Annotated in this window: 109 protein-coding genes (2 of these 109 cut by a window edge); 66 read left to right on the forward strand and 43 right to left on the reverse strand. The window is 30.3% G+C overall.

The genetic code is table 11. The features are described 5' to 3' along the window. Window positions 1–581 carry the 3' portion of an ABC transporter permease gene (locus tag ACTTAX_RS07050; protein ID WP_440693937.1) on the forward strand. The gene continues 682 nt to the left of window position 1, outside the view, so only the last 581 of its 1,263 coding nucleotides appear in the window; its start codon lies beyond the left edge, outside the window; the stop codon is at window positions 579–581. Between the two features lie 2 nt (window positions 582–583). Next, the gene (locus tag ACTTAX_RS07055) at window positions 584–1,438 is read left to right on the forward strand and encodes an ABC transporter permease (RefSeq protein WP_440693938.1); all 855 of its coding nucleotides are present in this window, start codon (window positions 584–586) and stop codon (window positions 1,436–1,438) included. 15 nt (window positions 1,439–1,453) lie between these two features. Here the strand turns inward: ACTTAX_RS07055 and ACTTAX_RS07060 are convergent, their stop codons facing one another. From ACTTAX_RS07060 to ACTTAX_RS07090, 7 genes are read right to left on the reverse strand one after another with little or no spacing between them, the layout of a single operon-like run. Then, window positions 1,454–2,329 carry a branched-chain amino acid aminotransferase gene (locus ACTTAX_RS07060; protein ID WP_440693939.1) on the reverse strand — a complete coding sequence of 292 codons (876 nt, stop codon included), beginning with the start codon at window positions 2,327–2,329 and terminating at the stop codon, window positions 1,454–1,456. Between the two features lie 9 nt (window positions 2,330–2,338). Continuing rightward, window positions 2,339–3,463: a thiolase family protein gene (locus tag ACTTAX_RS07065; protein WP_440693940.1), complete on the reverse strand. Its 1,125-nt coding sequence runs from the start codon at window positions 3,461–3,463 to the stop codon at window positions 2,339–2,341. A 28-nt stretch (window positions 3,464–3,491) separates the two neighbouring features. Further along, complete coding sequence (locus ACTTAX_RS07070) at window positions 3,492–4,610, reverse strand: dimethylsulfoniopropionate demethylase (protein ID WP_440693941.1); 1,119 nt, start codon at window positions 4,608–4,610, stop codon at window positions 3,492–3,494. Between the two features lie 8 nt (window positions 4,611–4,618). After that, window positions 4,619–4,954, reverse strand: coding sequence for a hydroxyisourate hydrolase (locus ACTTAX_RS07075; protein ID WP_440693942.1), 336 nt, complete (start codon window positions 4,952–4,954; stop codon window positions 4,619–4,621). A gap of 4 nt (window positions 4,955–4,958) precedes the next feature. After that, complete coding sequence (locus ACTTAX_RS07080; protein WP_440693943.1) at window positions 4,959–6,701, reverse strand: thiamine pyrophosphate-binding protein; 1,743 nt, start codon at window positions 6,699–6,701, stop codon at window positions 4,959–4,961. Further along, window positions 6,702–7,859 (reverse strand): alpha-hydroxy acid oxidase, encoded by a 1,158-nt coding sequence (locus ACTTAX_RS07085; protein ID WP_440693944.1) that lies wholly within the window; start codon window positions 7,857–7,859, stop codon window positions 6,702–6,704. It abuts the gene before it with no gap. Window positions 7,860–7,862: 3 nt separating this feature from the next. After that, window positions 7,863–8,546, reverse strand: coding sequence for a Type 1 glutamine amidotransferase-like domain-containing protein (locus ACTTAX_RS07090; RefSeq protein ID WP_440693945.1), 684 nt, complete (start codon window positions 8,544–8,546; stop codon window positions 7,863–7,865). A 67-nt stretch (window positions 8,547–8,613) separates the two neighbouring features. On the opposite strand from ACTTAX_RS07090, the gene ACTTAX_RS07095 reads away from it, so the two are divergent. Continuing rightward, window positions 8,614–9,336, forward strand: coding sequence for a transporter substrate-binding domain-containing protein (locus ACTTAX_RS07095; RefSeq protein ID WP_440693946.1), 723 nt, complete (start codon window positions 8,614–8,616; stop codon window positions 9,334–9,336). A 3-nt stretch (window positions 9,337–9,339) separates the two neighbouring features. On the opposite strand, the gene ACTTAX_RS07100 is transcribed toward ACTTAX_RS07095, so the two are convergent. Continuing rightward, window positions 9,340–10,563: an aminomethyltransferase family protein gene (locus tag ACTTAX_RS07100; protein WP_440693947.1), complete on the reverse strand. Its 1,224-nt coding sequence runs from the start codon at window positions 10,561–10,563 to the stop codon at window positions 9,340–9,342. Window positions 10,564–10,726: 163 nt separating this feature from the next. On the opposite strand from ACTTAX_RS07100, the gene ACTTAX_RS07105 reads away from it, so the two are divergent. The 5 genes from ACTTAX_RS07105 (at window position 10,727) to ACTTAX_RS07125 (ending at window position 18,449) form a co-directional block, all read left to right on the forward strand. Beyond that, a complete protein-coding gene (locus ACTTAX_RS07105) occupies window positions 10,727–12,214 on the forward strand; it encodes an ABC transporter substrate-binding protein (protein WP_440693948.1) in 1,488 nt (495 codons plus the stop codon). An 86-nt stretch (window positions 12,215–12,300) separates the two neighbouring features. Next, window positions 12,301–13,260 carry an ABC transporter permease gene (locus ACTTAX_RS07110; RefSeq protein ID WP_440693949.1) on the forward strand — a complete coding sequence of 320 codons (960 nt, stop codon included), beginning with the start codon at window positions 12,301–12,303 and terminating at the stop codon, window positions 13,258–13,260. After that, complete coding sequence (locus tag ACTTAX_RS07115) at window positions 13,257–14,141, forward strand: ABC transporter permease (protein WP_440693950.1); 885 nt, start codon at window positions 13,257–13,259, stop codon at window positions 14,139–14,141. The genes ACTTAX_RS07110 and ACTTAX_RS07115 overlap by 4 nt, the downstream gene beginning before the upstream one ends. Before the next feature lies 1 nt (window position 14,142). Further along, window positions 14,143–16,176: an ABC transporter ATP-binding protein gene (locus tag ACTTAX_RS07120; RefSeq protein ID WP_440693951.1), complete on the forward strand. Its 2,034-nt coding sequence runs from the start codon at window positions 14,143–14,145 to the stop codon at window positions 16,174–16,176. Between the two features lie 50 nt (window positions 16,177–16,226). Beyond that, window positions 16,227–18,449: a 3-hydroxyacyl-CoA dehydrogenase NAD-binding domain-containing protein gene (locus ACTTAX_RS07125; RefSeq protein ID WP_440693952.1), complete on the forward strand. Its 2,223-nt coding sequence runs from the start codon at window positions 16,227–16,229 to the stop codon at window positions 18,447–18,449. On the opposite strand, the gene ACTTAX_RS07130 is transcribed toward ACTTAX_RS07125, so the two are convergent. Continuing rightward, on the reverse strand, window positions 18,442–19,092 hold the full coding sequence (locus ACTTAX_RS07130; RefSeq protein WP_440693953.1) for a peptidylprolyl isomerase: 651 nt from the start codon (window positions 19,090–19,092) through the stop codon (window positions 18,442–18,444). The genes ACTTAX_RS07125 and ACTTAX_RS07130 overlap by 8 nt on opposite strands. Continuing rightward, window positions 19,089–19,817, reverse strand: a complete 729-nt coding sequence (locus tag ACTTAX_RS07135; protein ID WP_440693954.1) for a putative zinc-binding metallopeptidase — start codon at window positions 19,815–19,817, stop codon at window positions 19,089–19,091. Before ACTTAX_RS07135 ends, ACTTAX_RS07130 begins: the two co-directional genes overlap by 4 nt. Window positions 19,818–19,870: 53 nt before the next feature. On the opposite strand from ACTTAX_RS07135, the gene speB reads away from it, so the two are divergent. Together speB and ACTTAX_RS07145 are read left to right on the forward strand one after the other, a co-directional pair. Further along, window positions 19,871–20,830, forward strand: a complete 960-nt coding sequence (gene speB, locus ACTTAX_RS07140; RefSeq protein WP_440693955.1) for an agmatinase — start codon at window positions 19,871–19,873, stop codon at window positions 20,828–20,830. A gap of 20 nt (window positions 20,831–20,850) precedes the next feature. Further along, entirely contained in the window at window positions 20,851–22,284 is a 1,434-nt protein-coding gene (locus ACTTAX_RS07145) for an aldehyde dehydrogenase family protein (RefSeq protein WP_440693956.1), read from the forward strand. On the opposite strand, the gene argE is transcribed toward ACTTAX_RS07145, so the two are convergent. Further along, on the reverse strand, window positions 22,281–23,459 hold the full coding sequence (gene argE, locus ACTTAX_RS07150) for an acetylornithine deacetylase (RefSeq protein ID WP_440693957.1): 1,179 nt from the start codon (window positions 23,457–23,459) through the stop codon (window positions 22,281–22,283). The genes ACTTAX_RS07145 and argE overlap by 4 nt on opposite strands. A gap of 27 nt (window positions 23,460–23,486) precedes the next feature. Here argE and ACTTAX_RS07155 point away from each other — a divergent pair, with 27 nt between their 5' ends. The 8 genes from ACTTAX_RS07155 to ACTTAX_RS07190 are packed head-to-tail and all read left to right on the forward strand — an operon-like array spanning window position 23,487 to window position 30,939. Further along, the gene (locus ACTTAX_RS07155; RefSeq protein ID WP_440634613.1) at window positions 23,487–23,828 is read left to right on the forward strand and encodes a tRNA-binding protein; all 342 of its coding nucleotides are present in this window, start codon (window positions 23,487–23,489) and stop codon (window positions 23,826–23,828) included. Between the two features lie 2 nt (window positions 23,829–23,830). Then, a complete protein-coding gene (locus ACTTAX_RS07160; RefSeq protein ID WP_440614078.1) occupies window positions 23,831–24,424 on the forward strand; it encodes a LysE family translocator in 594 nt (197 codons plus the stop codon). Between the two features lie 3 nt (window positions 24,425–24,427). Next, window positions 24,428–27,097 (forward strand): aconitate hydratase AcnA, encoded by a 2,670-nt coding sequence (gene acnA, locus ACTTAX_RS07165; protein ID WP_440693958.1) that lies wholly within the window; start codon window positions 24,428–24,430, stop codon window positions 27,095–27,097. A gap of 1 nt (window position 27,098) precedes the next feature. Continuing rightward, on the forward strand, window positions 27,099–27,743 hold the full coding sequence (locus ACTTAX_RS07170; RefSeq protein WP_440693959.1) for a tetratricopeptide repeat protein: 645 nt from the start codon (window positions 27,099–27,101) through the stop codon (window positions 27,741–27,743). After that, a complete protein-coding gene (locus ACTTAX_RS07175) occupies window positions 27,736–29,034 on the forward strand; it encodes an outer membrane protein assembly factor BamB family protein (protein WP_440693960.1) in 1,299 nt (432 codons plus the stop codon). The genes ACTTAX_RS07170 and ACTTAX_RS07175 overlap by 8 nt, the downstream gene beginning before the upstream one ends. A gap of 2 nt (window positions 29,035–29,036) precedes the next feature. Continuing rightward, complete coding sequence (locus tag ACTTAX_RS07180; protein ID WP_440693961.1) at window positions 29,037–29,468, forward strand: hypothetical protein; 432 nt, start codon at window positions 29,037–29,039, stop codon at window positions 29,466–29,468. Then, window positions 29,468–30,523 carry a cell division protein ZapE gene (gene zapE, locus ACTTAX_RS07185; RefSeq protein WP_440693962.1) on the forward strand — a complete coding sequence of 352 codons (1,056 nt, stop codon included), beginning with the start codon at window positions 29,468–29,470 and terminating at the stop codon, window positions 30,521–30,523. The genes ACTTAX_RS07180 and zapE overlap by 1 nt, the downstream gene beginning before the upstream one ends. Continuing rightward, entirely contained in the window at window positions 30,520–30,939 is a 420-nt protein-coding gene (locus tag ACTTAX_RS07190; RefSeq protein WP_440693963.1) for a secondary thiamine-phosphate synthase enzyme YjbQ, read from the forward strand. The genes zapE and ACTTAX_RS07190 overlap by 4 nt, the downstream gene beginning before the upstream one ends. Before the next feature lies 1 nt (window position 30,940). Here the strand turns inward: ACTTAX_RS07190 and ACTTAX_RS07195 are convergent, their stop codons facing one another. From ACTTAX_RS07195 to gcvT, 14 genes are all read right to left on the reverse strand, one after another. Next, window positions 30,941–32,362, reverse strand: coding sequence for a cryptochrome/photolyase family protein (locus ACTTAX_RS07195; protein ID WP_440693964.1), 1,422 nt, complete (start codon window positions 32,360–32,362; stop codon window positions 30,941–30,943). A 5-nt stretch (window positions 32,363–32,367) separates the two neighbouring features. Continuing rightward, window positions 32,368–33,498 carry a diaminopropionate ammonia-lyase gene (locus ACTTAX_RS07200; RefSeq protein WP_440693965.1) on the reverse strand — a complete coding sequence of 377 codons (1,131 nt, stop codon included), beginning with the start codon at window positions 33,496–33,498 and terminating at the stop codon, window positions 32,368–32,370. A 3-nt stretch (window positions 33,499–33,501) separates the two neighbouring features. Continuing rightward, entirely contained in the window at window positions 33,502–34,827 is a 1,326-nt protein-coding gene (glnT, locus tag ACTTAX_RS07205) for a type III glutamate--ammonia ligase (protein WP_440693966.1), read from the reverse strand. 17 nt (window positions 34,828–34,844) lie between these two features. Then, window positions 34,845–34,994 (reverse strand): hypothetical protein, encoded by a 150-nt coding sequence (locus tag ACTTAX_RS07210; protein WP_262590388.1) that lies wholly within the window; start codon window positions 34,992–34,994, stop codon window positions 34,845–34,847. Between the two features lie 59 nt (window positions 34,995–35,053). Beyond that, entirely contained in the window at window positions 35,054–35,284 is a 231-nt protein-coding gene (locus ACTTAX_RS07215) for a hypothetical protein (protein WP_440693967.1), read from the reverse strand. A gap of 11 nt (window positions 35,285–35,295) precedes the next feature. Beyond that, window positions 35,296–36,696: an ammonium transporter gene (locus ACTTAX_RS07220; protein WP_440634357.1), complete on the reverse strand. Its 1,401-nt coding sequence runs from the start codon at window positions 36,694–36,696 to the stop codon at window positions 35,296–35,298. Between the two features lie 127 nt (window positions 36,697–36,823). Further along, entirely contained in the window at window positions 36,824–37,237 is a 414-nt protein-coding gene (locus ACTTAX_RS07225; protein ID WP_075506197.1) for a hypothetical protein, read from the reverse strand. A gap of 9 nt (window positions 37,238–37,246) precedes the next feature. After that, the gene (locus ACTTAX_RS07230) at window positions 37,247–38,650 is read right to left on the reverse strand and encodes an FMN-binding glutamate synthase family protein (protein ID WP_262590391.1); all 1,404 of its coding nucleotides are present in this window, start codon (window positions 38,648–38,650) and stop codon (window positions 37,247–37,249) included. Next, window positions 38,650–39,504: a GXGXG motif-containing protein gene (locus ACTTAX_RS07235; protein ID WP_440693968.1), complete on the reverse strand. Its 855-nt coding sequence runs from the start codon at window positions 39,502–39,504 to the stop codon at window positions 38,650–38,652. Before ACTTAX_RS07235 ends, ACTTAX_RS07230 begins: the two co-directional genes overlap by 1 nt. After that, on the reverse strand, window positions 39,492–40,436 hold the full coding sequence (locus tag ACTTAX_RS07240) for a glutamine amidotransferase (RefSeq protein WP_075506194.1): 945 nt from the start codon (window positions 40,434–40,436) through the stop codon (window positions 39,492–39,494). The genes ACTTAX_RS07235 and ACTTAX_RS07240 overlap by 13 nt, the downstream gene beginning before the upstream one ends. Before the next feature lie 30 nt (window positions 40,437–40,466). Continuing rightward, window positions 40,467–41,936: a glutamine synthetase family protein gene (locus ACTTAX_RS07245; protein ID WP_440693969.1), complete on the reverse strand. Its 1,470-nt coding sequence runs from the start codon at window positions 41,934–41,936 to the stop codon at window positions 40,467–40,469. 70 nt (window positions 41,937–42,006) lie between these two features. Further along, the gene (locus ACTTAX_RS07250; protein ID WP_440693970.1) at window positions 42,007–43,335 is read right to left on the reverse strand and encodes an NAD(P)/FAD-dependent oxidoreductase; all 1,329 of its coding nucleotides are present in this window, start codon (window positions 43,333–43,335) and stop codon (window positions 42,007–42,009) included. Window positions 43,336–43,437: 102 nt separating this feature from the next. After that, the gene (locus tag ACTTAX_RS07255; protein WP_440693971.1) at window positions 43,438–43,788 is read right to left on the reverse strand and encodes a hypothetical protein; all 351 of its coding nucleotides are present in this window, start codon (window positions 43,786–43,788) and stop codon (window positions 43,438–43,440) included. A 3-nt stretch (window positions 43,789–43,791) separates the two neighbouring features. Continuing rightward, window positions 43,792–46,131, reverse strand: coding sequence for a glycine cleavage system aminomethyltransferase GcvT (gcvT, locus tag ACTTAX_RS07260; RefSeq protein ID WP_440693972.1), 2,340 nt, complete (start codon window positions 46,129–46,131; stop codon window positions 43,792–43,794). Between the two features lie 147 nt (window positions 46,132–46,278). On the opposite strand from gcvT, the gene ACTTAX_RS07265 reads away from it, so the two are divergent. The 7 genes from ACTTAX_RS07265 (at window position 46,279) to ACTTAX_RS07295 (ending at window position 53,948) form a co-directional block, all read left to right on the forward strand. Continuing rightward, entirely contained in the window at window positions 46,279–47,226 is a 948-nt protein-coding gene (locus tag ACTTAX_RS07265; RefSeq protein ID WP_440693973.1) for an ABC transporter substrate-binding protein, read from the forward strand. Window positions 47,227–47,311: 85 nt separating this feature from the next. Next, window positions 47,312–47,689 carry a hypothetical protein gene (locus ACTTAX_RS07270; RefSeq protein WP_440693974.1) on the forward strand — a complete coding sequence of 126 codons (378 nt, stop codon included), beginning with the start codon at window positions 47,312–47,314 and terminating at the stop codon, window positions 47,687–47,689. Next, on the forward strand, window positions 47,689–48,240 hold the full coding sequence (locus ACTTAX_RS07275; protein WP_440656945.1) for a hypothetical protein: 552 nt from the start codon (window positions 47,689–47,691) through the stop codon (window positions 48,238–48,240). Before ACTTAX_RS07270 ends, ACTTAX_RS07275 begins: the two co-directional genes overlap by 1 nt. A 65-nt stretch (window positions 48,241–48,305) precedes the next feature. Beyond that, window positions 48,306–49,337, forward strand: a complete 1,032-nt coding sequence (locus ACTTAX_RS07280) for a quaternary amine ABC transporter ATP-binding protein (RefSeq protein ID WP_440693975.1) — start codon at window positions 48,306–48,308, stop codon at window positions 49,335–49,337. 3 nt (window positions 49,338–49,340) lie between these two features. After that, on the forward strand, window positions 49,341–51,494 hold the full coding sequence (locus ACTTAX_RS07285) for an ABC transporter permease (protein WP_440693976.1): 2,154 nt from the start codon (window positions 49,341–49,343) through the stop codon (window positions 51,492–51,494). A 4-nt stretch (window positions 51,495–51,498) separates the two neighbouring features. Then, on the forward strand, window positions 51,499–52,977 hold the full coding sequence (glpK, locus tag ACTTAX_RS07290; protein ID WP_440693977.1) for a glycerol kinase GlpK: 1,479 nt from the start codon (window positions 51,499–51,501) through the stop codon (window positions 52,975–52,977). Between the two features lie 8 nt (window positions 52,978–52,985). Further along, on the forward strand, window positions 52,986–53,948 hold the full coding sequence (locus ACTTAX_RS07295; RefSeq protein WP_440693978.1) for a 2-dehydropantoate 2-reductase N-terminal domain-containing protein: 963 nt from the start codon (window positions 52,986–52,988) through the stop codon (window positions 53,946–53,948). Here the strand turns inward: ACTTAX_RS07295 and ACTTAX_RS07300 are convergent, their stop codons facing one another. After that, window positions 53,949–55,280: an NAD(P)-binding domain-containing protein gene (locus ACTTAX_RS07300; protein ID WP_440693979.1), complete on the reverse strand. Its 1,332-nt coding sequence runs from the start codon at window positions 55,278–55,280 to the stop codon at window positions 53,949–53,951. It lies immediately after the preceding gene. Window positions 55,281–55,361: 81 nt separating this feature from the next. Here ACTTAX_RS07300 and ACTTAX_RS07305 point away from each other — a divergent pair, with 81 nt between their 5' ends. The 7 genes from ACTTAX_RS07305 to ACTTAX_RS07335 all read left to right on the forward strand — a co-directional run bounded on the left by ACTTAX_RS07305 (window position 55,362) and on the right by ACTTAX_RS07335 (window position 63,610). Beyond that, the gene (locus ACTTAX_RS07305; protein WP_440693980.1) at window positions 55,362–56,438 is read left to right on the forward strand and encodes an ABC transporter ATP-binding protein; all 1,077 of its coding nucleotides are present in this window, start codon (window positions 55,362–55,364) and stop codon (window positions 56,436–56,438) included. 112 nt (window positions 56,439–56,550) lie between these two features. Continuing rightward, the gene (locus ACTTAX_RS07310) at window positions 56,551–57,873 is read left to right on the forward strand and encodes an ABC transporter substrate-binding protein (RefSeq protein WP_440693981.1); all 1,323 of its coding nucleotides are present in this window, start codon (window positions 56,551–56,553) and stop codon (window positions 57,871–57,873) included. Window positions 57,874–57,920: 47 nt separating this feature from the next. Then, window positions 57,921–59,180, forward strand: coding sequence for a carbohydrate ABC transporter permease (locus ACTTAX_RS07315; RefSeq protein WP_440693982.1), 1,260 nt, complete (start codon window positions 57,921–57,923; stop codon window positions 59,178–59,180). Then, window positions 59,170–60,363, forward strand: coding sequence for a carbohydrate ABC transporter permease (locus ACTTAX_RS07320; RefSeq protein ID WP_440693983.1), 1,194 nt, complete (start codon window positions 59,170–59,172; stop codon window positions 60,361–60,363). Before ACTTAX_RS07315 ends, ACTTAX_RS07320 begins: the two co-directional genes overlap by 11 nt. After that, on the forward strand, window positions 60,363–61,619 hold the full coding sequence (locus ACTTAX_RS07325; RefSeq protein ID WP_440693984.1) for an MGH1-like glycoside hydrolase domain-containing protein: 1,257 nt from the start codon (window positions 60,363–60,365) through the stop codon (window positions 61,617–61,619). The genes ACTTAX_RS07320 and ACTTAX_RS07325 overlap by 1 nt, the downstream gene beginning before the upstream one ends. Before the next feature lie 51 nt (window positions 61,620–61,670). After that, a complete protein-coding gene (locus ACTTAX_RS07330; RefSeq protein ID WP_440693985.1) occupies window positions 61,671–62,822 on the forward strand; it encodes an iron-containing alcohol dehydrogenase in 1,152 nt (383 codons plus the stop codon). Continuing rightward, window positions 62,822–63,610 (forward strand): type 1 glutamine amidotransferase, encoded by a 789-nt coding sequence (locus ACTTAX_RS07335; protein WP_440693986.1) that lies wholly within the window; start codon window positions 62,822–62,824, stop codon window positions 63,608–63,610. Before ACTTAX_RS07330 ends, ACTTAX_RS07335 begins: the two co-directional genes overlap by 1 nt. Here ACTTAX_RS07335 and ACTTAX_RS07340 read toward each other — a convergent pair. Continuing rightward, window positions 63,602–65,287: a formate--tetrahydrofolate ligase gene (locus ACTTAX_RS07340; protein ID WP_440693987.1), complete on the reverse strand. Its 1,686-nt coding sequence runs from the start codon at window positions 65,285–65,287 to the stop codon at window positions 63,602–63,604. The genes ACTTAX_RS07335 and ACTTAX_RS07340 overlap by 9 nt on opposite strands. A gap of 124 nt (window positions 65,288–65,411) precedes the next feature. Between ACTTAX_RS07340 and ACTTAX_RS07345 the strand changes: the two genes are divergently transcribed. From ACTTAX_RS07345 to ACTTAX_RS07360, 4 genes are read left to right on the forward strand one after another with little or no spacing between them, the layout of a single operon-like run. Then, entirely contained in the window at window positions 65,412–66,668 is a 1,257-nt protein-coding gene (locus ACTTAX_RS07345) for a sarcosine oxidase subunit beta family protein (RefSeq protein ID WP_440614112.1), read from the forward strand. After that, a complete protein-coding gene (locus tag ACTTAX_RS07350) occupies window positions 66,669–66,938 on the forward strand; it encodes a sarcosine oxidase subunit delta (RefSeq protein ID WP_075506172.1) in 270 nt (89 codons plus the stop codon). It abuts the gene before it with no gap. Beyond that, window positions 66,938–69,934, forward strand: coding sequence for a sarcosine oxidase subunit alpha family protein (locus ACTTAX_RS07355; protein WP_440693988.1), 2,997 nt, complete (start codon window positions 66,938–66,940; stop codon window positions 69,932–69,934). The genes ACTTAX_RS07350 and ACTTAX_RS07355 overlap by 1 nt, the downstream gene beginning before the upstream one ends. After that, complete coding sequence (locus ACTTAX_RS07360; protein WP_440693989.1) at window positions 69,931–70,518, forward strand: sarcosine oxidase; 588 nt, start codon at window positions 69,931–69,933, stop codon at window positions 70,516–70,518. Before ACTTAX_RS07355 ends, ACTTAX_RS07360 begins: the two co-directional genes overlap by 4 nt. On the opposite strand, the gene ACTTAX_RS07365 is transcribed toward ACTTAX_RS07360, so the two are convergent. The 7 genes from ACTTAX_RS07365 to purE form a co-directional block, all read right to left on the reverse strand. Further along, window positions 70,519–71,370, reverse strand: a complete 852-nt coding sequence (locus ACTTAX_RS07365) for a DMT family transporter (protein WP_440693990.1) — start codon at window positions 71,368–71,370, stop codon at window positions 70,519–70,521. A gap of 20 nt (window positions 71,371–71,390) precedes the next feature. Next, complete coding sequence (locus ACTTAX_RS07370) at window positions 71,391–71,831, reverse strand: hypothetical protein (RefSeq protein WP_440693991.1); 441 nt, start codon at window positions 71,829–71,831, stop codon at window positions 71,391–71,393. Between the two features lie 3 nt (window positions 71,832–71,834). Continuing rightward, a complete protein-coding gene (locus ACTTAX_RS07375) occupies window positions 71,835–72,581 on the reverse strand; it encodes an aspartate/glutamate racemase family protein (RefSeq protein WP_440693992.1) in 747 nt (248 codons plus the stop codon). A gap of 135 nt (window positions 72,582–72,716) precedes the next feature. Beyond that, a complete protein-coding gene (locus tag ACTTAX_RS07380; protein ID WP_075506166.1) occupies window positions 72,717–72,923 on the reverse strand; it encodes a cold-shock protein in 207 nt (68 codons plus the stop codon). Between the two features lie 122 nt (window positions 72,924–73,045). Beyond that, on the reverse strand, window positions 73,046–73,513 hold the full coding sequence (locus tag ACTTAX_RS07385) for a GNAT family N-acetyltransferase (RefSeq protein ID WP_440693993.1): 468 nt from the start codon (window positions 73,511–73,513) through the stop codon (window positions 73,046–73,048). 1 nt (window position 73,514) lies between these two features. Then, on the reverse strand, window positions 73,515–74,561 hold the full coding sequence (locus ACTTAX_RS07390; RefSeq protein WP_440693994.1) for a 5-(carboxyamino)imidazole ribonucleotide synthase: 1,047 nt from the start codon (window positions 74,559–74,561) through the stop codon (window positions 73,515–73,517). 2 nt (window positions 74,562–74,563) lie between these two features. Further along, window positions 74,564–75,055, reverse strand: a complete 492-nt coding sequence (gene purE / locus ACTTAX_RS07395; RefSeq protein WP_440693995.1) for a 5-(carboxyamino)imidazole ribonucleotide mutase — start codon at window positions 75,053–75,055, stop codon at window positions 74,564–74,566. A gap of 91 nt (window positions 75,056–75,146) precedes the next feature. On the opposite strand from purE, the gene ACTTAX_RS07400 reads away from it, so the two are divergent. From ACTTAX_RS07400 to ACTTAX_RS07415, 4 genes are read left to right on the forward strand one after another with little or no spacing between them, the layout of a single operon-like run. Continuing rightward, complete coding sequence (locus ACTTAX_RS07400; protein ID WP_440693996.1) at window positions 75,147–76,112, forward strand: membrane dipeptidase; 966 nt, start codon at window positions 75,147–75,149, stop codon at window positions 76,110–76,112. Window positions 76,113–76,115: 3 nt separating this feature from the next. Then, a complete protein-coding gene (locus tag ACTTAX_RS07405; RefSeq protein WP_440693997.1) occupies window positions 76,116–77,777 on the forward strand; it encodes a hypothetical protein in 1,662 nt (553 codons plus the stop codon). Further along, window positions 77,746–78,390: a DUF3726 domain-containing protein gene (locus ACTTAX_RS07410; RefSeq protein WP_440693998.1), complete on the forward strand. Its 645-nt coding sequence runs from the start codon at window positions 77,746–77,748 to the stop codon at window positions 78,388–78,390. The genes ACTTAX_RS07405 and ACTTAX_RS07410 overlap by 32 nt, the downstream gene beginning before the upstream one ends. Next, window positions 78,383–78,550 (forward strand): hypothetical protein, encoded by a 168-nt coding sequence (locus ACTTAX_RS07415; RefSeq protein ID WP_440647563.1) that lies wholly within the window; start codon window positions 78,383–78,385, stop codon window positions 78,548–78,550. The genes ACTTAX_RS07410 and ACTTAX_RS07415 overlap by 8 nt, the downstream gene beginning before the upstream one ends. Here the strand turns inward: ACTTAX_RS07415 and ACTTAX_RS07420 are convergent. The 5 genes from ACTTAX_RS07420 to ACTTAX_RS07440 all read right to left on the reverse strand — a co-directional run bounded on the left by ACTTAX_RS07420 (window position 78,547) and on the right by ACTTAX_RS07440 (window position 83,332). After that, window positions 78,547–79,092: a hypothetical protein gene (locus tag ACTTAX_RS07420; protein WP_440647564.1), complete on the reverse strand. Its 546-nt coding sequence runs from the start codon at window positions 79,090–79,092 to the stop codon at window positions 78,547–78,549. The two genes, ACTTAX_RS07415 and ACTTAX_RS07420, sit on opposite strands and share 4 nt — an antisense overlap. A 151-nt stretch (window positions 79,093–79,243) precedes the next feature. Then, entirely contained in the window at window positions 79,244–80,602 is a 1,359-nt protein-coding gene (locus ACTTAX_RS07425; RefSeq protein WP_440693999.1) for an aminomethyl transferase family protein, read from the reverse strand. After that, window positions 80,595–81,323, reverse strand: a complete 729-nt coding sequence (locus ACTTAX_RS07430) for a methylenetetrahydrofolate reductase (protein WP_440694000.1) — start codon at window positions 81,321–81,323, stop codon at window positions 80,595–80,597. The genes ACTTAX_RS07425 and ACTTAX_RS07430 overlap by 8 nt, the downstream gene beginning before the upstream one ends. Before the next feature lie 57 nt (window positions 81,324–81,380). Continuing rightward, entirely contained in the window at window positions 81,381–82,268 is an 888-nt protein-coding gene (locus ACTTAX_RS07435) for an ABC transporter permease (RefSeq protein ID WP_440678017.1), read from the reverse strand. Window positions 82,269–82,321: 53 nt separating this feature from the next. Next, window positions 82,322–83,332: a glycine betaine ABC transporter substrate-binding protein gene (locus tag ACTTAX_RS07440; RefSeq protein ID WP_440694001.1), complete on the reverse strand. Its 1,011-nt coding sequence runs from the start codon at window positions 83,330–83,332 to the stop codon at window positions 82,322–82,324. Between the two features lie 273 nt (window positions 83,333–83,605). Between ACTTAX_RS07440 and ACTTAX_RS07445 the strand changes: the two genes are divergently transcribed. From ACTTAX_RS07445 to ACTTAX_RS07475, 7 genes are all read left to right on the forward strand, one after another. Next, window positions 83,606–84,793, forward strand: a complete 1,188-nt coding sequence (locus ACTTAX_RS07445) for an aromatic ring-hydroxylating oxygenase subunit alpha (protein WP_440694002.1) — start codon at window positions 83,606–83,608, stop codon at window positions 84,791–84,793. Window positions 84,794–84,804: 11 nt separating this feature from the next. Then, entirely contained in the window at window positions 84,805–85,845 is a 1,041-nt protein-coding gene (locus ACTTAX_RS07450) for a homocysteine S-methyltransferase family protein (protein ID WP_440694003.1), read from the forward strand. Continuing rightward, on the forward strand, window positions 85,845–88,250 hold the full coding sequence (locus ACTTAX_RS07455; protein ID WP_440694004.1) for a GcvT family protein: 2,406 nt from the start codon (window positions 85,845–85,847) through the stop codon (window positions 88,248–88,250). The genes ACTTAX_RS07450 and ACTTAX_RS07455 overlap by 1 nt, the downstream gene beginning before the upstream one ends. Then, the gene (locus tag ACTTAX_RS07460; protein WP_440694005.1) at window positions 88,250–88,885 is read left to right on the forward strand and encodes a class I SAM-dependent DNA methyltransferase; all 636 of its coding nucleotides are present in this window, start codon (window positions 88,250–88,252) and stop codon (window positions 88,883–88,885) included. The genes ACTTAX_RS07455 and ACTTAX_RS07460 overlap by 1 nt, the downstream gene beginning before the upstream one ends. Further along, on the forward strand, window positions 88,882–90,117 hold the full coding sequence (locus tag ACTTAX_RS07465) for a M24 family metallopeptidase (protein WP_440694006.1): 1,236 nt from the start codon (window positions 88,882–88,884) through the stop codon (window positions 90,115–90,117). The genes ACTTAX_RS07460 and ACTTAX_RS07465 overlap by 4 nt, the downstream gene beginning before the upstream one ends. A 101-nt stretch (window positions 90,118–90,218) precedes the next feature. After that, window positions 90,219–91,982: an ABC transporter ATP-binding protein gene (locus tag ACTTAX_RS07470; protein WP_440694007.1), complete on the forward strand. Its 1,764-nt coding sequence runs from the start codon at window positions 90,219–90,221 to the stop codon at window positions 91,980–91,982. A 55-nt stretch (window positions 91,983–92,037) separates the two neighbouring features. Then, the gene (locus ACTTAX_RS07475) at window positions 92,038–93,039 is read left to right on the forward strand and encodes an NAD-dependent epimerase/dehydratase family protein (RefSeq protein WP_440694008.1); all 1,002 of its coding nucleotides are present in this window, start codon (window positions 92,038–92,040) and stop codon (window positions 93,037–93,039) included. A gap of 22 nt (window positions 93,040–93,061) precedes the next feature. Here the strand turns inward: ACTTAX_RS07475 and ACTTAX_RS07480 are convergent, their stop codons facing one another. Further along, window positions 93,062–94,030, reverse strand: coding sequence for a sulfotransferase family protein (locus ACTTAX_RS07480; RefSeq protein ID WP_440694009.1), 969 nt, complete (start codon window positions 94,028–94,030; stop codon window positions 93,062–93,064). A gap of 152 nt (window positions 94,031–94,182) precedes the next feature. On the opposite strand from ACTTAX_RS07480, the gene ACTTAX_RS07485 reads away from it, so the two are divergent. The 19 genes from ACTTAX_RS07485 (at window position 94,183) to ACTTAX_RS07575 (ending at window position 112,570) form a co-directional block, all read left to right on the forward strand. Beyond that, window positions 94,183–95,037 (forward strand): class I SAM-dependent methyltransferase, encoded by an 855-nt coding sequence (locus tag ACTTAX_RS07485; protein ID WP_440694010.1) that lies wholly within the window; start codon window positions 94,183–94,185, stop codon window positions 95,035–95,037. An 83-nt stretch (window positions 95,038–95,120) separates the two neighbouring features. After that, window positions 95,121–96,119 carry a UDP-N-acetylglucosamine 4,6-dehydratase (inverting) gene (gene pseB, locus ACTTAX_RS07490; protein WP_440694011.1) on the forward strand — a complete coding sequence of 333 codons (999 nt, stop codon included), beginning with the start codon at window positions 95,121–95,123 and terminating at the stop codon, window positions 96,117–96,119. Continuing rightward, the gene (locus ACTTAX_RS07495; protein WP_440694012.1) at window positions 96,116–96,982 is read left to right on the forward strand and encodes an aldo/keto reductase; all 867 of its coding nucleotides are present in this window, start codon (window positions 96,116–96,118) and stop codon (window positions 96,980–96,982) included. The genes pseB and ACTTAX_RS07495 overlap by 4 nt, the downstream gene beginning before the upstream one ends. Then, window positions 96,979–97,752: a cytidylyltransferase domain-containing protein gene (locus ACTTAX_RS07500; protein WP_440694013.1), complete on the forward strand. Its 774-nt coding sequence runs from the start codon at window positions 96,979–96,981 to the stop codon at window positions 97,750–97,752. Before ACTTAX_RS07495 ends, ACTTAX_RS07500 begins: the two co-directional genes overlap by 4 nt. Beyond that, a complete protein-coding gene (locus ACTTAX_RS07505) occupies window positions 97,736–98,938 on the forward strand; it encodes a DegT/DnrJ/EryC1/StrS family aminotransferase (RefSeq protein WP_440694014.1) in 1,203 nt (400 codons plus the stop codon). Before ACTTAX_RS07500 ends, ACTTAX_RS07505 begins: the two co-directional genes overlap by 17 nt. Then, window positions 98,939–99,814 (forward strand): SDR family oxidoreductase, encoded by an 876-nt coding sequence (locus ACTTAX_RS07510; protein WP_440694015.1) that lies wholly within the window; start codon window positions 98,939–98,941, stop codon window positions 99,812–99,814. It begins immediately after the preceding gene. Further along, window positions 99,795–100,892 (forward strand): N-acetylneuraminate synthase family protein, encoded by a 1,098-nt coding sequence (locus tag ACTTAX_RS07515; RefSeq protein ID WP_440694016.1) that lies wholly within the window; start codon window positions 99,795–99,797, stop codon window positions 100,890–100,892. Before ACTTAX_RS07510 ends, ACTTAX_RS07515 begins: the two co-directional genes overlap by 20 nt. After that, on the forward strand, window positions 100,882–101,565 hold the full coding sequence (locus ACTTAX_RS07520; RefSeq protein ID WP_440694017.1) for a glycosyltransferase family 2 protein: 684 nt from the start codon (window positions 100,882–100,884) through the stop codon (window positions 101,563–101,565). The genes ACTTAX_RS07515 and ACTTAX_RS07520 overlap by 11 nt, the downstream gene beginning before the upstream one ends. After that, window positions 101,552–102,544 carry an Ldh family oxidoreductase gene (locus ACTTAX_RS07525; protein WP_440694018.1) on the forward strand — a complete coding sequence of 331 codons (993 nt, stop codon included), beginning with the start codon at window positions 101,552–101,554 and terminating at the stop codon, window positions 102,542–102,544. Before ACTTAX_RS07520 ends, ACTTAX_RS07525 begins: the two co-directional genes overlap by 14 nt. 5 nt (window positions 102,545–102,549) lie before the next feature. Beyond that, a complete protein-coding gene (locus tag ACTTAX_RS07530) occupies window positions 102,550–103,404 on the forward strand; it encodes a class I SAM-dependent methyltransferase (RefSeq protein WP_440694019.1) in 855 nt (284 codons plus the stop codon). Between the two features lies 1 nt (window position 103,405). After that, window positions 103,406–104,122 (forward strand): acylneuraminate cytidylyltransferase family protein, encoded by a 717-nt coding sequence (locus tag ACTTAX_RS07535; RefSeq protein ID WP_440694020.1) that lies wholly within the window; start codon window positions 103,406–103,408, stop codon window positions 104,120–104,122. After that, entirely contained in the window at window positions 104,100–105,071 is a 972-nt protein-coding gene (locus tag ACTTAX_RS07540) for a hypothetical protein (RefSeq protein ID WP_440694021.1), read from the forward strand. Before ACTTAX_RS07535 ends, ACTTAX_RS07540 begins: the two co-directional genes overlap by 23 nt. Beyond that, window positions 105,068–106,384 (forward strand): glycosyltransferase, encoded by a 1,317-nt coding sequence (locus ACTTAX_RS07545; RefSeq protein WP_440694022.1) that lies wholly within the window; start codon window positions 105,068–105,070, stop codon window positions 106,382–106,384. The genes ACTTAX_RS07540 and ACTTAX_RS07545 overlap by 4 nt, the downstream gene beginning before the upstream one ends. A gap of 105 nt (window positions 106,385–106,489) precedes the next feature. Further along, entirely contained in the window at window positions 106,490–106,741 is a 252-nt protein-coding gene (locus tag ACTTAX_RS07550; RefSeq protein WP_440694023.1) for an acyl carrier protein, read from the forward strand. Window positions 106,742–106,789: 48 nt separating this feature from the next. Beyond that, window positions 106,790–107,236, forward strand: a complete 447-nt coding sequence (locus ACTTAX_RS07555) for a MaoC/PaaZ C-terminal domain-containing protein (RefSeq protein ID WP_440694024.1) — start codon at window positions 106,790–106,792, stop codon at window positions 107,234–107,236. Then, a complete protein-coding gene (locus ACTTAX_RS07560) occupies window positions 107,233–107,907 on the forward strand; it encodes an SDR family NAD(P)-dependent oxidoreductase (protein WP_440694025.1) in 675 nt (224 codons plus the stop codon). The genes ACTTAX_RS07555 and ACTTAX_RS07560 overlap by 4 nt, the downstream gene beginning before the upstream one ends. A gap of 15 nt (window positions 107,908–107,922) precedes the next feature. Next, on the forward strand, window positions 107,923–109,812 hold the full coding sequence (locus tag ACTTAX_RS07565) for an HAD-IIIC family phosphatase (protein WP_440694026.1): 1,890 nt from the start codon (window positions 107,923–107,925) through the stop codon (window positions 109,810–109,812). 237 nt (window positions 109,813–110,049) lie between these two features. Then, window positions 110,050–111,411: an MBOAT family O-acyltransferase gene (locus ACTTAX_RS07570; protein WP_440694027.1), complete on the forward strand. Its 1,362-nt coding sequence runs from the start codon at window positions 110,050–110,052 to the stop codon at window positions 111,409–111,411. Window positions 111,412–111,415: 4 nt separating this feature from the next. Continuing rightward, complete coding sequence (locus tag ACTTAX_RS07575; protein ID WP_440694028.1) at window positions 111,416–112,570, forward strand: hypothetical protein; 1,155 nt, start codon at window positions 111,416–111,418, stop codon at window positions 112,568–112,570. 27 nt (window positions 112,571–112,597) lie between these two features. On the opposite strand, the gene ACTTAX_RS07580 is transcribed toward ACTTAX_RS07575, so the two are convergent. The 3 genes in view from ACTTAX_RS07580 to ACTTAX_RS07590 are tightly spaced (at most 7 nt apart) and all read right to left on the reverse strand, a layout consistent with a single transcriptional unit that may run on beyond the window. Next, the gene (locus ACTTAX_RS07580; RefSeq protein ID WP_440694029.1) at window positions 112,598–113,509 is read right to left on the reverse strand and encodes an NAD-dependent epimerase/dehydratase family protein; all 912 of its coding nucleotides are present in this window, start codon (window positions 113,507–113,509) and stop codon (window positions 112,598–112,600) included. After that, window positions 113,478–114,665, reverse strand: coding sequence for a DegT/DnrJ/EryC1/StrS family aminotransferase (locus tag ACTTAX_RS07585; RefSeq protein ID WP_440694030.1), 1,188 nt, complete (start codon window positions 114,663–114,665; stop codon window positions 113,478–113,480). The genes ACTTAX_RS07580 and ACTTAX_RS07585 overlap by 32 nt, the downstream gene beginning before the upstream one ends. A gap of 7 nt (window positions 114,666–114,672) precedes the next feature. After that, on the reverse strand, window positions 114,673–115,343 hold the 3' portion of the coding sequence (locus tag ACTTAX_RS07590) for a glycosyltransferase family 2 protein (protein ID WP_440694031.1). The gene runs 352 nt beyond the window's last position; 671 of the gene's 1,023 nt are visible here — the last part of the coding sequence; the start codon falls outside the window, past its right edge — the gene reads right to left on this strand; its stop codon occupies window positions 114,673–114,675.

Below are 115,343 nucleotides of genomic sequence, written 5' to 3' on the forward strand. Positions count from 1 at the left end.
TACCAATGAAATACTCAAATTTATTAATGATTTGTGTTCTTCTTCCATTTTGGACTTCATTATTAGTCAGAACTGCGAGTTGGATGATTTTATTACAGCAACAAGGAGTCGTTAATGATTTCTTTGTAATGATAGGATTAGTTGCAGACGATAACAGGCCTGAAATGATGTACAATAAAGTAGGCACCTATGTAGCGATGACACAGATATTGTTGCCATTTATGGTTCTTCCACTTTATAGTGTTATGAAAACAATCTCTCCAAGCTTAATGAGAGCAGGAAAATCTTTAGGAGGTACTCCTTTTGTTGCGTTTTGGAAAGTTTATTTTCCATTAACTATTCCAGGTATAGGAGCGGGATGCTTGTTGGTATTTATTTTAGCAATTGGATATTACATTACACCTGCATTAGTTGGTGGGGCGTCAGGGACATTAATAAGTAACCAGATTGCATATCATATGAAAACAACTCTAGATTGGAGCTTTGCCTCTGCAATGGGTTTAATGTTGTTAACTGGAGTTTTAGTTATTTATTGGATTTATAATAAACTAGTTGGGGTAGACAATATTAAATTAGGATAAATATGGCATTACCAAGTTATACAGAAACTCGTTATAGAATTTGGCATTATTTTTATTTAGCCATTTGTACTTTTGTATTTTTCTTTTTAGTTGCACCTTTGTTCGTAATATTCCCGCTATCCTTTAATGCTGAAGAATTTTTAGTTTTTTCTGAGGGTATGAAAAATCTTGATCCTGATGCCTTTTCCCTAAGGTGGTATAAGGATATGGTCTATGGAACTAAAAACCCTTGGGGATTAGCAGCAAAAAATAGTTTTATAATCGCGATATTTGCAACAATAGGATCCATAATACTAGGGACACTAGCTGCGTTAGGATTAAGTAGTAGGCACATGCCTTATAAAGGAATTATAATGGCAACTCTTATTTCTCCAATGATTGTCCCATTAATTATATCAGGTGTTGCAATTTTCTTTTTCATGGCAAAGGTTGGTTTAGCAGCAACTCATACAGGAATAGTTTTTGCTCACATAATACTAGGAACTCCATTTGTTGTAATTACAGTGACAGCAACACTATCTGGATTTGATCATAGTGTAACAAGAGCAGCAGCTAGTTTAGGGAGTAACCCTGTAAATACGTTCATGAAAATCACTCTTCCTTTAATATTACCAGGAGTAATATCAGGAGGTTTGTTTGCATTTGTAACTTCATTTGATGAAGTAGTTGTAGTTTTATTTCTTGCTGGTTTAGAAAATACTACAATTCCAGTTCAAATGTGGACAGGTCTTAGAGAACAGTTAAGTCCAACAATTCTTGCTGTTGCAACATGTTTAATTATTCTTTCGACTTTAATCTTGATTAGTGCAGAATTATTAAGAAGAAGATCTGAAAGATTAAGAGGAATTAATCGTTAAATTAAGAAGTTTAGTTTATTTTCCTACAAGTTTTTCGTAACTTACTGATAAATCTTTAATTAAATTACAAACTTCAAAATTATAATCTAGTATTTTTCCTACTGGTGTTATTTCCGCAGCTGTACCTGTGATAAAACATCCTTTAAAATTGTTTAATTCATTAGGAGAAATTTTTCTTTCGTGGATCTTGATATTTTTTGACTTTGCAAGCTCTATTACTGTTTTTCTTGTTATTCCATCTAAAAACGAGTCTGGAATAGGGGTATGAAGTTGATTATTTTCATCTTTGAAAAAAATATTAGCACTTGTAGCTTCAGCTATATTACCCTCATGATCCAACATTAAAGAGTCTGTATACCCATCTTTTTCTGCTTGATGTTTTGAGAGTGTACAAATCATATATAAACCTGCGGCTTTACTTTCCCACGGCGAAGAATTTTGTGGTGGTCTTTGCCATTTAGAAATGTTTAATTTAATTCCTTTTAATTTTAAATCTGGATCAAAGTATGTCGGCCAGTCCCATATTGCTATAGCCACATTAATCTTAGTACTCTGAGCAGAAACTCCCATCATTTCACTTCCTCTCCAAACAAACGGTCTTATATAACCATTTTGAATATTTTGATCTGAGACAAGTTTTTTTGTAGCTTCAATAATTTCATTGTATGAATATGGAATTTTCATATCCAGAATTTTTGCAGATTTAAAAAGTCTGTCTGTATGCTCTTCTAATTTAAAAATTTTCGAATTATAAACTCTCAAGCCTTCAAAAACTAAACTTGCATAATGCATGCCATGACTAATGATATGAACTCTGGCATCTTGCCACTCACATAATTCATTATTAAACCAAATTTTTCCAGATCTTTTGTCAAAAGGGAGTTGTTGCATATTAAGTTTTTAATCTACAGACTCAATTATTGTCGCTATACCCATACCTAGTCCAATACATTGTGTAGCCAATGCATACTTTTGATTTTCTCTCTTTAATAATTGAGCAGCTTTTCCAACAATTCTTGCGCCTGTTGCTCCAAGTGGATGTCCTAAAGCTAATGCACCACCTTCAATGTTAACTTTGTTTTGATCAATTTTTAAATCTCTTATGCAAGCCAGCGATTGAGAAGCAAAAGCTTCATTTAGTTCTATTAAATCAATATCTTTGATATTTAATTTTGCCCTTTCCAATGCTTTTTGGGAAGCTCCAATTGGCCCTAAACCCATAGTTTCCGGTTTACATCCTTGAACTGCAGTAGATACTATTCTTCCAAGAATTTCTAAATTATTATGTTTAGCGTATTGTTCTTCACAAATTAAAGTTGCAGCTGCACCATCAGTTAGTGGTGAAGAGGTTGCTGCTGTTACAGTTCCATTTGAGTCAAAAGCTAATTTTAAACTATCTAATTTTTCTTGATTACTATTAGGTCTTATATTGCTATCTTTAGAGCAATTCCCTATCGTAACAATTTCATTGTTAAAGTTACCATTTGATTGAGCATTGAATGCTTTTTCATGACTTGATATTGCAAATTCTTGTTGCTCTCTTCTAGAGATAGAATATTGTTTAGCAACATTTTCGGCAGTAGTTCCCATCGCAAAATATACATTCGGGTTCTCTTTTTCAGTGTAAGGATATGGCAATGGATCAAAGCCTGTATTTACTCTTGTCATACTCTCAACTCCGCCACAAATAAAAACTTTTCCAGAACCCATAGCTATTTTTCCAGCAGCAATATGTATTGCTTCCATTGATGATCCACACCATCTATCAACTGTCATTCCAGAAGTTTTGATTTCCATATTAGTTAAAAAACTCACAAGTTTTCCAATGTTAAAACACTGTTCTCCTGTTTGAAATGCACAACCAATTACAATATCTTCAATATCAGCTTTGTTTATATTAGTTTTTAAAACAAGGTTATTTATAACCTCAGCAAGTAGATTAACTGGTTTTACATCTATTAATTCACCTTTTTTTGCCATTGTGAAAGGTGATCTTGAATAACCTGCTATTACTGTTTTATACATTTTTCTAAAAGTTAACTAATTTATATTCTTATTTAGGAAATGGTAAAGAGGTTATGACGCCTGTTCTCATCAAATTATCGGATGTTAGAACTTTTACTTCTTCATCAATATTCCAATAATCTTTTAAAATCATTGAGAGACCAACATTTTTTTTTATTCTTGGTGAATAAATACCCGAGGTGATTTGTCCGATTTGAACTTTATCTTTAAAAACAGGGAAGGGTTTAGCGCAAGTTGGGCATGGGCCACCATCAAAAATAATTCCTCTGATTTTTTGTTTGATTCCTTCTTCACGAATTTTATTTAAAGCATTTTCTCCAATAAAATTATGAGAACTGTCTTTTGTACAAAATTTTTCTAAATTACATTCAAGTGGGTTATTTTCACTAGTAAAATCATTACCGTACGACATTAATCCACCTTCAATTCTTTCAATTAAATTAGGGCATCCTGGAGATATATTGAATTTTTTTCCTGCTTCCCATATTGTATCCCATAAATTTTCACCCAAGTCATATCCTTTTAAGAAAATTTCAAAACCTCCCTGCTTGCTGTAGCCAGCTCTCGCTATAACTTGTTGTGTTCCGTGAAAGTTAAAAAAGCCAAAATTATAAAATTTGACTTCTCTGATTTTTTCACCAAACACAGAAGCTAATAAATCCTCTGCTTTAGGACCCTGGATAGCTAATGGATAAATATCTGGTTCATTTATTTTTACATTTAAACCTAAGCCTACCGAAATTCCTTTTGCCCATAACAAAATATCTGAATCTGCAATAGATAGCCAAAATTTATTATTATCAACTTTAAGTAGTACAGGATCATTTATCATTCCTGCATTTTCATCGATTAGTGGAATGTATAAACATTTTCCAATTTTCATATTTGAAATGTTTCTAGGTGTCATTTTTTGAATTAAAGTTTCAGCATCTGGACCTTCTACTTGAACTTGCCTTTGACATGATACATCCCATAATTGAACATGCTCTTTAAGATGCCAATAATCTTCTTCAACATTTTTTTTATATGCTTTTGGCAAAAGCATATGGTTGACAACTGTAAATCCAGTTACACCAAATTCTTCCACTTTGTTTGTATAAGGCGTCCTTCTTATACGCCTAGACATATTTAAACCAGATTTAATCATTGGTTATTTTATTCTGACCACCAAATTGAATATCCATTTGGAGATATTATAATTGGTAAATGGTATTTCTTTTTTGGATCTTCCATTTTAAATTTAATTACTATTTCAGAAATAATTTTCTTTTCAGAAAAATAATCTGCAGTTTTACAAATCATTTCATATTCAGAAGCACAATCTTCATTTGAAAGTTCAAATTCTTTTAAAATTCTTCCTCCATCATCAGTTTGAGTCTCAAAAAATATTTTTTTAATACCAGATGAATTTATTTGATTGATTATTACTTTAACTCCACTCGCATGAGTTCCATTAACTGAATTAAGTAAGTGAGATGATAATATTGCCATGAAATTACTCTATTGAAGCTTTGTCTCTTTTATCGCTTACTGCAGCTACTATGGGGCTAATAACACCTTTAGCCTTTACATTGATGCATGCAGTTTTTCCGCTTTCTAAAGCTCTTTTCATTGCTGGTGCTAGCTGTTCTCTTTTTGTAACTAGTTCTCCATGTCCACCAAACCCCTCAAAAATTTTATGGAAAGGTATGTCTCTAAAATCTGTTGCAAAATGCTTACCACTCTCAAATAATCTCTCTTGTTGTTGAGATATACAGTCTAAGCCACCATTGTTATCAATCACTACTACAATAGGTTTATTTTCTTGAAAGGCAGCTTCTATAGATAATCCTCCGGATAAAAAAGCCCCATCTCCACTTATCAAAATTACATTTGAGTTTGGGTTAGTATTTTTTGCAGAAAGTGCAAACGGCACACCAACTCCTAGCATACTAAATGTGCCTGGATGAAGAATACCACCTATTTTTTTTCCTTTTGCTCCAGCAATGTTTATTGCAATTTCAGACCAGAAGTGAGTGTTACCTCCATCAATAACCAACCAATCGTTTTCACCAATAGCATCTTGAACATCTAAAGCTAATTGTAATGGATGCATTTTATCACCATTTGCTTCCGCCTCTTTTGTTTCTTTGCTTAAATCGTCTAATGTTTTGTCAACCCAATCTTGTTTTTTTTCTCTGTTATAATCAAACCAGTCTTTATTTAAATCCCATTTATTATTTGTTTTAAGTTTATTAAGATTATCAAAAAATACACCCGGATCACATAAAAGGTTTATATCTGCTGCTCTATTAAGCTCTATTTCTTCATGGGATCCGTTAATGCAAACTAGTTTTGTTGTTTTCGGAAAAAGTGGAGGATTTCCAAAATTCATTTGATTATCTAATCTTGCTCCGACCATTAAAACTAAATCAGATTCATTTAATGCAAATTTAGAAGGTGGATATTGATGTATATCAGCTAAACCCATATAAGCACTAGCTTCTTCACCTAGTAATTTTTGATGATAAGGAATATTGAATATAGGGATACTTAGGTTACTTCCTGCTTCCTCTAATTTTTTTTCAGAGCCTGACCACCAAACTCCATGCCCACCAATTAAAACTGGTTTTTTAGATTTACAAGCAAGCTCTAACACTTTTGCCATAAGAGTTGGATCAGGCCATGCTCGTGAAATTATTTTTGTTTTATGAGAAAAAGGTCTTTCTTCAAGACCTGCATTTTCTGGAAAGGAAGAAAACATAATATCAACAGGCACACTTAAGTGCACTGCTCCTGGATATCCATTTGTTGCAATCTTATATGCTTTGTCCACAAATTCTCTTATTCTAGTGCCATCTGTTATACTAGCGCTGTACTTTGTTAATGGATCAGCGATGGCAACATCATCAATTTCTTTAAATCCACCTGAGCCTTGTCTTTTTAAACTACTTGATCCAGTTATAAAAATAACAGGTGATCTTTCTCCCCAAGCTTCCATCATTGATGGTACAGCATTAGCAAAACCTTCTGGACCAACAAGGCAGACGGCAGGTTTTCTGGTTATTCTTGTGTGTCCATCCGCAATATGACCAGCTATTTGTTCATGAGGACAATTGATCACTTCCATTTGGCATTCCATAAATCCTTCAAGTGCAGGATTACAAAACCCACCTGATAAAGTAAAAACATACTCAACACCTTTATCTTTCAAAGCTCTTGCTATTAACGAACCACCTCTAATTTTATTTTCTGACATTTAATATTTAAAATCTCTTATAAACCTTTCTGCAATTATATCTGAAGAAATATCCTTTATATCAGTTAAACCCACTAATCCCAAGGCAGTACTTAATTCATCTTTAATAATTTCAACTACACGTTTTAGCCCTCTTGCTCCGTCTGCACCAATTCCATACATAAGCGGTCTTCCAATCATTGTAAAATCAGCACCCATTGCTAATGCTCTAACAATATCGCTTCCACCTCTAATTCCACTATCAAATATTATTGGAAAATCTTTACCCAAAGCATTCCTTATAAGTGGTAATGCTTCTATTGAAGATGTTGCGCTGTCAAGTTGTCTACCTCCATGATTTGAGACTTGTATAGCATCAGCTCCTTCAGACTTTATTTTAACTGCATCATCAGGAGACATCACACCTTTTATAATTAATTTACCTTTCCATTTTTCTCTTATTCTTTTTAATGTATTCCAATCAGTAGCACCTCTACTTTCACTCCTTACAAACTTATTACCTCTCTTTGATGTTTCGTAATTCATTGGCTTAGGGATTCCACCTAATAAAGTACTAATTGACCAATTAGGATGAGTTGCAAAATCAATAAATTGTTTTAATCCAAGGTTAAAAGGAACTGTAAAACCATTTCTATTATCTTTAGCTCTTCTAAATTGAATTGGCACATCGACAGTGAGAATTGCTACTTTATAACCAGTATTTTCAGCTCTTTCTAATAATTCCATAACAAACTCTTCATCTTGAAAATTATAGAGTTGCAACCAAACATTTCCTTTAGAAAGTGCATACATTTTTTCCAACGAAGTTGAAGAAGCCATTGAAACACACATAGGAATATTATTTGACAAACTTTCTTCTGCTAACATTTTATCAGCTCCAGGCCAAGTTAGATTACACATGCCCATTGGAGCAAAACCAAAAGGCTGACCATATTCCAAACCTAAAATATCTTTTTTAATAATTCTTTTTTCAACATTTCTTAGTACTTTTGGTTGCAGTCTTATTTGATCTAAAGCTTTGCTGTTATTTTCAAATAATTTTTCATCGCCAGATGCGCCATCAACAAAATCAAACATTAATTTAGGCACACGTCTTTTCGCAACCATTCTTGCTTCTTCAATACTATGTATTTTTTTACTTGGTATGATATTAGCCATAATTTATTTTATATACTCATTTAGACTAATTTTATTATTTTTATCAACGAAATAAGCATCACAACCATTTCTAGCAGAACAAACTTCTTTAGCTGAACCATTTAAAAATAAAACTGCAACTCCATCATCTATGGCAATACCAGGTGGTAATTTATTGCCTTTAATATCAGATTGGTATTGAGACATTCGCTCAGGCACAGATGAATGTGGGGTACAACTACCTGATAAAATATTTATACCTCTAAGTGGATTATAGCCCGGACCAGCAGAGTCTGATAAGATCCAATCAAACCAACAAACTGCACCTGCACTTATTCCAGATAAAATAATTCCACTGTTGTAAGCAACTTTGAAAATATTGATAAAATTATTATCATTCCAAATTTTAAGCATAAATTTTGTATTCCCACCTCCAATATAAATAATATCCTGTGCCATTAACCATTTTTCAAATCCGTTAACTGAAGAGCATAGTTCAAAATGTGATAGTAAAATTTCATATTGTTGTAACTCATTGTAAAATAGATTTATTTTCTCTTTATTATCTTCACTAGCTGTTGGGAGGAAACCAAATTTAATTTGTTTTTTTTTGCATTGATCTATTACAAATTTATCTAAAATAGGATCACTTTTATGAGTGAAGCCACCCCCACCAATTGCAATAATTTTTTTTGTTTTATCATTCATTAATTATTTTGCTAACTTATAAAAATTAAAAATATATATGTATATATAATTAAAAAAAATAAATTTTATGACTGAAAGTATTTCCAATCTAATTGCACCAAAAAATATTTTGAGAATTGGTATTAATATGAGTAATTTTTTACTTGTAAATAAAGACAGTACTTTTTCAAAACCCGAGGGTCTTTCACCAGAAATAGGAAAATTATTAGCGAGAGAATTAGATTTGGATTATGAGTTTGTAACTTTTAAAAACCCAGGTCTGCTTGCGGATGCTGTCGATTATGACAAATGGGACGTAGGTAATTTCGCATATGAAAAAAAACGAGCTGAAGTAATTGATTTTAGTAATCCATATGTAAATATTGATGCAAATTTTTTGTTAAATAAAAATTCAGAAATTAATCAAAATAAAGATGTTGATAATGAAATTAACAAAATTGCAGTAGTTGATAGAAGTGCATATGACTTATGGTTATCGGGTAATTTTAAAAGGGCCAAAATAATAAGAGCAAAAACAATTATAGAAACTCATAATCTTTTTTACAATCAAGATGTAAATATTTTAGCTGGTTTAAAACCAAAATTATTAGAAGAATTAAATAATAATGACCAGTTTAAACTTATTGATACGCCCTTTACATTTATAAAACAATCAATTGGAATTAAAAAAGGAAACTCGAAAGTAATAAATTTTATTAATAATTTTGTTTCAAAAAAAATAAAAGATGGAACTATAAAAAGTCTATTAAAAAAATATAATTTAGAGGATAAATTGAGTATCCCAGTTTAATTTTTATTTTGATAATCCTTTCCATGGATTAGGCTCCAAAGGTATTTCTTTATTTATTCCTCTAACTATCTCACCTTCAGAATCATACATGGGCAATTTACAAAGTTCTCCAATTCTTATTTTACCATCAATACAAGTTACCTCGACAGCAGTGCCAGGTCCTAAACTGTAGTTATTCATGTGAACAATTCCAACACCACAAACTTGATAAGGCGACCAAGTACTAGACGTAACTCTTCCAACATTTTGTCCATTAACTTTTAAACTATCTCCTTTAAGCGCAATTCCATCTTTAATTCTAATTCCCCAAGTTTTACATTTTTTATCAGCTGCTATTAATGCTTCTTTCCCAATAAAATTTTCTTTATTTAAATCTACAAATTTTCCAAGACCTACGGAAAATGGATTTGTACTTTTGTCAAAATCTTGTCCAGCTGATAAAAGTCCAGCTTCTATACGTCGACCCCTAAATGATGGAGTAGCTGTTAAAATCATTCCCATTTTTTTTCCCTCTTTCAATATTAAATCTCCAATTTTTTCTGCATTATTTTCTGGTCTTAGATAAAATTCCCAACCAAGCTCATTTGTAAAGCCTGTTCTGCTTATAATTAGTCTCTCATCTTTAATTGTAACTGTTGTCCAATCAAAGTATTTCCAATTTTTTGCAATATTTTCATCAATTAAGTGATCCAGTAAATCCATAGATTTTGGACCCTGTATTTGACTAACCCATACATTTGGATCTGCGATATTTACATCCAATCCAACTGCGTTTGCTTTATACCATGAAAATAGATCTCCATCAGCTTGAGCAAACCAATATTTATTTTTTTCTATTCTTAACAATAGACCATCAGTAATCATTCCACCATCATGATAACATGCAAATTGGTATGAACATCTTCCAACTTTTACTTTTGAAATATCTCTTGGAAAAATTTTTTGTAAAAGTGTTAATGCATCTGGTCCTGATATCTCGTAAGGGTGTTCACCTGTATGTCTAAGTATCAACTCTTTTCTTGTTTTCCAATATTGTTCATCTGGGGTAGCATTTGTTAACTTTTCTGTGGTTAGTCGACCAGCATAATTTGAATACTCTGGGTCAAATGGTAGCTCTTGGTAAGTAAGAGGATGAACACTCATTGTCCGAGCTAATTCAGTAGGTCTATTATCTTCTTGCTTCTGAGGCTTAATAGAAAACCTTATATTTCTTAAAGATTTATGCACAAAATCCCTAATAAATTAAAACAATAATTTAATCTACTTATATAATTGACAGATTAATTGAAAAAATTTTTCAATCTGTAATTGTAAGGTTAATTAGTATTGTTCTAAAATTTGGAAGGTGTAAGCTTAAATAATATTTTAAACAAACTAAGAGGAAGTCAGAATGAAAAACATTTTAAAATTGATATCAATTTCTCTGATATCTTTATCTCTATCTATTTCATTTTCTAATGCCCAAAGTGGAGTTTTTAAAATTTCACATGATTTAGGATTTGGAAAAGATACAAATTTAGATGCGATTACTAAAGGAAGACTGTTTCAAGTAGTTATAATGACTCAAAACCGTCTGGTAAGAAAAGATCTTAAAGGAGTAACATCTTCAGAATTAGCAACAGATTGGTCGGCTAATGCTGATGCAACTGAGTGGACATTTAATCTTAGAAAAGGAGTTAAATTCCATGATGGTTCAGATTTTGACGCTGAGGATGTTAAATATTCTTTAATGAGAGTTAAAGATCCAGACATTGGATCTCCAGCAAAAAAAAGCATGAGTACTGTTACCGATATAGAAGTCGTTGACTCACATACAGTAAAAATGAAATTAAACACTTCTTTTGCTGATTTTCCATTACTATTAACAGATTATAGATTAAGAATGATACCGTCAGGTTCTGGAGATACAATAGGAAAAACTGGAATTGGTACTGGTCCTTTTATGGTTGAAAAATTTGATCCAGAAGGAACAACAGTTCTTAAAGCAAACCCTAATTACTGGGAAGGAGCCCCAGGATTATCAGAGGTTCATGTGATTGCAATTCCTGATGGAGAAGCTAGAGTTCAGGCTCTTTTGACTGGTCAAATTGATATGAATAGATATGTACCTTTTAGTCAAAAGAAAATTTTTGATGGTAATTCAAAATTTAATGTTTCTGTAATTCCAACTGGAAACTGGAGAGGTATGGTAATGAGAACAGATACAGCTCCATTTGATAACCCTAAAGTAAGGAAAGCAGTTAGATTGGCAGTAGACAGACAGGAGCTTGTTGATTTAGTTATGGGAGGTGCCGCGATTGTAGCTTGTGATACTCCAGTAGCACCTTCAGATCAATATCGAATGGATATGGATTGTCCTCAAAATATAAGTAAAGCGAAAAATCTTTTGAGAGAAGCTGGATACCCTAATGGAATAGAAATGGTAATCCATGTTTCAACAAAAGAACCAACTTGGCCTACTATTGGCGAAGTTCTTCAACAACAACTAGCTAAGGCTAACATTAAAGCTGAAGTCAAAATGACTCCTTCAAAGAGTTATTGGAATGAAACCTGGATGAAAAAAGCAGTAGCTATGACACGTTGGAATGAAAGACCAGCTGATAGTGCATTGCATGAGATTTATCATAGTGCAGCAAAATGGAACGAGTCCTTCTTTAAAAATGCTGCTTTTGATGAAAACTTAGCAAAAGCAAGAGGTGAGCTTGATTTCAACAAGAGAAAAGCTGCGTATCAAAATGCGCAAAAAACTTTATGGGAAGAATCTGGGACAATGATTCCTTACCATGTATCTAAATTGGTAGTAACTTCTTCTAAAGTTAAAAATTTAGACGAAGTTGAAGTTTTCTCAATTCGTTGGCATACAGTTACTAAAGACTAATATATTTGATTTACAGGCCTAAATTTTTTAGGCCTGTAAATTTTCTTCAATCTTTAAAATTTTTTTAATTAGTTTACATTTAGATAATGTTTTTTTTGGTATTAAAAAGAATACTTTTAGGATTAATAACTCTTTTTATTGTATCTTTAATTACCTTTTCTGGTGTTGAGGTTTTGCCAGGTGATGCTTGCACAACTTATCTTGAAAGAGAGGCTTTTGGCGCTGCGTTAGAGGCATGTTACGAAAGATTAGGACTGAATACACCGGCATATGAAAGATATATTTATTGGGCAGCTGGAGTTCTTCAAGGTGATTTTGGATATTCTTTAAGTGGTGAAATGAAGATTAACGATGTTTTGGGCCCAAGAGTTAAAAACTCTCTGGTTCTAGCTTCAGCCTCTATACTAATAGGAATTCCTATAGCTTTATTACTTGGAATTATAACTGCTCTTTGGAGAGATAAACTTCCAGACATTATAATTTCAACAGTTACAATTTTTTCAATGACTATTCCTGAATTTATTAGTGCAACATTATTAATATTAATAGTTGCTATCTGGTTAGAGTGGTTGCCAGGAATAGTGATTGTACCAACAGGTGCATCAATTTCAGAGTTATTGCCTAATATAATTTTACCTGTAATTGCAATTTCTATGATCATGACTGCGCATATGGCTAGAATGGTTAGATCAAGTGTAATTCAAGTTATGGCAAGCGACTATGTTCAGATGGCAATTTTAAAAGGTGTTCCATATTGGAAAATGGTTTTTAAACATGTTTTGCCTAACGCTTTACTGCCAGCAATCAATGTAGTTGCTCTTACAATTGCTTGGTTGTTAGGAGGAGTTGTTGTAACTGAAGTTGTTTTTAATTATCCAGGACTTGGAAGATTAGTAATAGAGTCTATCTCAAATAGAGATTTGCCAGTTGTTCAAGCTCTAGCAATTATTTTAGCATCAATTTATGTTATTATAAATTTAATTGCAGATCTTATGACATTGATGCTTAATCCAAGACTTAAATCATTACAAATTAAAAATAAATGATATTAGAAAAAGAACAAAAGAAAAATAATCTACAAAAAATATTAGATATAATAAAAACTATGGCTTCTAAACCTTCAGGTTTAATAGGCTTAAGTATTTTATTGTTCCATGTGATACTTGCAATAACAAGTCCTCTGTATGTACCTTATGATTATAAGGCGATTGATCCTTCATTAATGCTTCAAGCACCATCCTCTGAATATTGGTTTGGTACTGATAGTTTAGGAAGAGATGTTTTTACTAGAACAATATTAGGAGGCAGAACTGCTTTAACAGTTACATTTTTTGGTTCTTTAATTGCATTACTTTGGGGTGGTGCATTGGGCATATTTTGTGGTCTGGTTGGTGGAAAAATAGATGACGTTGTTATGAGAATAATAGATGCGTTTTTGTCTATTCCATGGATCTTAGCAATGCTTTTAATTGTTTCTTTGTTAGGAACTACTACACTTGTTTTAATTCCAGCGCTCGGTTTCTTTTATGGTAAAGGTATTGTTAGAGTAGCAAGGGCAGCAACACACGATGTAATTGCTAAAGATTTTATAGTTTCAGCAAGAGCAAGAGGTCATAGCAACCTATCAATAATATGGAATGAAATTTTACCAAATGTAAGAGATGCAATTATGGTTGAGGGAGCTATGAGATGGTCATGGATGTTACTTGGGTTTAGTTCATTATCTTTTTTAGGATTTGGAGTAAGCCCACCAACGCCAGATTGGGGCTTGATGATTTCAAATGCGAGAGGATTGATGTCTTTTGCTTACTGGGCAGTGTTAGCTCCTATATTTGGATTAAGTTCATTGATTATTGGAATTAATTTAACAGCTGATGCATTTGCAAAAGCACTTGGAATTGATAGATCAACTAAGGCACCAGTTTAAAATGGATAGTGCAGTTCAAACTATAAATAATCTTACAATTGGATTTACAAGTCAAAAAGGAAAACAAATCTCAATTCTAAAAAATATTTCAACTACTATTAAAAAAGGTGAAACAGTAGGTATCGTCGGAGAATCTGGCTCTGGAAAAAGCACTCTAGCCTTAGCAATGATGGGTTATGTAAAACACGGCCTTTATACTATTTCTGGAGAGTGCTTATTCAATTCAAATAATCTTCTAGAAATGAAAAATAAAGATTTAGAAAATATAAGAGGTAGAAAAATAGCAATGATCCCACAAAATGCAGGTCAATCACTTACTCCAAATCTTAAAATTGGCTATCAAATTGATGAAGCTTTAAAATTACATACAGATTTAAAAAAAGATGAAAGAGATAAAAAAATATCAGAATTACTGAATAAAGTTAGATTGCCATCACCCGAAACAATGGCGCAAAGATACCCGCATGAATTATCAGGGGGACAGCAACAAAGGGTAGCTGTTGCAATGGCTTTAGCAGGTAATCCTGAACTTTTGTTATTAGATGAACCAACAACAGGGTTAGATGTAACAACACAGGCGCACGTATTAGAATTATTAAATTTTATTGCAAAAGATACAGGAACCTCAATGGTTTATGTAAGTCATGATCTTGGAGCAATAGCACAAGTCAGTGATAGAGTAATCGTTATGTATTCAGGTGAAATCGTTTTAGATGGCCCAGTAAGAAGTATATTAAAAAATCCAATACACCCTTATACATTCGGATTATTAAAATCTATTCCAAAATTAACCTCTCCAGGTTTACCAGACTCAATGTCAGGTAGCCAACCTCAGCCAGGGACAATTAACACAGGATGTAGTTTTTATGAGAGATGTAATCTTGCTGAAGATAACTGTAAAAATAATTCACCAACTTTAGAATACATTGATGATTTAAAAACGAGTGTTAGATGTTTTAGATATAAAGAATTAATCAACGTAAAAGAAACAAATCTAGACACTGTAAAATCAATAAACAATGATGTTTTACAAAACGAAATTTTAGATATTTCAAAAGTTTCAATTAGCTATGCAAAACAAAAGTTTATTAATCAGTTGTTAAATAAAATTGATGATAGCAATCCAACAGTCCAAGATATTAATATCACTATTAACAAAGGAGAAACTCTTGCGCTAGTAGGGGAGTCAGGTAGTGGGAAATCAACAATATTAAAATCAATTGCAGGATTATTAAAAACAAAAGACGGAATGATAAAATTTGATAAAGACAAAGTTTTATCAAACAATTTAAAAAACCGAGATCCAAGTTTTTTAAGAGCAATACAATTGATATTTCAAAATCCAGATGAATCTTTAAATCCAAATCATACTGTTGAAGAAATTATATCACAGCCTTTAAGATTATATTTTGGATTAAAGGGAGACGAACTAAAACAAAAAATTATAGAAGTACTTGAAAAAGTAAGACTTGGGGAATTTTATTTAACAAGATACCCAAGACAATTATCAGGAGGTGAAAAACAAAGAGTTGCTGTTGCAAGAGCATTTGCTGCAAAACCAGATATTATTCTTTGCGATGAAGTAACCTCCGCACTTGATGTTTCAGTTCAAGCAGCTGTGTTAAACTTGCTTCAAGAATTAAAAGAGGATTTAGGTACTACTTATATATTTGTATCTCACGATCTAGCAGTTGTAAGAGCTATTAGTGATAGAGTTGCAGTTTTATATCAAGGAAGATTATGTGAAATTGGTCCTTCAAAAAATGTTTATCAATTACCATCACATCCGTATACTGAAGTTTTATTGGGTGCAGTTTTAGAGCCTGATCCAGATGTAAAACCAAAATTAGTTGCTGAAGATATAGTTGAAGAAAAGCCACCCGAACAAGGCTGCTCTTTTCAAGGCAGATGTCCTAGAATCCTTGGTGATATTTGTAAAAATGAGGTTCCGCCATGGCAAATTGGTGAAAATGGAAACTCAATACGTTGCCATATAAAAGTAGAGGATTTAAAAAAACAACAAAATATCAATTAGGACAATTTTTTTGTTACACATAAAATTAAATCTTATATAAAAGTCTTTTTATGGAAATTAACAGTGTAGTTGTTATTGGCTCAGGAACGATGGGCAGCGGAATAGCGGCGCAACTATGTAATGCAAATATTCCAGTAACTTTATTAGATTTAAAAACTGAGATCAGTCAAAAGGCCAAAGAGAGAATAGAAAAATCAAGACCCCCACTATTAATTGATAAATCAAAAATAGATGGAATTAAAGTTGGAAATATTAATGATGATTTTAATATTGTATCAGAGGCTGATTGGATTGTTGAGGCAGTTGTAGAACGTATTGATATTAAACATGATATCTATGACAAAATTTTTAAGCAAAGAAAGAAAGGATCTATAGTTTCCTCAAACACTTCATCAATTCCGATAAGTGTTTTATCTGAAAAATTGACAGAGGAAGACAAGAAAGATTTTTGTATCACTCACTTCTTCAACCCTGTTCGATATATGGATTTACTTGAGATTGTAAAAAACGAGAATACTGATTTAGATAAAATTCAAAAACTCAAACTATTTTGTGAAGAAGATTTAGGAAAGGGAGCTATTGTTTGTAATGATACTCCAGGTTTTTTAGGAAATAGAATTGGTGTTTATGCAATGCAAATTGCAATGACAGAAGCATTTAAAATGAAGCTTACCATAGAAGAAGCTGATGCAGTTTTTGGAAGACCTATGGGAATACCAAAGACAGGAGTTTTTGGTCTTTATGATCTAATTGGTATTGATCTAATGTCAGATGTGTTAAAGAGTTTCATCAAAGAACTTCCAGAAAACGATAACTTTCAAGAGGTAGCTAAAGAAATTCCTTTAATAAGAAAACTAATTGATACTGGATATACAGGTCGAAAAGGCAAAGGAGGTTTCTATAGAATGAGCAAAGTTGATAATACAAAAATTCTAGAGGCTATTAATTTAGAAACAGGAGAATATTCACCATCACAAAAAATAGATATTAAATCAGAAAAAGTTGATCTATTAAAATTAATTAACAGAGGTGACAAATATGGAGATTATGCATGGTCGGTTATTTCAAAGATTATTAAATATGCATCATCTCTAGTTCCAGGAATTACAGATAAGTTTAACGATATAGATGAAGCTATGCGTTTAGGATTCAATTGGTCAAGAGGACCTTTTGAAATGTTAAAAGAAATTGGTGTCAGTAACTTTTTTGAAAAAATAGATGGTTTTGAAAATAATAAATTTTTAGAGGAACTTTCAAAATCTAAAAATGAAGATTTTTATGGAGAAAGACAAAAATATACTGAAATAGAAACTTTGGGTAAAATAAAACCTAAAGCAATAAGATTAGATGGAAATAATTCTGCAGAGATTTATAGATTTAATGATTTTAACATAGTTGAGTTCACAACTAAAGCTAACGCATTAGATTACGACTCGATGGATGCATTAAAGAAAGCAACTGATAAACCTTTAATTATTATTAATGAAAGTATGCAATTTTCTGCAGGTGTAAATTTAACTTACGCAATGAATTTTGCAGAAAAGGGTGATTATAGTTCGATCGAAAAATTCGTTAAATACTTCCAAGATACCTGTAAAGAACTTAAATATTCAAAATATCCAGTTGTTTCAGCTCCTTCAGGACTAACATTAGGAGGTGGATTTGAAGTTCTGGTGCAAAGTAATTTTGTAGCTTCCCACACTAATATTGTTGTTGGACTTGTTGAAACTATAGTTGGTTTAGTTCCAGCAGGGGGAGGATGTAAAGAAATGTTATGGAGATGGTCACAAACGGATGAAGCAAAAAATGATCCAGATTATGCACCGTTAAAAGTTTTTGATATAATAGGTTATGGCAAAACAGCAACATCACCAATAGAGGCAGAACCTCTTAAATATTTGCTTCCTGAAAATAAAAAAATCATGAGTAGAAATAGTTTATTGAATGTTTCAAGATCTATATTAGAGGAAAACAAAGACTTTACCCCACCAACTGAAGCATCATTTAAATTAGCAGGAAAACCATTAAAGGAAAAAATGGTTAAACTGTTAGAAAAATTATACAACGACAAAGTAATTTTAGATCATGGAATAGTTGTTGGAACAGAATTAGCAAATGTTTTAAGTGGTGGTGATACAAATTTAGATAAAACTTTATCAGAAGATGATCTTTATAAATTAGAGTTAGATTCTTTTATGAGATTGATAGAAACCAAACAAACTCAAGATAGAATTAAACATACTCTTTCAACTGGAAAACCTTTAGTTAATTAGTCTCTAACATTCTAAAAGTGTTTATATAATCAGGTCTAAGTACATATATTGCTTTATTCCCTGTTTTTATTTTCTTAAGTATTTCCAGTCCATACTTCACTTTTCCAAGTGGAGTGTATTCTCCTTGATAAATTGGGATATCTTTCAAGGTTATAAAAAACTCACTATCCTCAGTATCAAATTCTCTTGATCTTGCAAATCCAACACTACCTTCAGTAAATTCAAAATCATCACTAAGTTCTGATTTTAATAATCCTAATCCTGATTTGCCACTTCCAATTTTTGAGTAATCTAAATAATCAATGTTTCCAAATTCAATATCACCAGCTTGTACTAAAGTATTTTCAATAACTTTATAGAAGGCTGAACCATCGTACATTTTTTTTTCAATTAATATTTTAAATCTTTCAACAGCTTTTGGAGAAATTTCAGGATATAATTCAATAATTACATTTCCACATTCTAAATTCATTACAGCAATATTATCTGGGTTTTTAAAGTTTAATTTTTTTAAATCGTTATTGTCTATAAATAGACATTTATTTTTTAATAAAAAAAAAGATGAAAAAGCAGAAACAGTTAAAATAATTAAAAAAATAAATAAAATTTTTTCTGATTTTGAAGCTTTAATTGTTTTGATCATAAAATATTTTCATCGATTTTAGATATGTTTAATTTAATAAAATTAACCTTTTTGTTTAATATAGGGTCGTTTTTGATTTTTTCTTCAATCAAATTTTTATTAACCATTAAAAAAGAAAATATTTCAGCCATATCTTCTGATGGAATAGATTTAGAATATTCTGTTAAAAAACCATTTGTATTTTCATATAAATCTAAATTTAATCTATCTGAGCAAGTGGAGCATTCAGCGTATTCAAAATCAGAATTATTAAATAAAGAAAATTTTTGATCATTAAAATCATTCTCATAACTATTTTGAATCATATGAAAAATTTCATGATGAATCATTCTTTCGAAATATTTTTCATTAAAGTTTATGTCTAATATTAAAGTTCTATTTTTATTATCTGGTATTCCGCCAGTATTGATATTCGAAATAAATAAATCTTCACAAAATACAACGTATTTTAAATCTATTTTTTTAAGAAATTTAGAATTGTATCTTTTAATATTTCTCTCGATGATTGGAAATTTTGTATTAAGATTTTCTTGATTTGTTTTATTACAAGTAATGTTGTCATCTACTCCTATTTTAAAATCTCCTTTTGCATTTAGATAACGAATATTGTTCTCATTTTTTAGTTTATAGATTTCCAAGTTCGGAATTTTGATTAGATTGTATATTTCATCAGCATTTACCTGTGAAAACTGAAATATTAAGATGAATAAAATAATAATTTTCATTAATTTATTATAGACGAATTAGATTAGATAATATTATCTTAGATTATTAAAAAATGACAAAAGAAAGAAACAAAAATCCTATTCAACCAGTAAGTGGAACAAAAGTACCTCGATATGCTGGTCCAAGTACTTTTGCAAGATTACCAGAATTAAGAGATGTCGAGAGCTGTGATGTGGCGATTGTTGGTGTTCCGTTTGATGCTGGAACCAGTTATAGACCAGGAGCTAGATTTGGTCCTCAGAGCATAAGACAAGCATCTAGACATTTAAGAACAAATTATCATCCAAGTTATGATGTGGAACCCTTTAAAATTCAACAAGTTGCTGATGCTGGAGATATTTCATGCAATCCATTTAGTATTGATGAAGCTATTAAGCAAATAGAGGTGGGAGCAACTGATCTATTAAATAAAGTAGGTGGAATAATTAGTTTAGGTGGTGATCATACAATTGCGGTGCCATTGTTAAGAGCAATTAATAAAAAAAATAAAGGACCAGTTTCTTTAATTCATTTTGATGCTCATTTAGATACTTGGGATACTTATTTCGGCGCTCCATATACACATGGAACTCCTTTTAGAAGAGCAAGAGAAGAAGGTTTATTTTTAGATGATGCTTCAATGCATGTTGGTATAAGGGGACCTCTTTATAGTAGAGATGATATTAAAAATGATGAAAGTTTTGGTTTTAAAATAATTCACTGTGATGAATTTCAAACTGAAGGAACAGATAAAATTGTAGAAAGGATTAGAAAAAAAGTAGGAGATAATCCACTTTATCTGTCTATAGATATTGATGTGTTGGATCCAGCTTTTGCACCTGGTACAGGAACACCAGAGATAGCAGGGATGACCACACGAGAAATGGTAAATGTTTTAAGGGGGTTGTCTGGATTAAATTTAGTTTCAGCTGATGTAGTAGAAGTTTCACCAGCATATGATCATGCTGAAGTTACATCTCTTGCAGCTGCAACAATAGTTTACGAATTAACAAATTTATTTGCAAAATCATAAGGAAAGGATAATTTTAAATCATGTTAGATAAAAAAAATTTTTATATTAATGGTGCTTGGGTTAAACCAAACAGCGCTGAAGAAATTAAAGTAATTGATCCAGCTACAGAAGAAAACTGTGCTGTAATTACTTTGGGAAATAAAACAGATGTTGATTTAGCAGTAACTGCAGCAAAAGATGCTTATGAGTCTTGGGCTTTTTCCTCTAAAGAAGAAAGAATTGCACTATTAGAAAAACTTTATGAAAATTATAAGAAAAGATGGGCAGATATTGCAGAAGCTATAACTCTTGAAATGGGTGCTCCAAAAGATTTTGCTACAAAGTTACAAGCAGGAACAGGAGCAAGTCATATCAAATCATTCATCAGATATTTAAAAAACTTTGAATTTGAAAAACCATTAGGAGAACATGCTCCTAATCAAAGATTAATTTATGAACCAAAAGGTGTTTGTGCATTAATAACACCATGGAATTGGCCAATGAACCAAGTTTGTTTGAAAGTAATGCCAGCAATTGCCGCAGGTTGCACAATGGTTTTAAAGCCATCAGAATTAGCACCACTTTCATCAATGATACTTGCTGAAATTATTGATGAAGTAAAATTTCCAAAAGGTGTGTTTAATTTAGTTAATGGTGATGGAGCAACAACAGGCGATGCTCTTACAAGCCATCCAGATATTAATATGATTTCTTTCACTGGCTCAACAAGAGCTGGAGCTTTGATTTCTCAAAATGCCGCTAAAGATTTTAAAAGAGTAAGCTTAGAATTAGGTGGAAAAGGAGCAAACATTATTTTTAAAGATGCTGATCCAGAAGCAATTGAAAGAGGGGCTTTAAGATGTTTTAGAAATTCTGGACAATCTTGTAATGCTCCAACAAGAATGTTGGTTGAAAAATCAATGTATGATGAAGCTATTGAGAGATTAAAAAAATACACTGAAAGCTTTGAGGTGGGTGATCCTAAAAAAGAAGGAGAACACATAGGTCCTGTTATTTCAGAAACTCAATACAATAAAATTCAAACTTTAATCCAAAAAGGTATTGATGAAGGAGCAAAATTAGTTGCTGGAGGAACAGGCAAACCTGATGGATTAGACAAAGGTTATTTTGTTAAACCAACTGTTTTTGCAGATGTAAATAACGATATGGATGTTGCAAGAACTGAAATTTTTGGACCTGTTTTATCTGTTATTCCATTTGAAACAGAAGAAGAAGCAATAAAAATTGCAAATGATACTTCTTATGGATTAACAAACTATATTCAAACTCAAGACTCTGAAAAAGTTCAAAGAGTTGCCAGAAAATTAAGATCTGGAATGGTGGATGTTAATGGAGCTGGTATTGCTGTTGATGCACCATTTGGAGGTTTTAAACACTCTGGTATTGGTAGAGAAGCAGGTGAACACGGTTTAGAAGAATTTTTAGAGGTAAAAGCTGTTGGTGGTTGGAGTTAACTTACTGATTTATCTTTTACACCTTCTAAAAATTTAAGGCATTTTTTCATTTCATTTAATTCTATGAACTCATCAATTTTGTGAGCTTGTTCTATAGATCCAGGTCCACAAACAACTGTACTAATTCCTAGTTCTTGAAATAAACCAGCCTCCGTTCCAAAAGAAACTACTTCTCTTGAATTATCACCAGTTATATTTGATACAAATTCGCATGCTTCAGATTCATCTAATCTATTAAAACCAACCACTTCACCAATTGTTTCCTTTTTAATATAAGAATCAGGAAATACTTTTTTCATTTCTGGTAGAAGTACTTCATTTGCATATTTATCAATTTCATTTGTTACAAATTCTCCATCTTCTTTGACAACTGGTCTTGTTTCCCATTCAACACTACATTTGTCTGCAATGACATTATGAGCAATACCACCTTTAATGCCTCCAATTGATAAAGTTGAATGTGGAGGATCAAAAATACTATTTTCTTTAACTCGTTTTTTTAACTGTTCTCTTATTTCTAAAAGTTTTCCAACATATCTAGTTGCATATTCTGCAGCATTTACTCCTAAATGTGGTTTTGAACTATGTCCTGCTAGCCCTCCAAAGTGAACTGTGTATTCATTCATACCTTTGTGAGCATCTATAATTTTCATTGTAGTTGGTTCACCAATTATACAAATTCCATTTTTGATATCTCTTTTTTTCAATTCCTCTATTAATAAAGGAGCGCCAATACATGCAGTCTCTTCATCAAATGTGTAACAGAAATGTAAGTCTCTATCTAAATTACTTTCTTTAAAGATTGGTGCATAAGCGAGTGTACATGCAATAAAACCTTTCATGTCACATGATCCTCTTCCATAAAGTTTATCATTTTTAATTGTTGCAACAAATGGATCACTGCTCCAACCTTTAGAAACTGGTACCACATCTGTATGTCCAGATAATATGATTGGTTTTTTTGAGCTTTGATTTTTTGCTTTTAAAGTCCCAAAGAGATTAACTCTTTTTTTATCATCATCGTAAACTTTAAAAGTATCTATTCCGATTTTATTTAAAATATTTTCACAATAATCAATTAAATTACTATTGTCTTGGCCTGAGACAGTTTTAAATGCAATTAAGTCAGTTAAAATCTTGATTGATTTTTCATATAAATTGTTATCTATACTCATAAACTTAAAACACTATATTATATTATGATTAAAGAGCAAATTACCTATGACATTTTTGACAAAGTAGATATTAGAGTTGGTACTGTAATTTCAGTTAAAAAAAATGAAAAGGCTAGAAAACCATCTTTGGTAGTTGAAGTAGATTTTGGAAGTGAAATTGGCATCAAACAATCATCAGCTCAAATTACTCATTATTATAATGAGGAGAATTTAAAAGGAAAGCAGGTCATTGCAGTTTGTAATTTTCCTGAGAAAAATATTGCTGGTGTAGTTTCACAAGTATTAGTTTTAGGAGCAATAGATGCTGAAGGGAAAGTTACTTTAGTACACCCATCACAAAAAGCTGAGAATGGTTTACCAATTGCTTAGCAATGCATCCTGAAATTCTTTCGATAACTTTATTTGGAATTGTTGCTGCATTTACACCTGGTCCTAATAACTTTGTAGCTTTTTATTCTGGTTTTAACTTTGGTATAGTTAGAACACTTCCACATATAATCGGGGTTACCCTAGGTTTTCCATTTTTATTATTATGCCTTGCTTTAGGTTTGATAAATATATTTAAGCTTTATCCTTTAATTCAAGAAATATTAAAATATTTAGGAACTCTATTTTTGATTTATTTAGCTTATAAAATTTCTTTTTCAGGTCCATCAAACCAAGAAAATAAAAATAAAAATCCGATTAAATTTCATGAAACTTTTATCTTTCAGTTTCTAAATCCAAAAGGTGTAATTGCATCTATTATTCTTGTATCAACCTATATAAATCCAGGAGAAACATTTGTGAGTTATACGACTCAAATTCTTGTTATGGCTTTACTAGTTTCAGTAACGAGCATAACTCTGTGGACATTTTTGGGTAAATTCTTTAGGAAATTTGCGACAAATCAGAAATTTATTAATTATTTTAATTATGCTATGTCACTGCTTCTTTTAACAAGCATAATAACTTTTTATTTATAAAATATGACACCAGGAAAAAAAAATTCTTACAACTCACTAAAAAAAATTAACATTGATAACAAAGAGTACAATTATTATTCATTAAGCGAAGCAGAAAAAAATGGGCTAGATGGGATTAATAAACTCCCTAAATCTCTAAAAGTTTTATTAGAAAATTTATTGAGATATGAAGATGATTTGAGTGTTACAAAATCTCAAATACAAGCAATCAAAAATTGGTTGGAAACAAAAAAATCAAAAACTGAAATTGCATATAGACCTGCTCGAGTTTTACTCCAAGATTATACAGGAATTCCTGCTGTTGCAGATCTAGCTGCAATGAGAGAAGCTGTTAAAGAAAAAAATAAAGATCCAAATACAATCAATCCGTTATCAGCAGTTGATCTTGTTATTGATCATTCTGTACAAGTTGATCAATCTGCAAAAGCAGATTCATTTGAAAAAAATGTAGATATAGAATTCAATAGAAATGGTGAGAGATATTCATTTTTAAAATGGGGACAACAAGCTTTTGATAATTTTAGAATTGTCCCTCCAGGAACAGGAATTTGTCATCAGGTAAATTTAGAATACTTATCTAAAGTAGTTTGGTCTGAAGAATTTAATGGTGAGAACTATATATTTCCAGATACACTTGTTGGCACAGACAGCCATACAACGATGGTTAATGGACTTTCTGTTTTAGGCTGGGGAGTGGGTGGTATTGAAGCAGAAGCAGGAATGTTAGGTCAACCTATATCTATGTTGATACCTGAAGTGATTGGTTTTGAGGTTAAAAATAAAATGCCTGAAGGTACAACGGCAACAGATCTTGTTTTAACAGTGGTTAAAATGTTAAGAGATAAAGGTGTAGTTGGAAAATTTGTAGAATTTTATGGAGATGGATTAAAAAATCTAACTCTTGCAGATAGAGCAACTATTGCAAATATGGCTCCAGAATACGGTGCTACTTGTGGTTTTTTTCCAATAGATGACGAAACTTTAAAATATTTAAAATTTTCAGGAAGAGATCAGCACACCGTTGAAGTAGTTGAAAAATATGCGAAGGAACAAGGGTTATGGGCTAGTAATGATTTAGAATTTACTGATGTAATTTCATTAGACATGTCTACGGTTGTACCAACTATTTCTGGGCCAAAAAGACCTCAAGATAAAGTTTTGTTAACTGATGCACCAAGTTCATTTAAAAAAGTTTTATCTGAAGCAACTAATAAAGATAAAAAATCAATATCAAAAGTTTCAAATACTGATTATGAAATTCAAGATGGTTCAATTTTAATTGCTGCTATAACTTCATGTACCAATACTTCAAATCCAAATGTTTTAATTGGAGCAGGTTTGCTTGCTAAAAAAGCTATTGAGTATGGATTAGAAGTAAAACCATGGGTTAAAACATCATTAGCACCTGGATCTCAAGTAGTAACTGACTATCTAGAAAAAGCTGGTTTAAATACTTATTTAGATCAATTAGGTTTTAATTTAGTTGGATATGGTTGTACCACTTGTATAGGAAATTCAGGACCATTACCTGAAAATATAGTAGAGGCAATTCAAAAAGAAAATATTCATGCTGTTTCTGTGCTATCAGGAAATAGAAATTTTGAAGGAAGAATTTCTCCTCATATTAAAGCAAACTATTTAGCTTCTCCACCATTGGTGGTCGCTTACGCGATAGCAGGGCATATGGAGTTTGATTTATACAAAGATCCTCTTGGAAAAAGTAAAGATGGAAAAGATATATTTTTAAAACATATTTGGCCATCAAATCAAGAAATAGAGGATACTTTAAAACAATCTTTGAATGCCGATATGTTTATTCAAAGATATTCAAATGTTTCCGACGGTCCTACTCAATGGCAACAAATTAAAACTGAAAAAAGTAGTATTTATAAATGGGATGAAGGTTCAACTTATGTAAAAAAACCTCCATTCTTTGAAGGTTTGTCTGATGAGCCAGAAGGATTTAAAGAAATTAAAGATGCAAGACCGTTATTAATATTGGGTGATATGATAACAACAGATCACATTTCACCAGCTGGAAGCATACAAAAAGATAGTCCGACTGGAGAATATTTTATGGAACATCAAATTTTACCTAAAGATTATAATTCTTACGGTTCAAGAAGAGGAAATCATGAAGTTATGATGAGAGGAACTTTTGCTAATATTAGAATTAGAAATGAAATGGCACCAGGAACTGAAGGTGGATTTACAAAATTATATCCTGAAGAAAAAGTAATGCCCGTTTATGATGCAGTTGTTGAGTATAAAAAAAGAGGAACTGATTTAGTAGTAATAGGTGGTAAAGAATATGGAACTGGCTCTTCGAGAGATTGGGCTGCTAAAGGAACTAAACTTTTAGGAGTAAAAGCTGTTATTGCTGAAAGCTTTGAAAGAATTCATAGATCAAATTTAATTGGAATGGGAATTTTACCACTGCAATTTAAAGATGGAGAAAATAGAAAAAGCTTAAATTTAGTTGGATCAGAACTAATAAGTGTAGTTGATATTGAAAAAGGCATAAATCCTTCTGATGAAGTTGTTATAGAGATCAAATATATCTCTGGAGAAATTAAAAAAGTGAAGACTTTATCAAGAATAGATACTAAAAATGAGCTGGAGTATTATAAAAATGGAGGAATTCTCCAATATGTGTTAAGGAACATGATTTGATATGGATGAAGATTTATCAATAATAAATGCAAATACTAGAAACGAAAAAATTAAGAACTTTTTTGTTAATAACAAAAAACTTCTAATTTCCTCAGTTATTGTTTTAGTTTTAATAGTAATAGGTGTTTACAGTTACGATAAATACACGACTGATAAAAAAAGACAGATATCTGACAATTTTAATTCAATTACTATTGATCATTCTGAAAGTTCTAAAGACACAACTTTAAATAAATTATTGGATATAATTAATCAAAAAGATCCAACTTATTCTCCGCTCTCTCTTTATTTTATAATTGATAACAATCTCCTTTCTGATCAAAGCGAGATTAATAAATTATTTGATGTCATAATCGATGAAACATCACTAGATAAAGAAATTAAAAATTTAGTTATCTATAAAAAGGCACTATTTAACGCAGATCAGGCAAATGAAGCTGATTTACTAAATATGCTAAATCCATTAATTAATTCAGAAAGTGTATGGAAATCGCACGCATTATACTTAATGGCCGAATATTTTTATGCACAAGATCAAAAACAAAAAGCAAAAGAATTTTTTCAACAAATAACGACTTTAGAAAATCCAAATCCAGATATAAGAATAGAATCAGAGAAAAGATTAAACAGAGATTTGAGTGATTAGACTATTAGCATTATTTATTACATTTTTTCTTCTAAATAATTGTTCTTTCAATGAAAATTCAAGAATTTGGAAAGATAAGGAAAAAGATTTATCAGAAAAAGAAAATGTAAAAAAAATATTTGCAGAGGAAGAGGTAAAAGCCTCTGAATTTAATCAAGAAGTTAAACTCGATTTATCTAAATTAAGAACAACCAACAAAATAATAGATAATACCAATAACTACGGTGCTCAAAGCTATGATGGCCAATTAGAAAAAATAGGTAATTTTAAATTTTCAAAGTTAGATGAAATAAATAATCTTAATTACAAACCAATTTTCCTATCAGATGGATTAATTTTCTTTGATAAAAAGGGTACAATTATTAGATATGATAATAATAAAAAAGTGTTATGGAAAAAAAATCATTACACCAAGTCAGAAAAAAAATTAAGACCAAAGTTAAATTTTGCAATTAAAGAAAATAGTATATTCATTACAGACAGTATTGCTAAATATTATTCGATTAATCTTGAAACAGGTGAATTGAATTGGATAAAAAATAATACCTATCCATTTAATTCAGATATCAAAAGTTATAAAAACAAAATTTTTGTTGTTGATTATAAAAATACTTTGAGATGCTATAAAATTGAAGACGGATCTGAATGTTGGAATTTACAAACAGAAGATTCTTTTACAATATCAAATGCAAAATATTCATTAATTTTAATTGATGAAATGGTGGTGTTTAGTAACTCAATTGGAGATATCACAGCAGTTGATATTGAGACTGGATTAATCACTTGGCAACTACCAACTCAAAGCAGTAGCATTATTAATGAAACTTATAACTTTAAAATATCAAAACTAGTATCAGATGGAAAATCTATCTTTTTTTCAAATAATAAAAACGAATTTTATTCAGTAGATTTTAAAACAGGAGTAGTTAATTGGATAAATGATTTAAATTCAAATATTACTCCAATAATTACTGGCAATTTGATTTTTACAGTTTCTAATGATGGATATTTGCATGTTGTTGAAAAAAACAAAGGCAATATTCTTAGAATTACAGATCTTTTTAATAACTATAAAATTAAAAAAAGAAAAGAAATTGAACCAATTGGTTTCGTTATAGGTAACACTAATTTGTATTTAACAAATTCTGATGGAAAAATAATAATTGCTGATATAAGTGAAGGAAAAGTTTTAAATGTAGAAAAAGTTTCTGGAGAGATTGTTTCAGAACCATTTATATTTAATAATAATTTGTATGTAGTTAGAAACGGCTCTATCGTACAATACAATTAAATATGATCTTGAAATTTTTAGAAAAGATCGGAAGAAAAAAAGTAGTTCTAGATAGAGGACCATCACACCCAAAATTTGATCAAGCAAAACCGTGGATGAATAGATATTATTTGATATTCAGAAATAGACCCAAATGGTTTCCATTTAATATATTAATTCATGAAATGTTAGATGATGATCATGGTGATGGGGTGCATAACCATTTATGCCCATACATTACAATAATTTTAAGAGGAGGGTACTGGGAAACAACAAAAAATGGAAGATTTTGGCGAAAGCCTGGATACATTGGTTTTAGATCGGCAAATGCTTTTCATAGAGTTGATTTAGAACCAGGCACAAAACCAATGACAATATTCATTCCAGGACCATTTGGTTTACGAAAAGGACCACGATCAGAATATGGTATCGATTTTAAAACTAAAAGAAGTTAATGGCCTTATCTTTTGAAAAAAAATTTATATCTCACTGTAAAAAACAAAATTTAGAAATTAATCCTAGTCAGATAGATTTAGTAAAAAAATTACAAGAATACTACGAGGGTAATTTCCAATCATTAATATCAAAAATTTTTCAAAGCCAATCTTCTAAAAAAGGATTTTATTTATATGGTGATGTTGGTGTAGGCAAAACAATGATTTTAGATTTCTTTTTTGATCAATTAGATCATAAGAAATTAAGATTACATTTTAATGAGTTTATGTTGAGTTTCCATGATTTTGTTCATGAAAGAAAAGGTAGCAATCAAGAAAATATTATTAATGAATTTGTTAAAGACTTAAAATCAAAAGCAATGATAATTTACTTTGATGAGTTTCAAGTAACTAACATTGTTGATGCTATGATTTTAGGAAAATTATTTGATCAAATCTTCAAAGAAGATATAAAAATAATTGTAACTTCCAATACTAAAATCTCTGAGCTTTACAAAGATGGTCTTCAAAGAGATCAATTCAAACCATTTATAAAAATAATGGAGTATCAATCTTTTCAATACGAACTTGTAATTGAAGATGACTATAGAAAATCTAATAATTCTCAAGATAGATACTTTTTTCCACTTGATGAAGAAACTAATTTTAAAATAAATAAATTTTTTAGAACTATTACTAAAGATAAAGTTAAAACTGAGAAAATAATTAATGTAAAAGGAAGAAATTTTAAAATAGAAAATTTTTATGAAGGAGTGGTTAGATTTGATTTTAAAACATTATGCGATCAAAATTTAGGTGCAGAAGATTATTTAGAAATTATTAAAAATTGTGTTTTTATAGTAATCGATCAAATACCACAGTTTGATAATTTTAATTCTAACCAACAGCAAAGATTTATAACTTTATTAGATATAATTTATGATAATAGTGTTCCAATTGCAGTAACATCTAATCAAAGTTTGGATAAATTTACATCATCAAAACTATTAGAAAAACCATTTGAAAGAACAATCAGCAGATTATACGAATTAACATCTAAAGTGATGAATTCATGAAACAAGAATTTTTTAATCTTCAAATAAACACAAAAGGTCAAAAGTTATATGAATTTACAGATCAAACTCTTAATTGGATAAATGAAAATAATTTTAAGAATGGAATTTTAAATTTAAGTATTCAGCATACAAGTGCGTCTTTAATTGTACAGGAGAATGCCGACCCAGATGTACAAACTGATTTGATTAAATATTTTGATAAGTTAGCACCAATGGATAATTCGCTTTATGTTCATACAACTGAGGGTAAAGATGATATGCCAGCTCATATAAAATCTGCATTAACGAATAATCAAATTTCACTTAGTATTAAAAATAAAGAATTACTACTGGGAACTTGGCAAGGTCTCTATCTGTTTGAACATAGGTTAGAGTCTCAAAAAAGATCTATAATTCATCATTTTTTGGGAGAATAAGTTATTTTTTCTTCAGAGATTGAAATGCATCCAATGCAGCAGCTCTTGCTTTTTCATGAATAACTATTGGTTGTGGATAGTCTTTACCTATAATTGTTTTAATCGCCTCTTGATATTTGATTTCCATTTCCCAAGGTTTGTGGATAAATTTTGCAGGAACTTTATTTAATTCAGGAACCCATTTTTTTACATAAATTCCTTCCTTATCAAATTTTTCACCCTGAAGAATAGGATTAAAAATTCTAAAGTATGGTGCAGCATCAGCTCCACAACCTGCCACCCATTGCCATTGTGCTACATTATTAGCTTTATTAAAATCAAGTAAGCAGTTTCTAAAATGCTTCTCTCCCTCTACCCAATTAATTCTCAAATGTTTTACTAAAAAGGATCCAACGACCATTCTTATTCTATTATGCATCCATCCAGTTTCGTATAATTCTCTCATACCAGCATCAACTATCGGATAACCTGTCATACCTTTTTTCCATGCTTTTAAAAACTTTTCATTTTTAGCCCATGGGAATTTGTCAAATTCTTTTCGAAAGTTTCCTTTTAAGAATTCAGGAAAGTAATTAATTAGACTATGAGAAAATTCTCTCCAACCAAGTTCGTTTATATATTTTCTATATCCTATTCCTTTTGATTTTAGCTCACTACACTTTTTCCAAATTGTATTTACATGAATTTGACCAAATTTTAAATATGGAGATAACCTAGAAGTACCATTAATAGAAGGGATATCTCTATTAGTTCCATAATCTTTAATTTTATTTTCTAATAAATCTTTTAGAATCTTTTGAGAATCATTTTCTGAAACTTTCCAATATTTATCAAATTTTTCATACCATTTTTTATTTGGTAAAATATTTTTGAGATCTAAAGAATTCTTAAAAAAATTGATGGCTTTAGTTTTCTTTTTTACAGTATAATTTTTACTTGGAGTTTGATTTAAATAAATTTGTTCAGCAGTTCTCCAGAAAGGTGTAAATACTTTAAATGGTGTACCGTCATTTTTAGTCACTTCTTGAAATTCATTTAAAATATTTCCTTTAAAATATTTGTATTCTATTTCGTTTTTTATAAATAGATCTCTTATTTTTTTTCCTTTAGATATAACATCTGGTTCATAAATTTTATTCCAATAGATACATAAATCATCTTTTTTTTTAAGCTTTGAAAAAATATCTAACTCATCACCTTTTAAAATTTCTAGATTGATTTTAAATTTTGAAAGTTCTGTTTTTATTGACTCTAATGATTTAAATAACCACCATTTCTGAGCTTCTCTTTTGTTATCAAATTCATTATTGTTATAAATATATAACGCAATCACATTCTCATGATTATTAGTTGCAAAGGAAAGAGCTGGATTGTTATCAATTCTAAAATCTTCTCTAATCCAAAATATACCTGTGCTTTTCATTATAATTATTTTTGATTTACTAATTTTTGATACATTTCTTGATCGGTATCGCCCTCACAACCAAAAATTAATACATTAGAATTTTCATTAAGCTCAATTTTTGTCTTAATCGTTTCATCTTCGCAGCTTGCAATTAAACTAATTACACCTGGCGCAGCATTTTCACCTGCAATTATACTCTCTTCACTAAAGCTTGCGTTTCCAAGTAATTTCATAGTTTTTGCGATATCATCATCGGGTAAACTTATACAGTGTTTAACTGAGTTTTTTAAGATTTCCCATGGCACAAGTGATACTTCTCCACAAGACATCCCACCCATTAAACTTTCACGTTTAATATCAATTTTTTCTATTTTTCCAGTTTTAATACTTTCCATTACGCAAGCTGCACTATCTGGTTCTACGACAATTATCGTAGGAATATTATTTAGGTACCTCGCTATCCCAGCTACCATTGCACCAGCCATGCCACCAACTCCAGCTTGTAAAATAATATGAGAAATTTTTTCATTATTAATTTGTTCAGCTATTTCCTTCATCATGACTGAATAACCAGCCATTGTATATTTAGGTACCAGCATATAATCTTTCCAAGCAACATCCTGAACAATTTGCCAATTATTTTCTGTTGATTGTTTTATACATTCAATCAAAGAATTTTCGTAGTTACCTTTTACTTTTATAACTTCTGCACCAAGTGCTTCCATAGCTTTGCCTCTTGCATCACTTACAAATTCACTTATAAAAATTTTACATTTTAAACCTAATCTTTTTGCACCCCAAGCAACAGACCTTCCATGGTTTCCAGCTGTAGCAGTCGCTACGACTATTTCTTTATTTCCTTTGGTAACTTTTTCGACAGCATAAGCTCCTCCTAGAGCTTTGAAGGATTTTAAATTAAATCTTTTATTTTCGTCTTTATAAAAAATATTTTTTAAATTTAATTCTTTAGATAATTTGTTTAATTTAACCAGGGGTGTAGGGGAGTATCCTTCCCATTTTGAAATAGAGTTGTAAGCATCATCTATATCTGTCGAAGTTAAAGAGCTTAAGATTTGATCTCTATCAAATGAATATTTTTTATTATCAGTAAATTCAGTCAATTTCCATTGATGACCGTTAGATAAAATATTCATAAACTAACAATCTAATGTGTTATCTTTTTCCCATTTAGTGACTGCTTTGGCTTTATCAAAACTTTCTTTTGATTTAAATTCTTTAATTTCTGTATCTCTTAATTTTATATAACTTGAAATAACATCTGATCCAAAAGCTTCATTCATACTTTTATTATCTTTTAATTGAGACAGTGATTGATCTAGCTCATCTGGTAATTTTGGTAAGTCAGGATATTTTGCAAAATCTTCGTACATATTACAGTGCAAAGGATTACCTGGATCAATTTTATTTTTCAAACCGTCTAAGCCAGCAGCTAAAATACTAGCTTGTAGTAAATATGGATTAGCAGATCCATCCATTAATCTTAATTCAAACCTTCCTGGATCAGGAATTCTAATCATGTGAGTTCGATTGTTGCCTGTATAAGAAATACTACTTGGTGACCATGATGCTCCAGATTTTGTAGGTGGTGCATTTATTCTTCTATAGCTATTAATTGTTGGGTTAAAAAATGCTGATAACGATGACGCATTTTTAATTACTCCACCTAAGAAATTATATGCAATTTTACTTAATCCAAGTTTATCAGACTTATCTAAGAACATATTTTTTTTACCTTGCCAAACTGATACGTGAGCATGACATCCGTTACCTGTTAAATTATTAAATGGCTTAGGCATGAAGGTTGCTCTTAATCCATGTTTTTCAGCAATTGTTTTCACCATGTATTTAAAAAATGTGTGTCTGTCTGCAGTTTCTAAGCAGTCAGAGTAATCCCAATTCATTTCAAACTGTCCGTTTGCATCCTCATGATCATTTTGATATGGGCCCCATCCCATTTTAATCATACAATCGCAAATTTCTTTTATTAAATCATATCTTCTCATCAGCGCAGATTGATCGTAACAAGGTTTTGATTGTGTATCTTTTGGATCTGCAATTGAATCTCCATCAGGTGATATAAGAAAATATTCACATTCAACACCCGACTTCATTGTTAAATTTTGTTTTTTAAGTTTTTTAATTTGATTTTTTAACATTACTCTTGGCGATGCTTCTACTGGTTTACCGTTCATCCATAAATCAGATGCTAACCATCCAACTTCTTTATTCCAAGGTAATTGAATTAAGCTATCAGGATCAGGAATCCCAAACATATCAGAGTCCGCTGGTGTCATATCCAGCCATGCTGCAAAACCAGCAAAACCTGCACCTGCATTTTGCATTTCTTTTATCGCATGAGCTGGAACAAGTTTTGATCTCAAAACTCCAAAAAGATCAACAAAGCTAATTAAAAAATATTTAATTTTTTTTTGTTTTGCAATTTTAAATAAGTCTTTAGCCATTACCTAGCTTAACATAATTATTTAAAAAAAGATAAGATAGTTTCTTTATAATAAATTAGATTTACAACTATAATAATTATTATTGCTAAAATTACACCGTATTTAGCTTTAGGAAATGCAACTCCCCTCATTTTTGAGGGTCTTAATTCTTCATTTTCATCTGTCATAAAAGTTTAAATTAAAAAGGGCGCTATTAATTAAAATAGCGCCCAAATTTAAAGTTTAATTACCAATCGGTAATATTGCTTTTATGGTCATTAGCACCATGTCTCTTCTTTGCTAATCTTGAAAGTTCTTCACTTTCAGATTTTGCAGTTAAGACATGCCAACCAATCCATAAGATTACAGCAATGATTACTAGTATTCCTTCACTAGATCCAGCACCAGGGTAAACAGCACCAACTACTTCCTCAGCTGGTTTGTTAAGGTGATCTATCCAGTTTGTTACTGTAGCCATATATTTCTCCTTTACCTGGTTGCAGATGAAACTGCTTTTTCATCTTCTTTAGCAGCCTCCATCATTTCATAATCTAGTCCAGCTATTTCTACCTCTCGAGGGATTCTTAATTTACCCATACCGTGAAGCACTTTAGCTATGACATAGCCTGGTATCAGTCCAAGAACAACAAACATAATTATTGCTCCAATGAACTGTCCTACAGGATTGATTGTTGCATAAGTAGTTCCATCCCACATAGCACCCACACTGTAACCAGATGAAGGGTAACCCCATAAAACAAAACCACAAATTATTAGACCAACAACTCCCGCATAACCGTGAACTGCTACTGCACCAACTGCATCATCGATTTTGAACTTACGTTCAACCCAGTAATGTAGTTTGTATGCAATCACAACACCGATCATACCAATGATCATTGATTGAATTGGATGATATAAGTCATTTCCAGCTGAAGCACAGATAACACCTGCTAGTCCACTAGAGTAAGTCCAGAAAGGATCACCTTTAGCAATCCAATAACCAGCCAATAATCCTCCTGATAGTGACATCAAGAAGTTAAAGGTAATACCACTAAGTGTAGTAGGAGTTACGTATATGTTTGTAGCTGTCCAATAAGATATACCTTCCATTCCATATTCTGGACCTAAGTCAAAAATTGGAATGTTACATGCAGCATAAAATCCCCAGAAACCAGTATAAATTAAAAATAATCCAACTGTTACTAACCAAGGATTTCTAGGCCCTATGTTTCTAGGTTCACCACTTGATGAGAATTTTCCAATTCTTGGACCTAAAACCATAAGAACACCTAAAGCAAATCCACCCGCAATTGCGTGGATTACACCTGATGCGTATGCATCATGATATCCTAAAAGTTTCAACATCCATCCATCAAAGTGCCATCCCCAAGCAGCATCAATTGTCCAAAATACAGATCCAATTGCAATTGCTAGAATACCAAATGCAAAAGTTGTAATTCTTTCAATGATAGCTCCTGAAACGATAGAAGCAGCTGTCCAAGAAAACAGAAGGAATGCAGCCCAGAAGACACCAGAGATGTGATCTCCTAGATTGATAGCCATAAGTTCACTTGTAGCTGTATACCAAGTAGCACTAAACGCAGACTCGTCTGTGATTAGAGCAGTACTCTCATTCATTATTGAAGGTGCTAATCCAGGTCCTGTTGGAAAAGCCCAGTAAATCCACCAACCAAATAAAAACCAAGTTACTGTTACCAAAGGTATCAGCATTGTGTTTTTCATAAGAGTATGTTGATGGTGTTTGTATCGAGAAGCTCCAACTTCATACATACAGAATCCAACGTGAATTAAAAACATCAGCACCACTGTTACCCAGTAGTAGAACTCTGTAAATATAGTAGTGAGAGCAGCCAACTGATCAGTCATTTTCTCTCTCCATATTTGTTATCCTAAACCCTATAAAATTATTAGGTTAGTTACAAATATAAAGAGAAGCTAAAAACCTAGTGTGTTCACTAGGTTTTTAGAATTGAAATCAACTATTGATTGTTATTTAAAATTTTAGATATGCTTTTTTCAAATCAACTAGAGGATGTTTTGGAGACATTTGAAACTTAACTAAAAGTTCTCTTGCAATCATGTCTCTGTCTTGTTGATTGTTAGGAAGTTTAATTGATTTTGGAATTGTTACCCATCCATTTGCATTTCTACAAAACACAGCAGGTCTTCCTTCTTCGTAACCCATGTGTACATCCTCCAACCAATTTAAATCATCCCATCCCATTGCCTCAATATATTTTTTTAAGAATGGAGTTATTTTTTTATAATCAGGCAACAGGTTAACGTCATATCTATAACCAATCGACTGGCCTATCATTTTTTCTCTAGCAGTTTGTTTTTTTACTCCAAACTTAACTTTTGATACTTTAGCTTTCGATTTAGTTTTTTTAGTTTTCTTTTTAGCCATCGTTACCTCTTATATTTTGTGATAGTTATCAACACCAACAGTGTAGTTTGTACCTGCAAGTGGAACTTTCGCTAATGCAGAAGCTTCAGAAGTTAAAGCCGCTAAATCTTCTGGTTCTAACGAATGAATATTCGTCTTACCACAAGCTCTGGCTAATAATTGAGCTTCCAAAGTCATTGAGTGTAGATAGTTATATACTCTCAACGCTGCATCATCAGGATTTAATCTTGCTCTTAATTTTGGATCCTGAGTAGCAACACCAACTGGACATCTTCCAGTATGGCAGTGATAACATTCTCCAGCTTTTACACCCATTTCTTTTTCGAAATCAGCTTCTGGAATATCTTTGTTGCAGTTAAGTGCAATCATTGATCCAGTACCAATAGCAATTGCATCAGCTCCAAGAGCTAAAGCTTTAGCCATATCAGCACCATCTCTTACACCACCAGCGTAGATTAATGTTACTTTTCCAGTTTTACCCACATCGTCAATTGCTCTTCTTGCTTCTCTAATAGCAGCAATTCCTGGAATTCCAGTATTTGCAGCAGCAATGTGTGGTCCTGCTCCAGTAGATCCTTCCATACCATCTAAATAAATAGAGTCTGGATCACATTTTGCAGCCATACGCACATCATCATAAACTTTAGATGCACCAAGTTTTAACTGAATTGGAACTTTATTTTTCGTTAATTGTCTTAACTCTTCAACTTTTAGAGCTAAATCATCTGGACCTAACCAGTCAGGGTGTCTAGCTGGTGATCTTTGGTCAATACCTGATGGTAGTGATCTCATTTCAGCAACTTGGTCAGTTACTTTTTGACCCATTAAGTGTCCACCCATACCAACTTTTTGTCCTTGTCCAATAAATACTTCAATTCCATCAGCTAATTGAGCGTGATGAGGATTAAAACCATATCTTGATTGAATACATTGGTAATACCATTTCTCTGAATATCTTCTTTCATCTGGTATCATTCCACCCTCACCAGAACAAGTAGCGCTTCCAGCCATAGTAGCTCCTCTTGCTAAAGCAGTTTTTGCTTCATAAGAAAGCGCACCGAAACTCATTCCTGTAATATAAACTGGAATATCTAATTCAATTGGATTTTCACATCTTGGTCCAATAACAGTTTTTGTTTCACATTTTTCTCTGTAACCTTCGATTACAAATCTTGTAAGTGTTCCAGGCAAAAATACCAAATCATCAAATGTTGGAATTTTTTTCATTAATGCCATTCCACGCATTCTGTATCTTCCTAACTGAGATTTGATGTGAATGTCGTCTATTACTTCAGGAGTAAAAATAGCATTATGTCCTAGTAGACTTTTATTTCTTTTACCTTCTTCATGAACATGAACGTCAGCTTTTCCACCAACGCCTTTACCATTCTTTTTACTTTTTTTCTTAGGCATTAAATTGCTCCCTTCTTCTCTGTAGGTTCTAAATTATCGTAATTCCAAAGTTTTTTACCGGCTACAATTTTTTTCATTTTGCTTACATCAAAATTTTCACCAATTTCAGCTACCTTTAACTTTCTTTTTAGCCAATCTTGATCACTTGATGTTAGTTCTGCGTCTACTGCATCACTACCATAAGAACCAATTTCTCCACCTACGAAAATTGTCCCATCGTACATAGAGTCTCCTAGGTTAATTCCAACATCTCCAAGAATTATTATTCTTCCTCTTTGCATCATAAAACCAGTGAAAGCACCAGCGTCACCACCAATAATGATAGTTCCACCTTTCATATCAATACCAGTTCTAGCGCCAACGCTACCTTTGCAGATTAAATCTCCACCTCTGATTGCTGCACCAAAACAAGATCCAGCGTTTTTCTCAATCACAACTTTACCAGCCATCAGGTTTTCTGCGCAAGACCAACCAACTCTTCCATTGATTCTAACAATTGGTCCATCACACGAACCAATTCCAAAATAACCCAAACTTCCCTCAAAAATTAAATTTAATTTATTAAGGATACCGACACCCAAACTATGTTTTCCTTGAGGGTTTTTGATTACAATTGTTCCGTAACCTTGGCTCATTAAATTATCAATTTCTTTATTAGCCTCTGCAGCAGACATATCTTTAACATCAAGATCAGTTCTTTTGTTAAAGTCTACGTCATAAGTACCAAAGTAATAAAAATTCTCTGCCTCATCTGGGTTAAAGAATTTTTGTTGAGTTCTTCCTGTTAGAACTTCGGTATGCATACCCATTGATTGGGCTTTAGATTTTTTTGATACTGTTTTTAGATTTGCCATACTTTAACCTCCCCATCAAATGGATCATATGTGTCTATTTCTTGTGGTAACACAGATCTAATAGCTATCTCCTCTGATCCCATTGCAACTAAATCATCTGACTCATATAAAACTAAAGGTTTTGCAGCCATAGTGTCTTTAGCCATTCCTAGAGAGTCTTTTGTAGCCACAAAATAAGTAAACACACCGTCTAAACCAGTTAAGCTCTCTTTCATACCTTCTTCTAAAGTTGCACCATCTCTCATTTTTTCTGCAAGATAAACTGCGATTAATTCCGAGTCGCACTCAGACATAAATCTCATTCCTTTATTTTCCAACACTCTTCTGTTGTTCCAATAGTTTGTTAATTGACCATTGTGAACTACAGAAACGTCACTAAAAGGATAACCCCAGAAAGGGTGGGCGGATTTGATATCAACACCAGACTCAGTTGCCATTCTAGCATGACCTATTGCATGAGTTCCCACAACTTTATCTAGACTATATCTATCACAAACCATTTTTGCATTACCTAAATCTTTAATAACTTCTAATGATTTACCCATAGATAAAATTTCTACACCTGGAATACTTTCTATTCTTTGAGAAAAATCTAACAGATCTTTTGTGTTGTAATCAATCTCATATCTTAGAGAGTATGGAAGTGTTCTTTCTTCTTTAACAACTTTTGCTCCCATCTCAGCTAGAGTTTGGTCTACAACTTTTTTTCTTTCATCATATACAGAAACATCTTCCATAACTGATGAGCTTCCTTCTCCAACGTTCTCACCAACTTTAAAACGCATAATGAAATTTTTGCCATCTGTATCTCCATACAAAGCATATCCAGTTGAGTCTTCACCTCTATGTTTTAACGCTTGAAGCATACCTTGTAATTCGCTTCCAACATTTGAGGATTTTCCTCTATGAATTAATCCTGCTATCCCACACATATTTTTATACCCTTTCTATTATTTTATGACCTACGGTAAGCAATCAAGATAAGTATCCAGATCCCATTGAGTTGTAGCACCCAAGAATCTTTCCCACTCATCGTTTTTATACCAATGGAAAACTTTATACATTTCATCTGGCATTGCAGATTTAATTACTTCATCCTCTGCAAGTCTATTCAAAGCTTCACCAAGACTTAATGGAAGTTTTTTAACATCTTTACCAGCCTTTTGAGCTTCGTAAATATTTCTAGACTCAGGAGCAGCTGGTTTTAATTTTTTACTAATTCCATGATCACATGCTTTTAGTAATGCTGCACCTAATAAGTATGGATTATGCATAGAGTCTACTGATCGGTATTCAAATCTACCTGGTGCAGAAACTCTTAATCCACAAGTTCTATTTTGGTATCCCCAGTCAGCATAAACTGGTGCCCAGAAACCTTGGTCCCATAGTCTTCTATAAGAGTTAACAGTAGAAGATCCTAATGCTGTTAGTGCTGGCAAGTGTTCCATGATACCCGCAATTGATTGCAAACCAATTTTACCTGGTAATTGCATATCTTTAGTATCAGGCATAAAAGTATTTGTTCCACCTTCGACGTAACTAAATACTTCTTCAACACCTGGAAGTTTTTTGTTTCCAAGTTTGTTTACTTTAACTTTTCCACCTTTCCATAGAGACATATTTGTATGACATCCACTTGCAGAAACTCCCATGAAAGGTTTAGTCATAAAGCAAGCTATCAAGTTATGTTCTCTTGCAACTTGAGCACAAATTTGTCTGTATGTTGATAATCTATCTGCGTTTCTTAAGACGTTATCATAAGTCCAGTTTAATTCTAATTGACCTGGTGCATCTTCGTGGTCTCCTTGAATCATATCAAGTCCCATCGCTTTTGCATATTCAATTACCTTCATAAATACTGGTCTTAACGACTCAAATTGATCAATGTGATAACAGAATGGTTTTGAAAAACCTTTACCTGTAGGGGTGCCATCTTCATTTTTTGTTAACCACATCATTTCAGGCTCAGTACCAACTCTTAATTCTAGACCATGTTTTTTCTTAAATTCATCCATGAAAATTCTTAGATTTCCTCTGCAGTCTGAAGTTAAGTGACCACCTGGATTTTCTCTTTCTTCTCTGTTTCTAAAACATGTTACAAAAACTCTTCCAACTCTTTTGTCCCAAGGTAATTGCACAAAAGTATCTGGATCAGGAATTCCAACAAGCTCCATAGCTTCTGGACCATAACCAATATAGTTATTGTGACGATCTAAGAATAAGTTTGCTGTTGCTCCGTAAACTAATTGAAATCCTTTTTCTGCAGTTCTTTCCCAGTGATCTGCAGGTATACCTTTACCTACGACTCTTCCTGTTACAGAAATAAATTGATAATAAATATAAGTTATTCCAAGTTCGTTAATTTTTTCTCGAACTTTTTTTACTAGTTTAGCTCTACCTGGCTGGTTAACATGTTTTTCTAGATCCGTCATTTTCACCCCTCAATGAATTATTAAATATTCAAGCGTAGCTGAAAATTTTATTTGTGTCTAGGCTTAGAGATTAACTCCAAGGGAACGGACTGTTAGAAGTAGGATGAAGTTCACCCTTCTCGTAACGGTTGAATCTAAACGGCTTCAATAAATCACTTTCAGTACCAAGAATTTCTTTTGCAACAAGTTCACCAACACCAATCATTTTATATCCGTGATTAGCATCAGCAATCATATAAACGTTTTCAAAAAATCTATCGAAGATAGGAAAAGAGTCTGGTGTCATACATCCTAAACCACCTGATGGTCCTTTTCTGTATAAATCTGATTTTCCTTCAAATCTTTTTTGGCAATGCGCAAGTGCTGAACACCACATTTCACTAAAAGCATCTGTTGTTTGATATTCTGGAGATTCAATTCCATAAGGATCAACATTTACTTGATCAAAATGTTTTTTAACAATGTAAGGAGAAGTTCCACCTTGTACACCTAAACCTTCAATATCAGGTTTATAATAAATTCCCCAAATTTTGTCTGTTAACAATTTTTTTGTTTTGTCAGAGTATAAAGGTGCTGTTGAGTCAACGTGAACTACAGGTGGTTGTTTACCATCATTTGTTTTTAGGAAATCTGGTTCAACTCCGATAACTCCTTCTTGAAGCATCCAGTAAGTCCACATATCAGTTTCATGCATCTTACCATCTTTACCTTTTATGTGAGCAGTTTTTGGTAACTCTAACATATTCCAAAAATCTCTTGCCCATGGTCCTGCACCAATAACTACTTGTTCGCACTCAATAGTACCTTTATCAGTTTCAACACCAGTTACTGCTTGACTGTTACTTCCTTTTTTAAAACCAGTTACTCTTACACCTTTCATAACCTGAACACCATTAGATGTAGATTTGTTTTCTAGGGCTTTAATTGAATCTTTATTAAATGCGTATCCACCTTTTTTTTCATGAAGTACAGAAGTGATGCCTTGCGCTTGCCAATCGTCAAAAATTCCCTTCATGTAATTTGTGCAATCTTTTTCACCTTCAATAAAAACTGACTCATATCCAATTGCTTTTTGTTGTTCATAAATACTCGCAACATCTTCATGCATTACTTCTGGAGATATTTGTAAGTATCCAACTGGATTATATTTAAATGCTTTAGGATCACTTTCCCAAACTGAAACTGAATGAGCCATCAATTCTCTCATTGCTGGCTGAAAATAATTATTTCTAACAACTCCACATGCAATTCCGCTTGCACCAGCAGCCGTATCTTTTTTTTCTAATACAACTATGTCGCCAGGATTTTTGTAAGTTTCTGAAAGTTTCCATGCAGTACTTAAACCGTGTATACCACCACCGATTATCACTACTTTTGCTTTTGAAGGTAATGTCGTCATATCAAAACAATATTTTTTGATAATGGTAATTAATATAATTATTTATAGAAGTAAAAATTATATATAAAAATTAGATACTTTTTATATTAATCAAAAAATTAATTAATAACTGATGTTTTTTAATGTTTCTAAGTATTCGTTAAATTCTTTAATAAATGACTCACTTGGGACTATATTTTTAATTCGCTGGTCAGTTGAAGTTTTTTCTAGTTTAAAGAATCCTTTTTCACAAGCCTCTGTAATTATTAAAGCTGATTTTGGCCTAGATGTTTTAAATAATTTTGTTTTTAATTCTTCAACAGATAGTTTTGTTCCTTCTTTAAAAGCTGACATAACTAATAACATCATGTGGTAGTGAGAAGGTGACTTTCTGAAAAAATAATTACTAGAAGTATGGGATTGTTTCATTTGTTCTTCCCAGAAATCTAATAGGGTTTTTTTTTCTTTCGGCATTTTTTAAGATCTTACTCTAGATTTAGTTGGATCGTAGAATGGGAAGCCAACAACTTTTGCAGTAATTCTTTTTTGGTGACCATCTATTTTTCCAATTTCAACTTCTGTTCCAATTTCTGAATATTGAGCATCTATTCTACAAAGAGCTACATTTTTATTTAGAGTTGATGATAGGCATCCACTTGTTACAACACCCACTTGAGCTCTACCAATGTGAACACAATCACCATGACCTGCAATTTCTTTTCCAATTAATTCTAAGCCAACTAATTTTTTTTGAGGATTGTTTTTTCTTTTAATTAACTCTTCTTTACCAATGAAGTCCTCTTCTTTTGTTTTTAAGGGAACTGCAAAACCAATGCCTGCTTCAAAGGGATCTTGTTGACCATCAAATTCATTTCCAAATAAAATTAATCCAGCTTCTATTCTAAGTTTGTCAAGAGCAGCAAAACCAGCAGGAATTAAACCATCATCTTTTCCTGCTTCCATTAATTTATCCCAAACTTCAGGAGCATGATTTGGATGACACCATACTTCATAACCAAGCTCACCTGTATAACCCGTTCTAGAAACGATTAGCGGAATACCTTGTAATTCTTCAATTCTACAAATTGTAAATCTAAACCAACCAAGCTCATCAATAGATGGTTGGGTAGGTGGTGTAAAAATTATCTTTTTTAAAATTTCTCTACTTTTTGGACCTTGTATAGAAACATTACTGATTTGGTCTGTTGAATTTTTAACATTTGCATTAAAATTTTTTTTCTTCGCTATTTCTTTTAGCCATTCTCCAGCATATTCATCACCACATATCCATCTAAATCCTGTTTCACTTAATCTTAATAATGTTCCATCATCAAACATCATTCCATTTTCATAACACATTGCAGAATACACAACTTGGCCAACTGATAATTTTTTGATGTTTCTAGTAAGTGTGTAGTTTAATAATTCTTCAGCATCTGGACCTATTATTTCAAATTTTCTAAGAGAAGATAAGTCAATTAAAACAGCGTCGTTTCTGCAGGCATTATATTCATTTACTATTCCGTGTTTCGTATAATCATTTGGAAGCCAAAAACCTCTTGCATCAACATAATTTCTAGTTAGTTGAGATGTACGTTCGTGGAAACCTGAATTTCTAGTTAGTTTTTTTTCTGAATCTGTTTTCATTCGAAAAGCAAATGACTTTCTAAATTCTTTATTTTTGTCGTAAGTTCTAACAAAAATTTCAGTAGGATTCCACGAATTACAAGCATCAATATCACTAGGACAAGCTGTGGTTCCAATTGTTAAATCTTTTAATGCTCTAAACATTACATAATCACCAGGTCTAGAATAAGACTCATCAGATATTACCGAGTTTAATCCGGCAGCTGAAGTATTAAAAAATAAATTAATTGCATGCCACCCTTTCTGTTTTTGAACTCCATATTTAGACATGCTTTCAGTTAAATTATCTGAGCAATTAGGGTGACCAAAGTAACCTGCATCCTCATAATATTTTGATGTACATGCAAGATTAAAAGTATCATGTTTACCAACTGTATCTCTAATTACTTCTACCAAAGGCTCATGATCAGTATCATAAAATTTTGAATGTAATCCAGGACCAGGAAAAGTATTTCCCATAAAAGTTCTAGTAGTTTGCCAATCTAATCCTTTTTCAATTCCTTGTTCTAATTTTTTTGTATCAAACGCTACAAAGTCAGAACATTGTCTTCCAGTTGGACTTATGACTTGAATGTAATCTCCTTCTTTAACTTGGTAAGATGTTGAAGTTTCTTTATCTATATTTTTTTCATAAAGTGGTTCAAAAATTGGATCAGGTATAACACTTAACTCTTTATCATTTATAATTTTTGCTCTTTTAATAAATATAGTTAAATCAGTTGGTGGATTTTGTTTTGTAACATCCATATCCTCGCCAGGTGCAGCAAAGATTGCATAACATTTATCTTTTGATTTAAGTTTAATCTTTTCTTCGGGTTTTGTATCAATATCAAAAATTATAGATGATTTAGATTCTTTAATATTTAAATTTCTTTTTTTTAATTGATAATTTGTTGCTAAGATTGTTTCATCTTTTCCGTTTAAAATATCTCGTATGAAATTTTTTTGACTATTTTCTTTTAGATTTAAGATTCCTAATTCTGACTTTCCATCTTTATTAAAGCAAATTATTTCACAAATTTGATTTCCCTCATCGTTAATTATCTCTATTTCATCATCTGGAAAAATTTGAAAAGCAGTAAGAGCACCGCCATTTACAACATGTCGTTCAACTCCAGGTGGTAAAATATTTAGTCCAGGATTTTTAATGTCTTTACTTGTTCCAAGCATTTTTTAAAATTTTTTAATATTGATATATTTTTTATCACCATTTTTATTGATTAAATATATATATATTTTTTAGAACAAATAATTCTTTACCTAGCTATTCGTTTTAACATAGAGTGTTAATATTAATATTAATTTAGAGGGGAAAAAATGAAAAAAATAATGTCATTATTATCTGCTCTAGTTATTTCTGTTGTAAGTTTTACAGGAATATCTAACGCTGCAGATAGCAAAAAGCCCATCGTAATACCAACTCATAACTGGTCATCACAAATTGTTATGGCATATGTTATTGGTGGAATTTTTGAAAGTATGGGCAACAATGTAAAATATGTAAACGCTGACTCACAAGCAGTTTATGAATCAATCAGAATTGGAGACGTAACAATTTCTCATGAAGTATGGGAGTCTGCATTCGGTAAGTCATTTACTACTGCTTTAGATAAAGGTGGTTTACTTGATTGGGGTGATCATGAGGCTAGAACTCTAGAAGATATGGGTTACCCTAACTGGGTTGCTGACAAAGGTCTATGCCCAGGTCTACCAGATTGGACAGCTTTAAAAAATCCAGACTGTGCTAAAAACTTTACAACACCTGACTCTCCAGATGGAAAAGGAAGAATGTTGGAAGGTCCTCAAACTTGGCATGGTGATTTAATTCCGCAAAGGGTTGATGCATTAGGTTTAGGTGATCTTTGGTGGGTTAAATTTGCTGGAAGTGCAGATGCACTTTGGGCTGAGTTAGCAGCAGCTGAAAAAGAAGGTAGAGGAACTATTATCTTTAACTGGACACCTAACTTTACTGATGGTGCTGGTTTTACTTTCATCGACTTTCCACCATATACTGCTGGTTGTAGACCAGAAGATGGAGGAGATGGAAAATGTGGTTCTCCAGATGGTTACTTAAAAAAAGCTGTGCATGAAGATTTTCCAAAAACTCATCCTGCAGCAGCAGCAGCGTTCAAAAAAATGTCATTCTCTACAAGTCAAATTGGAGCAATGGCAGCTTTAGTTGACGTTGACAAAATGACTCATGAAGATGCAGCTAAAAAATGGTTAGCTGATAACGAGTCAGTTTGGAAAGCTTTTACTAACTAAGGATAGATAAAAGTAAAAAATTTAAATCTCCCCCAACTTGTTTGGGGGGGATTTTTTTTTATCTGAATTTATGTAAAATACACTTATGAAAAAACTTCTTCTATTTATATTTTTTAGTTTTTTAATTACCTCTTCTGTATTTGCACGAAGCACCGGATGTAAAGAAGGAAATTGTGAGAATGGTTATGGTAAATGGGTTTACACTGATAAGACAACCTATGAAGGGGAATGGGTTGCAACTAAAAAACAAGGTCAAGGAGTTGAGACATGGCCTAACGGATACATATACAAAGGTGAATTTAAAAATAGTGAATGGAGTGGACAGGGAGTTTTAACATTTCCAGATGGATCTACATATGACGGTGAATGGTCCAACGGTTTTATGAACGGTGAAGGAACATTTACTTGGGCAGACGGTAAACAAAAATCAGGTACCTGGATAAACGGAAAGTTACAAGAGTAGTGTCAAAAGAAAATAATTTAAATAAAACAGAAGAAACCACAAACGCTACAAAGCAATTTGTTGGTTTAATTGTAGTTACAGTAATAGTGATAGCTTTTTTTGGAATTTTAAATGGAATATTTGGTCAAGGAGATGAACTTGTCAAAAAAATGAAATTAGAAGAACAAAGAATTGCTGAAGAAAAAAAACTTAGTGAATTAATATCTAAATTACCTTCAGGAATACTAGTGTCATTTGATGGAACGGACCATTATAGGTTAACCGATGAGGTTTATGAACAAGTATGTAAAGCTACAAAATTAATACCTCAAAGAGCAATAATGGGTGCTAATTTTTTAAATTTTAGAGCTCATGAACTTTATACGATTAACGGAAATAAAATTGATGAAACTTTTGTCAAATGGGATCAAGAAAAAGGCAAGTGTTATGCTGGTTTTACTGTAAGTGGTAACAATGTAGGAGTAGATGAAAGTATAACTGTTAGTGGAGAAGCTTTGAGTTTCTTAAGTACGGGAATTGATACAAGGGTTTACTATATTAAGAATTTTTAAGTATGAAAGGTTACAATATTTAACATTTAAATTTTATTGAATATCATATAACTTTGTGAAGATTTATGTCTGAGACCGTTATTAAGTGTGAGTCAGTTTATAAAATTTTTGGCGAGAATGCCAAAAAAATGCTTGAAGAATCTAACGGTAATGTAGATGCAAAAACATTTCAAGAAAAAGGCTGTATAGTTGGAGTGAATAACGCTTCGTTTGAAGTTGCTAAAGGAGAAATGCTGGTTGTGATGGGTTTATCCGGATCAGGTAAATCGACACTACTAAGATGTATTTCAAGATTAACAGATGCAACTGGAGGAAAAATTTTTATAGAAGGTCAAGACCTACTAGAATTAAACAATAAGGAGTTAATTGAGCTTAGAAGAAACAAAATGGGAATGGTTTTTCAAAGCTTTGCCTTGTTGCCTCATAAAACAGTTGTAGAAAATATTGCTTTCCCACTTCAGATAAAGGGCATTAAGACTGAAGATAGTATTAGCAGGGCAATGGAAATGGTTAAACTAGTTGGACTTGATGGCAGAGAAAATTATTTTCCAAGAGAACTTTCAGGAGGCCAACAACAAAGAGTTGGGATTGCTCGGTCTTTGGCAGTGGAACCTGATATTTGGTTCTTAGATGAACCATTTTCAGCATTAGACCCACTAATAAGAAAAGAAATGCAAGATGAGTTTTTAAGACTGCAAGAAAAATTACAAAAAACAATTATGTTTATTACCCATGATTTTGATGAAGCTTTAAAATTAGCAGATCGAATTGCGATTATGAAAGATGGTATTATAGAACAGTTGGATACACCTGCTAATATTGTCTTAAATCCAGCTACAGAATATGTAAGAAAATTTACGGAAGAAGTTCCAAGAGAAAAAGTTTTAGTCATTGAAGATGTTATGGATAGTTCAAATAAAGATAATCTAGGAGATGTAAAAGTTTCAAAAGATGACATTATCGAAAATGTTGCAGAAAAAATTCTTACTCAAGAAAAAATTGTAGGAGTGGTGGACTCTAATAACAATATTATTGGTTCAATAAAACCTTCAACAATTATTGATACAGTTTTTGGAGGAAGAAAAAATAGTAGCTAAAACATGGAATATTTAAAAAAATACCCAAAGTTGTTTCAATGGATATTTTTGCTAATTGTATTTTTTGCTCTATGTTTTGCAATAGAAGTTCCTGAAACTTATAAATTTATAAGAGGCCAAGCAGAATTTGTAAAAGACCCTAACCAAAGTGTCTATTTTTTTCTAGGTAAAGAGGTACGATATTATGCGTTTGATGTGTTTTGGAGATTACCACCTTTACTTGGTTGGTTGCCTATTTGGATAAATGACTCTTTATTTTTCTTAATGAACGAGTGGATGCCAATGGAGTTTTGGAATGAAGATACTCAAGAGTTTAAAACTAGACCACTTTTATTAGAGATTAGTAGAAATTTAACGTCTTTTATGACGTTTTTAATCGAATTGATTAGAGAAATTTTACTTGGAGGGTTAGAAACTATAGTTGCATTCACGAGCTGGGATTTTATTGATGCTTATCCTTGGTTGGAACTACCTGGATTACCTTGGACTATAGTTGCAGCTGGAGCAACAATACTTGCATATAAACTAAGCGGTAAAGGACTTGCTATATTTGCAGGTTTAACAATGGTCTATATTTCAATTTTTGGTCAGTGGAAACCTTCAATGCAAACACTTTCTTTTATATTAGTTGCAGTTCCACTGTCATTTGCTTTTGGTATCAGTTTAGGTATTGCTGCTTATAAAAGTAAACGAGTAGAAAATGCTTTGTACCCAATTCTTTTAGTGATGCAAACAATGCCTCAATACGCAGTATTAGTTCCTGCACTTGTTTTATTTGGTGTTGGTGATCACGCAGCTGTAATAATTACGATGGTAGTGGCAGTACCTCCAATGATTTTATTAACTATTTTAGGATTAAGAGCAGTTCCTCCAGAAGTGATAGAAGCAGGAAGAATGAGTGGTTGTACTAATTGGCAGCTGATGCTGAAAGTATTAATACCAACCGCAAGAAGAGATATCTTAATTGGAGTTAACCAAGTTATTATGGTTTGTTTTTCTATGGCAGTAATCTCAGCTTTTATTGGTGCCAAAGGGTTAGGATTTAATTTGTTGTTAGCTCTTAACCAGCTTAATATTGGTCTAGCTCTTGAAGCAGGTTTGTGTATTAGTTTGATTGCAATTTTATTGGATAAGATGTCGTTGGCTTGGGCAAACCAACAACAAGATTATTTTGGTAATCTTACTTTTTTCCAAAGAAATAAAAATATTATATTTTTTGGTGGCTCAATAGTTATTGGAATTGTTCTTGCTTATATCGGTACTTTTGTTTTCAAAGATACATTTAATTATTTATTTGAAGTTCCACACAATAAAGGAATTTCAACAGCTGATTTTTGGAACAAAGGTGTGGATTGGATTTTTGATACTTTCTTTGTTTATATCAAGGCATTCAATACCTGGTTAATTGTAGATGTGCTTCAGCCAATGAGAGCTTTGTATTTAAGAATGCCAGCAGTTGCCACTTTAGTATTAGCTGTAGGTGCTGGTTATTTAATTGGAGGAATTAGATCAGCATTAGTTGTTGCTGCTTTAACTTTATTTATAGCATTAAGCCCATGGTGGGATAGAGCATTGGTTACATTGTACATGGCAACTTTTGGAGTAGTTGTTTCTTGTTTAATAGGTTTTACAGTTGGAACTTTATGTTTCCAGAATAAAAAGTCTGCGGCGTTTATGTTAGGGGTTTGTGATATTTTTCAAACGTTCCCGTCGTTTGTGTACTTAATTCCAGTAATGATGTTATTTGGAATTACAGATACTTCAGTTTTAATTGCTGTAATTGTTTACGCAACAATTCCAGCAACCAGATATACTATCGAAGGGTTAAGAAGTGTACCTGCTGGTTTGCATGAAGCAGCAACGATGTCTGGTGTTAATAAATTTCAGAGATTAACTAAGATTGAATTTCCATTAGCTTTTCCACATATGATGCTTGGGATAAATCAAACAATCGTATTTGCTTTATTTATGGTAATAATTGGAGCTTTTATTGGAACAGAAGATTTAGGACAATATATTTTAAAAGCATTGTCAGATAAAAATGGAGCTGGAATAGGTTTAACTCTAGGTATCTGTGTTGCTTTCATAGGATTGATTTTTGATAATTTAATTAGAACTTGGGTTGAGAAAAGAAAAAAACACTTAGGTATAGCTTAGTCCATTGAAAAAATTTATTATTTCCATCGATCAAGGAACGACATCTTCAAGAGTAATTTTATTTGATACAAAAGGTAATATTGTTTTTGTTTCACAATATGAATTTAAACAATATTTTCCAAAAAATGGCTGGGTTGAACATAATCCAAATGAGATCTGGTCCACAACACTTAGAGCTTTAAAACAAGTAATAAATAAAGCAAAAAAATTAAAAGGTCACATACTTACAATCGGAATTACAAATCAAAGGGAAACTACAATTCTATGGAATAAAAAAACAGGAGAGCCAATTTATAATGCGATTGTATGGCAAGATAGAAGAACTCAAGACTACTGTAAATTACTTAAGAAAAAAAATTATGAAAACTCATTTAGAAATAAAACTGGATTATTTATTGATCCATATTTTTCAGCAACTAAAATTAAATGGATTTTAGATAACGTTAAAATTTCAAAAAAACTTCTTAGTTCGAATGATTTATTGTTTGGGACTGTAGATACATTTTTGATTTGGAAATTAACAAAAGGTAAGCAGCATTTAACCGAAGCATCTAATGCAAGCAGAACAATGCTTTATAATATTAATAACAATAAATGGGATAAAGAAATTTTAAAAAAACTAAATATTCCACAAAAGATTTTACCAGAAGTTAAAAACTCAGCAGATAATTTTGGAAAAACAGATAAAAAAATTACAGGAGTTGAAATTTCAATTTCTGCAGTACTTGGTGATCAACAAGCTGCAGCATTTGGACAAACTTGTTTCGAAAAAGGGTCTATAAAAAGTACGTATGGTACCGGTGCATTTGTTATTATGAATACCGGTCCAAAGAAAATTAATTCAAAAAACAAATTACTGACTACAATTTGTTATCGATTAAATAATAAAAATACTTACGCTCTAGAAGGTTCAATTTTTATAGCTGGCGCAGGAGTACAATGGCTAAGAGATAAAGTAAAATTAATTAATAAAGCACCTGAAACTGAAAAAATTTCAAAGTCATCTAAAATTAATGATGGTGTTTTTGTTGTACCAGCTTTTAGCGGAATGGGAGCACCTTATTGGAGACCAGATGCAAGAGGAGTAATTACAGGGCTAACAAGAAATAGTGATTGGAAAAGTATAGTTAGAGCGACATTAGAGTCAGTTGGTTATCAAAGTTTTGATTTATTTGATTCAATGAACAAGGATGGTTTGAAACCAAGAGTAGTTAAGGTAGATGGTGGAATGGTTGCAAATAATTGGTTCACACAATTTTTAGCTGACATTATTAATTTAAAAGTTGTTAGACCAAAAATATTAGAAACAACTGCTTTGGGTGTAGCTTTATTAGCTGGACTTCAAATAGGAGTATATAAATCTTTAAATCAAATCAAAAATATGTGGAAAAAAGATCGTGTTTTCTCACCAAATATTAAAAAAACATTAAGAAATGAACTTTTAGCAGGATGGAAACTAGCAATTAAAAAAACTTTAGCGTAACTAGTCTTATGAAAAAAGTTTTAATAATAGGAGCGGGTGCAATGGGTGCTGCATTTACTTTTCCCCTAGCTGATAATAATCATAAAGTAACTTTAACCGAGCCTTACAGTAAAGATCTATTAAATAAATTAATAACCAAAAACAAATTTCATCCAGCATTAAAACTTAAGTTATCCAAAAGAGTTTTTGTCAAAAAATTTTCATCAGACTTACTTAATGAAAAATGGGACTTAGTTGTTGTTGGAGTAAGTTCTATTGGAATTGAAATGGTTAGACAGCATTTAAAAAATATAAAGAGAAAAGTTTCTATTCTCGTTTTGACCAAAGGTCTTAAATATGATCGAAATAATAAAAAAATTATTACTATGTCTGAGCAGCTAAACAAAGGAAATCAAAATTTAAATATTTCAGTTTTAAAAGGACCTTGTTTGGCAAAAGAGTTAGCAAAAAAAATCAAAAGTTACACCGTGATAGCAAACAAGAATATTAATATTGCAAAAAATATAGGAAAATTGATCTCGACTAAATATTACAAAACAGAATATTCAAGTGATGTAAAAGGCGTTGAATTTTCATCTGCAATTAAAAACATATATTCAATGATTATTGGATCGGGTGAAGGTGAAAATACTGCTTCAGCTTTATTTAGAAAATCATTGGATGAAATGGAATATTTAATAAAATATTTCAGAGGTAAAAAAGAAACAGTTCATGGGTTAGCCGGAGTTGGCGACCTATATGTTAGTGCAGTTGGAGGAAGGAATAGTAAAATGGGGGAATACTTAGGAAAAGGTTATACTTTTAAAATTGCAAAAAATAAATTTATGAAAAATGATACAGTAGAGGGCGCAGAACTAGCTAAAGAGATTGCACCCTATATTTTGAAAAAAATTAATAAAAATAAAATACCACTTATGTATGCACTATTAAGTGCAATCACAAAAAATAAAAAATTAAAAATTAACTATTAATTATTTATTTAAAAAAGTCTTCATCGAGTCGTCCATCGCAGTTTCCCATGGAGTATGGTGTATAGGTGCAACAGAACCTGTAACAGGTGATGAAAACGATTTGTTTCTGTAAGTTAAGATATCTTCTACTTTATGATGTTCCCATTCTTTGAAATGTTTTCTGATTAATTCAAAATCTATTTTTGGATAATCAGACATATCATGAAGTTCTTTTGTGTACTCAGTTTGAAAATCAATCATTTGATCTGGGTTTTCTAATTTTTCCTCCATAGCAACCCATTTATTGATATCTTTGTTGATTTCATCAGCACTTGGCATTTTAATTTTCCTCATAATCACATCTCTTGCAAACCATGCTTGGCAATCAAACATATTAAAAGTATGGAATTGATCTTGCATACCAAGATATAAAAGTTTGTGATTATCTTGCCAAACAACTCCTTTATATAATTTTGGTGGATATAATCTGTTATGTGTTTTTAACTTTATACTTTCATCTAAAAATGGAAAGTGATGCAGGTAACCAGTGCATAATATTATTGCATCTGCATCTTGTTCAGTACCATCTTTAAAGATTGCTTTTTTTCCTTCCAATCTATCCAGATAATGAACTTCTTTCATACCTTTAGGCCATTTAAATCCCATAGGTGCATTTCGATATCCAATAGTTACACTATTAGCTCCATATTTATTACACTGTAAAGCAACATCTTCAGCTGAATAACTGCTTCCTAAAACAATAACATCTTTTCCTCTAAATTCCTCAGCATCTCTAAAATCATGTGAGTGCATTATTCTTCCAGGAAAAGAATTCATTCCTTTATATTCAGGAATAAAAGGAACTGAGAAATGACCAGTAGAAACTACTAAATAATCAAATGTATCTTTTGAAATTTCATCTTTAACTTTGTCTTGATAAGTTATTTCAAATTTTTCATTTCTGAAAGTTACATTGGTTACTTTTGTATTTAATTTAACTTTATTTTTAAGTTTGCCTTTACTCACTCTTCCAAGAATATAATCTTGCAAAACTTCTCTTGGAGGGAAAGAAGGAATTGGTTGTCCAAAATGTTCATCAAAAGAATAATCAGCAAATTCTAAACATTCTTTAGGACCATTGGACCATAAATATCTATACATACTATTATGAACTGGGTCTCCATATTGGTCACTACCTGTTCTCCAATTATAATTCCACAAACCTCCCCAATCTTCCTGTTTTTCAAAACAAACTATTTCGGGAATTTTTTCACCTTTATTTTCTAAGTGTTCGAATGCTCTTAACATTGATAGACCGCAAGGTCCTGCTCCAATAATTGCAATTTTGCTCATTGTGTTTTCTCCAGTTTATAAATGTGCTAAATAAATATAATCAAATATAAACTGAAAATACAATATAAATATTAACTTAAGATGGCAGAGATAAATATTTCGAATATAAATAAATCTTTTGGATCTACACATGTGATCAAAGATGTGTCTCTAGATATTAAAAGTGAATCTTTCACTGTATTGGTTGGACCAAGCGGATGTGGTAAATCAACAATGTTAAGAATGATTGCTGGCTTAGAGGAGATCAATTCAGGAACAATTTCAATAGATGGACAAGTTGTAAATGACCTTCCTCCTAAAGAAAGAAATATCGCAATGGTCTTTCAATCATATGCTTTGTATCCACATATGACTGTGTTTGACAACATGGCTTTTGGATTAAAGATTGAAAAAAAATCTAAAGAAGAAATTACTGAAAGAGTTATGGAGGCTGCTAAAATTCTGCAAATTGAAGAATACTTAGAGAGAAAACCAAAACAATTGTCAGGAGGACAAAGACAAAGAGTTGCAATTGGTAGAGCCATTACAAGAAAACCAAAAGTATTTTTGTTTGACGAACCTTTGTCTAACTTAGATGCAGCTTTAAGAGTTCAGATGAGAGTAGAATTAGCTAAATTGCATGATCAATTAAATGCAACAATGATTTATGTTACACACGATCAAACAGAAGCAATGACACTCGCAGATGATATAGTTGTATTGGATCAGGGTATAGTTTCTCAAAAAGGATCACCTTTAAAATTATACAATGAGCCAGAAAATTTATTTGTTGGGGGTTTTATCGGTTCACCAAAGATGAATTTTATTAATTCTAAAGTTATAAGTTCTAATAATTCTGTAACCGAAGTTGAAATTTCAGGACAAGGAAAAATTATCGTTCCAAAAACTTCAGATAAAGTTTCACCTGGCGATAATGTAAAGATTGGTATTAGACCTGAGCATATCTTAATCAATAGTGGTGAAAAATGCTGGGAGAGTAAGGTATTCGTAATTGAAAAATTAGGTTCATCTACTTTTTTATATCTAGAAAAAGATGGGGAGCCATTAGTAGTCCAAACTGATGGAGCTAGTAAAGTCAATGTTGGAGATAGTCTTAGTTTAGGATTCGATCTAAGCAAATGCCATTTATTCGACGGCAATAATTTAGCCTTTAAATAAAGGTTTTTTTAAAAATTCTTGAAATTAAAGCATTACAGGGATGACACTATTGCATAAGAAATTTTTTCTAAAAAATATTAAGATTTAAATAAATAATTAACAAGAGGTAATTATGTTTAAAAAAACTTTAATACTATTATCTGCTGTAGCATTTTTTATAAACAATGTTGCTTTTGCAGATATCAAGTTTTGGACAACTGAAACTCAACCAGCAAGAATGGCTAAGCAAGAAGATATGGCTAAAGCCTTTGAAGCAAAAACTGGTATTGCAGTTGAAGTTATTCCAATCGATGAAAAAGAATTAGGTAAAAGAGCAACTGCTGCAGCTGCTGCAGGTGATTTACCTGATGTAATTTATCATACACTACAGTATGTATTGCCATGGGCTGAAGCTGGAATTTTAGATGTTGATGCTAACAATGACGTGGTTAAAGAATTAGGTAAGAAAACTTTTGCACCTGGTGCTTTAAAGATGGCTAAAAAAGGAAATAAGATAGCTGCTGTTCCTGTAGATGGTTGGACACAAATGATCGTTTATAGAAAAGATTTATTTAAAAAAGCAGGCTTAGAACCACCAACAAGTTATGAAAACATTGTTAAAGCAGTAGAGGTATTATCTTCTGATGATATGTTTGGTTTTGTTGCTGCAACTAAAACAGATGAAAACTTTATGAGTCAAGTTTTAGAGCATGTTTTATTGGCTAACGGAGTGAATATAGTAAAAAAAGGTAATCAAGGCTGGAAATTAAAAAGAGCTTTAGAGTTTTATAAAACAATAGCTAAAGCAAGTCCTCCAGGAGAATTATACTGGAAACAGTCAAGAGAACTTTATTTTGCTGGAAAAACTCCAATGATTATTTGGTCTCCATTTATTATGGATGAACTTGCTGGCTTAAGAGATTCAGCTCCACCAACAATTAATGACGACCCAACATCATCTGAACTTGCATCTAAAACTGGTTTTATAACTAATTTAAGTGGACCAGGTAATAAAAGTGGTGCTGCTTGGGCAGATGTTAGATACTTTGGAATAACAGCAGATGCTGACACTGATGAAGCAAAACAATTTATAATGTATTCAATGGATGAAGGTTATACGAGTACATTATCAATTGCACCAGAAGGTAAGTTTCCTGTAAGAAGAGGTAACTCAACTGATCCTGAGGCTTTCACTAAAGCTTGGAGCAAATTACCAGTCGGTGTTGATAGAAAAGCTGCTTTGACAGATTTGTACTCAGCAGATGTTATCAATAATATTGTTGCTGGTTTAGATACAGCGAGTAGATGGGGAGTTAAAGAAGGTAAACTTTCAAAAGCTTCTAAAATAATAAATTCTCAGTTCTTAAACCGTATCACAAGATTGTATATTGATGATCAAATCGATGTTGATGAAGCAGTTGATATGATTAACAAAGCATTAAAACAGTTCAATTAATTTTAATTTTTTAAAAAAGCGGATAATATTAATTATCCGCTTTTTTTATGAGTAATTCACTTTCAAAAATAGAAAAAAGAACTGCCTATGCTTTAACTTTGCCTGCAGTTCTAATCGTATTTGCAATAGTATTATTTCCAATATTTTCAAATGTTTGGATTAGTTTTAAAGAAGTTCAATTAAAAGATATAAGAATTCCAGAGCCAAGAGCAAAAAAAATAGTCAAATCTATTAAAAACGAAGATACAAAAATTAAGATTATCTATAAATTAAGAAATAGTTCCTTAATTCAAGACATTAGAGATGTTAAATTCCAGGATAAATTCCCAAGCAATGTTAACCCAATTGATTTAGATCAGAGATGTAAGTTTCTTTCAAATAAAGTTCAGTGTGATTTTGGTAATTGGTCAAAAAAATACAGAGAGCAATTTGTAATTTTTTTTGAAACAAAAAATGGTGAAAAGATTGATAAAAAACAATTTAAATTAAATAAACCTTATTTAAAAGGAAAAGCAGATAACATTCTTTTGACAAGTGATTTTACTTTGTCAAATTTTAAAAAAGTAATCACAAACTATGAATTTAAAGATTTATTATTAACAACATTTTATTATACTTTTTTTGGAACAGTGGGTGCAATTGTTTTTGGAATTTTGTCAGCCCAAATGGTAAATCAAAAGTTTAGAGGTCGAAGCTTTGTTAGAAGTACGTTATTGTTTCCCTATGTAGCTCCAGTTGTGGCTTTGGCATTTACTTGGGAGCTTTTATTAGATCCTAATAGCGGTACTTTAAACAACCTTCTACTGAATTATAATATTATAGATAAGCCAATAAATTTGTTAGGTCAAAAGTATGTATCTATTTTTGTTTTTGGTTTTGAATTTAAATTAAGATTAGCATTAACAACTGTTATTATCTTTGAAATCTGGAGATATTTTCCTTTGGCTTTCCTTTTTATTTTAGCAAGACTTCAAGCAGTTCCTAAAGAACTTTATGAGGCTGCAGATATTGATGGAGCAGGTCCTTACACCAAATTTATGAATATAACATTGCCGCAGATTACAGCAGTAATTTCAATTTTATTTATGATTAGATTTATTTGGAATTTTAACAAGTTTGAAGATATTTTTCTATTAACAGGTGGTGCATCAGGTACCAGAACACTCCCAATAAATGTTTATGAACAGGGATTTTCAATAGGAAATATTGGAATGGGATCTGCTGTATCAATGGTCATTGTATTATTACTTTTATTTTTTATGTTAATTTATTTTAAGTTGATAGGAAAAAGAGCCAATGAGAGTTAAATCAATTATTACTTTCAGTTTAATTTCTTCATTTTTTTTATTTTCTCTAATTTCTATTTGGAAAATTCTTTCTACATTACAAGGAATTGAACTTAAAACTTTAAATTTCAATTTTTATTTTTTAAGTGGAATTATAATTTCTATTATTTCGATTTTCTTAAGTGAAAAATTAAACAAGTTATTTAAAGTAATTTTATTAGCATCTGTGTTTGTGTTAGTTGATTATTTTATTAATAGTTCTTTACCTATTTGGCATTATATAGGTACATTTCTGATCTTATTATTTTTTGTAAATAAGCTATTTAATTATAACAAGAAACATTTTAGTTATGATTTTTCAGCACAAATTATATTTTTTGATTTTTTAACTTTATTTGGAATAATTTTTTTTTCTTTTGTAATTTTATTCCCATTTTACTTGATGTTAGTAACAAGTTTCAAAACTCAAGCTCTTTTATTAATTAATCCTTTAGATTTCAGTGTTGATTTAACACAAGATATAAAAACCTTATTCAAATCCTATATTGTAGTTTTTACAGAATATAATTTTGGCAAGTATATGCTTAATAGTTCAATTGTGTCAGTAGGTACGGTTATAATTACATTATTACTTGGGATCCCAGCAGCTTATGCAGTTGCAAGATTGAACTTTTTTGGAAAACACTTTTTATCTACCTCTATTTTAATTATTTATATGTTTCCTGCAATAGTGCTTGTAATTCCTCTCTACACTGTTTTTAGCCAGTTAGGTTTAAGAAATTCTGTATTTGGATTATTGATTATTTATACAGCTACAACACTGCCAGTTGCAATTTATATGCTTCAAGGATATTTCAAAAGTATACCAAAGGAACTTGAAGAAGCAGGTATAATGGATGGACAAAATTGGTTTGGAATTATTGTTAAAATCATTTTACCTTTAAGTTTACCAGCAATTGCCTCTGTAGCATTATATGTATTCATGATTGCTTGGAATGAATTTTTATTTTCACTAATGTTTTTGGATAGTCCTAGTTCATTTACACTATCAAGAGCGATACAGTTTTTAAATGTTGGAGCTGAAACGCCTAGACAATATTTGATGGCTGGTTCAGTAGTTGTAACTTTACCAATTTTATTTATTTTTGTTTATTTTGAAAAATATTTAGTCAGTGGATTAACATCAGGGAGCGTTAAGGGTTAATGAGTTTGTTAAAAAGAGAAGCTGAAAATATTTTATTAAATAATAGGCGTGAGGGATATACTCTGCCCACAAATAATAAGTTATACCCAGCCCAATGGAATTGGGACTCAGCATATATAGCACTCGGTTATTCTTATTTTAATAAAGAATATGCAATAGTTGAGCTAGAAAAGTTGTTCGAGGGACAATGGTCTGATGGTATGGTTCCTCATATTTTATTTCATCATAAGGATGAAAATTATTTTCCCAATCATAATACTTGGCAGTGTGGTGATAAAATTCCATCATCTGGAATAACTCAACCACCTATAGTCTCAAGTATTTTAAAATTAATGTTGGATAAGCATGAATTTAGTTCTAGTGAAATGGAAAGAATTTTGAATTTAGTAAAAAAAACAAAAAATTATTTAGAATGGTTTTACAAATATAGAGACCCAAATGATACTGGTTTAGTTTCTATATTACATCCATGGGAAAGTGGCACAGATAATTCACCTTTATGGGATTTTCCTTTAAGTAAAATTTTAATTGAAGAAAATCTTGAATACAAAAGAAGAGATTTAGATGTTTCAAGTAGTGATGTACGACCACTTAAAAGGGACTATGATTGTTACATTACTCTTTTAAATCAGTTCAGAAATGAAAAATATAATCCTGAAAAACTCTATGATATTTCAATGTTTAATGTCGCTGATATAGGTTTTAATTCTTTATTTTTGAAAGCTTGTAAAGATCTAGTCGATATTGCAACAAAAAATAATATTGACTGCACATCAATACAAAAAAAAATAATACAAACTGAGAATAAATTAATTAGTTTATATAACAAAAGTGATAATTCATTTTACTCATTTGATATTTTAAATAAGCAATCATTAGAAATCCCTTCAATTACAAATTATTTCATATTGTTTGCAGATTTAAAAAATCAAGAAATTAATAACTCAGTAATTCAAAGTTTAAAAGAATATAATTCGAATGAAAAATATTTTTTTTCTTCGATAAAATCTGATAGTAAATATTTTGAGGAGATAAGATATTGGAGAGGACCTGTTTGGATTAATTGTAATTGGATTTTATACAAAGGATTATTAGAAAAAGATCCAGAATTTGCTAATAAAATCAAATCACTCACCTTGGATTTAATACATGAAAAGAATTTTCATGAATATTACAGTTGTAAATCAGGAACTCCTTATGGAGCTAATAATTTTTCTTGGTCTGCTGCATTATATTTAGATTTAATCAATAATTAATTTTTAAGTGATTAATTAATCAAATATATATATTCTTTTTATAAAAATAATATGAATTGGAATTATCCTACTACTATTTGGTTTGGAGCAGGTAAAATAGAAGATCTTGCAAACGCTTGTTTGAGCTTAAAAATTAAAAGTCCACTTTTTGTAACTGACAAGGATCTTTTAAATCTACCAATGACTTCAAAAGTAATTGAAAAATTAAAAAAAGACTTTGATCATTTACAAGTATTTTCACAATTTTCAGGAAACCCAACTGGAAAAAACGTAATGGATGGGGTCTCTTTATATATAGAAAAAAAATGTGATGGAGTAATTGCCTTTGGTGGAGGCAGTGCATTAGATGTCGGAAAGGGAATAGCTTTTATGTGCGGTCAAAAAAGACCTATATGGGATTTTGAAGATATAGGTGATTATTGGACAAGAGCTGATGGAAATAAAATTTCTCCAATTATAGCGGTTCCAACTACCGCAGGAACAGGCTCAGAAACAGGAAGAGCTTCAGCCATAATTAATGAAGAAACAGGAATAAAAAAAATAATTTTTCATCCAAAAATTTTACCTTCTATTGTAATTTTAGATCCAAATTTAACTAAAGATCTTCCACCAAGAATAACAGCTGCAACAGGAATGGATGCACTTGCTCACAATCTCGAGGCTTTTTGTGCACCTGGATTTCACCCAATGGCAGATGGTATCGCGCTTGAGGGTATAAGGTTAATTAAAAATTCTTTAATAGAGGTTTATAAAAATGGTACTAACATAGAAGCTAGATCTGAAATGTTAGCAGCATCTAGCATGGGTTCTACTGCTTTTCAAAAGGGTCTTGGTGCAATACATTCTTTAAGTCATCCAATAAATGCACAGTTTGATGTACATCATGGTTTAAGTAACGCGATATTTATGCCTTATGTTTTAACTTTCAATAAATCAGTTATTGAAAACAGAATTATATCTATTTGTAATTATCTTAATCTAAATAGTACATTTGAAAGCTTTTTAGAATGGATATTAAATTTGCGTAAAGAATTAAACATCCCTCATAAACTTTCAGATGTTATGGATTGTAATGAAATTGATTTAGAAAAACTCTCTTTAATGGCATTTGAAGATCCATCTACAGGAGGCAATCCAAAAAAAATAACAAAAGATGATTTAAAAGAAATGTATAAAAAAAGTATTTCAGGAGAGTTATTTTAATGAAGAAAATTTTGGTGGTAGAAGGTAATTTACAAGAGGAAAATCAAAGTTTTACAGAAGCAGGTATTCAAACTCATACAGAAAGCTTAAAACATAGTCTTTCTCATTTTACTGATCAACTAAATATAGATGTAGTTAATCCATCTTCAGATGAAAAGATAAGCGAGAATATTGATCCATTAGAAAGTTATGATGGTCTTATTTGGGGTGGCAGTAGTTTAAATATTTATAACAAGACACCTCAAATTTTAAGACAAATAGAATTTATGAAAGAGTGTCAGAAAAAAATTAAAAAAGTTCTAGCGATTTGTTGGGGGATGCAAGTTGCAGTAACCGCCGCTGGTGGCGAAGTAAAAAAAGCTGAGAAGGGGTCACACAGAGGGATTGCAAGAGATATTGAAATTAATGAAAATGGTTTAAATCATCCATTATATAAAAACAAAGATAAAAAGTTTAATACTCCAGCATTTAATTTTGATGAAGTTGTTACACTTCCAGAAAATTCTACACTGCTAGCTTCGAACCCAATTAATAACGTTCAAGGTTTAAATTTTAAAATTGGAAATTGTGATGTATGGGGACTTCAGTACCATCCAGAAATTACATATAATAAAATGATTAACTTAATCATTTTTAGAAAAGACAGACTTCTAGAACGTGGTGCTTTTAAAGATCAAAATCATATTGATGATCACATTAAAAATATAGAAATAGAAAACAAAAAATTAGATAAAATTTCCAGAATGAGAGAACTAGAAAATTGGTTGAGTTATCTTAATTTAGAATAATCCTTCTATCTCACCTTTTTCATTTAGTTTAATAGAGTCAGCTGCAGGAACCCTAGGTAATCCAGGCATAGTCATGATTGCACCGCAAATAACCACAATAAACTCTGCACCTGATGATAGCCTTACTTCTCTTACTGGTAAAGCATGACCTGTCGGCGCTCCTTTAAGATTTGGATCTGTTGAAAAACTGTATTGAGTTTTTGCAACACAAATTGGTAAATCACCATATCCAGCTTCTTCAAAATTCTTAAGTTGATCTCTAATTTTTGTATCAGCGATTACTTCATCTGCTCTATAAATTTCTTTTGCAATAGTCTCTATTTTTTTAAACAAAGGTGTTTTGCTTTCGTATAAAAATTGAAATTTAGCTTCATCTTTTTCACATAATTCTGAAACATGAGCTGCTAATTCTTTTGTACCTTCACCACCATTTGCCCAATGAGTACACAGACTAGCTTTAACACCTAAATTATCACAGAAATCTATAAGTGCTTTCACTTCGTTATCAGTATCTTTTATAAAATGATTAACTGCTACAGCCACAGGTAAACCAAACTTTTTAACATTTTGAATATGTCTTTCTAAATTTACTAACCCTTTTTTTAAAGCTTCAACATTTTCATTTTTTAAATTATCTTTAACAACACCACCGTGCATTTTTAAAGCTCTTATAGTTGCAACAATTACTACACAGCTCGGTTTTAAATTTGATTTTCTACATTTAATATCTAAAAACTTTTCTGCACCAAGGTCAGCACCAAATCCTGCTTCGGTTACAACATAGTCTGCTAATTTTAAACCAGTCTTTGTTGCAATAACTGAGTTACAACCATGAGCAATATTCGCAAATGGACCACCATGAATAATTGCAGGATTGTTTTCTAAAGTTTGTGTAACATTAGGTCTGATAGCTTCTTTTAAAAGAACTGTCATAGGACCTTGAGCATTTAAGTCTTTTGCGTAAACTGGTTTTTTTTCTCTAGTATATCCTATAGTTATATTTCCAATTCTTTTTTCTAAATCTTCTAGATCATTTGATAAGCAAAAGATTGCCATTATCTCTGATGCAACTGTAATATCAAAACCATCTTCTCTTGGAAAACCATTTGCTACACCACCTAAGTTTATATTTATGGATCTTAACGATCTATCATTCATGTCCATAACTCTTTTCCAAACAATTCTTCTAACATCGATATCCAGTTTATTTCCCCAATAAATATGATTATCGATTAACGCTGATAACAAATTATGAGCTGAAGTAATTGCATGAAAGTCACCTGTGAAATGTAAATTTATTTGTTCCATTGGAACGACTTGAGCATAACCTCCACCAGCTGCTCCACCTTTCATACCAAAAGAAGGACCTAAGCTTGGTTCTCTAAGACATACGATAGATTTTTTTCCAATTTTATTTAAACCATCATTTAATCCAACCGAAGTTGTAGTTTTTCCTTCACCTGCTGGAGTAGGAGTAATAGCAGTTACTAAAATTAATTTTCCATCTCGCTTGTCTTTTAGTTGCTCTAAATATTCTAAATTTATTTTTGCGATATGTCTGCCCATAGGACTAAACGCAGAGCTTTCATCAGGTACATTTATCTTTGCTAAAATATCATTTATTGGTTGCATTTTAGCTTCTCTAGCTATTTGTATATCTGATTTTACTTCACTCATTCGTTATCCTTTATTGTAAATTTTTTTGCATAATAATTATCTTATTTGAGATTTTTCGAAACTTCTAAAATATATATATAAAAAAAATAAGAACTATTTAAATTCATTAATATAAAATTCCACTATGCAAAAGTATTCTATTTTTAGCTTGGTTAAAAACGCATTAACTGGTCATCAAAATTGGGATTTAGCTTGGAAAGATCCAAATCCTAAAGAAGAGTACGATGTTGTTATCATCGGAGGTGGTGGTCATGGTTTAGCTACCGCATATTATCTAGCTAAAGAACATCAAATTACAAAAGTAGCCATCATTGAAAAAGGATGGATTGGCGGTGGAAACGTTGGACGTAACACTACAATTATCAGATCAAACTACATGCATGATGAGAATGGTCTTTTCAGTGAGTTTGGAATGGATCTATGGAGGAAGATGAGTCAGGACTTAAATTACAATGTAATGTTTTCTCCAAGAGGAATAATTAATCTTGCACACTCAGATGCACAAATGAATGCATACGCAAGAAGAGGAAATTCGATGAGATTAAACGGAATTGATGCAGTTCTTTTGAATAGAGAAGAAGTAAAAGAATTAATTCCAATGGCTGACTTTTCAGATAACGTAAGATTTCCGATCTTTGGTGGATTGATGCAACCAAGCGCTGGAACTGCCCGTCATGATGCAGTTGCTTGGGGATATGCACGTCAAGCAGACTCGATGGGGGTAGATATAATTCAAAATTGTGAAGTCACAGGTTTTGATGTTTCTGCAGGAAAAATAAAAGGGATCAGAACATCTAGAGGAAACATTAAAGCAAAAAAAGTAGGTCTATGCGTTGCTGGTAGCACAAATATTTTAGCAGAAAAATTAAATATGACTTTGCCAATTGAAACTCATCTTTTACAAGCTTGTGTTTCTGAACCAGTGAAACCAGTTTTAGATAAAGTTGTAACTTTTGGTGCAGGTCACTTTTATATTAGTCAATCAGATAAAGGTGAAATGGTAATGGGTGGAGACCTCGATGGTTACAATAGTTACGCTCAAAGAGGTAATCTTCCAACATTACAACATGTTTTAACCGAAGGAATTGCGATGATGCCATTTTTAAGTAAATTAAAAATGTTAAGAACTTGGGGTGGGATTATGGACATGTCAATGGATGGTTCACCAATAATTGATAAAACTCATATTGATGGTTTGTATTTAAATTGTGGATGGTGTTACGGAGGCTTTAAAGCAACTCCAGCATCAGGATGGACATTTGCCCATACTATTGCTCAAGATAGAGTTCATGAATTAAATGCAGGATACAGTTTGAACAGATTTAGTACTGGTCATCTTATTGATGAAAAAGGTCTTGGTACAAAAACTTGGATTTCATAAATGTTACATATTAAATGCCCACATTGTGGAATGAGATCTCAAAATGAATTTTCTTATGGTGGAGATGCTACTGTTAAAAGACCAGAACTAAATAAAGAAGTCACAGATCAAGAATGGGATAATTTCGTATACAATAGAGTTAGTCCCAGAGGAAAACATTTAGAACTTTGGCAGCATTTATCTGGTTGCAGACAGTGGATAAAAGTTGAAAGAGATACTGCAACACATGAAATTTTTAAAACTTATAAAGCTAACGAAGAAATTGCTTAATGACGCAGAGTTATCGAATAGAAACAGGTGGCTTAATAAATAGAAATAAAAAAATTTCTTTTAAGTTCAACGGCACATCTTATTTTGGTTATGAGGGTGACACATTAGCTTCAGCTTTACTTGCAAATGGTGTTCATTTAGTCGGTAGAAGTTTTAAATATCACAGACCCAGAGGGTTTTTTGGTGCAGGAGTTGATGAACCTTATGCAGTTGTTCAACTTTATAGAAATGGTGAAACCGAGCCAAATATTAAAGCAACTGAACAAGAATTATTTGAAGGATTAGAGGCAAGCAGTGTTAATTGTTGGCCAAGTGTTAACTTTGATATTGGAGCAATAAACAATTTTTTAAAGATATTTCTACCTGCTGGATTTTATTACAAAACTTTTATGTGGCCAAAAAGCTTTTGGTATAAAATTTATGAGCCGTTTATAAGAAAAGCAGCTGGATTAGGTGTAGCTTCAACAAAACATGACAAAGAGAGATATGAACATAAATATGAGTATTGTGATCTTTTAATTGCTGGATCTGGGCCATCAGGTTTAGCGAGTGCCTATTCTGCAGCCAAAAACGGAGCCAAAGTTATTTTAGCAGAAGATAAACCAAGATATGGCGGTTCATTATTAACGAGTGATGTGAATATCGGTAATCAATCAGGAAAAGATTGGGCAGATGGTATTATTTCAGAATTGAAAGAAATGCCAAACGTAATAGTAAAAAATAGATCTCAAGTTTTTGGATATTATGATCACAACATGTTGGTAATGTCTGAAAAAGTTAGTGATCATTTACCTAAAACTAAAAAATATCATCCAAACAAAAGACTTTGGTATATTAGAGCAAAAGAAGTTTTAATTTCATCTGGATCAATTGAAAGACCAATTGTTTTTGGAAATAATGATACTCCTGGAGTAATGCTTTCATCTGCAGCTAAAGAATATTTAAAAGTTTATGGCGTCTTAGTTGGAAAAAAACCTTTGGTATTTACAAACAATGATAGTGGCTATGAAACTGCAATTGAATTTAAAAAACATGGAGTTGAGCCTATAGTTTTAGATTCAAGATCAAATCCACAATCAGAAATTATTGATGAAGCAAAAAATTTAGGAATTAATATTAAAAATTCATATGTAGTAGTTGCAGCACAAGGTTATAAAAAAGTAAAATCAGCTGATGTGGCGACTATTTCTGAAGACAAAAAAACACTTGGCAAAATAGAAAATATAAATTGTGACTGTATATGTGTTTCTGGATTTTGGACACCTACAATTCATTTGGCTTCACAATCAGGAAATAAAACTAAATTTAATGAAGAGATAGACGCGTTTGTTCCAGGAGTTTCAAAACAAAATGAAACAACTTTGGGTGCTGCTAATGGTGTGTTTACTCTAGAAGAAACTTTAAAAACATCATTTGAAAAAGGAAAAGAATTATCAAAAAAAATTACTGATAAAGATAATGAAATATCCATTCCAAATGTAGTTGAAAAAAAATATTCTAAACATGATAAGTTTTGGTGTGTTCCATTACCAAAAGGTAAAAGTTATAAAAGATTTTTAGATTTTCAAAATGATGTTGCTGTTTCTGATGTAGAGATTGCATTAAGAGAAGGTTATAGATCGATTGAACATGTGAAAAGATATACCACTTTAGGTATGGCAACAGATCAAGGAAAAACAAGTAATCTAAATGGACTACAATTAGTATCTGAGATTGAAAATAAAGTTGTTCCATCCGTTGGCCACACTACTTTTAGACCTCCTTATACACCTATTTCTATCGGTGCTATTGTTGGTAGAGAAGTAGGAAAGCATTCAAAACCAACTAGAAAATCTCCAATTCACAATTGGCATGAAGAGCATAACGCTGTTTTTGTTGATGCAGGAGTTTGGTTAAGACCAAGATACTATAAAAGAGGAAACGAAACTTTGTTCGAAGCATCAAAAAGAGAAGCGAAAAATGTAAGAACAAACGTTGGTGTTTGTGACGTAACAACACTTGGTAAGATTGACGTTAAGGGTCCTGATGCTGCAGAATTTTTAAACAGAGTATACACAAATGCATGGTTAAAGTTACCTGTTGGAAAAGCAAGATATGGAGTGATGTTAAGAGAAGATGGAATAGTAATGGATGATGGTACAACTACTAGAATTTCAGAAAACCACTATCACATGACAACAACTACTGCTCAAGCAGCCAATGTGCTTTCGCATTTAGAGTATTATTTGCAACTTGTTTGGCCTGAACTTAATGTAAATGTAGTTTCAACAACTGAGCAATGGGCAGGAGCTGCTATAGCAGGCCCTAAATCAAGAGATTTATTACAGAAATTGTTTCCCAAAACAGATGTATCCAATGAAGGTCTTCCATTTATGGGATATGTCGAGGGCGATTTATTTGGTGTTAAAGCTAGAATCTTCAGAATTTCATTTTCAGGTGAATTAGCTTACGAAGTTAATGTTGAGTCTGATAATGGAAGATTTATGTGGGAAAAAATAATTGAAATTGGAGAAGAGTTTCAAATTCAACCATATGGAACTGAAGCATTGTCTACACTTAGAATTGAAATGGGGCATGTTGCAGGTTCTGAATTAGATGGAAGAACAATTCCTTACGACAATGCATTAGAAGGGTTATTGAGTAAAAAGAAAGATTTTATTGGAAAAAGATCACTACAGAGATCAGCTTTTGTAGCTGAAGATAGACAGCGAATTGTAGGCGTTGTTCCATTGGATAAAAAAACTAGTATTCCAGAAGGTTCGCACTTAGTTAAAGACGCTAACGCTCCTTTGCCAAATAAAAAATTAGGTCATATCTCAGCTTCTTGTTGGAGTGTTGAGCATGACAATCCATTTTCATTAGCAATATTAAAAGATGGAAAAAACATGATTGGAGAAAAATTATTTGTAATGTCTCCATTAAAAAATAAAGTAATTCCAGTAGAGATAGTTTCATCACATTATGTGGATCCAAAAGGAGAAAGGGTTAGATCATGAGTTTAATTTCAGCTTTAAATAATGTGCATGCAAAAGGTCAATTTGGAGATTTCGAAGGTAAAGATGATAATAATTTACTTTCAATATCTGAAACTACTAATTTATTAATAGTACAGATAGTTCAGTACAAAAGTTCAAACTCATCATTAGACAACATACAGGCAGATGGCCTATATTTAAGGGACAATCCATCTCTAGTTAGCTTTAATGATAACACAAGAATACTTTGGAACAGTCCAAAAAATTGGATTTTAGTTTCTAAGAAAAAGGACACTTTAAATGAAATAGAGCAAAAATTTAATGATAATGAATTTGCAATAACAGACATATCTCATTCAAAAGCAATAATTGAAATTGAAGGTAAGGAGGCTAAGGAAGTTTTAAAAAAAGGATGCCCATTTAATTTTGGTGAGCTAGAAAAAAATCAATGTTTAAATTCTACTTATAACGGAATGTCAGTAACTATTGATATGCTTGATGATGATCCAGATAAATTTAGAATATTTGGATTAAGAAGTTTTGGTGAATCTCTTTATCACTCAATAACAGACGCATCTTTAGAATTTGGATATATTGCAAAGTAATTATTTATCTCTAGTAGCAATATAAACACCAATAGTAGCTATAAAAAATCCTAAAAGATCTAAATTAGATAATTTCTCATTTAAAAATAACCATGCCATAAATGCAGATGTAGGAGGAATTAAAAAAAATATCGAAACTGTTTTGCTTGCAGAATTTTTTTTAATTAAGAACATAAGTATTGTGAATGCTCCAAAAGACACTAAAAAAATTTGATGACTCATTGCAATTATAAATGTTTTTGAAAATTCAATGTAAGGATCAGCAAAGAAAATTATAATTAATAAATGAAATGCAAAACCTCCAAGTGCTTGGTTCATATTACTTACTGATAAGGGTAGGTTGTTGCTTATTGTTTTTTGCCAAAGAGTTGAACTTGTTATTGCTATCAAAGCTATAATGGTTGCAATTAATCCAGCAGTTGGAATTTTTGTTCCAATTTCAAAACCGAGAACCAATGATGCTCCAATAAATCCTAGTAAAACACCTATCCATTGTTTAATAGAAACCTTCTCTTTAAGTATTGGCCCACTCAATGCATTAGTTAGTATTGGCTGAAGTGTTACAATTAAAGCAGCAAGGCCAGTAGGCATTCCAATAGAAATTGAATAAAAAACGCCTCCTAAATAAAATCCATGAAAAAGAACTCCACTGAAAAAAGATTGTATAAAATTTCTTTTACTTACAATTATTTTCTGCCTTGAATAGATAGAAAAAATTAAAAAACCAAATGCTACAAGTGCAAATCTAAATGCCAACGCAGCAAAAGGATCGCTGTAATCAATGATTGGTTTTGTAGTTATAAATGCGGATGACCAAAGTAAAATAAATATAAATGGGAATACCTTAATCACTGTAATTAATAAATTTAAATTTAATCAATTAAATTTAATTGAATCAAATTTTTTTGCTTAGTTTCTTTACACCACATTTCATAACTTTCACAAACTCTCCAAAGATGATTAAAGGCTCTTTGAGATAATTCCAAAGGGAAATGAGTTTTTGTATAATACAACTTTGGTATTTTAAGCAAAAATTTAACCATAGAATCTTTTTGAATGTCTAAAAGTCTTAATGTTTCTTCATTAATTTTCTTACCAGTAATTTTATCAATAAAATCATTATCTTTTAATTCAGATATCCAATTTTCATGAAATTTTCCTGAGCTAATAAAATCATAATCTTTTGTTGTCATGAAAATCTCAAATGCTTGGATGTTATTAACTTCAGGATTTTGGTTTTTTATCTCAATTATTTTAGAATATATTAGTTCAGCAACTCTTAAAACGTAGGGCTTATCAATTTTAGATGTCACTGTTTATCTTTTGTGTTTCTGCATTGCAGAGTGGGCAAGAATTAAATTTGGATCTAAAAATATTTTTGAAGATTTAATATTCTTAAATGACTTAAAGGCGAATATTGCAATTGGTAACTCAGTACAACCTAAAATTATTTTTTTACATTTCATTTTCAGTAAATATTTAATAGCTGGTTTAATAGCTTTTTCGGCAGCTCTAACATTACCCATTTTTACAAACTTGATTGCTTTATTTACTGAATTTTTTTGAAGATTTTGAGATGGATTAACCAATTGATAGCTCTGATCAAAAAATTTATTATACACTCCAGTTTTTAAAGTACCCTCAGTAGCCAATAAACCAACTTTTGAATTTTTTTTACAATTTTTTTTTGTAAATTTTAAAACTTCCTTTGGCATATTTATAATTGGAATATTTATTTTTTTTTGCAAATCATCAAACCAATAATGTGCTGTGTTACATGGGATAACAATAAATTTGCATTTATTTTTTTCTAATAACTTACAACCTTCAAGAAGACTTTTTAAAACTTTATTATATTTTGTTTTATTGGATTTATTTGTATTTAGATTTGATAAGTTTTTTGTTTGAGTGCCTATAGATTCTGGTCTTCCTGGAATATTTGATTTGTTATACAAAACAAACAAAGGATATTCTTGATCAATTTTACCTCTATTAAGTATTGCAAGCTTATTGCAAAAATCAAGACCAGCTTGAGTACCCATTCCACCTAAAATTCCGATCATAAATTTTTATTATTTTAAATACAACTTATATAATTAAATTTTTTGACTAAAAGTTGTTTTTTATAAGTTTGGTATTGGCTGAATAAAATTATTTATTGAAAAATAAAATTTTTTCAGCCAATAGGAAGTGTGAAATTATGCAGTTTTTAAGTTAACTGCTGAAGGACCTTTAGGACCATCTTCAACATCGAAAGTCAAAGCTTGACCCTCATCTAAACCGTTCATACCAGCATCTCTTACTGCTGAAACATGTACAAACACATCTTTTTCTTTGTCTTCTCTTTCAATAAAACCAAAACCTTTGGTTGGATTGAACCATTTTACTTTACCTGTTAGACTCATATTATTTCTTCTTACTTTTTGTTATATTAATTATTACTTAAATTTATAATTAAGTAATCTTGGCTTTCTTTAGATTTTAATGGGTTTTGTCAACAAAATAGAGAAGTTATTCAATCCTATTGTCAATCTGTAGCAATCAATTTAGTCAAATAAACAGAATTAACATCTTCTTTATAGTGAGCAAATGGTTCACAAGGCTCAAAACCACAAGATTTAAAGAGTTTTCTAGCTGGAATAAAAAATTCTCCAGCACCTGTCTCAATACTTAATTTTTTAATATCTAATTTTTTTGCCTCACTTATTAGATGATTAATAACTATAACACCATGTCCTTTTTTTCTAAAATTATCATGAATTCTGATTGATTTGAATTCTCCGTGACCTTTATCTAAAAATTTTAATGCACCACATCCCATTAGTTGATCGTTATTATATAAACTCCAGAATTTTATAGATGGAACTTTAAGACCTGGAATGTCTAAAACATGAGCACTTCCCTCTGGTGAGGCAGCTCTAAGTTCAACAAAATGCTTGGTTAAAAGCTTGTGAACTTCTGGATCATCAAAATTTCCTTCAATTGATTTTAACATTTTATTCTAGAATAGTGATATGACCCATTTTTCTTTTATTTTTAATTTCTTTTTTTAAATAATCAAAAAAGAATTCATTATCTTTAAGTTTTGGAGAATTTCTGTATTGAGATATTTGATCCCCTAGTAAATTTATCATTTTTGCATTTGATAATTTTTTTAAAGGTATTTGTTCAAGTCCACAAACAGCTCGAATGTGATTTTCAAATTGACTTACATTAAAAGCATTAATTGTTAAATGTCCAGAATTATGAACTCTTGGAGCAATTTCATTTACATAAAGATTATCATTTCTATCTATAAAGAATTCTACACATAGAGTACCAACATATTTAAGTTCCTCAGCAATAAGAATTGCCCAATCTTTAGACTGATTAAATATTTTTTCATTTATATCTGCTGGTATCTTTGAATGTTTTAAGATCTGATCTTCGTGGGTATTTTCTATAGGTTCATAAATTTCAAATTTATTCTTACCAAACCTAGTTATAATTACCGATATCTCTTTTTTAAGCTTAACTAACTTTTCTAAAATGTATCCTTTTGATAAATCTAATTTAAGATTTCTTAATTCTTCTATTGATGATACAGGATGTTGTCCTTTCCCATCGTAGCCCAATGTAGTAGTTTTTATTATTCCTGGTAAAAAATCCTCAAGTACACCAAATTCAGACTCATTTTCAACAGAGACGTATCTAGTTGTTCTTATATTTAATTTATTAACAAAATCTTTTTCTGCTAACCTATGTTGAATTAATCTATTAACTGAGGGTTTTGGTAAAACTGGTTTGAACTTGTTGATATCATTTAATGTTTCATATGGTATGTTTTCGAATTCATAAGTTACGATATCAACTTTGTTTACAAATTCATTTATTTTTTCTTTATCGTCGTATTTTGCGCCAATAAATTCATCACAAAAATTTTGAGCTGGAGCTTCTAAATCATCACAAAAGATTATTATCTTTATCCCTATTTTTTTTGCAGCAATTGCAAGCATACTTCCTAATTGGCCGCCCCCAATAATCCCAAGAGTAATATTAGACATTTTTATTTTGGAGCTCTTTTAACAGATTTACTTTGCTTTGATCTCCAACTTTTTAACTTATTTTTGATCGATGAATTATTAATAGCCATTATTTCAGCTGCAAGTAATGCAGCATTAATAGCGCCATCCTCTCCAATTGCTAAAGTACCGACAGGAATCCCTTTTGGCATTTGAGCAATTGAAAGCAAACTATCTAAACCTTTTAATTTTTTACTTTCAATCGGCACACCCAAAACTGGAATTTGAGTTAATGCAGAAATCATTCCCGGCAAATGTGCTGATCCACCAGCTCCAGCAATAATTACCCCGATATTGTTTTTTTCTGCCTTTAATGCAAAATCGTACATTCTCTTTGGGGTACGATGAGCAGAAACAATTTTAGTTTCAAACGAGACACCTAATTGTTTAAGAGTTTTTTTTGCTAATTTCATAGTTTTGTAGTCTGATTGACTACCCATAACTATTGAAACTTTTTTGTTAGTATTTTTTTTCATGAAAATGACTTTATTGTTTATTTCAAAATTAATCAAAAATTTCAATAAAATTAATAGTATTTCAATTTAGATTGATTAATCTTATTTCGTTATGAATTTTAAAATCGATAATTTGCAATATTGCAATTGGTCTAGAAAAATTTTTGAAACAAACAGAGCTGCAGGTTTAGATGCAGTTCATGTAACTATAGTTTATCATGAAGATTATGATGAGCTACTAATAGAATTAAATAAGTGGGAAAAAATTTTTGAAGCAAATTCTGATCTTATATTTCTAGGGAAAGATTTTAGAGATATTGAAAAAGCAAAGCTTGAAAATAAAACTGCAATATTTTTTGGTTTTCAAAATTGTTCACCAATTGAGGATGACATAGGTTTGGTTGAAAAAGTCCATGAACTTGGATGTCGATTTATGCAACTAACTTACAACAATCAATCTCTTCTTGCTACCGGTTGTTATGAAAAAATTGATAGTGGAGTGACTAATTTTGGAAGAGAGGCAATAAAAGAAATGAATAGGGTAGGTATCGTTGTTGATATGTCTCATTCTGCAGAAAAAAGTACAATGGATGCAATTGAAATAAGTGAAAAACCAATTGCGATTACACATGCAAACCCTTCTTTTTGGCATGCTGCAAAAAGAAACAAGTCTTCAGATTTGCTTAAGATGCTCAGTGATAGTGGAGGAATGTTAGGTTTATCTTTATATCCACATCACTTGAAAGAAAATACTAATTGTACTCTTGATAGTTTTTGTGAAATGGTGGCAAAGACTGCAGAAATTATGGGAGCAAGTAAAATTGGTATAGGGTCAGATCTTTGTCTTGATCAACCCGACAGCGTAGTTGAGTGGATGAGAAATGGTACTTGGACCAAAACTAAAAATTACGGAGAAGGATCAAAAAATAAACCAGGCTTTCCAAAACAACCTGATTGGTTTGAAGACACAAGAGGATTTACAAATATAGAAAAAGGTCTCAAAAAGATTGGATTTTCAGATGATGAGACACATGGAATACTAGGAAATAATTGGTACAATTTTTATAAATCAATTTAAGTTATGCAAGTAGAACTAAGAGATCCAAATACTATTATGAAATTATCTCGTTTGGGATCTTTTCATCAATCGAAACTATCTTTTTTAAGAAGCTTTTTGAATGAATTTAAAGACTGGGAATATAAACAAGATTTGTTTAATTTAGATGAAAATGGTTATGGTGAGGCAGTTTATTCATTTAAAAAAGACAAAAGAGTTTATTCATTAGTTTGTTTTGCAAATCATATAGAAGATGAAGAAAGATCAGACAGGGTTATAGCTACTAAGTGGGATGCAGCTTTTACACTTCATGATGGTGTACCAGGAAAAAAAGATATTGAAAGATTAAAAAATGAAGTTCCCAAACAAGAAGTTGGAAGACTTTCTTATAAAGAACTTACATTATCAAGAGCGAATAAATCTGTACGTTTATTTAATCATGTAACAGAGAGTTTAAGTCAAGGATTGCAACCAGATTTGAATTTATTATCAAAAGTTGGTTATTTATACAGAACTACAGCTGTTTATGGATCTGGTAAATTTGGTTTAGCAGATAGGTTTAGAATAAAAAATCGTGAGGAAATTAACGGACCATTTAGATTAGAAATGATGCTGGTTTATCTTGTAAGACAGTTCACTTTTGACCAAGTAAATCATGTTGCTTATCATAAGAACCCAAAAAAAGCAGTCAAACTAGACGAGCAAATCTCTAAAAATCTAGGTATTGGAAATTCTACTGGATTAGGAATGGCACCTTTTATTGTTAATCATCCAACACTTTTAAATAACTGGATCTTAAGTAGAGAAATAGCTTTAAAAAAAATTAGAGAAATTAAAGATGTAAATAAAAATGATAGTGAACTTTTTATTGATTGTGTAAAAAAATCACTAACAAATATCACAAGCTGGAACACTGATAGTGAATATCAAAAAAATAAAATTAATAATCTACTGAAAGATGTTCAAAAATTTTTAAAATTTATTGAGAATGATTTTGATTTTACAAGGGAATATCCTTTTAATAGTATTTATGAGTGGCTAGAGAAACAAACGTGTGAAGAATGTATTGAGTATGTAGTGTCGATTATGATGGAGCCATATAGTGAAATAACTGAACCTTTAGTAAAAGAAATGAGCTCTGATGAAGAAAAATATTTTAATATACCAGCTCATCGAACTGTTGAAGATTTAAGAAATATAATTGAGAAAAAATATCCAAATATTTTAGAAATTAATTTTGAAAAAAAAGAAAATAATCAAAATTTTTGGTTTATATCAAAAAATAAAGAAGAGCCAAGATTAGCTGATAGATTTGAAGAACATGGTTCAGAATTAGAACAACCTTTAGCTATAGCGAGAGACATAAAAAAACTTTATGAAATATTATTGGTTTCTAAAAATAGTCAAAGTGTATCTGACTTTTTAATAAAAAACTCTGATTTAAGACATGTTATTAGAAGAGTTTTCATAGTTGAAAAATTCCCTTATTCAGAAATTCAAGATAATACAATTGGTAAAAACATAATGCCTATTGATATGTTGAGATTGAAGCTATCTTTCTTTGGAGCTTTAAAATTTGACCCAAGATCTGACAAGTGGTTGAGAATTTGTATGTTTCAAGGAGCGCCCTTACCTCATGAATTAAAAAATTACGATGAGCAGTGGGTTTATAAAACTAGCATTTAACATGAAATCATTAAGTGAAATTGAAACTACTGTTAAAAGAGCAACTAAAGCTAGTGGATATTCATGGGGAGTTGCTGAAGAAACAGCAAAGTGCGTAAGACTATTAGAATCCTTTGGTCTTCCAGGTGTAAAGCACATAAATAAATATTTTTCTGAAAGAAAAGAAAATAGTTTTCAAAATTTAAATCTAATATTAGAAAAAAATCAAACTTCAGAAAAATCTTATTGTCCAATAATCCTCGGAGTTAGTTTTTTAGATCAATCAAAATCTTTAGAATTCTTGAAAAAAATAGAACTAAATAACGTTGCTTACCCTTCAATATTTTTAGCTTTTGTAAGTAGAGCATCAGAAATTATTGGTAAAAAAATTCATCTAAATCTTGATAAAAAAGAAATTATTTTAAATTTGAATTTAAATATCTATTCTAATATTGCTAATAACGAATTTCCGACTGTTGCAAATCATTTAGAAATCAGTTTTCTGGAAAATATTGATAACTTTTCAGAGGAAGAGTGGAAGAATTTGTACAAATTATCAGAAGATACTTTTGTTGAAGAATCCGAGAGTTTAAAACAAGGTGGGGCAGGTGCAGGCCTAACAGATAATGACTGATAATTTTGATGAAATTAAGGATCAAGAATACAGTGAAGATTTAAATAATATTTGTGATGAATGTAAAGAAGAGGATGAGAGTGTATCTCAAAATTTAATCTTAACTGGTTTTAAAATTTGTAAATCTTGTAGAGTTTCAAAAACTATTTTTCCAATCTAGCTAATCTGATTAGTTGGAAGCATGTTCATTCTACTCATTACGAAAGTAATTGATAGAAAAGCTATTATTAAAAAAGATAATAAGACTATACCAAAAGATTTAAAGTTAGATTTTAAATTTAAAATTTCTTTTGTTGAAATGATCAAACCTGCAAAAATCCAAAATTGAGTAAGAAAAATTATAGGTATCATTAAATCTGGAGTTACTGCAAAAAATCTTAATAAACCAGGAGCATGAGCAAAACCAACTGCGGTTAGAACTTTTTTAAATGATACTTTAGTTTGTTTATCTGGAAAAAGTTTAACACCTATTACAAAAATGAAAATTGCCCATATTAACCAAGTAACTATTGCTGTTAGACCTGACATTCCTATTGCAGTTTTAATTACAGTGTTAGCCGCTACTGCACCAGCAACTCCATCTAAAATCATTATTAAGCCTGCAAAATATATGGAAGCTTCACCAAAATTTTTGTTATCAGAATAAAGCGTCTTATCTAATTTTATTGATTTGAAAACGATATTTAAAAATTCACCAAACATTAATTTTTATCTTTTTTATTTCTTTGAGCTTTGTAAGAAACGATTAATGGAAATACTATTAAAGCAATCGCAATAATAATGCAAACTGCGATTAGAAACCCTTTTGTCATTGAATTTTGGGGGAGTTTAAATCACTCCCCCTAAAATAAATTTAGCCTTCTACAACTTCTCTTGTATTTGCGTTGAAAGACTCTTTGAATGGAATATCCACTACAACAGCATCAACAGGCGTGCCCGGAGTTTCTGAATATTCTGCAGGTAAATGAACTTTAAATTTAGTTCCTACTTTTCCTTTTGGAAAACCATTAGCATTTAATGTTCCATCGAAAGGAACATATCCCATTGCAATGTTCGTTTTCTTTTCAGGATGCCACCATGGTGATGTTAAAAATCCTACTGGATCTCCACCACTTTCAGGAGAAACTAACCAAAAGTCAGGGGCATAATTATCAATAGGTTTACCACCTAATTCCATACCAACTAGTTGAAGCTTGTATGGTTTTTTACCTGCTTTCAATTCTTCTTTCATCTTTTCTAGTGCAGCCTTACCAACATAATCAGCAGTTTTGTTCCATTCTCCTTTTCCAGACAAAGAAACTTGATAACCTAAATTACATTGGAACGGATTGTGTTGTTGATCCATGTCTTGTCCCCATGAAAGAATTCCTGCTTGAATTCTTCTGTGGTGAGCAGGAGCAATGACCATCAAGCTGTGTTTTTTTCCAGCTTCAAGTACAGCATTCCACATATCCTCAGCATATAAAGTAGAGTTTCTTAGGTAAATTTCATAACCAGCTTCTCCTGAGAAACCAGATTGTGAAATTACAACATCTCTTCCCCCAACTTTTGCTTCAGCCAGACCATAGAAAGGCATGTTATCAAAATCTACTTGATCTCCACATAAATCTTTCATTAATGCTTTTGATTTAGGACCTTGAATTTGAACTGGGCTCACATCAATTTCTTCAATTTTACAATCAAATCTTCCATCTGCATTTACACCTTGAAGATATAAACCAATATCAGAGTCTGATAATGAAAACCAAAATTCATCTTCAGAAATTCTTAAAAGAATTGGATCATTTAAAACTCCACCATAAGCATTACATAGAATTACATATCTTGCTCTCATTGGTGAAATTTTAGTTGCATCTCTAGTGATCACATAATCAGTAAATTTTTCTGCATCTGGACCTTTAACTCTTATTTGTCTTTCAACAGCAACGTTCCACATTGTTACATGGTTTACGATAGCATCGTATTCAACCATAGCTCCACCATCTTCAGGTTTTACATAACCTCTTGGGTGATAAATACGATTGTATACAGTTGCTCTCCAACAACCTGCCTGCATTGATAAATGCCAATAAGGTGATTTTCTTACCCTTGTTGAAATTAACATTTCAACTTTTGTTGGCCCACTTTGTCTTAAGTTGTATGGTACTTCTCTGTCTGACTGATCAACAGAAGTAACATGTTTTAATTTAGTATAGTCAAATTCATTAGACATAACTATTCTCCCTCAACCACTTGTTAGTTTCCTTCAAGCCGCCGAATGTATAAATGTGGAAGTTATCAGTGTGCGATTTAACTTTCCCAATTAAATCATTAGGGTCTTTAGGTTTCAATAAATCTAACGCCTTACTAAAATTAGATTTAAGAAAGTTTAAGGAATTTTTTGCCCCAACAATATTAGCAAATTTAATTAAGCTAGATATTTTTAAAGGCCCAGTGATTCCAACATGCACTGGTACGCTTTGTTTAGAAATAAAATCAATGATAGGCTGAGGATCTAATAACCATTGAGTTACTATATAATCAGCGTAAGGCTTTTTATCTATCATTGCTTTTTCTAAATCTGTGTCGGATATATCAGGACTCCCTTCAGGATGTCCAGCTATTCCTATTTTCATTTTTTCAAAATAACCTGTTTCTAAAAGTTGAAATGAACTATCAAATTTTCCAAGGGGCTCTCTTCCTCCTCCAATAATTAGTGCTTGCTTCACTCCTCCATCTTTGCATCTTGTAACATAATCTTTAAGCTCATTTTCATTATGCATTGACCTTGCTGGAAAATGTGGAACTGGATTAAATCCTTTTTTTACAAGCTCTACTGCTTTGTCTGCAGTTTCTTTATAATCTCCTCCTGGGAGCATAGTGATATAGACATCACTTAATGAAGGTAAAGTTTCAAGATCTGTTTTTGGACTAATCTCCAAAGAAAAATTCATATTTCGGATCTTTATTGATTTTGAAATATGAGTCTAGAAAATTCGTTTGAGCCAAAGTTACTTCTTCAGCTGACCTCTATGCTTTTGAATTCTTTGTCCGTACTGCTGAGTGACCCTGTCGAAGATAATTGCTAAGGCAACAATTGCTAAACCATTCATCATTCCTAATGCCAAATATTGGTTAGAAATTGCTTGTAAAATAGGCACTCCAAGACCTTTTACACCTATCATAGATGCAATCACAACCATTGCTAAAGCCATCATGATCGTTTGGTTAATTCCAGCAAAAATTGTTGGAAGCGACAACGGAATTTGAACTGATTTAAGTTTCTGCATTGGAGTTGCTCCAAAAGCCTCACTCGCCTCTAAAGTTTCTTTATCTACTTCTCTGATCCCCAGATTTGTTAGTCTTACAATTGGAGGTAAAGCATAAATACAAACTGCTAAAAGCCCCGGAACTTTTCCTATACCGAGCAACATAATAATTGGAATTAAGTAAACAAAACTAGGTATAGTTTGCATCATATCTAATATTGGCAAAATTGCTTTTTCAGCTCTTTGTGACTTTGACATTAAAATTCCAATTGGAATTCCAACAACGATACAAACTAAAGTTGAAACTGATATGATAGCTACAGTAGCCATACAATTTTTCCACATTCCAAAATAGCCAATTATAACAAAACATACCACTGTACCTATAACAAGTTTAACACTTCTTGAACCAATCCATGCCAATAATGCAAAAACTGCAATAACAATTGGCCAAGGACTATTTACTAAAAGTTTTTCTAACCATATTAAAAAATATAATAGAGGATCAAAAAAACTCTCTATTCCATCTCCATATGCTCTTGAAAATTCCTTAAAACTAAAATCAATACCTTTTTTTAGCTCTCTTAAAGCTGTCCTATCCATTACTGGAATTTTAGTAAAGAAATCCATAAATTTTTTTTAAAATCGAACCCGTTTTTAAACGGGTTCGATAATTTTATTTATTAAAGTGCTTTTTTAATTTTTGCAGCAGCGTCACTTGAAACCCACTTAGACCAAACACCCTCTTGTGTTTTTAGGAATTCAATTGCAGCGTCAGCACCTTCTGCTTGGTTTTCACCCATCCAAACCAACATACCGTTCATCACTGGACCAGGATAAGTTCTTTTTTTGAAATAATCCATACCAGAACTTCCAGCTGTGTTTTTGAAGTTATCTGTTACGATAGTGAAAACTTCTGATTTAACCCATGAAGTTTTTTTAGGGTCAGCACACTCTTGTTCTGGTAAAACTATACAGTTGTCCCAGTTGTCTTTACCACCCCATTCACCCATGTCTACAGCTCTCATATCATATTTTCCGATTAAAGCTGTTGGTGACCAATAGTAACCAAACCAATTTTCTCCTCTTTCAGCAGCTTTAGCAATTGAACCATCAAGTCCTGCAGCAGAACCAGTTTCAACAATTGCCCAACCTTTTTCTTCCATGCCCCAGGCTCTAAAATGATTTCTGTTACTTAATTCACAGTTCCATCCAGGAGGGCAAATGTGGAAGCCACCTTTTGAAGGGTCCTCTGGGTGAGGAAATAGATCAGGTCTTTCTAAAATTGCAGCAGCAGTTGTTAGTTCAGGATGCTTTTCTAGAGTTGCAGGTAATACCCACCAACCTTCACCTAAACCAGTGATTGGAGCTTTGTTGATTGAATGCATTTTGCCTTCATCAACAGCTTTGTTCAAAGCAACTATTGCAGCATTAGCCCAAAATTCTGGAGCAACATCTGGCTCACCTTTTTCTTGCATAGACGTAAATGTAGGCATTGTTGCACCTGGCACCAATTCAACAGAACATCCATAACCTTCTTCTAATATAATTTTATCAACTTCAGCCATGAAGTTTGCTGAGGCCCAGTTCATATTAGCGATAGTTATATTTCCACAAGCAGCATTAGCCACACTTCCAAAAGAAGTAAGACCAAAAGCAACTGCTAGGGAAAGAAGTATTCTTTTAATTTTCATTATATCTCCCAATATTTGATTCATTTAAAAATTAAATTGAACATATTGAGAGAAATATTGCAAATTAAATTCAATTATAAGTTGAGGTCAAATTGTCTTTAAATATGTATTAAATTTAGTTATGTTTTTTAAATGAAATTTTCAGCAAATTTTTTTTTCAAAGAGTTTGTTTATATTTTAAATTGCAAAACAGTTTTTCAGCAAATCATTATTAGAGAGTCGTAATTTTTAAACCCTAAATTAATTTTTTAATTAATTAATTAAAGGAGGTTTATGAATTTAAATAAAAAATTATCAGACATCTTAGATCCTAAAAAAATAGAAGTTGTTAAAAATCCTATAGAAAAAGCTCATGGGTTACCTAATGAGTGTTATTTGAGTGATGATTATTTAGAATTTGAAAAAGAAAAAGTATTTAAAAATAATTGGACGATGGTTGGTGTTGCAAGCTCTGTTCCAAATCCTGGTGATGCAAAGCCTTTCAATCTTTTAGATATTCCAATATTAATAATTAGAAATAAAGAGAACGAAGTAAAAGTATTTCACAATGTTTGTAGTCACAGAGGTTTCAAATTAGTTGACCAAGAATGTAAATTAAAAAATGTAATAAGGTGCTCTTATCATTCATGGTCTTATGATTTTAATGGTAAACTAGCAGTTACTCCTCATATAGGCGGTCTAGGAAAACATGAAGTAGAAGGATTTGATAAAAATAATAGCAACCTACAAGAAATAAAATCAAAAGTTTGGATGGATTTAATTTTCATCAACATAAATTCTAACGCAAAACCATTTGAAGAATTTATTAAACCTTTAGAAGATAGATGGTCTAAGTTTATTTCTAAAAAAGATCAACAATTAATAAGACATGCTTCTGACAATGGTTACTTTAATATGACCGTAAATAGTAATTGGAAATTTGCTATAGAGAATTATTGCGAAAGCTATCATTTGCCCTGGATACATCCTGAATTAAATAGAGTTTCAAATATTTCAGATCATTATCATATAGAAGATGAAAATTTTAATTTTTCAGGACAAGGAAGTGATAAATATTCACAACAGTTCGATGGGAATATAAAATTTAAATGTTTTCCAAATTGGCCAGCAGAACTTTCTGAAAAGTCAGAATATGTATCATTATATCCAAATGTAATGTTGGGAATTCATATAGATCATTTTTATGCATTTTGGTTAGAACCAATTTCAAACAAGCAGACAAAAGAACACTTTGAATTATATTATATCGGAGATGAAAGTGCTTCGAGCGACGAGTTTAAAGGGATAAGAGAAAAAAATTTTGCATTTTGGCAAGAAGTTATGAATGAAGATGTAACTGCAATAGAAGGAATGCAAAAAGGGCGAAGTTCCCCAGCTTATAATGGTGGAAATTTTTCGCCTGTAATGGACACACCTACTTTGATGTTTCACAAATGGGTTGCAACAAATTTAACAAAATGAAAGGATAAATTATGAAAAAAGATTTAATTACAAGGTTAAATGAGGGTCCTATCATGTGTGCAGAAGGATACCTTTTTGCAATGGAAAGAAGAGGTTATCTTTCAGCAGGTCCATTTGTTCCTGAGGTTGTGTTAGAGCATCCTGAAGTAGTAACTCAATTACATCGAGAATTTATCAGAGCTGGGTCAGATGTTGTTCAGGCATTTACATATTATGGTCATAGAGAAAAGCTAAGAATAATTGGCAAAGAACATTTGTTAGAACCGATGCAAAAAGGTGCTCTTAAAATTGCAAAAGACGCTGCTGCTGAGTTTAAAGATTTAGATTTGATGGTTTGTGGAGATGTTGCAAACACAAATGTGTTTGATCCAGGGGATCCTAATACTCACAAACAATGTCAACAAATGTATGAAGAACAAGTTGCTTGGGCAAAAGAAGCTGGAGTTGATTTTGTTATTGCTGAAACAATTAGTTGGACTGATGAAATGAAAATTGCATTAAAAGCAATTAAGGACGCTGGACTAATTGCAGTTTGTAATTTTGCAATTCCAAGAGGTGATAAAACTAGAGAAGGACATAGCGCCGAAGATGCATGTAAGATGATGGAAGATCTAGGTGCTGATGTAGTTGGATTAAATTGTTACAGAGGACCAGAGATGACAATGAAACTTTTAAAAAAAGTTAGAGACAAAGTTTCTTGTCATGTATCAGGGCTTCCAGTTCCTTATAGAACTACTGAGGAAGAACCTGGTTTTTTAAATATTACTGATCATGGTTGCAATTGTATTCCTGGTGGAAATGCATTTCCAGTAGCTTTAGATAATTTATTTTGCAACAGATTTGAAATGGCAGAATTTGCAAAAGAGTGTGTTGAAAATAAAATAAATTTTATTGGTATATGTTGTGGTGCAGAAGCTCATCATGTCAGAGAAATGTCTGTTGCAATTGGTAAAAAACCAATTTCAATGAAATACATGCCTGATATGAGTAAACATTTTCATCATGGTACTGATAAATCTCTAAAAAAAGTAAATAAGGAAATTAAATATTAATGGAACAGCATGCCAAAGTTGTAATCATAGGTGGTGGTGTAGTTGGATGCTCTATTCTTTATCATTTATCAAAATTTGGATTAAAAGATTGTATTTTACTTGAGAGAAATGAACTAACCTCAGGTTCATCGTGGCATGCTGCTGGAAATGTTCATGTAATTTCTTCTGATCCTAATATTTCTCGGATGATGGCTTACACAATTGGTTTATATAAAGAGATTGAAAAAGAGTCTGGTCATTCAACAGGATTTAAACCTAGTGGAGGTTTTTATTTAGCATCAAATGAAGTTTGGGCTGACTATCTTAAGAGAGAAAGATCGAAAGCTAGATACATGGGGCTTGACCAAGAATTTATTTCTTTAGAAGAAGTAAAAAAGAAACATCCATTAATTGATCCGTCTAGATACTTGTTAGCTTTATGGGATCCTATTGATGGTGAAGTTGATCCATCAGGAGTTACTTATGCTTTTGCAAAAGCTGCAAAAGTACATGGTGGAAAATATTACACTCATACAGTTGTTAAAGACACGAAACAAAAAGAAGATGGAACCTGGGATGTCATTACCGATAAAGGAAACATTAATGCTGAAATAGTAATTAATGCAGGAGGACTTTGGGCAAGAGAAGTTGGTCAATTAGCAGGATTAAATCTTCCAGTTCAGCCAATGGAACATCATTATTTAATCACTGAACCTATTCCAGAAATTGAAGAAATGGGTGACCAAAGATTGCCTATTGGAACAGATTTTGAGGGAAATATTTATTTTAGACAAGAAGGAAAAGGGATGTTGCTTGGAACTTATGAGCCAAAATCAACTCCTTGGAAAGTAGAGGGAACTCCAATGAATTTTGGTCATGAGTTACTTGAGCCAAAGTTAGATAATATTGAAGATCGATTAGCAATTGGGTTTGAGAGAATGCCTGCCTTAGAGCGTGCAGGAATAAAAAATATAGTTAATGGACCTTTTACTTTTGGTCCAGATGGTAGTCCTTTGATTGGTCCAGTACCTGGAATGAAAAATTATTGGGTTGCAGTTGGTGTCATGGCTGGGTTTTGCCAAGGAGGTGGTGTTGGAAAATGTATTGCTGAATGGATTATTGATGGTGAACCTTCAATTGATGTTTGGGCAATGGATGTTGCTCGTTTTGGAGATTATGCATCACCACAATATGGAACAATAAAATCTTCAGAAAACTATGAACGAAGATTTATTATGACTTTTCCTAATGAAACTTTACCCAAAGGAAGAAAACAAAAAACAACAGCACTTTATGATCGTTTTGTAAACGAAGGAGCTGTCATGGGAGATAGTTTTGGATTAGAAAATGTTTTGTGGTTTGCAAATAATAAAGAAGACGCTCATGAAGAGCCTACTATTAAAAGATCTAGATCGCATGATTATGTTTCAAAGGAAGTTATTAATGTAAGAGAGAATGTTGGCTTGATTGAAGTTGCAAATTTTTCAAAACATGAGTTCAAAGGACCTGATGCTAGAAAATTTTTAGATCATATCATGGCTGGGAGACTTCCTAAACCTGGAAGAATATCTTTATCACCAATGTTATCTTATAGGGGGAAATTGTGTGGAGATTTAACAGTTGCTTGCTTAGATGAAAATGAATTTATGGTATTTGGTTCTGGTGCTGCTCAAGAAATGCATAGACGTTGGTTTGAAAGTCACTTAGATAAATTTAATTTAAATTATAAAAATAGATCTGACGAGTTCCATGGGCTATCTATTGCAGGACCTAATTCAAGAAAGGTTTTAGAAAAAATTGTAAGAGATGATGTTTCAAATGAAAAATTTAAATTTAGAGACTCGAGAAGAATGTTTGTTGGTGGAGTTCCAGCAATAATAAATAGAATTTCATTTACCGGAGAGCTTGGTTATGAAATTTATGTAGCACCTCATTATCAATTAAAATTATATGAAGAATTAATGGAAGCTGGAAAAGAATTTAATATTAAACCTTTTGGTGGAAGAGCCCTAATGTCGATGAGATTAGAGAAAAACTGGGGAGCTTGGACATTAGATTATAGACCAGATTTTACAGCACAAGAGACAGGTTTAGATGCTTTTATTAATTGGGATAAAGAATTTATAGGTAAAGAGAGTGCGCAAAAAGAAAACTCTTCAAATAAACTTACACCTTTAATTGTTGAAACAAATGATATTGATGTAACCAATAACGAGGCAGTTATGAATGGAGATCAAAGTATCGGTTACGTAACCTCAGGTGGATTTGCTCATTTTGTAAATAAAAGTGTTGCTTTTACTTTTATTGATCAAAAAAAGATTGAAACTGATAATAAAATTCAAGTAGAGATAAACGGAGATTTATTTAATTGCTCAATAATTAAAGAACCACTTTACGATCCAAGTGGTCAAAAAATGAGAAGTTAATGTCTGATCAAGATAAAGACGTATCTAAAAATTTAAACATTTATAAATTAGACAAAACAGAAGACGTAATGAATTATTACGCAGATTGGGCTGAAAATAACAAATACAATAAAGACATGATTGATTGGAACTATACAGGTCCAAAAGAAACAGCCGCAGCTTTTAATAAACATCAGCAAAATAAAGATGCATTAATACTCGATGCGGGATGTGGTACTGGGTTAGTTGCTCAAGAATTAGAGAAATTTGGATTTAATAATTTTCATGGAATAGACTTGTCCCAAGATCTTTTAAATTCAGTTCCAAAAAACCTTTACAAAAAATTAAGTAAATTAGATTTAAACAAAGAAATTCCCGAAGCAGATAACACTTATGATAGTGTGTTATGTGTTGGTACCTTCACGTTTGGTCATGTCAAAAATAATGCTTTAGATGAATTTTTAAGAATTACCAAATCAGGTGGTTATATTGGTTTTACTATAAATGAGGGTATTTTTAAGAAATATAGTTTTGATACCAAAATAGATGAATTTAAAAACAAAGGATTGTGGGAGGAAAAAGATTTCTTTAAATCAGATTACATAGCTAGTAAAGATGTCAATGCATGGCTAGGAATTTATAAAGTTACAAAATGAGATTTAGTAGAAAAATAGCTCCAGAATTTAAACCTAAACAAAATTTTATTACCAAAAAAAGATTAAGAGAAGATGAAATTGATTTTGATAAATTAAGATCATACCGTTTAGATAGAGTTAGAAAAGAATTAGAAAAAAATAATTTAGAAGCCTGTATTTTATTTGATCCTGTGAATGTTCGATATGCACTAGATACTGTAAACATGAGTGTTTATAATATGCATAATTTAACAAGATATTGTTTTGTACCAGTTAACGGTCCAATAATACTTTATGAATATTTTAATTGTGAGAAATTATCGGAGCATTTAAATCTTATAGATGAGTTGAGACCTGCAATAACTTGGGATTATTTTAGTAACGGTGTTCAATCAGAAGCACAATTAAAAAAATGGGTTAATGAAGTTATAGATTTATCTAATTCATATTTTAAATCTAAAAAAATTGCCATTGATGTTTTAAATGGTCCTGCAGTTTCAGCATTAAATAAAGAAAACATTCAAGTGGTTGATGCTAAATTAATTTTAGAACAAGCAAGAGTAATTAAATCAGTTGATGAAATTAAGTGTATGCGATCAGCAGTAGATGTTGCGGAAATGGGTATTGTTAAAATGAGAGAACAATTAAAGCCTGGAATGACTGAGAATGAATTATGGTCAATTCTTCATCAAACAAATATAGAAAATTATGGTGAATGGATTGAATGTCGGTTGTTAGCTTCAGGAGAAAGAACAAATCCTTGGATGCAAGAATGTAGTAATAAAATTATCCAAGATAAAGAAGTTGTTTCTTTTGATACAGACATGGTAGGCCCTTATGGATATTGTGCAGATATATCTCGTGCATTTGTTGTTGGAAATAAATTTAACGATGAACAAAAAAAATTATATTCAATGGCAGTTGAACAAATAGATTATAATTCAAGACTGATTAAAGATGGATTATCTTTTAAAGAATTTACTGAAAAATCTTGGACTTTACCAGAGGAGTATTACCCAAATAGATATTCTGTAATGGTGCATGGAATAGGTTTGTGTGATGAGTGGCCTGCAATTAGATATCCAACAGATGGTGGAGAGCGAAGTGGAACCTTTCAAAAAAATATGACAATAACAGTTGAGAGTTATATTGGAAAAGTAGGCGGTAAAGAAGGTGTTAAACTAGAGCAACAATACTTAGTCGAGGAAAATGGACTTAGTTTAATGTCTAGCCATCAATTAGAGCATTTTTAAATAAATATTTTTTGATTTAAAATTTTTTTTAGCTAGTTCTAGCTTTTAATAATTTATTGATTAGGTTATTAGATAAAATTAAATAAAATACAAAAAATTTAATGGGAAATTTCAAAAAATTATTATCTCTAATTACTCCTCAGGAAAAAGTACGTGCAAGTTTTCTAATATTAATGATGATAATTATGGCATTATTAGACATGATTGGAGTTGCCTCAATATTACCTTTCATGGCAGTTTTGTCTGATTCTGACCTGATAAAAACAAATGTGTTCTTAAATAGTTTATACCAAACGTTAAGTTTCTTTGGTGTCGAAAAAAAACAAGATTTTATTTTTGCATTGGGGGTTATGGTATTTTTATCATTGATTTTATCTATAAGCTTTAAATGCTTAACCACATATGCTCAAATCAGATTTGTTCAAATGAGAGAGTATAGTATTGGAAAGCGTTTGGTGGAAGGTTATTTGCATCAACCTTACAGTTGGTTTCTATCACGTAACAGTTCTGATATTGGAAAAACTATTTTATCTGAAGTTCAACAAATTATTATAGGTGTAATTAGACCATTTTTAGAAATTATTTCCAAATGTATGGTAGCTATAGCCCTAATATCTTTAATAGTGATAGTTGATCCACAACTTGCATTAGTAGTAAGCCTTTCTCTTGCAGTAGTATATTTTTTTATTTTTTATATTTTTCGTAGATATGTTAATCAAATTGGAGAAAAAAGATTAATTAACAACCAATTACGTTTTAGAGCTGTTAATGAAGCGTTTGGAGCTTCAAAACTGATTAAAATATCTGGTTTGGAAAAATTTTACATAAAAAATTTTTCGATTTCTTCAAAAATTTATGCTCGATCTCAAGCTTATTCTCAGGTTATAGCATTAATGCCTAGATATTTTTTGGAGATTATTGCTTTTGGTGGTATTTTGTTAATTGTATTAAAATTTATAAATACATCCGAAAATCTAAATTCAATTATTCCAATATTAAGTCTCTATATTTTTACCGGTTATAGGTTAATGCCAGCTTTACAACAAATTTATGCTGCTTTTACTCAAATTAATTTTATGAGCACTTCATTAAATAAGTTACATGCCGAAATTAAAAATCTAAAATCAAATTCTTATAATGATAATAATAAAATTATGCCATTTAAAAAAAATATTATTTTAAAAGATATTAACTATACTTACCCAAATTCATCACAGAAAGTTTTAAAAAACATAAATATCAAAATTCCCGTAAAATCATTTGTTGGATTAGTTGGCACCACCGGCAGCGGCAAAACTACAATGGTGGATATAATTTTAGGACTATTAGAGCCTCAAAATGGTACTTTAGAAGTCGATAGTAAAACTATAAATCAGCAAAATTTGAGATCTTGGCAGCGGTCTATTGGTTACGTTCCTCAAGAAATATATCTTTCTGATAATAATATTGCTTCCAATATTGCCTTTGGGGTTGAGCCAAAAGATATCAAACACGATCTAATAGAAAAGTCTTCTAAAATTGCTAATTTGCATGAATTTGTAATGAATGAATTGCCTAATAAATATCAAACAATTGTAGGCGAGCGAGGAGTTAGATTGTCTGGGGGGCAACGTCAAAGAATAGGAATTGCTAGAGCTTTGTATCACGATCCTGAGATCCTAATTTTTGATGAGGCAACTAGTTCATTAGACACTCAAACAGAACAAGCAGTAATGGATGCAATAAATATTATGGAAAAAAGTAAAACTATTGTACTAATTGCTCATCGTTTAAATACAGTAAAAAATTGTGATATAATTTATAATCTCGAAAAAGGTGAGATAAAAAAACAAGGAACTTTTCAAGAACTTTATCAAAACCAGTAGGATTTAAAAAAGAATTTATAGTATTGTCATTTAACCTTATGATTAAATATTAGATATGAAAGCTTTAATTACGGGAACAGCAGGATTTATAGGATTTCATTTAGCCCAATTATTACTTAACTCTGGATTTAAGGTTCATGGTTATGATGGTATGACAAATTATTATGATGTAAATTTAAAACATTCTAGAAATAACATTTTATTAAAATATTCAAATTTTACTTCAACAGAGGGAATGTTGGAGGATAATTTAAAACTTAACGAAGTTACAAATAAATTTAAACCAGAATTTATTATACATTTAGCAGCACAAGCTGGAGTTAGATATAGTTTAGAAAATCCACGTGCTTACGTTAATTCAAATATAATAGGTACTTTTAATGTTATGGAGGTTGCAAAAAATAATAAAGTAAAACATTTGCTAATAGCCTCAACATCATCAGTTTATGGAGCAAATTCAAAAATGCCATTTACTGAAATAGATAAAACTGACACCCAGCTTACAATTTATGCTGCAACAAAAAAAGCAAATGAAAATATGGCTCATTCATACTCACACTTGTGGAAAATTCCAACTACTATGTTTCGTTTTTTTACTGTTTATGGCCCATGGGGAAGACCAGATATGGCATTGTTTAAATTTGTTCACGCTATAATCAATGATAAACCTATTGATATTTATAATAATGGAGAAATGTATAGAGATTTTACGTATGTTGACGACTTGGTTGAGGGTATCAGATTATTAATAAACAAAATACCTTCGAATGAAAAAAATATTTCTCAGATTGATAGTCTTTCCCCAGTTGCACCGTTTAGAGTTGTAAATATCGGCAATTCAAATAAAATTAAACTATTAGATTTCATTAAAGTTATTGAAGAAAATATTGGAAAAAAATCTATAAGAAATTATATGCCTATCCAAAAAGGCGATGTTCCTTCAACATGGGCGGACTCTAAACTGTTAAACCAGCTTACTAATTATAGCCCCAAAACAAATTATATTCATGGGGTTGATAAGTTTATAAAATGGTATCGAGAATACTACAATGTTTAGTAATTATTTCTCTTAAAAACATTTAATATGTATTTTTAAAGAAATACTTTGAATTAAGTTTTTCGTAAAATTTACTATAATATTTCTCTGACTCATCCAATTTATATTTTAATTTATAGCCCCAAATATTCATTGCATCATGCAGAAAGTATTCAATTACACAACACTCTTCTTTTGAAATTCTTTTACTCCAATTTTTTACATTAGATTTATCTATATTATATATTTTTTTATTAAAATTATTTCCCAGGTAAGGTTCACCAAATATTGTTGGATTAATAAGATTGTTTGTAAATTCAATATCTAAAAACCTACATAATTTCCTCATAGTTTCTTTGGGCTTTAAAGTGAGATCTTCATATTTAATGTTCGTAAATGATTTATTTTTCTCATTAAGTTTTGCTGAAATCAAATCTTGTCTAGCTCTAAAAATAGTGCTTGTAAGAGATGAAATGTTATCCTCGCCAAATTTTTCGTAATATTTTTTTAATCCAGACTTAATTGAGGCAAAATTATCTCTAGGATCCCTTATGATGTTAACCATTTTAAATTTTGGAAAAAAATTTTTGAATTCATGAAAAAAAATAGATTGAGATGTCTCTTTTACAATTAAGGGTCCATTTGATATTTTTTTATTCAATTTAGACCATTCGCTAATAATAGTATTAAAAACCTCGTACTTTGATAGCAAATTAATATTTAACAGAGATTTTTTTAAACATCTTATCGATTTAGCAATATTCAAGCTATTATAATTATTATTATACTTTTTAAATTTTATTAAATTGGAATAGATTTTTACTATTCTATTGATAAGTTCTTTTTTATTATTTTTATATTTGTCTGTATAGTATGGGAAATAACTGTAAAAAAAAGTAAAGTCATCAGGGTATAAATTTATATGAGGATGGTCATCAAATAAACGATGCAATAAAGATGTCCCAGATTTACGATGTCCAGTAAGAAATATAATTTTATTAAATTTAAACATACAATAATTTTCTTATAACAATGTTTAATTATTAATCAGAATTTATTTAATTAATGTATCTCTTACCATAATTTATTGAATTCAACATATTTTATTTAAAATAATTACAATTTGTTTAAATATTTTTTAATTTAAATATAATTATATTATATATGAAAAAGTTTATCCCATGGTGGTTAAAAATAATTTTAAAAATCATATTATCTAGATTACCGATATCATATTCGGTATGGAGACGTATAGGTATATTTAAACATGGGAATATGGAACAAGCAGAATACGCTATAAAAGTATTTAAAAGCCATGTTAAAAAAAGTGAAGTAATAGATTTAAAAAATAAAATTGTAATTGAAATAGGTCCAGGCGATAGTATTGCAACATCAATTATTGCATACTCATTTGGTGCCAGCTCAATTCTCATAGACACAAAAAGTTTTGCAAATTTTGATATTGATGTTTATTTAAAACTTAGAATAAAACTAAAACAATTAGGTTATCAAGTACCAAATATAAATGAAGAGGACAACTTTCAAAGTATTTTAAAAAAAACCAATTCAATCTATTTAACAAAAGGTTTAGAGAGTATAAAAAAAATTGGTAATCACACTGCTGATTTAATTTTTTCTCAGGCAGTACTAGAGCATATTAAACATGAGGAATTTTCGGAAACCATAAAAGAATTATCAAGAATTCAAAAAAAAGATGGAGTTTCCTCACATCAAATTGATTTAAGAGATCATTTAAGCGAAAGTTTAAATAACCTTAGATTCAGTAAAAAAGTTTGGGAGTCAAATTTTTTTACAAAATCTGGATTTTATACAAATCGTATTGGTTATGAAAACATATTGGAAATTTTTAGAAATAACTTTAGTAATGTTAAAGTTTTAAATATAATTAAGTGGGAAAAACTACCAATTTCAAGAAGTAAACTTAATAAAAGCTTTCAAAATAAAAATGAGAATGATCTTCTTGTTAAGGTTTTTGATGTTGTTCTTAGAAATGTATAAATAAATTAAAATTTTAATTAAAAATAATAGAATTATATTTCTATATTTTTCAAATAATATAAAATTAGATTACTATTTTTAAAATGTTCAAAAATTCGTCAATTCTTATAACTGGAGGAACAGGGTCATTTGGCAATATGTTTGTACCTATGACTTTAAAAAAATACAAGCCAAGAAGGTTAATAGTTTTTTCAAGAGATGAAATGAAACAATGGGAAATGCAAAAAATATTTTCTAATGATAAATCTATAAGATTTTTTATAGGAGACGTTAGAGATAAAGACAGACTTTATAGAGCTTTACATGGTGTAGATTTTGTTGTGCATGCTGCTGCAACAAAAATAGTTCCAACTGCTGAGGCAGATCCATTTGAATGTATAAAAACAAATATTAATGGTGCCATGAACCTTATTGATGCATGCATAGATCAAAAAGTTAAAAAAGTAGTTGCTTTATCAACTGATAAAGCAAGTGCGCCCTCAAACCTATATGGTGCGAGTAAACTTGTATCTGACAAACTTTTTATTGCTGCTAACTCATATAGCGCTAGCCAAAATACTCGATTTTCAATTGTTCGATACGGTAATGTCATGGGATCAAGAGGATCAGTTATACCTTTGTTCATTGAACAACTTAAAAAACATAAATTTACAATTACAAACAAATCAATGACAAGATTTATGATAACTTTAGAACAAGGAGTAGACTTAGTTTGGAAAGTATTTAGAGATATGAATGGTGGAGAAATATATGTTAAGAAAATTCCATCTATGAATATTACAGATATAGCGAAAGCTATATCCTCCAAAACGAAAATTAAAACTATTGGAATTAGACCTGGTGAAAAAATACATGAACAAATGATCAGCATAGATGATGCGCCTTTTACTTATGAATACAAAGACTATTATAAAATTTTTCCAGCAATTAATTTATGGTCCAAAAAATTAAACAAAATAAATAAAGGCAAAAAGGTAAGTAAAAAATTTAATTACAGATCAGATACCAATAAAAAATGGATGCAAATTGAAGAATTAAAAAAATGGATTAGTAAAAATAAAAAAATAATTGGCAAGATATGAAGTTAGCGTTAGGAACCGCGCAATTTGGTATTCCATATGGAATTTCTAATCGAAATGGAATTGTCAATCGAGATGAGGTGAAAAAAATTATTTACAATTCATATAGAGTTGGAATCGATACAATAGATACTGCAAAAAATTATGGTAATTGTGAGGAATTGCTTGGAGAAATTGGAGTAAAAAAATTTAAAGTCATAACTAAATTATCAAATTTAAATAAAAAAAATATTGATTTAAAATCATGGATTTTAGAAAATATTTTGGAGTCTTTAAAGAAATTAAAATTAGATACGTTATATGCGGTACTGATCCACGATCCTGATTTTAGTAAAAACTCAAATTATAAATATATTTTTGAAGAACTTGAGAAATTTAAGAATAAAGGAAATATAATAAAAATCGGTGTATCAGTATATAATCCTGAAGAGCTTGAAGATATTATAAACAACTTTAATATTGATATTGCACAAATTCCATTGAATTTAGTTGATAGAAGATTTGAAAAAGTAGGTTTATTAAATAAATTACAAAATAAAAAAATAGAAATTCATTCTAGATCAACTTTTTTGCAGGGACTTTTGCTCACGAAGAGTTCAGAAATTTCAGAATATTTTACTAATTGGTTAGAAATTTTTGAGGATTTTGAAGAATGGACTGAAAAAAAAATGATTTCGAAAATAAATGCATGTTTGAATTATCCAATCTCATTAAATTCTATTTCAAAAATAATAATAGCTGTTGATAGTTTTAATCAATTTAGTGAAATAACAAATTTATATAAAAAGACAGAAATCAATAGTTACCCTGACTTATCTTTTCATGAAATTGGTTTGATTGATCCTAGAAATTGGCCAAAATCATGAATATTGTAGCTATTATTCAGGCAAAAATGAATTCAATTAGACTACCTGGAAAAGTAATGATGAATATTGGAAAATTTAATATGATAGATTGGGTTGTTAAGAGAACCAAACTTTCATCTAGAATAACTAAATCAGTAGTTGCTACAACGGAAAATGAGCTAGATGACCCTTTAGTTGCTTGTTGTATAAAGAATGGATACGATTTTTTTAGAGGTAGTGAAAAAAATGTATTATCAAGATTTTATAACTGTGCAAAATATTTTAAAGCCGATCTAATCGTAAGAGTTACAGCTGATGATCCATTAAAAGATCCACAAATAATTGATAGTGCAATTAACAAGCTTATCAAAAGTCAGTCTGATTATTGCTCAAATACAATTGATACTACTTATCCAGAAGGTATGGACATTGAGGTTTTTACATTTGATACACTCAATCAAGCAAATAATAATGCAAAATTACTCTCGGAACGTGAGCATGTAACACCTTATATATGGAAAAATCCTGAATTATTTAAAATTAGTCAAATAAAAAATATTAGAGATTTAAGTTTATGGAGCATGACTGTAGATACAAAAGAGGATATGAAATTCATGAAAAAATTAATTGAAAAGCTAGACTACAAAATAGATGTATCATTTAGAGAAATTGTTAATTTAATTGATAATGATTTACAACTTCAAACAGAATGTAACAATAAAGGTATAAGAAATATAGGTTATAAATTATCTATTGAAAAAGATAAAAAATACAATGAATCAAAAAATTAAAAGGATATCAGATTTAGAAACTAAGTATATTAACGAAGTATTAAATACTGGTTTTAGAAGTTCTTCTGGGGCATTGATGATGAGTAGACTTGAGGATGCTTTTAGAAAAAAATTTTCTATGAATTATGCAATATCATTTGTTAATGGAACTTCAACGATGCATGCTTCTTTGGAAGCCATGGGAATTTCGGAAGGTGATGAGGTAATAGTCCCACCATTAACCATGTCAGCTACTGCATTTGCAGTCCTTCAAGCAAATGCGACACCAATCTTTGCAGATGTTGATACTGAAACGTTTGTAATTAAGAGTGAATTTATAAGTGAAAAAATTACATCAAAAACAAAAGCTATTATCACAGTTGCATTATATGGTCTTTGTCCAGATATGGATAATATTAACAAAATTGCTAAAGCTAAAAATATTAAAGTAATAGAGGATAATGCGGAATGTTTTCTTGGAAAATATAAAAACAAATTGGTTGGAACATTGGGTGACTGTTCAAGTTTTAGTTTTCAAAGCTCAAAACACTTAACAAGTGGGGAAGGAGGAATAGTTTTGACGAATGATATTGTTTTAGCTGAAAATATAAGAAAAGTTCAATCACTTGGCTATGCCGGTGTATCTGCAAAGAAATCTAAAATTACAAAATTAGATATTCAAGACCCAAATTATTTAAGACACACATCAATGGGATGGAATTATAGAATGCCAGAATTATGTTGTGCAGTTGCATTAGCCCAGGTAGAACGTATAGACGAACTTGTTGATATAAGAATCAAATGCTCAAATCTTTTTACTGATGTTACCAAAGAATTCTCAGAATGGTTTGTGCCCCAATTAGTTGAGGAAAATTTCACAAGTTCATACTGGACATGGGCAACAGTTTTAAAAAGAGATGATATAACATGGCATGATATACGGGATTTGTTTATCAAAAATGGTGGTGATGGAATATATGCTGCATGGCAACTAACGTATCTTGAGCCGATGTTTGTTAACCTTGATTTACTTGGTAGAGAAAAATTTATTTCTAATTCGAATCTAGCAAATTACAAAAAAGGTAGTTGTCCTAATGCAGAATGGCTTCAACCCAGATTGTTTCAATTTAAAACAAATTATTGGAATTTTAGTGATGCAGAGAAACAAAGTGAAATATTATACAGAACTTTAAAAAATTTTTCATAAATGAAAAAAATTTTAATTCTAGGGTCAAGCGGTTTTCTAGGAACTACTTTAATTAAATTTTTAAATAAAATTAAATACAATGTCTTTGGTCAAAGCAGGCATCCTGGCTCAAAACTACCGTGCAATCCGGCAAATATAAATGAAATAAAAGTTTTAATATCAAAATTAGAACCTGATGTAATTATTAACTTAATTGCAAATACAGATGTTGATTTATGTCAAAAAAACAGGGGTATTGCGTATGAGGCCAATGTGCTTCCTTCAATAAATCTGGTAAATTCTTTAAAAAATTTAAAATATAAAACAAAAATAATTCATATCTCAACTGACCACGTTTATGAAGGTGTTGGTTTTAAAAAAGAGGAACAAGTAAACCCAGTGAATCAATATGCTATTACCAAATTACAGGCAGAAAAAGTTATTTTAGATTACGGTGGTTTAGTTATAAGGACCAATTTTATTGGAAAAAATTTTAATAACAAAAAAAATAGTTTAACTGATTGGATATATGAAAATTTAACTCATGGTAAGCAAATAAAAGTATTTGATAATATAAAAATAAATCCTTTAAATATAAATACTTTATGTAAATATATTGATTTTTTGATTGAAAAAAAAGCAAAGGGCTTGTTTAACTTAGGTTCTCACGACGGTATTACAAAAGCTGAACTTGCTTTCTGTTTTGCTGATGAACTTAATCTTAATACCAGCTTGTTAAAAAAGTCAAAATTTTTTCCTAATTCACATCAATCAATAAGGCCGCATGATATGAGAATGGACATAACAAAATTTCAAAATTATTTCCAAGTTAATTTGCCAAGTATTAAAGAACAAGTTATGATATCTGCTTCTGAATATGAAAAAATTAAATTATAATTCTGTATTTCAGATTGACAATACATTTGTGGGACTTGATAAACCAGCTTATTTTATTGCTGATATAGCTGCAAATCATGATGGTTCTTTAACCAGAGCAAAAGAACTAATTTGGGCAGCAAAAGAAGCGGGCGCAAATGCAGCAAAATTTCAACACTTTTCAGCAAAAACAATAGTCAGTGATAAAGGTTTTAAGGATTTAGGTTCTCAAAAATCTCATCAATCAGAATGGAAAAAAAGTGTTTTTGAAGTTTATGATGAAGCGTCTTTGAATTTAGATTGGACGAACGAATTAAAGGAAACGTGTGATAAAGCTAAAATAACTTTTTTTACAAGCCCATACTCATTGGAAATTGTGGATCAGGTTGATTCTTATGTTCCTGCATACAAGATTGGTTCAGGTGACATCACTTGGATTGATATCATAAAACATATAGCTAGTAAGGACAAGCCGTACATCATAGCAACAGGTGCTTCAAATATTATTGATGTAGAAAGAGCTATCAATGCAGGATTAGAGATAAACAAAAATATAGCAATTCTTCAATGCAATACCAATTACACAGGAAGTGTTGAAAATATGAAATATATTAATTTAAATGTAATTAAAAATTTTCAAACTAAATACCCTGGAATGATAATTGGATTAAGTGATCATACTCCTGGTCATGCAACTGTTTTAGGTGCTATTGCTTTGGGGGCTAAAATTGTTGAAAAACATTTTACAGACGATACATCTAGAGAAGGACCAGATCATTTATTTAGCATGAATCCAAAAACTTGGCGAGATATGATTGATAGGTCTAGGGAGCTAGAGGCAGCTCTAGGAAAAACTGAAAAGAAAATTGAAGGCAATGAATTTGAGACAGTAATATTGCAAAGAAGATCAATTAGAGCCAATAAGCATCTAAAAAAAGGCTCAATAATCAAAAAAAGTGATTTAGAAGTATTACGACCTATTCCAAAAGATGCATTACCACCTTATGAAATAGATAATATTATTGGAAGAGAGACATTGGAGGACATTAAAAAAGGTGATTGCATATTTTTAAGACAAGTTGAAGTTAATGAAAAATAATGTAGCGATAATTATTCCTGCATTAAACGAGGAGAATTCAATATCTAGCGTTATAAATAAATCTTCATTTTATGGCGATCCAATAGTTGTTGATGATGGCTCTACAGATCAAACTAGACTTATTGCAATTAAAAAAGGAGCTAAATTATTAGTGCATAAAAAAAATCTTGGGTATGATGAAGCATTATTTACAGGATTAAAGTATGCTCTAAAAAAAGGGTATAAATTTGCAGTAACAATTGATGCTGATGGACAGCACAATCCTGAATTAATCAAAAAATTTTCAAATGATTTATCTAAAGGATTTGATTTAGTTTTAGGCTATCGTGATAAAATGCAAAGGTTTTCAGAGTTTTTATTTTCATTTATCGCTAAACTAATTTGGGGTATTAGAGATCCATTATGTGGAATGAAAGGCTATAGATTAAACCTCATAAACAATTACGGACCATTCAAAACCTTCAACTCTTATGGAGTAGAATTTGCCATTTATCTTTTAAGTAAAAAAATTAAATTTTCTCAAATTCATATTAAAACTAATAATAGATCTGATAATTCAAGAATGGGAGGAGTTTTTTTTACAAATGTAAAAATTATGAAAATATTATTAATAATATTATTTAAGTTTAAGTTTAAACAGATATATCTAAAAAGCACAAATGAAAAAATTTGACTATAAAATAATTAAAGATAAAGCAATTGAGATATTTCAAAAAGAAGGTTTAAATAAAAATCAATCCGAAATAGTAGTTGATGGTTTGATATGGTCAAGTTTGAGAGGTATAGACTCACATGGTGTAAATTTATTTGAGCATTATTTAAAGGAAATTCGGTCAGGAAGAATAAATAAAAATCCATCTTATAAAATAAATAAATCCACAAATAATCTTTACGTTATGGATGCAGATGATTCTTTTGGTATAAGTGCATCGAAATATGCTTGTGAATTTCTTGTACAAAAAATCGAGAATAATGGAGTAGTTTGTATTTTTATCTTAAATTCAAGTCATTGTGGCGCATTGTCAAATGCTGTTAAAAATATCTCTAACTCAGGGTTTGTTGGATTGGGCATGACACATGCTACAGCAAAGATGAAAACGCCGAATAATAGTTCTGCATTTGTAGGAAATAATCCTATTTGTCTTATGGTAAACGGAAAAAATCATAATTTTTGTTTTGACTCTGCAAATTCTACAACTTCATTTAATGAAATTAGAAGAAATATTGGAATTAAAAACATGGTTCCAGAGGGATCAGGATTTGATAAAAATGGTAACCCAACATGCATAGCGTCTGATATTTCATTTCTTAATCCAATTGGAGAATATAAAGGTCTTGGGCTCTCAATGTTGGTTGATTTATTTTGTGGTGTATTTACAGGAATGCCTTCGGGAAAAGATGTATCTTCAATGTTTGGTGAAGATCTAACAAAAAAAAGAAAACTTGGACATTTTTTTATGGCATTTAATGTAAAACAATTTCCGTCAAGTAATACTTCAATAGCAATAGATAATTATATAGATTCATTCCACTTTAATTCTATTAATAAAGTATTCCATCCTGGTGAAAAAGAAGAAATAAATTATAAAAAAAATTTAAAAGATGGAATTTTAATTTCAAGTAGACTACAAGAATTTCTTCAAATTAAGTAAATGTAATGAACTGTAAAATCTGTAAAAGTTTGACTTCAGAAGTATATGATGGTCCATTAAGAAGATATTATGATAGAAACAACAATAGACCAAATGTAAAAGTATATAATTGTTCTAGTTGTAATTTATCTTTCTTGTCTAGTAGTTTAATTGATGAAAATTATTATAATGAAAATTACTATAAAAATTCAAAAAAAATTCCTGACAAGCTCAAAAGAATTAATGAAGCAAAAAAGTGGCATACTAAACTAAAAAATTTAAATATAAATATTGATGATGGAAAAAGAGTACTTGGGTTTGGGGCTGGCACTGGTGATTTCGAATCTCTTTTTGATAAAAAAGTCATTGTAGATACGGTTGAACCAGATGTTAATATTAGAGAAAGTTTTCTGCAATTTTACAATCAAAACTATTCATCTATAATCGAGTGTCCAGATGAAATATATGATTACATATTTTCATTTGATGTTCTCGAACATATTGAGAAAATTGATCAAGTAATTTCACAATTATATCAAAAATTAAAAAAAGGCGGTATCATTGGTATAGGTGTTCCCAATATAAAAGATTTTTACTTAGAAATTTTTCCAAATTATAAGAAACAATTTTATCATCATGAGCATATATGGTATTTTTCATCTCAATTTTTAAGTAATTTGTTGAATAAAAATAATTTTAAAGTAGTAAATATCTGTGGTCTTCATAAATATGATTTTAAAAACTTTTTAAAATGGTCTCAATTTAAAGATGAATTATTAATTGAAGATGTCCTGTATCTTGAAAAGATTAATAAAAATTGGATTAAATACTTAGAAAAAAATATGATTTCATCTCATATATTAATTATTGGAGCGAAATAAATTGCAAAAACTAACAGTAGCATTTATTCCAGCTAGAGGCGGATCTAAAGGGATCAAAAGAAAAAATCTCATGAAAATGGGTAATGAAACCCTGGTTGAAATTGCAATTAAGTCGGCAATAGATTCTAAAATATTTAATTTTATTTTAGTAAATTCTGAAGATGAAGAAATAAGAAATTTAGTGAAGTCTAAATTTTTAGGTGTTGATAAAGTTATTATACAAGATAGACCAGAAGAATATTGGCATGACAATACCGTACAGGAAGTAGATCGATTGATAGAATGGTCAATCAAAAAATTTGAGAATGATCAAAATATTATAGTTGATGAAGTAGCTTTATTATATGCAACTGCTCCGTTAAGAAAAGCGGTAGATATAAAAGAGGCTTATAATATTTTTAAAACAAATAGATTTGATAGTTTGTTGTCAGTTACAGAAAGTAGAGAATATTTATGGAGAATAGGACCAAATAATTCAATTGTAGGACCAATAAATTATAGTCCTTTCACTAGAGGACCTAATCAGCTTGAAGGATGGAATCAATGGAGAGAAAATAAAAGCGTATATATTTTCAAAAAAAATTTATTAAAAGAGGGAGCTAGAATAGGAGGAAAAGTTGGATTTTATAAAATGGATAAAATCTCATCAATAGATGTTGATACAACAGATGATCTTGAGCTTGTAAGACATATTTATGAAACCAGAAAAAATTCATAGGTTAATTATAATTGGATTTGGTCATGCAGGACAGACATATCTTAGTGCCTCACAAGATTTAAAAAAATATATAGATGAAACATTTATTTACGATTTAAAGTTAGATAAAAATTTTATAAATAAAAAAAAAAATTACCAAAATAAAAATATATTTTTTTTTCAAAAGAGATTTGATAGTAATCTAATTGATAAAAATACTATTATTATTTTGTCAGTTCCTGCAAGTCAAAAAATTGAGCTTTTAAAGTATATTAAGGACAATTGTAAATTAATTATTTTAGAAAAACCACCGGCGTTAACTAAAAAAGACTTTGATTATATTAAAAAAAATTTTAAAAAATCAAAATTATATTTTGCATTACATGCATCTAAAGGAATTGAAATAGATCAAGTAAAAAAAATTATTGGAAAGTTTAAAAAAAAAGATTTATATGGCATGCAAATTAATCAATTATTTACTGACCCATATGGAAAAAACCCAGCTAAAATTAATTCATTAATTAACTCATGGACTGATAGTGGATTAAATGCTTTATCTGTTATAAGTGAAATATTTGGAGATATTTCAAAAAAATTTAAATTAAATAATAAACAAAGTGATTTTAAAAATGTTAGTTTTGTAAAAGCATTATTTAATATTCCCTCTTTAAAAGTTAGTTATTCTCTTACAACTTCATGGTCATTAGGAATTGATTTGAAAATTACTCAAGTCAATTTACCAAAAAAAGGAATTAATTTGACAATAGATCATTCAAAGCAACAAGTTTATTATGGTTTTTCATCGCAATTAATCAATAAAAATACTATCAAAATAAATACTAATAGATTAAAAGCTCATTATTATGAAATCTTAAAAGAAGCATTAATGCGTGCTAGCACATATAAAACTCACAAAAATATTAATTTAATTTCAAATAATTTTTATTCTGTATTAAAAAAAATAAAATGATTTCAATAATAATAAGAACTTACAATGAAGAGAAATGGATTGGTATGTGTCTTAAGGCAGTTGCCTCACAAGAAATTAATTTACCTTTCGAAATAATAATAGTTGACAGTAAAAGCTCAGATAACACGGTAAAAAGGGCCCAACAAGTTGCTAAAGAATATAAATTAGATGTTAAGTTTTTATCATACGTACCAAGTAAAAAAGGATATAAACCTGGCGAGTCATTAAATTTTGGTTGGAAAAATTCTAATGGTAATTATTTAGTTTTTTTGTCTGCACATTGTATTCCATCAAACAAACAGTGGTTAAGCCAAATTTTAGAACCTATATTCTCAAATATTTCTTTAGTTTCTTACGGTAGACAAGTACCAACACCCTTTAGTTCTTTAACTGATAAAAGAGATTTAATAAATCAATTTTCAATTGAATCTAGAATTCAAAAAAAAGATTTTTTCTTTCATAATGCAAATTCTTGCATAAAAAGATCATTGCTTGAAAAATTTGAATTTGATGAAGAAGTTTCCAATATTGAAGATCGCGTTTGGTCTAAGAAAATAATTAGCCAAGGTTATAAAATAGCTTATCAAGCTGATGCTGTCGTTTTTCATTATCACGGTATCAATCAAGACAATAACGAGAATAGACTTAGAGGAGTAATTAATATCTTAGAGGAAAATATCTTGGAAAAAATTTCTTATGATAGTAATTTTAACTCAGATATAGCTATTATTATTAATACATCGAAAAAAGATTTAGAAAGCAAATATGCAGATAAAGTTGTTAATTCAGTCATTAAAACTATAAAAAATAGTAGACTTGTTAAAGATATTTACTGGTTTGTTCCAAATGTTAAGAATTTTATAAAATTAGGATTTAAAATTCCGAATACATTTCAACTTGTTGAAAAAGAAAAGCAAGATGAGGAAATCAATATTTTTGAATTAACTTTTAAACAAGTATCTAGTTTGGAAAATAAAGAAAAATTTTATGATTTTTTTGTTTTTTTAGAAACTTGCTATTTGGATAGACCTACTATGGTTATTGACGAAATTATTAAAACAACAATTATGAATGGATACGATAAATGCGTTGCAGGTGTTGTAGAAAATAGACCTCTTTTCTTGTCAATTCGTGAAGGAGTTGAAAATACACAAATTAATAAAAATAATTATTCAATAGGATTACCTAGTTTATGTAGAATTTCAACAGCACATAAAAGTCGTAATGAAATATTTGAGTTTGAAAATTGTGGTATTTTAAAATTAAATGATTTTTCTTACGCTCTTAAGGATATAAATGAATTTAACGATTAATACCAAGCAAAATTTAAAATTGTAAATAAATCATTTGTTATTAAAGTTTCACTATTTTTGATATATATTGAAATCAACATAAATCAGAAAAGTAAAGAATTGCTTATGAATTTAAATGAAATTATAAATAGATCTAAAGAAATTTTTAGAGAAGTTTTTGATGATGACGAAATAGATATTACACCAGAAACTACTGCTGAAGATATAGAAGAATGGGATAGTCTTTCACATATGAGATTAATTGTAGCCCATGAAATTGATTTTGGAATAAAATTTTCTGTAAATGAGATAGATTCACTTAATAATGTAAATGATTTCCATAATCTTATTTTGGAGAAAATAAAATCTAATGAATAATCTGAAAATATTATTCAATATTATAAAAATACATTCTGATTATAAATTGTGAATAATTATAAAAATATTTTATCATTAAATGATTTAAAGGTTGGTTATAAGCATAATTTAAAATTTAAAATTGACTTAGAAATGATGTTGAATTTTGAAAAGATTTCTGGTGATTCTAATCCTTTACATACCGACAAATCATTTGCGATTTCACGTGGTTATAAGGATAGAGTTGTGTATGGCGGTTTGCTTATTGCAAAAATCTCACAAATGCTAGGGATGCATCTACCTGGAAAAAATTCTATTTGGACAAATTTAAACTTATCTTTTTTAAAACCACTTTACATAAATGAGGAAGCAGAATTGATAGCTGAGATAAAATATATATCAGAAGCAACATCATCAATTGAAATACTGCTTAAAATATTTTCTCTTAGACATGATGTTTTAAAGGTAAGGGGTAAAGCAAATACAATCTTAATAAATTCTAAATATAAAAAATGAAAAATGCGCTTCTAGTAACTGGAGCTACTGGTTCAATTGGAGAAAATCTTGTAGAAATTTTAAATAGAGAAGATATCGTACCCATAATTACATATAATAATAATAAAATAAAAGCTGAACAATTATCTGCAAAATATTCTTCACCAAGTATTTTTTTAAATTTACAAAATACTGAAAGTATAAATAATTTAGTAAATGAAATTAGTGGTCTCAATTTTAATTTAGTTGGTGTAGTACTTTGTGCTTCACCTAATTTTGAACTAAAACCATTCACAAGCTTGAATCTTGACCAAATATATAAACAGTTTGAAGTAAATGTTGTGGGTAACCATAAGCTTTTGTCAGGTATGGTTAAAAAAATTTTTAAAAAAAACAAAAAAGGAATTGTTGTAGGAGTATTGTCAGAGGCAATGGGAAAACCACTTAATGCAAGTATCAAAAATATGACACCATATATTGTATCAAAGTATGGATTGCTTGGATTGTTATCTTCTTTAAAAAAAGAATATGAGTGGTTGAGTGTAGATACTATTTCACCTAGTTTTACCGAGTCCAATATGTTAAAGTCTTTTGATGAAAGATTTCTTAATAAAATGAGAAAAAATAATCAAATTGATAACCCTCAAAATGCCGCTGACAAAATATTTAAAATTGTAAAAAAAAATCTTTAAGAATTCAATCAACAGATGCATAAAAATTTATATGAAAATTTAGAATGGTATCCAGAAGCACCAAATGATTTTGACGAAAAGTTGAAAAAAATTTTTTCTAAAAAAATCAATTATCAAGAGTTAAATAAATTAATTAAATGTAGACTAAATACTTTAAATGTAATCAAAATATTCAACAAGTTTAAAAAAATTGAAGACTTCGAATTAAAAAAAAATAATTTAAAACAAATAAACCTTGGTATTATTTCAAATCATACCTCATCTCATTTGATACCTAATTTGGTTGTATCAGGTTTAAGGCATGGTTTAGTTATAAATATATTTGAGGCACCATACGATCAACTAGCTCAAATTGCTTTAGGAGATTTAAATCCTTTTGAAAATTTAAATTTAGATTTTATTCTTCTTGCTATTGATGTTAAGGGTTACTCAATACTTAGGCAAGGCAAAAATTTTTTTGATAAAAATAACGATGAAACTGACTCAATAAAATATCTTAATGAAATAAGGGAAAAGCTAAATAATAAATTCAAGGCACCTTGTATTTGTCAAACACTACCACAGCAACCTGAACTTTATTTTGGAAATATTGAAAGTTCTATACTAGGAACAGATAGAAATTTCATTAATCAATTTAATACTACTTTGATAAATAATTTAAAAAATTCTAGTGACTATATTTTTGATGTATCAGCTCTATCAGAAATTGTTGGAACCAATTCTTGGCATGATCAAACAATGCACTATCATGCCAAACTTCCTTTTGCACAAAAATATGTGCCTTTGTATACTGAGCATTTGTCGCGAATTATCGCTACAATATCAGGTAAAACAAAAAAAGTATTGGTAATAGATCTTGATAACACAATTTGGGGCGGCGTTATTGGTGATGATGGCTTGAATGGAATTAAATTAGGTAAAAATGATAAAATAGGTGAAATATATTTGGATATTCAAAAAATGATTCTCACATTACGAGATAGGGGTATAGTTATTGCTGTATGTTCAAAAAATGATGAAAAAATTGCAAAAGAAGTTTTCAAGAATCATAGAGATATGATTCTTAAAGAAGATCATATAACTGTATTTAAAGCTAACTGGAAAGATAAGCCAAGTAATATAATTGAAATTTCAAACTCACTTAATCTCTCGTTAGACTCATTTGTATTTCTAGATGATAATCCCATGGAAAGAGATATTGTCAGACAACATATTCCAGAAGTAGCAGTTCCAGAATTGACAAATGACCCCGAAACATATGTTAGAACTCTTTTGGCAGGAGGTTATTTTGAGACAATAGTTTTTTCAGAGGAAGACACCAAAAGAGTAGATAGTTACAATGCAAATATCAAACGTTCGAATTTGTTAAGTATCAGTAAGGATATTGGAAGTTATTTAAAAACTCTAAAAATGAAGGCTGAAATCAAACAATTTCAAGAAAATGATTTAAGTCGAATTACACAGCTAATTTTACGATCAAATCAATTTAATTTAACTACTAAAAGATATAAATTGAGTGAAATTAAAGACATTATGCAAAGTGGAACCTATTCAACATTTCAAATAAGACTTGAGGATATCTTTGGAGATAATGGTTTAATAAGTCTAATAATCTGTAAAAAAGTCGATGATATTTGGGAAATTGATACCTGGATTATGAGTTGTAGGGTGCTAGGAAGAAAAGTTGAGGAATTTTCTCTAAATCATCTAAGGAAAGTCGCAAATTTAAAAAATATAAAAAAGATTAAAGGAATATATAGAAATTCAGGAAAAAATGATCTTGTAAAAGATCATTATAAAAAATTGGGTTTTTCAAATCTAAACATAGATGAAGAATTGAATAGTGAATGGATCATTGATGTAAATAAACTTGATAACTACGATTTAGTAATTAGCCCAAAATAATAAACTGTGCTTTTTAACTCATATCAATTTATTTTATTTTTTTTACCAGTCACTTGGTTGCTATATAATTTTTTCTTTATAAAATTTAACAATAAAACTGCAATCTATTGGTTAATATTTGCATCATTATTTTTTTATTGCTGGTGGAATCCAATTTATTTTTTTTTGATTATTGGATCAATAACTACAAATTTCTTATTTGGAAATTTAATATTTTATAAAAATAAAAAAATCATATTGATTTTGGGTATAGTTTTTAATTTGATTGTAATTGGATATTTTAAGTATTATAATTTTTTCATAGATATAATTGAATTTTCTTCTAATTTTGAATTAATAACAAAACAAATTATACTTCCCCTTGGAATATCATTTTTCACTTTTCAACAAATTACTTTTTTAGTAGATGTGCATAAAAAAAAAGTTAAAGACCTAAATTTTAGAAACTATTTAATTTTTGTATCTTTTTTTCCTCAATTAATAGCTGGGCCTATTGTACATCATTCCCAAATGCTTCCTCAATTTGGAAATTCTGACTGGAATGAAAAAAAATCAAAATATTTAGCAATAGGATTGTCTATTTTTATAATAGGTTTGTTTAAAAAAGTTGTTATTGCTGATCAAATTTCAAGTTTTTCCAGTCCAATTTTTTTTGCTGCAGATCAATCAATAAATATATCATTTCTTGAGGCTTGGTTTGGAGTTTTTTGCTATAGTTTTCAGTTATATTTTGATTTTTCTGGATATGCAGATATGGCAATTGGTTTAGGATATATGTTTGGAATAAAACTTCCCATAAATTTTAATTCTCCATTTAAATCAACAAATATTAAAGATTTTTGGAAAACTTGGCATATAAGTCTTGGAACGTTTATAAAAAATTACCTTTATTATCCAATTACTTTATTTTTTTCTCGTTTTATTATAAAGCGGAAAACAAACAAATTTATAAATTATTTTTTTATATTTGTTATTCCAATATTAATTACATATCTATTAGTTGGAATATGGCATGGATCAGGTATAAATTTTGTTTTATTTGGCCTTCTTCATGCTGTATATTTTATCATTTATGATATTTTAAATAAAATTCAAGGTTCCAAAATTAAAAATTTTTTTCATAATTTAGGTTTCATAAGATACTTTTTAAGTTGCTTAACACTATTCATATTAGTATCAATATCTTTTGTATTGTTTAGAGCTCAAACTTTTGAATCTGCGGTTATAATTTTTTCTGCTATGTTTAAAATTGACGAAATATTAATACCTACTTTATGGTATCAATTTATATCTAATTATTTTGGTCAAAACATAATAGAATTTATTGGATTAAAAGAGGGGAGATTATTATATTTTTATGGGATAAAACAAATCTTAATAGTAATATCATTATTTCTAATTTGTATACTTATGCCAAATTCCAATAATATTTTTAACATATTTTTTCCTGGAATTGGCAATTTTGATAATAAAGGTATTGAATTAGTAAAAATTAAGTGGAAACCCAGTTTACTTTGGGCAATTATTTTATCATTTGTATTTTTATATACATTTATGAATTTAAGCAGCGTCTCTGAATTTATATATTTTCAATTTTAAAATTATGAATTTAAAAAAATATACATTCACGATATTTTTAATTTTTATAAGTTTTTTACTGTTAGTATTAACTTTTAATCGTTTAATCGATCCTTATGGATTATATGAAAATCCAAGAGTAAATAATCTCAATATGGATAAGCCAATATTTGAAAAGCATATAAGAATGGCCAAAGCTTTTGCTGTAAAAGACAAAAAGCCTAATGCAGTTATTTTAGGCAGTTCAAAAGCTGAATTTGGTTTTGATCCTGATAGTGAGTTTTTTGAGAATTATTCTACATACAATTTGGGACTTCCTGGCCCAAATTTATATGAACTGTATCGTTATTTTCAACATGCAAATTATATTAAAAATCAAAAAAAAATTCTCCTTTTTTTAGATTTTTATATGTTTAATGCAAGCGTAGAAAACAAAGTCGACTTTGACGAAAGAAATTTGTCGGTTAGTTTTGATGGTAAGCCTCAATATACTACTGGAAATAAACTTGCTCTATTAACTTCTTTAGATGCTTTAATTGGAAGCATTAATACAATTAAATTGCAAAATACAATTCATTACAAATATTTACAAAATGGCATGAGAGAAAGACATCATATGCAAGAAAGAGTTGACAAAGAGGGTGGACATAGAAAACTATTTTCCAAAAAAGAAAATACTTTTATTAATAAACTTTATAGAAATTATAAATTTTCAAATGAGAAAATTAAAACATGGGATATATATAAAAAAATTTTAACAAGAAGTTATGAAAAAAATACTGATCTTCATATAGCAATTCCACCAATGCATCTGGTGCAGATGAAAGCTATTTCTACAACAGATAACTGGTCAAATTTTGAGATATGGAAATCTAAGTTAGTTAATGAAAATGAAAGAATTGCAAAACTTTACAATCAAACACCATTTCCAATATGGGATTTTTCTGTTGTAAATCAAATCACTTTAGAAAAACTACCTCCAATTAATAAACCTAACAATAAAATGAAATGGTGGTGGGATACTCATTTTAAATCTGAAATCGGAGATCTAATATTAGATGTAATGCTTTCTAACCATGATAATAAAGAAATTGGTGTAATGATAAATTCAAATAATATAGACGAACATCTATATAATATAAAAAATGATTTCCTTATATCTGTATCTAAGAAACATTGATTTAAAAAAAATCATTTTAATTTAAGATTATTTTAAATTTTTTAAACCTTTATTAATATTTATTTTTGGCTTCCATCCAATCTTAAACAAATTTTTACAATTTGCTTTGTATGATTTTTTTTCTCCAGTGGTTGTACTGATAGCTCCAAAATTTAATTTAGTTTTACTTCCTATTAATTTTTTTAATTTAATTAAGATAAATTTAATTGAGTATGATTTGCTGTACCCAATTTCATAATTATTTATAATATTTTTGCTCTTTTTTTGATATTTGATAATTTTAACAATTGCTCTTGATACATCTGATACATGTATAAAATCTTTTTTTTGATTTCCTTTTGTTAAATTAATTATTTTTTCATTATTTTTCATTTTCCTAATCATAGTAGGTATAAACTTATCTTTTCCATCATTTGGACCATACATGTGATGAATTATACAATTAATAAAGTTAATAGACATATTGTGGCAATTTTTTTTCATTGAATCTACAAAATCTTTTTTACTTTTAACATATTTTACTAAACCTGAAGACTGCCCAATATTTCTTTCATAATAAGTATCAGTATTTAAATAAAAATTTAATTTGTCTTTTTTTATAAGTTTAAATAATCTTAATGGAATATTATAATTAGCATTATAAATAAGTTTTTTATTATTATTCTTTCTTCCGTAGTCAGTAGCTAAATGAACAATACCAAAAATATTTTTTAATTTTGAAATTCTAAATAAGTCTTTATCAGAATAATCGAATTTTTGAATTGATTGATATATTTTATTATTAAATATTTTATTTTTTTTATTAGTTGTAATAATGATTATTTCAAAACCTTTGTTTCTAATTCGGTTAACAAAATCTCTACCTAAAAATCCAGTTGCCCCTGTTATTAAAAGAGTTTCGTGCGTATTATTTGCTAAGGAATTCTTTGACTTTACCATGAAGATAGTCTAAATCTTTTTTCTTTAGTCCTTGATGACAACCTAATAATAAGCCACCTCGCATTACTAAGTCAGCATGAGGAAAATTATTAGGGTTGACTTTTATTTTAGAATTTTTCATACATGGCTGTCTTAAAATATTACCTGTAAAAACTACACGTGTTTGAATATTATTTTTTTCTAGGAAAATTTGCATTTTTTTTCTGTTAAATGGAGCTCTGTCTTTAATTATTAAGGCAAAAGCAAGCCAAGGTGTTTTTACATTTCTAAGAGTATCTGGAAGTATAAAAAAATCTTCATATTTTTTAAAAAAATTTATATGATAATTAAAATTTCTCTCTCTTTTTTTTATATTTTCTTTTAGTTTAGATAACTGTACCAATGCAAATGCAGCACTTAATTCTGATGGTTCAAGGTTATATCCTAATTCATCAAAAATAAATTTTTTATCATAATCAATACCATCAATTTTTACGTTAAATCTATTTTCAATTTTTTCAGATCCTTCCTTATAAAGAGAAGAGCTTCTTCCCCAAGATCTTAATAAAAGTGATTTTTTATATATTTTTTTATCATTAATACATAACATTCCACCATTTCCTGCACCATTGATTATATGGGATCCATAAAAACTAGTTATCGAAATATCTGAATAAATACCTGAAGTTTTTCCATCAATTTTTGCACCAAGTGTATCTGCTGAATCTTCAATTAAAAAAAGATTATATTTTTTTGCAATTATAGATAGTTTGTTCCAATCTGGAAGATTCCCAATCAAATTAGGGACACATATTGCTTTTGTTTTTTTAGTTATTGCTTTTTCTATTAAATCCTCATTAATACAAAATGTATTTGCTTTAACATCAACAAAAACTGGCTTAAAACCATTTTTTATTATTGAGGAAACTGTGGTTCCAAAAGTAAGTGCTGGAGTTATTATTTCTGAACCTTTTTGAATGTTAATACTTTCAAACGCAATAAATAATGCTGAAGATGCTGAATTCAACATTATTCCAAATTTTTTATTAAACATTTTAGCTATTTTTTTCTCAAGTTGAGAAACGTTTTTGCCCATCTGTGTAGAATTTTGCAATACTTTAACTACTGCTGCTATTTCTTCTCTACCATGTACACTTTTACCATAACTAATTTTCATATTTTTTTTAATATATACTTTTATTACTTATTAATTTTTTTAACTTTCTTAAAATATATCTAAATATTGATAAATAAACATTTGGATAAAGTAAATATTCGATTAAAATTTTTTTAATATTTAAGTATTTATAACCTGAAATATTTTTATTTAAAAGTATAAAGCTTATATCTGTAAAAAAATTTGATAAAATTGCATTTTTGCAAATAAAATAATTTAAATATGATAATCCATTTTTTTTATATTCTTTTAGTGCCTCTACTAAAACTATGGATCTTATAAATGGATAAAATACAAGCCATTCTCTTACATCATTTAAACATACGACAAGAGGCTCACTATTAAAATATGCTTTTGAATTTACGAATGCATTTGCAAAAATCTTTATATGAGGAAATGTGTTGTCTAAATTAGAAAAGGAATTTTCGATTGTTATTTTATTAACATTTATACACGATAAATTATTTATCCATTTTTCTCTTTTAAAAATAGAAAGAAAAACCCCCCCTAAATAATCAAAAGAAATTTTTGGATTAATCAATTTTAAAAAAATTGTTTTATGACTTACATTCCATCCAGAGAATTTATCCATATTTTGTGGTAAATTTTTTGTATCAAAAGGTTTTTCAAATTTCTCAATATATTCTTTAGATATATTATAGGCATTTACATAAATAA

The organism is Candidatus Pelagibacter sp. HIMB1695 (genome assembly GCF_052047655.1).
Lineage (GTDB): Bacteria > Pseudomonadota > Alphaproteobacteria > Pelagibacterales > Pelagibacteraceae > Pelagibacter.

Coding starts and splice junctions, on each gene's coding strand:
- ACTTAX_RS07055 (WP_440693938.1), top strand. CDS start 584: ATGGCATTACCAAGTTATACAGAAACTCGTTATAGAATTTGGCATTAT.
- ACTTAX_RS07060 (WP_440693939.1), bottom strand. CDS start 2,329: ATGCAACAACTCCCTTTTGACAAAAGATCTGGAAAAATTTGGTTTAAT.
- ACTTAX_RS07065 (WP_440693940.1), bottom strand. CDS start 3,463: ATGTATAAAACAGTAATAGCAGGTTATTCAAGATCACCTTTCACAATG.
- ACTTAX_RS07070 (WP_440693941.1), bottom strand. CDS start 4,610: ATGATTAAATCTGGTTTAAATATGTCTAGGCGTATAAGAAGGACGCCT.
- ACTTAX_RS07075 (WP_440693942.1), bottom strand. CDS start 4,954: ATGGCAATATTATCATCTCACTTACTTAATTCAGTTAATGGAACTCAT.
- ACTTAX_RS07080 (WP_440693943.1), bottom strand. CDS start 6,701: ATGTCAGAAAATAAAATTAGAGGTGGTTCGTTAATAGCAAGAGCTTTG.
- ACTTAX_RS07085 (WP_440693944.1), bottom strand. CDS start 7,859: ATGGCTAATATCATACCAAGTAAAAAAATACATAGTATTGAAGAAGCA.
- ACTTAX_RS07090 (WP_440693945.1), bottom strand. CDS start 8,546: ATGAATGATAAAACAAAAAAAATTATTGCAATTGGTGGGGGTGGCTTC.
- ACTTAX_RS07095 (WP_440693946.1), top strand. CDS start 8,614: ATGACTGAAAGTATTTCCAATCTAATTGCACCAAAAAATATTTTGAGA.
- ACTTAX_RS07105 (WP_440693948.1), top strand. CDS start 10,727: ATGAAAAACATTTTAAAATTGATATCAATTTCTCTGATATCTTTATCT.
- ACTTAX_RS07110 (WP_440693949.1), top strand. CDS start 12,301: ATGTTTTTTTTGGTATTAAAAAGAATACTTTTAGGATTAATAACTCTT.
- ACTTAX_RS07115 (WP_440693950.1), top strand. CDS start 13,257: ATGATATTAGAAAAAGAACAAAAGAAAAATAATCTACAAAAAATATTA.
- ACTTAX_RS07120 (WP_440693951.1), top strand. CDS start 14,143: ATGGATAGTGCAGTTCAAACTATAAATAATCTTACAATTGGATTTACA.
- ACTTAX_RS07125 (WP_440693952.1), top strand. CDS start 16,227: ATGGAAATTAACAGTGTAGTTGTTATTGGCTCAGGAACGATGGGCAGC.
- ACTTAX_RS07130 (WP_440693953.1), bottom strand. CDS start 19,092: ATGATCAAAACAATTAAAGCTTCAAAATCAGAAAAAATTTTATTTATT.
- ACTTAX_RS07135 (WP_440693954.1), bottom strand. CDS start 19,817: ATGAAAATTATTATTTTATTCATCTTAATATTTCAGTTTTCACAGGTA.
- speB (WP_440693955.1), top strand. CDS start 19,871: ATGACAAAAGAAAGAAACAAAAATCCTATTCAACCAGTAAGTGGAACA.
- ACTTAX_RS07145 (WP_440693956.1), top strand. CDS start 20,851: ATGTTAGATAAAAAAAATTTTTATATTAATGGTGCTTGGGTTAAACCA.
- argE (WP_440693957.1), bottom strand. CDS start 23,459: ATGAGTATAGATAACAATTTATATGAAAAATCAATCAAGATTTTAACT.
- ACTTAX_RS07160 (WP_440614078.1), top strand. CDS start 23,831: ATGCATCCTGAAATTCTTTCGATAACTTTATTTGGAATTGTTGCTGCA.
- acnA (WP_440693958.1), top strand. CDS start 24,428: ATGACACCAGGAAAAAAAAATTCTTACAACTCACTAAAAAAAATTAAC.
- ACTTAX_RS07170 (WP_440693959.1), top strand. CDS start 27,099: ATGGATGAAGATTTATCAATAATAAATGCAAATACTAGAAACGAAAAA.
- ACTTAX_RS07180 (WP_440693961.1), top strand. CDS start 29,037: ATGATCTTGAAATTTTTAGAAAAGATCGGAAGAAAAAAAGTAGTTCTA.
- zapE (WP_440693962.1), top strand. CDS start 29,468: ATGGCCTTATCTTTTGAAAAAAAATTTATATCTCACTGTAAAAAACAA.
- ACTTAX_RS07190 (WP_440693963.1), top strand. CDS start 30,520: ATGAAACAAGAATTTTTTAATCTTCAAATAAACACAAAAGGTCAAAAG.
- ACTTAX_RS07195 (WP_440693964.1), bottom strand. CDS start 32,362: ATGAAAAGCACAGGTATATTTTGGATTAGAGAAGATTTTAGAATTGAT.
- ACTTAX_RS07200 (WP_440693965.1), bottom strand. CDS start 33,498: ATGAATATTTTATCTAACGGTCATCAATGGAAATTGACTGAATTTACT.
- glnT (WP_440693966.1), bottom strand. CDS start 34,827: ATGGCTAAAGACTTATTTAAAATTGCAAAACAAAAAAAAATTAAATAT.
- ACTTAX_RS07210 (WP_262590388.1), bottom strand. CDS start 34,994: ATGACAGATGAAAATGAAGAATTAAGACCCTCAAAAATGAGGGGAGTT.
- ACTTAX_RS07215 (WP_440693967.1), bottom strand. CDS start 35,284: ATGGCTACAGTAACAAACTGGATAGATCACCTTAACAAACCAGCTGAG.
- ACTTAX_RS07220 (WP_440634357.1), bottom strand. CDS start 36,696: ATGACTGATCAGTTGGCTGCTCTCACTACTATATTTACAGAGTTCTAC.
- ACTTAX_RS07225 (WP_075506197.1), bottom strand. CDS start 37,237: ATGGCTAAAAAGAAAACTAAAAAAACTAAATCGAAAGCTAAAGTATCA.
- ACTTAX_RS07230 (WP_262590391.1), bottom strand. CDS start 38,650: ATGCCTAAGAAAAAAAGTAAAAAGAATGGTAAAGGCGTTGGTGGAAAA.
- ACTTAX_RS07235 (WP_440693968.1), bottom strand. CDS start 39,504: ATGGCAAATCTAAAAACAGTATCAAAAAAATCTAAAGCCCAATCAATG.
- ACTTAX_RS07240 (WP_075506194.1), bottom strand. CDS start 40,436: ATGTGTGGGATAGCAGGATTAATTCATAGAGGAAAATCCTCAAATGTT.
- ACTTAX_RS07245 (WP_440693969.1), bottom strand. CDS start 41,936: ATGACGGATCTAGAAAAACATGTTAACCAGCCAGGTAGAGCTAAACTA.
- ACTTAX_RS07250 (WP_440693970.1), bottom strand. CDS start 43,335: ATGACGACATTACCTTCAAAAGCAAAAGTAGTGATAATCGGTGGTGGT.
- ACTTAX_RS07255 (WP_440693971.1), bottom strand. CDS start 43,788: ATGCCGAAAGAAAAAAAAACCCTATTAGATTTCTGGGAAGAACAAATG.
- gcvT (WP_440693972.1), bottom strand. CDS start 46,131: ATGCTTGGAACAAGTAAAGACATTAAAAATCCTGGACTAAATATTTTA.
- ACTTAX_RS07265 (WP_440693973.1), top strand. CDS start 46,279: ATGAAAAAAATAATGTCATTATTATCTGCTCTAGTTATTTCTGTTGTA.
- ACTTAX_RS07270 (WP_440693974.1), top strand. CDS start 47,312: ATGAAAAAACTTCTTCTATTTATATTTTTTAGTTTTTTAATTACCTCT.
- ACTTAX_RS07280 (WP_440693975.1), top strand. CDS start 48,306: ATGTCTGAGACCGTTATTAAGTGTGAGTCAGTTTATAAAATTTTTGGC.
- ACTTAX_RS07285 (WP_440693976.1), top strand. CDS start 49,341: ATGGAATATTTAAAAAAATACCCAAAGTTGTTTCAATGGATATTTTTG.
- ACTTAX_RS07295 (WP_440693978.1), top strand. CDS start 52,986: ATGAAAAAAGTTTTAATAATAGGAGCGGGTGCAATGGGTGCTGCATTT.
- ACTTAX_RS07300 (WP_440693979.1), bottom strand. CDS start 55,280: ATGAGCAAAATTGCAATTATTGGAGCAGGACCTTGCGGTCTATCAATG.
- ACTTAX_RS07305 (WP_440693980.1), top strand. CDS start 55,362: ATGGCAGAGATAAATATTTCGAATATAAATAAATCTTTTGGATCTACA.
- ACTTAX_RS07310 (WP_440693981.1), top strand. CDS start 56,551: ATGTTTAAAAAAACTTTAATACTATTATCTGCTGTAGCATTTTTTATA.
- ACTTAX_RS07315 (WP_440693982.1), top strand. CDS start 57,921: ATGAGTAATTCACTTTCAAAAATAGAAAAAAGAACTGCCTATGCTTTA.
- ACTTAX_RS07320 (WP_440693983.1), top strand. CDS start 59,170: ATGAGAGTTAAATCAATTATTACTTTCAGTTTAATTTCTTCATTTTTT.
- ACTTAX_RS07325 (WP_440693984.1), top strand. CDS start 60,363: ATGAGTTTGTTAAAAAGAGAAGCTGAAAATATTTTATTAAATAATAGG.
- ACTTAX_RS07330 (WP_440693985.1), top strand. CDS start 61,671: ATGAATTGGAATTATCCTACTACTATTTGGTTTGGAGCAGGTAAAATA.
- ACTTAX_RS07335 (WP_440693986.1), top strand. CDS start 62,822: ATGAAGAAAATTTTGGTGGTAGAAGGTAATTTACAAGAGGAAAATCAA.
- ACTTAX_RS07340 (WP_440693987.1), bottom strand. CDS start 65,287: ATGAGTGAAGTAAAATCAGATATACAAATAGCTAGAGAAGCTAAAATG.
- ACTTAX_RS07345 (WP_440614112.1), top strand. CDS start 65,412: ATGCAAAAGTATTCTATTTTTAGCTTGGTTAAAAACGCATTAACTGGT.
- ACTTAX_RS07350 (WP_075506172.1), top strand. CDS start 66,669: ATGTTACATATTAAATGCCCACATTGTGGAATGAGATCTCAAAATGAA.
- ACTTAX_RS07355 (WP_440693988.1), top strand. CDS start 66,938: ATGACGCAGAGTTATCGAATAGAAACAGGTGGCTTAATAAATAGAAAT.
- ACTTAX_RS07360 (WP_440693989.1), top strand. CDS start 69,931: ATGAGTTTAATTTCAGCTTTAAATAATGTGCATGCAAAAGGTCAATTT.
- ACTTAX_RS07375 (WP_440693992.1), bottom strand. CDS start 72,581: ATGATCGGAATTTTAGGTGGAATGGGTACTCAAGCTGGTCTTGATTTT.
- ACTTAX_RS07380 (WP_075506166.1), bottom strand. CDS start 72,923: ATGAGTCTAACAGGTAAAGTAAAATGGTTCAATCCAACCAAAGGTTTT.
- ACTTAX_RS07385 (WP_440693993.1), bottom strand. CDS start 73,513: ATGTTAAAATCAATTGAAGGAAATTTTGATGATCCAGAAGTTCACAAG.
- ACTTAX_RS07390 (WP_440693994.1), bottom strand. CDS start 74,561: ATGTCTAATATTACTCTTGGGATTATTGGGGGCGGCCAATTAGGAAGT.
- purE (WP_440693995.1), bottom strand. CDS start 75,055: ATGAAAAAAAATACTAACAAAAAAGTTTCAATAGTTATGGGTAGTCAA.
- ACTTAX_RS07400 (WP_440693996.1), top strand. CDS start 75,147: ATGAATTTTAAAATCGATAATTTGCAATATTGCAATTGGTCTAGAAAA.
- ACTTAX_RS07405 (WP_440693997.1), top strand. CDS start 76,116: ATGCAAGTAGAACTAAGAGATCCAAATACTATTATGAAATTATCTCGT.
- ACTTAX_RS07410 (WP_440693998.1), top strand. CDS start 77,746: ATGAGCAGTGGGTTTATAAAACTAGCATTTAACATGAAATCATTAAGT.
- ACTTAX_RS07415 (WP_440647563.1), top strand. CDS start 78,383: ATGACTGATAATTTTGATGAAATTAAGGATCAAGAATACAGTGAAGAT.
- ACTTAX_RS07420 (WP_440647564.1), bottom strand. CDS start 79,092: ATGTTTGGTGAATTTTTAAATATCGTTTTCAAATCAATAAAATTAGAT.
- ACTTAX_RS07425 (WP_440693999.1), bottom strand. CDS start 80,602: ATGTCTAATGAATTTGACTATACTAAATTAAAACATGTTACTTCTGTT.
- ACTTAX_RS07430 (WP_440694000.1), bottom strand. CDS start 81,323: ATGAATTTTTCTTTGGAGATTAGTCCAAAAACAGATCTTGAAACTTTA.
- ACTTAX_RS07435 (WP_440678017.1), bottom strand. CDS start 82,268: ATGGATTTCTTTACTAAAATTCCAGTAATGGATAGGACAGCTTTAAGA.
- ACTTAX_RS07440 (WP_440694001.1), bottom strand. CDS start 83,332: ATGAAAATTAAAAGAATACTTCTTTCCCTAGCAGTTGCTTTTGGTCTT.
- ACTTAX_RS07445 (WP_440694002.1), top strand. CDS start 83,606: ATGAATTTAAATAAAAAATTATCAGACATCTTAGATCCTAAAAAAATA.
- ACTTAX_RS07450 (WP_440694003.1), top strand. CDS start 84,805: ATGAAAAAAGATTTAATTACAAGGTTAAATGAGGGTCCTATCATGTGT.
- ACTTAX_RS07455 (WP_440694004.1), top strand. CDS start 85,845: ATGGAACAGCATGCCAAAGTTGTAATCATAGGTGGTGGTGTAGTTGGA.
- ACTTAX_RS07460 (WP_440694005.1), top strand. CDS start 88,250: ATGTCTGATCAAGATAAAGACGTATCTAAAAATTTAAACATTTATAAA.
- ACTTAX_RS07465 (WP_440694006.1), top strand. CDS start 88,882: ATGAGATTTAGTAGAAAAATAGCTCCAGAATTTAAACCTAAACAAAAT.
- ACTTAX_RS07470 (WP_440694007.1), top strand. CDS start 90,219: ATGGGAAATTTCAAAAAATTATTATCTCTAATTACTCCTCAGGAAAAA.
- ACTTAX_RS07475 (WP_440694008.1), top strand. CDS start 92,038: ATGAAAGCTTTAATTACGGGAACAGCAGGATTTATAGGATTTCATTTA.
- ACTTAX_RS07480 (WP_440694009.1), bottom strand. CDS start 94,030: ATGTTTAAATTTAATAAAATTATATTTCTTACTGGACATCGTAAATCT.
- ACTTAX_RS07485 (WP_440694010.1), top strand. CDS start 94,183: ATGAAAAAGTTTATCCCATGGTGGTTAAAAATAATTTTAAAAATCATA.
- pseB (WP_440694011.1), top strand. CDS start 95,121: ATGTTCAAAAATTCGTCAATTCTTATAACTGGAGGAACAGGGTCATTT.
- ACTTAX_RS07495 (WP_440694012.1), top strand. CDS start 96,116: ATGAAGTTAGCGTTAGGAACCGCGCAATTTGGTATTCCATATGGAATT.
- ACTTAX_RS07500 (WP_440694013.1), top strand. CDS start 96,979: ATGAATATTGTAGCTATTATTCAGGCAAAAATGAATTCAATTAGACTA.
- ACTTAX_RS07505 (WP_440694014.1), top strand. CDS start 97,736: ATGAATCAAAAAATTAAAAGGATATCAGATTTAGAAACTAAGTATATT.
- ACTTAX_RS07510 (WP_440694015.1), top strand. CDS start 98,939: ATGAAAAAAATTTTAATTCTAGGGTCAAGCGGTTTTCTAGGAACTACT.
- ACTTAX_RS07515 (WP_440694016.1), top strand. CDS start 99,795: ATGAAAAAATTAAATTATAATTCTGTATTTCAGATTGACAATACATTT.
- ACTTAX_RS07520 (WP_440694017.1), top strand. CDS start 100,882: ATGAAAAATAATGTAGCGATAATTATTCCTGCATTAAACGAGGAGAAT.
- ACTTAX_RS07525 (WP_440694018.1), top strand. CDS start 101,552: ATGAAAAAATTTGACTATAAAATAATTAAAGATAAAGCAATTGAGATA.
- ACTTAX_RS07530 (WP_440694019.1), top strand. CDS start 102,550: ATGAACTGTAAAATCTGTAAAAGTTTGACTTCAGAAGTATATGATGGT.
- ACTTAX_RS07540 (WP_440694021.1), top strand. CDS start 104,100: ATGAAACCAGAAAAAATTCATAGGTTAATTATAATTGGATTTGGTCAT.
- ACTTAX_RS07545 (WP_440694022.1), top strand. CDS start 105,068: ATGATTTCAATAATAATAAGAACTTACAATGAAGAGAAATGGATTGGT.
- ACTTAX_RS07550 (WP_440694023.1), top strand. CDS start 106,490: ATGAATTTAAATGAAATTATAAATAGATCTAAAGAAATTTTTAGAGAA.
- ACTTAX_RS07560 (WP_440694025.1), top strand. CDS start 107,233: ATGAAAAATGCGCTTCTAGTAACTGGAGCTACTGGTTCAATTGGAGAA.
- ACTTAX_RS07565 (WP_440694026.1), top strand. CDS start 107,923: ATGCATAAAAATTTATATGAAAATTTAGAATGGTATCCAGAAGCACCA.
- ACTTAX_RS07575 (WP_440694028.1), top strand. CDS start 111,416: ATGAATTTAAAAAAATATACATTCACGATATTTTTAATTTTTATAAGT.
- ACTTAX_RS07580 (WP_440694029.1), bottom strand. CDS start 113,509: ATGGTAAAGTCAAAGAATTCCTTAGCAAATAATACGCACGAAACTCTT.
- ACTTAX_RS07585 (WP_440694030.1), bottom strand. CDS start 114,665: ATGAAAATTAGTTATGGTAAAAGTGTACATGGTAGAGAAGAAATAGCA.